Below are 115343 nucleotides of genomic sequence, written 5' to 3'. Positions count from 1 at the left end.
GACCACGGCACCGTCCTGCTCCGCGACCCAGGTGGCCCCTCGCTCCGCACCGGCGACTCCCGCATTCAGCCGGTAGAGAGCGGCCAGCCGGTCTCGGCTCGGGCGCTTCCCGAAGGCCCAGCGGATCCACGGGTAGTTCTCGAAGGCCTCGGCGAGCACCTCCCCCACCTCCGCGGCGTCGGCGCGTGTCGCCGGCCGGACGCGGGTCGCCATCGTGGTCACTGCGCCTCCACGGTGAAGGGAACGGTGAGCACCCGTCCGTCGGCGAGCCGGAACTGACCCCACAGCTGGTAGGTGCCGGCCGTGGCGAACTCGGCGTGCACGTCGAGCTCCGGGCCGAAGGTCTGGCCCGGCAGGGCAAAGACCGGGCGACCGGACGCGTCCGCGACCTCGGCGTGCTCGTGGGCGAAGGTCTGCCCGTCGGCCCGCATGACCACGACGTGGCCGGCGGCGGCCAGATAGGGCTGCAGGTCGTCGATCGGCCGGCCGGTGGCGTCGTCGGTGAAGGTGAAGTGCAGGTCGCTGCGTCCGCCGGCCGTCGCGTCGCCCTCGAGCTCGACGCGGATCCCGTCGACCACCGCCCTGCGCGGCCCGGCCGCCCGGACCACCGGTTCCGGCGCGGCGCCGGCCACCGTGATCATCTGCCGCTGGTGGACGTCGCCCATCTCGCCTTGCCGGCGGAACTCGGTGTTGACGATGTAGCGGCCGGCAGTGGGGAAGGTGACCTCCACGGCCAGCTGCCCGGGTGCGCCGGTCGGCTGGGGGTGGATGTGCGCGAACGTACCGAGATCCTCCCGCGTGGCGATCAGGTGCATCCACGCCTCGTGGCTGCGGGTGAGGTCCTCGACCGGCTCCCCGGTCTCGCTGTCCATGACGGTGGCGACCAACCGGGTCGGCTGCCCGGGTCGCGGGTCGGCGGGCAGGTCGAGGCGGACGACGACGCCGGCGTCGGTGGCGTCGGTGGCCGGTACCTCGGCCATCATCATCTCGCTCATCGCCGGCCGCATCGGCATGCCCGTGCCCTGCACCCAGGCCAGTTGGCCGTTCATCCCGCGCTCGGCGAACTCCATCCGGCTGACCGCGGTCAGGCCGGCCCCGAGGCTCAGCGCGACCACCGCCACCCCGGTGAGGTAGGCGTACTGGCCGATCCGTGCGCGCAGCGGCGGGTGCAGGATCTCGGCGGCCGTGGCGGGGCGGCGGAAGCGGCGCAGCCGCAGCGCGTTGGTGACGACGCTGACCGAGCTCATCGCCATCGCCGCCGACGCCAGCACCGGGTCCAGCAGCAGCCCGTCCCACCAGTACAGGGCGCCGGCGGCGACCGGGATGAGCAGCACATTGTAGCCGAACGCCCAGCCCAGGCCCTGCTTCATGGTGGTCACGGTGCGCCGGGACAGCGCGATCGCGGCGACGATGCCGCGCAGGTCGCCGCCGACCAGGGTGATGTCGGAGGCGGCGATGGCGACGTCGGCGCCGGTGCCGATGGCGATGCCCACATCGGCCGCGCTGAGGGCGGCGGCGTCGTTGATGCCGTCCCCGGCCATCGCGACGACGTGTCCCTGTTCCTGCAGGCGGCGGACCTGCGCCGCCTTGTCGGCGGGCAGAACCTCGGCGAGCACGTGCTCGATGCCGACCTGCTCGGCGATCGCGGTGGCGGTGGCGGCGTTGTCGCCGGTGAGCATCCACACCTGCAGCCCGAGCGCCCGCAGCTGGGCGACGGCCTCGGCGGACTCGGGCTTGACCGTGTCGGCGACGGACAGCACCGCGGCCGCGTTCCCGTCGATGGCGACGAACATCGGGGTACGGCCGGCCGCGGCGTCGGTGGCGACGGTGGCCTCCAGCGCAGTGATCTCGATGCCGTGGGCGGTCATCAGGGCGGCGTTGCCGACCAGCAGGTGCCGCTGGTCGACGACGGCGTCGATGCCGTGGCCGGGCACGGCGTCGAAGGAGCGCAGCGGCGGCAGGTCGAGGAAGCGGGCGGTGGCGGCGGCGACGAGCGCCTCGGCGACGGGGTGCTCGCTGCCGGTCTCCGCGGCCGCCACCAGCGCGAGGACGTCGTCCTCGGCCCAGCCGCCGGTGGTGGTGACGCCCGTGAGGGCGGGCTTGCCGCGGGTGAGGGTGCCGGTCTTGTCCAGGACGACGGCGGTGACCCGGCGGGCGGTCTCCAGCGCGTCGCCGTTGCCGATGAGGATGCCGAGCTCGGCGGCGCGGCCGGTGCCGACCATGACCGCCGTCGGGGTGGCCAGTCCGAGGGCGCACGGGCAGGCGATGATCAGCACGGCGATGGTGGTGGTGATCGCCATCGTGAGCCGGCCGGTGTCCGGGCCGAGCAGCGCCCACGCGAGGAAGGTGGCCGCGGCCAGACCGAGGACGAGCGGCACGAACCAGGCCGAGACCCGGTCGGCGAGGCGCTGCAGCGGCACCTTGGCGCCCTGCGCGTCCTCGACCAGGCGCACGATCTGCGCGAGTGCGGTGTCCGCACCGACCGCGGTGGCCCGCAGCACGACGGTGCCGGTGCGGTTGATCGTGGCGCCGATGACGGTGTCCCCGACGGTCTTGTCCACCGGCAGGCTCTCCCCGGTGAGCATGCTCTCGTCGACCGCGGTGGCGCCGTCGGTGACGACACCGTCGACCGGCAGCTTCTCCCCGGGCCGTACCCGGACCAGGTCGCCGACGACGACCCGATCGACCGGCACGTCGATCTCGGCGCCGTCGCGCAGCACCCGGGCGGTCTTCGGGGCGAGCCCGACCAAGGCGGTGATCGCCGCAGCGGTCTGCTTCTTCGCCTTGGCCTCCATCCACCGCCCGGCGAGGACGAGGGCGAGGATGACCAGGGAGGTCTCGAAGTAGACGTGCAGCGGCAGCCCCCAGCGCTCGGCGGCCGCCGGCCACAGGGTGACGAACGCGCTGTACGCATAGGCGACGCCGGTGCCCAGCGCCACCAGGGTGTTCATGTTCGTCGAACGGTGCCTCGCGGCGGCCCAGGCGGCGCGGTAGACGTCGCGCCCGGCCCAGAACTGCACCACGGTGGCGACCACCAGGATCGCCGGCATCAGCCAGTCCATCGCGTCCAGGTACAGCGGCACGTACATCAGGCCCATCAGCCCGAGGCCGGTGGCCAGGGTGATCTGCCACTTCAGCTTGAGTGCGGTCAGGTGCGCCTCGCCGTCCCGGTCCGTGCCGGGCGCGTCGGCGCCGCTGCCGGGGGGCTCGCCGGTGGGCTGGGCCTCGCGGCGCGGGGTCGCGGTGTAGCCGGCCCGGGCCACCGCGGAGGTCAGCTCCTCCAGGCTCACCTGGGCTGCGTCGAAGCGGACGGTGGCGACCTCGGTGGCCAGGTTGACCTCGGCGCCAGTCACACCGTCGAGCCGGTTGAGGGCCTTCTCCACCCGGCCCACGCAGGAGGCGCAGGTCATGCCACCGATGTCGAGGGTGCAGCAGTACGGCTCGATTGCCGCGGCGGCGGGGGCGCTGGCCTGTGCGGTGGTCGTCATCGCGGTCTCCTGGTGGACGGGCGGTTCGGTCTACGGCTGGATCGTTCGCGGTGGGAGGCGCGGTCGGACCGGGGAGATCGCCAGGTTCACCGGCTGGCGCATGCCCGGTCTCCGGTCAGCCGTCGGCGGCCAGGTCGGCGTAGGCGGCGGGCGGCCAAGCGGCGAGGATCTTGGGCCGCAGGGTGGCGCCGAGGCGGCGGTAGAAGCGCTGAGCGTCGACGTTGTCGACCTCCATGCCCCAGCGGATGAGCAGCTGCTCGGGTGCGGCGAGGCGAGCGAGAGCGGTCATCAGCCGCCGGCCGACGCCGGCGTCGCGGTGCCCGGGGCGGACGTAGAGGTCGTCGAGGGCGAGCAGGTCGCCGCCGGTCCACAGGTGCAGCTGGCGGACGGCGGAGACGTAGCCGACCGCGGCGCCGTCGCGCTCGGCCAGCAGGACGGTCACCTCGGGCCGGGCCAGCAGGATGCGCCACTGCTCGAGGTCGACGTGCACGTGCGCGGTCTGGTCCTCGTGAGCGGCGATCTCGCCGACCATCGCGGCGACGTCAGCGGCGTCGGCCGGGGTGGCCCGGCGGATCCGGACGCCGGCGTCAGTGAGGTGCGTGGTGACGGCGCTCATGGCGGGCAGTCCTCTCGGACAGGAGTGGCCGAAGGCGGTGGCGCGGCGGGAGCCGGCGGGCTGCTCCCGCCGCGCCGGCGGGGACGGGGCGGTGTGCCGGCCGTCCGGGTGTCAGCAGTGCGCGTACTCGTGCGGGCGCAGCAGCATCGCCGCGGCCATCGCCGGGAGCATGAGCACGTGGCCCCAGATCATCAGGGCGCCGGTGCCGATGAGCCCGAGGGCGAGCGGGACGAACAGCACCAGGAAGGGCAGGTACATGGCCGTGCCCATCTCGGCGATGGGCCGCCAGCGGTGGCCGCGGACCTTCATCCACGCGGACATGGCGGCGGTCATGTTCGTCGCCATGATGAGCGCTCCCGTGTAGGGGTTGGACATCAGGCCGGGGGCGCCGACGGCGTCGAGGACGAGGTTCCACACCGGGTGCAGGGCCACCATGCCCACGGCCATAGCGACGACCATCTCGAGGAAGTGGAGGGTGAACTTCCTGGCGCTCAGGTGGTGCGTGGCGTGCGCCGTCTCAGCGTGTGCGGTGGCGACGCTGGGTGTGCGGGTCGGGGTGGGCACTGTGGGTCTCCGGTGAGGGTCGGGGTGGGCGGGGGTCACGGGACGAGGGCGTAGCCGGCCTCGTCGACGGCGGCGGCGATGTCGGCGCGGTCCACCGGGCGCTCGGCGGTGACGGTGACGGTGCCGCTGGCCAGGTCGACGGTGACCGACTCGACGCCGTCGACGGCGGCGATCTCCTCGGTGACGGCGCGCTGGCAGTGCCCGCAGGTCATGCCGGTGACGGTGAAGGTGGTCGAGCCGATGAAGGTGCGCGGCGTGCTGGACAGCATGGGAACTCCTCGGGGTGCGGGTGGTGGTGCGGTCGGGAGGAAGCGTCGGCGCGGGGGTGAGGGCGTCTCACCGGGGAAATCGCCGGGATCCGAGCCGGGAGGGTCGGGCAGCGACCGGGGCCTGCGGTGTGGCTGCCGGTGGCGTCGGGGGCGTGCGGTCAGCTGCCGCAGCAGCGGGGACGTCGCCGCCAGGGCCGGGAGGGCTGCAGGCACCGGACCAGCCGGGCCCGTTGCGCGTCGCGGATGAGCTCCTGCGCTCGGGATCGGGCCAGGTACTCGTGGGTGAAGGTCATGGGTTCTCCTGGATGGGGACGGGGCAGGCGGTGGGTCGCCGGGCGGGCGCGGAGCCGCCGCCGGTGCTGCGGTGGTCGGCGGGCCAGACGCCGGTGCTGACCCTGTGCGTGGGTGAGGGCGCCGGCACCGGGAAGATCGCCGGGATTGCCGGACGTGCCGTCAGCGACGTTGCGGCGGGCCATCCGCCCGGTGGTCGATCAGCCGGCGGCGGGCAGGCGGGTCCGGGTGATGGCCGCGGCCAGTTCCCGGGGTCGCTCGGCGGCGCCGAGGCGCTGGTCGCCGAGCTGCGCGCCGCCGGGGGCCGGGCGCACCACGTCGCCGCCGACCTGGCCGACCCCCAGGCGCCCGCGCAGCTCATCCAGGCGGCCCGGTCAGCGTTCGGGCACGTCGACGCCCTCGTCGCCGACCACGCCCGCAGCAGCGCGCAGGATCTGGACCAGCTGACCGCCGCCGAGCTCGACCGCAGCTCTGCGGTCAACACCCGCGCCACTCTGCTGCCGGCCCGGCATCTCGCGGCGCAGCACCACGGCCGCTCCGGCGGGCGGCTGCTGACGTTCACCTCGGGGCAGTACCACTCCGCGATGCCCGAGCAGCCGTGGCCGCGGCCAACCCCGGCCGGCGGTGGAGCACCCCCACCGACACCGCCCGCCTGGTCGCCTGGCTGGTCAGCGACGAGGCCGAGTGGATCACCGGACAGGTGATCGCCTCCGACGGCGGCTGGTCGGCGCGCTGATCCGCGGCGAGGCGGCAGTTTGCTACGGGACGTGCGCCCGCCTGGCCTCGATGGACGTCGCGGCAGACGCTTGCTGCCCACGTGACGCCGCTCCCCCCGCCCTGGCTCTCACGCGGGGCTCCGTCCGGTCGCAGCGGCAACCCATCGTGCGGTCACCGGCATGGGGTTGCCTGCTGCGGCGGGCCGCCGGCGCGTGGTCGACCTACGGGTCACCGCCCGACGGCGGGCAGGGCTTGCACGTGCGGGGCCGAGACGTGCAGGACCTGGTACCGCTGCCCCCAACCCTCCGCTGGCTGCTCGGCCCAGAGGCGGAAGCGCACCATCTCCCAGGTGGCCGGGTCCACCACCAGCGCGCAGCTGTGCAATCCGCTGGTGGCCTGCTCCGCGGCCAGGTCGGCGAGGGCCGCATCGACGGCGTCGGCCACCGGCACGTCCGCCGGCAGACTGCTGGTGGTGCGCGTCGCCGCCGTCGGGGTGGCCGCCCGGGCCGGGCCCGGCTGGAAGGCCACGCCGGTCCAGTGCCGCACGACCGGCCGGCCGAAGTCGGCGCTGAGCCCGGCGAATGGCGGGCCGAAGAGGAACTGGTTCATGCCGGCCGCATCAGCCCACAGGTAGAACGGCGCGTACTGGTTCACCGGGGAGCCGAGCACACCCCGCTCCCGGACGGCGTATGCCTTCACGCCCAGGCCGGGGAAGGCATCGGTGCCCGAGGCGCGCGTCGCGACGCGGCGGCGAATGATCGTCATGTCGTAGTCGGCGGGCAGGGTGATCTCGTACTGCATCGCGTGCATCGGGCTCCTCGGGTCCCTGGTGGACGCGGGTCATCGTCGCGCGTCCGGAGCGGATCGTCGGTGGCTCGGCTGAACTGGTGCGCCGGCCCGGTGAGCGCGGGCCGGGCGGCGGCGATGCCGGCACGGTGCCCCGGCCGGTCCACGGTGGCAGTGGCGGGGCGGCCGCCGTTGTGGCCGACGCTGCGCCGGGCGGTGCGGCGGAAACCCCCGCACCGCCCGGCTGCCCGGAGCTCAGTGGCCGTGCATCCCGTGGCCGTGGCCGTGCGCATCGGCTGCGGGCTTGCCGACGGGCACGGCCAGGGCGGTGAGGACGAACAGGGCGGCCAGGACGACGGCGGTGGCGGTGAAGGCTCGGCCGTAGCCGTCGATCAAGCCGGCGGAGGTGGCCAGGTTCCCGGCGATCGCGGTGAGCGCGGCGACGCCGAGGGCAGCGCCGATCTCGTGACCGGTCATCATCAGCCCCGAGGCCAGCCCGGAGCGCTCAGCGGACACGTCGCTCATGGCGGCGACGGCGATGGCCACGAACATCGGGCCGACGCCGGCACCGACGAGCAGGAACCCGGGCAGCACGTCGGCGGCGTAGGAGGTGCCCCCGGCGCCGGTGGCCAGCAGCAGCACGCCGGCGGCCATGACCACCAGCCCACCCAGGATCAGGGTGCGGGCCCCGAGGTGGCCGATGACCTTCGACGCGACCGCGGCCCCGGCGGTGATGGCGCCGGCCAGCGGCAGGAACTGCAGCCCGGTGACGACCGGCGAGGAACCCACGATGGCCTGTAGGTACAGCGACGTCAGGAAGATCGCGCCGACCACCACGCCGGTCACGCCGGCCATCACCGCCGAGGCCGAGACCAGCGACCGGATCCGCCAGGTGGACGGCGGCACCAGCGGGTCGGCGGCGCGGCGCTCCAGGCGGGCGAAGGCGGAGAGCAGCACCGCCGCGGCGGCCAGCGCGATCCACGTGCGCGGCGCGGTCGGTCCGGCCGAGCGGATGGCCTCGATGCCGAACACCAGGGCCAGCAGGCCCGTCACCAGCGTCAGCGCGCCGGGCATGTCCAGCCGGCGCAGCGCGGCGGGCTGCGTGGTGCCGCGGGCCACCGCGCGCAGGGTGCCGGCGACGACGGCGACGCCGATCGGCACGTTGATGAAGAACACCGCCCGCCAGCCGAGCGCGCTGGTCAGCGCCCCGCCGAAGAGCACGCCGGCGGCGATGCCGAGGCTGCCGACGGTGCCCCAGACGGCGAGTGCGGTCTGCCGCTGCCGGCCGGCGTAGGCGGTCATGATGATCGACAGCGCGGCCGGGGTCAGCAGCGCAGCGCCGGCGCCCTGCGCCGCCCGGGCCAGGATGAGCGTCAGCGGGGTCTGCGCCAGGCCGCTGACCAACGAGGCGGCGGTGAACAGGCCGATCCCCGCGAGGAACGCGCCGCGGCGGTTGAGCAGGTCGGCGATCCGGCCGCCGAGCAGCAGCAGCCCGCCGGACAGCAGCACGTAGGCGCTGATCGCCCACTGGTAGTCGGCGGCGGACAGGTGCAGCGCGTCGCTGATCGACGGCAGGGCGACGTTCACCACCGACACGTCCAGGATGACCATGAACTGGGCGGCGATCATCAGCGCGAACACCGTCCACGGCCGGCGTGGCTCGTCCGCGGCCGGCACCGGGTGGCCGAAGGCGTGGCTGCCCGGGGCGTGACCGCCCGGCGTGTGGGGGTGCTCGCGGGCGGGGACCGCCGGTTCGGCGGCGGGGTGGGCCGACATGGCTCCTCCTCGAGGTGGGACTGCGGTACTGGCTGCCACGCTCTCCGCCGCCGGGATCGCTCACGCCGGGAAAACCACCAGGTTCACGATCACCGGCGCTGTCCGCTGCGGTCGGTACGGTTCCGCTCGTGCTGGCCGGACGGGATGCCGAACGCGCGGCGATCACCGCCCTGCTCGACGCTGCGCGGACCGGGACCGGCGGCGCGCTGGTCGTCCGCGGTGTGGCCGGCTCGGGGAAGTCGACGCTGCTGACCGACGCCCTGGCCGCCGCCGCGGACATGCGGGTGCTGCGCACGTCGGGGGTGGAGTCGGAGTCCCCGCTCGCGTTCGCCGCGCTGCAGCGGCTGCTGTGGCCGCTGCGCGGCCGGATCGAGACCCTGCCCGCGCCGCAGCGGATCGCGTTGGGAGCCGCGCTGGGCGAGGCCGAGGGTGAGGGCGACCGGTTCCTCGCGTTCCTCGGCACGCTGAGCCTGCTCGCCGACGCCGCCGAGCAGGCCCCGGTGCTCGCCGTCGTCGACGACGCGCACTGGCTGGACGAGGCCTCGGCGGCGGCGCTGCTGTTCGCCGCCCGCCGGCTGCAGGCCGAGCGGGTGGCGCTGCTGTTCGCCGCCCGCGACGGCGGCGCCTACGGGTTCGACGTCCCCGACCTGCCCACCGTGGTCCTCGGCGGCGTCACCGGAGCCGCCGCCGACACGCTGCTGGCCGCCCGGGCCGGCGGCCCGCTGGACCCGGGCGTGCGCGACCGACTGGTGGCCGCCACCGGCGGCAACCCGCTCGCGCTGGGCGAGCTCGCCGGCGCCCTCTCCCCTGAGCAGCTGGCCGGCCGGGCGCCGCTGCCCGCAGCGCTGCCGCTGACCGGCGGCGTAGAACGCGGATTCCTCGACCGGTACCGGCGCCTCCCGGACGCCGCGCAGCGGTTCCTACTCGTCGCCACGGCCGACGACACCGGCCGCCTCACCGTCGTCCGCGGCGCCGCCGAGAGGCTCGACGCCGGCGACGACGCCCTGGACGCGGCCGAACGGTCCGGACTGCTGAGCGTCGACGGCGACACGATCTCCCTCTACCACCCCCTGGTCCGCTCCGCGGTGTACCGGGCGGCGACCAGCGCCCAGCGCCGCACCGCGCACCGGGCGCTGGCCGACGCGCTCGCCGCCGACCCCGACCGCCGCGCCTGGCACCTCGCAGCCGCCGCCGACCGTCCCGACGGGTTGGTGGTCGCAGCGCTGGACGGCGTGGCCGAGCGGGCGTCGGCGCGGGGCGGGCACGAGGCTGCGGCCGCGGCGTGGGCGCGCGCCGCGGAGCTCACCGCGGACCCGGCCGCCCGGTCCCGCCGGCTGGCCGCCGCCGCGCACGCAGCGTGGTTCGCGGCCCGGCCGCAGCGTGCCTCCTCGCTGGCCGAGGCGGCCCGACCACTTGCCACCGATCCCCTGCTGCGCGCCGACCTGGACCGGCTGCGCGCCCGGGTGGAGTGGAACGTCGGATCGCCGCTCTTCGGGCACCGGATCCTGCTGCACGCCGCCGCCGAGGTCGCCGACGCCGACCTCGACCGCGCCCGGGCGATGACCATGCTCGCCGCCGCGGTCGGCACGCACGCCGGCGACGGCACCGAGGACATGACCGCCTCAGCCGCGGCCTTCGGCGACCCGGCCACCGCCGACGACGCCCGGAGCCGCTGCTACGCCCGGCTGCTCTCGGGGTTCGTGCACGCCCGCGCCGGCCGGTGGGCGCAGGCCGCCGCGCAGTTCCACCCGGCGTTCACCGAGTGCGACCCCGGTGAGGACATCGACCTGCGGGCCAACCTCGGGGTGGCCGCGTTCCTGCTCGGCGACGCCGACGTGATCCTCACCCACCACACCCGGCTGCTGGCCTCCGCCCGCGAGGCCGGCGCGCTGACCACCATCGTCTACGCGCTGACCCGGCGGGCGTTCGGGGAGGTGGCCACCGGCGACTGGCGGGCGGCCGCCGCCGGCGCCGCCGAGGCCCTCGACCTGGCCACCGGCAGCGGCCAGCCAACGCTGACCCGCTTCCCGCACGCCTGGCTCGCGTTGCTGGCCGCCCTGCGCGACGAGCCGGGCCAGCTCGTCGAGCACCTCGCCGCCGTCGACGCCGCACCGGGAGCCGGGGTGACCGCGCCGATCGTCGACGACCTGGCCCGCTGGGCGCGCGGCGTGACCGCCGACACTCCCGCCGCGGCGGTGCACCACCTCCAGCAGCTGGGCAACGGCCCCGGCACCGTCGCCCGGCTGGCCGCCCTCGACCGCCTCGAGGCCGCCGTCCGCGCCGACCGCCCGGAGCTGGCCAGCGGCTGGGCCGCGGAGCTCGAGGCCTTCGGCACCGCCGTCGACGCCGCGTGGGCGCTCGCCGCCGCCGCCTACGGCCGGGCGCTGCTGGCCGAGGGCGCCGAGGCCGAGGCGGAGTTCGAACAGGCCATCAAGCACGCCGCGGCCGGCGGGCACCGATTCGACCAGGCCCGCATCCACCTCGGCTTCGGCGAGCACCTGCGTCGCGCCCGCCGTCGGGTCGACGCCCGCACCCACCTGCGCGACGCCCTGGAGGTGTTCGAGGACCTCGGCGCCGCCCGCTGGGCCACGCGCGCCGCCGCCGAGCTGCGGGCCTCCGGCGAGACCGCACGCCGCCGCGACGTCACCACCGCCACCGACCTGACCGCGCAGGAACGGCAGGTCGCCGGGCTGGTGCGGCAGGGGCTGTCCAACCGGGACGTCGCCGCGCGGCTGTTCGTGTCCCCCCGCACCGTCGACTTCCACCTGCGCAACGTGTTCAGCAAGCTGGGGGTGGCCTCCCGCGCCGAGCTCACCGCCCTTCCGCTGGACTAGGCGCCCCTCGCCGGGCCGCGCCGGGGGTGGGGTGCCCGGCGGTGAACCTGGTGGTTTTCCCGGCGTGAGGCCATCCGGCCCGCTCCTAGCGTCCGAGGCAGACCCAGCCCGGACGAAGGAGCCCGCCCGTGACCAGCGCCACTGCGGCGACCACGGAGTCCCCGACCCGGCGCGCCGGCGGCCTGCGCGGCGCGCTGGCGCGACGCTGGCCGACCGCGCTCGGCGCCGTCGCCGCCGTCAACAGCCTCGTGCTCGTCGCACGGCTGCCCGAGTCCGCACAGGCCTGGATCAGCGCCTGGTGCGTGCTGCTCGCCGCGGTCATCTACCTCACCTGGGGCACTGCCCGCGGCGACCTGGCGAACCGGCGGCTGCTGACCGCGCAGACCACCGCGGTGCTGGCCTTCGGTGCGGTGGCCATCGCCGCGGTCACGGTTCACCCGGCCGCCGGCCGGTACGTGCTGGCCGCCGGGTGGCTCGCCCATGCGGCCTGGGACGTCGTCCACCACCGCCTCGGCCGGGTCGTGCCCCGCTGGTACGCCGAAACCTGTCTGGTCGCCGATCTAGTCCTCGCCGCCGCGCTTCTCACCGTCGGCCTCGGCTAGCGCACGGCGCCGCCTTCCTGCTCCGCCGCTCCCTCTCGCCCCGTCAGGAGACGTCATGCCCATCCCCGCACGCACCGCCGACCCGACCCTCGACGTGCTCGTCATCGGTGCCGGCCAGGCCGGCCTCGCCCTCGGCCACCGCCTCGCCACTCGCGGCGCGGACTTCCTGCTGCTCGACGCCGGTCCGGAGATCGGCTCCTCCTGGCGCAACCGCTGGGACTCGCTCCGGCTGTTCAGCCCGGCCCAGTACGACTCGCTGCCCGGCCTGCCGTTCCCCGCCCCAGCCGACACCCACCCCAGCAAGGACGAGGTCGCCGACTACCTCGCCGCCTACGCCACCCACTTCGCCCTGCCGGTCCGGCTGAACACCCCGGTCGTCCGGATGCACCGCGACCCGGACGGGCTCTTCGCGGCCACCACCCCGACCGGCACGGTCCGCGCCCGGCAGGTCGTCGTCGCCACCGGCCCCTTCCAGAGCCCGCACACCCCCGCCCTGTCCGGCCAGCTGGATCCGGGTGTCCCGCAGTTGCACAGCGCCGAGTACCGCAACCCGACCCAGCTGCCCGGCACCGGCCGGGTGCTGGTGGTCGGTGCGGCCAACTCAGGACTGCAGATCGCCGCCGAGTTGGGCACCACCCAGCCGGTCACCGTGGCGGTCGGCACCCGCCCGACCGAGCTGCCGCAGCGCATCGCCGGCCGCGACCTGTTCTCCTGGCTCACCAGGTCCGGGTTCTTCACCGTGCCTGCACACACCCGCATCGCCCGCCGGCTGCGCGCCCGCGGCGACCTGGTCATCGGCACCCGCAGCCGCCAGTTGCGGCGCCGCGGGATCGACTTCCGGCCGCGGCTGACCGACCTCGCCGGTCGCACCGCGACCTTCGCCGACGGCGGCACCGTCGACGTTGACGCGGTCGTGTGGGCCACCGGCTACCGCCCCGACTACTCCTGGCTGCACGTGCCCGGCGTCATCGTCGACGGGCAGGTCCGCCATACCGCCGGAGCCACCGACGTCCCCGGGCTGTACTTCCTCGGCCTGCCCTGGCAGACCTGCCGCGGCTCGGCGCTGCTCGGCTTCGTCGGCGCCGACGCCGAGGCGCTCGCCGCCCGGATGGCCCGCGACACGCTCCAAGGCTTGGAACCGGACGATGCGGGCATCCACCAGTGGGCAACTCCGGCGATTTCACCTTTCACCAGGGTGACCAGCACCGTCACGGTCCTGGAGCCAGCCGCAGCCGGCCGAGCTCCGGAGACCGGAAGCGCTCTGTGACCGGGATCTCTGGCACAACCGCCCGAGATGCATGCACACATGACGAGGGCCCTCACAGTGACTGTGAGGGCCCTCGTGCCTTGTAGCGGGGGCAGGATTCGAACCTGCGACCTCTGGGTTATGAGCCCAGCGAGCTACCGAGCTGCTCCACCCCGCGTCGGTGACACCACTGTACACGTCCCCGCGACGGTGCCGGTGGGACCCCGGCCGGACCACCGCTCGGGGGCCGTCGGACCACGTGTCTCCGCGGGGCACCGCCGGAGCCCGGGTCGCACGACGCCCGGGCGGATCCGGCGACGCTCCCCCGACGGCTACGCCTCCGGTGTCCCTCTCGCGCCGATCGCGGTGCCGGAGTCCTGGGTGTCGCCGGGCTGGCGCGGCACGGGCAGCGCCGGGGCGGCTCCCCCGGGAGCAGCGGGACCGCCGACGGCACGACGGCGCCGCGCGTCCACACTCCGGGTCCACGTGAGCCGACCGTCGGACCGCCCGCCGCGCCCCATCGGGACAGCGGTCCGCAGGCGGAGGCGCGCCGGGCCCGGTGCGCCCCCGCCGTGCGGGCTCAGCCCGTCGGTTCCGCCGGTGCCCCCGCGGCGGCCCGGGCCGCCTCGTAGGCCTCGACCGCCCGCTGCAGGTCGGCCAGCGCCTGACCCTGCGCCGCGAAGTCGCCGTTGCGCTGGGCGTCCTCGAGCCGCTGCAGCGCCGCGTCGACGTCCCGGACCGCCTGGTCGAGCTCCGGCGTCGTCGTCCCGCCGTCGGTCGGCGGGGTCGTCGGGTCCGCCGGTGCCGAGGGGTCGGCGGGCTCCGTCGGGGTCGCCGGCTCCTGCTCGTCGGGGGTGGCCCCCGCGTCGTCGGAGTCGGTGGCGGTGTCGCCGGCCCCGGCGCCGAAGACCTGGTCGAGGGCGTCGGAGAGGGTGTCGGCGTACCCGACCCGCCCGCCGTAGTTGACCAGCACCTTGCGCAGCAGCGGGAAGGAGTTCTCCCCGGTCCCCTCCACGTAGAGCGGCTGCACGTAGAGCAGGCCGTTGGCGCCGATCGGCAGGGTGAGCAGGTTGCCGAACACCGCCTGCGAGTCCTCGCTGTTGAACAGCGTCAGGTCACGCGCGACCTCGTCGTTGGTGTTGAACGACTGCTGCACCTGCTGGGGCCCGCGGAACGGGGTGTTGCCCGGCAGCCGGAGCACCTGGATCTCGCCGTAGGTGTCCGGGTCGCTCGACGCGGAGACGAACGCCGAGAGGTTCTGCCGGCGGAACGCGTTGAGCGCGCTGGTCAGCTGGAACGTCGGGTCCGGCTCGCCGGGCCGTGCGGCCAGGATGTAGTAGGGCGGCTGGGCCTCGTCGGCCGCCGTCGCCTCCTGCGACTGGGTGGGGTCGGCCGGCACCGCCCACCGGTCGTTCTGGCTGTAGAAGTCGCTCGGGTTGCTCACGTGGTACCGGGTGAGGATGTCGCGCTGCAGCTTGAACAGGTCCTCCGGGTACCGGACGTGGCTGACGAGCTCCTCGCTCATCGACTCCCGCGGCTCGACGACGCCCGGGAAGGCGGCCGTGTAGGCCTTGAGGACGGGGTCCTGCTCGTCCCACTCGTAGAGCGTCACAGTGCCGTCGTAGGCGTCGACGGTGGCCTTGACCGAGTTGCGGATGTAGTTGAACTGCTCGTTGGGCAGCGCGGCCGTCCCGGTGCCGGTGAGCGCGTCCGTCGCGGCCTCCCCCAGCTCCATCCGCTCGGAGTAGGGGTAGGCGTCCGAGGTCGTGTAGCCGTCGAGGATCCACACCACCCGCCCGTCGATCACCGCCGGGTACGGGTCGCCGTCGACCTCGAGGAACGGCGCGGCCTTCTCCACCCGCTGCCGCGGGTCGCGGACGTAGAGCACCTTGGAGGCGTCGTTGACCGCGCCCGAGAGCAGGAAGTTGCGCTCCCGGTAGTAGATGGCGAAGGTCAGCTGCCGGAAGAAGCTGCCGATCGCGACGCCGCCCTCGCCGCTGTAGGTGTTGTTGACCTCGCCCTCGGAGCCGTCCTCGGGCCGGTCGAACTCCCGGGGGGTCGCGCCCTCCGGTGCGCCGACCACCGAGTAGTCCTCGATGAGCTCGCCGTAGTAGATGCGCGCCTGCTCGACGTCGATGTCGCCGACGGTGGGCAGGTCGCGGCTGGTGAAGTTCGGCTCGCCACCCTCCTGGCCGGTGACCACCTGGTTGGCGGGCGCCGCCACGAAGCCGTTGCCGTGCGTGTAGACGGTGTGCCGGTTGATCCAGGTGTCCTGGTTCTCCGAGAGGCTGTTGCTGTCGAGCTCGCGGACGGCGACGACGTAGTCGCGGGTCTCCCCGTCGACCGTGTACCGGTCGATGTCGAGCTTCTCGGGGAAGCCGTAGACGTTGCGGATCTGCTGGCGCGCGGTGAACGTGCCGGCCAGCACGTTCGGGTCGAGCAGCCGGGCGTTGGGGATGGTCGCGTCGTCGGCGCGCAGCTCGGCCAGCGCCGCGTCGGTGTCGACCTCGTCACCGGTGTTCTGCTGCGCGAAGTCGACGTAGTCGACGTCCTCGTCGGTGAGCCCGTAGGCGTCCCGGGTCGAGGCGATGGCCCGCTCGATGTAGTCCGCCTCGCGCTCGTTGGCGCTGGGGCGGACGACGAACTGCTGCACGATCGCCGGGTAGGCCACGCCGATGACCAGGCTCGACAGCAGCAGCAGCACCAGGGCGGCGGCCGGCAGCCGGAAGTTGCGGACGACGACGTTGGCGAAGAACGCGATCGCGCAGAACGCCGCGGCGAAGACCAGGATCGTCTTGGCCGGCAGCAGCGCGTTGACGTCGGTGTAGCTCGCCCCGCTGAACAACTCGCCCCGGTCGGAGTAGACGAGGTCGTACCGGTCGAACCAGTAGGCGACCGCCTTCAGCGCCACGAACAGGCCCAGCAGCACCGACAGCTGCACCATCGCCGCGCCGGTGAGCTTCTGCCCCGGCGTCTGCAGCCGGAGGCCCCCGAACACGTAGTGGGTGAGCACCGAGCCGATCAGCGCCAGGATCACGATGGCGAAGCCGAAGCCCAGCAGCAGCCGGTAGAAGGGGTACTCGAAGACGAAGAACGACAGGTCCAGCCCGAACTGGGGGTCGGTCCGGCCGAAGGGCACCGCGTTGCGGAAGGTCAGCCAGGTCTCCCAGCTGCCCTGCGCGGTGAAGCCGGCGAACAGGCCCACGACGACGGCGACGGCGGTGAGCACCAGGGTGCGGCGCGGCTCCAGCGACTGCCGGTAGCGCTCCAGGTTCTGCTGCTCCAGCGACATCGGCCGGAACGCCGGGCGGAACCGGTAGGCCAGGTACACCGCCAGCGCGGTCAGCCCGCCGGTGGCCACGCCGGCCACGGCGAACAGCAGCGCGCGGGTCTGGAGCTCGGTCCAGAACACCTCGGTGAACCCGGTCTCGTCGAACCACAGGTAGTCGACGTAGACGTTGGTCAGGGTGCCGATGGCCGTGAACAGCACCAGCAGCACGGCGACGGACCCGATGACGACCTTCGCCCGCCGCGACAACGTCGGCACGGACACGGGGGGCCGCATGGCCACGAGCGGTCTCCTTCAGTTGCGGTGCGACGCCACACCCGGAGGGGTGCCACGCCGCGGTGGGGCGACCGCGTGCGGTCGGACGGACGTCGTCACCGACGCCGGCACCGGCCCGTGCGTCGGCCGGTGTCGCCCCGACCAACGACCGGCGCGGCACCGGGTTCCCGCGGGCCTCCGTGCTGCCCGACAGCTTCCCCCACTCCGGGGGGTCCGTGACGGGCGGTCGGCACGAGCGGGGTCAGCAGCCCTGGGGCGTGCGGCCCTCGCGGAGGTCCTCGAGGGCGGTCAGGGCGTCGTCGAGGTCGGCCACCCGGGCCAGGGTCAGCCCGGTGGCCGGTGAGCCGAGCGCGTCGGCGCAGTTGTCGGCCGGCACGAGGAACAGCTCGGCACCGATGTCCTCGGCGGCGACCATCTTCAGCTGGATGCCCCCGATGGGACCCACGGTGCCGTCGGCCGCGATCGTGCCGCTGCCGGCGATCACCGCGCCCTCGGTGAGGTCGGTGTCGCCCACCAGGTCGAGGATCCCGAGGGTGAGCATGAGGCCGGCGGAGGGGCCGCCGACGTCGGCGACGTCGATGTCGACGTCGAAGGGGGCCCAGGGCTGCTCGCGCACCAGGACGCCGAGCACCGACCCCTCGCGCTCGGGCGAGCTCGTCGTCGTCACGGTCGCGGTGCCCGGTTCCCCGAGGCGGGTGTAGGCCACCTCCACGTCGGCGCCGACCGGGATCGCGGCGAGGACGTCGGCCAGCGTCGCGGAGTCCGGCGTGGGCCGCCCGTCGACCGACTCGATGGCGTCGCCCTCCTCGAGCAGGCCCTCGGAGGGCGAGTCGTCGCCGGACACCCCGCGGACGACGACCTTCACCGGGTAGCCGAGCTCGCCCAGCGCCGCGGCCTCGGCGGACTCCTCGGAGGTGAGGAAGGCCTGCCGGTTGGCCTGCTCGATCTCCTCCTCGGTGCGGTCGGGCGGGTAGACCGACTCCTCCGGGACGACGCTGATCTCGTCGTCGAACCAGCCGCGGACGGCCTCGACCAGGCTCAGGCCGGCCCGGCCGACGCCGACGGTGGTCAGCTCCAGGCTGCCGCTGACGTCGTTGCGCTCGCGCCCGCGCACGCCGATGACCGGGTCGCCGTCGATCTCGCCGAGGGTGTTGAACGTGGGGCCGGGCACCTGGGCCACGTAGGGCACCGGGAGGGCGGCGCCCAGGACGCCGGCGACGAGCAGCAGCACCACACCGACGGCGAGGACGGCGATCCGACGGGTCACGACCGGCCAGCCTATGTGCTCGGACCGCGAGCGTCCGCCGAGAGCGGACAGCCGGGGCGCCGATCCGACCGCGACCGGGTGATCACGCGTCTACCGTGGGGTGCATGAGCGACCTGCCGTTCGGCTTCGGGCTGCCCGACCGCGACCCCGAGCGCCGCGACCAGCCCGGCTCGAACGACCCGTTCGGCCTCGGTGCGCTGTTCGGCGCCGGCGGCGCGGGTGCCGGCACGCCCGAGGAGCTGCTGGGCAAGATGCCGCTGTTCGCCGAGCTGCAGAAGCTGATGACCTGGTCGGGCGGCCCGGTGAACTGGGACCTCGCCCGGCAGGGCGCGATCAGCACGCTGGCCACCGGTACCCAGCCGACGTCGGAGGCCGAGCGCGCCGCCGTCACCGAGGCGCTGCGGCTGGCCGACCTGTGGCTGGACCAGGCGACCGACCTGCCCTCGGGCGTCGACCGCGCCCTTGCCTGGTCCCGGGTGGAGTGGGTCGAGCAGACGCTGCCCGCCTGGTCGGCGCTGATCGACCCGCTGGCCGAGAAGGTCGTCGCCGCGATGACCAGCGCGCTGCCGCAGGAGGCCATGGCGATGGCCGGCCCGCTGGCCGGGATCATGGGCCGGATGGGCGGGCTGATGTTCGGCGCCCAGGTCGGCCAGGCGATGGGCCGGCTGGCCGGGGAGGTCCTCACCGGCACCGAGGTGGGCCTGCCGCTCGCCCCCGCGGGCTCCGGCGTGCTCGTGCCGCAGAACGTCGCCGCCTTCGCCGAGGGCCTCGACCGCCCCGCCGACGAGGTGCGGCTGTTCCTGGCGCTGCGCGAGGCGGCGTCGCTGCGGCTGTTCGCCCACGTCCCGTGGCTGCGCCAGCAGCTGCACGACGCCGTCCACGCCTACGCCCGCGGCATCACCATCGACCGCGAGGCCATCGAGCGCGGGCTCAACGACGCCATGGGCTCGATGGGCGGCGGCTTCGACCCGTCGAACCCCGAGGCCATCCAGGAGCTCCTCGGCAGCGGGCTGCTCGAGCCGGAGGAGACCCCGGAGCAGCAGATGGCGCTGCGCCGGCTGGAGACGCTGCTGGCCCTGGTCGAGGGGTGGGTCGACGCCGTCGTCGCGGCCGCCGCCGGTGAGCGGCTGCCCGGCCACGGGGCGCTGGCCGAGACGATGCGCCGCCGGCGCGCCTCCGGGGGGCCGGCCGAGCAGACCTTCGCCACGCTGGTCGGCCTGCAGCTGCGGCCGCGCCGGCTGCGCGACGCAGCGACCGTGTGGGGCGCGATGGCCCAGCAGCACGGCACCGCGGCCCGCGACCGCCTGTGGTCACACCCCGACCTGCTGCCCACCTCCGACGACCTCGACGAGCCGCTGGACTTCGTCGCCCGTCAGGGGGTCGACGACGAGCTGCGGCGGCTCACGGCCGAGGCCGGGGAGCCGGACGCCCCGTCCGACGAGGACCGGCCCGGCGACGCGGAGGGCAGCGGCCGCTAGGACGGCCCCCTGCAGGGTCCCGCCGCGAGCCTGCGAGTGGCGGGGGGCAGGGGGTCCTTCGTCAGTCGACCAGGTCGCCCTCGTCGGCGTCCGCGGGCTCCGCGCCGTCGGCGCGGGCGGTCTCGACGCCCTCCAGGAAGCCGCGGGCGCGCTCGGCCCGCGGATAGCGGGCCACCAGCGCCCAGAAGCGGGCGTCGTGGCTGGCCTCGAGCAGGTGGGCCAGCTCGTGGACCAGCACGTAGTCGACGACGTAGGCGGGCATCGTCCGGAGCCGGCTCGACAGCCGGATGCTGCCGTCGGCCGGGGTGCACGAGCCCCAGCGGCGCTGCTGGTTGTCCACCCAGCGGACGCTGGCCGGCCGCGCGGCGCCGTCGAGGTGCGCCTGCGACAGCGCCAGGGCGCGGGACATGAGCTCCTCGTCGCCGCCCATCGACCGGCGGCGGCGTTCCTCGCGGGTCTGCAGCTTGGCCACCATCTGCGCCACCCAGCGCCGCTCCTCGGCGGGGGTGAAGGCCGCGGGGATGAGCACGATCGTGCGCCCGGACTCGCGGTAGGCGGTCACCGTCCGGCGGCGGCGGGCGCTGCGGCGGACCTCGACCGGCCCGGCTGCGGTCAGGGGGCCGTGCGAGGGGTCGGGGGTCGATCCGGGCACGGGAGGACCGTAGCCAGCGGGCGGGGCCGATGCGCCCGGGGGCGCCACCCGCTCGGGTACGAGTCGCACGGACGGTGGACAGCCCCGCCGTGAGGACGGGTCCACAGCCGCCACCGGGTATCACCGCAGGTGGCGGCTCCGTCGGGGAGGCGACACGCCGACCGGCCCCGGGCGCCGTCCCCCGCCTGCGCACAGGGACACGCCGCCGGGTCCCCACACCGCCCACAGGTCTGTCCACAGGCTGTGGGCGGACCCGTCCGGCGGGTCGGGCCGACGCGCGAGGCGGACCGGCCGGTCCGGGTAGCGTTCCCCGGGACGGCGCCCGGAGCGGGGGCCGAGCAGCCGGAGGGAGAGACACCGTGGCGGACAGCTACAACGGCTACTGCGTGAAGTGCAAGGAGAAGCGGGACTTCGACGGCGAGGTCAAGGTCAGCGAGTCCGGTCGCCGCATGGCCCAGGGCACCTGCCCGGTCTGCGGCACCAAGATGAACCGGATCCTCGGCAAGGCGTAGGGCGCTCCCACCTCCTCGACGGCGGCGTCCGCACGGCGGGCGCCGCCGTCGCCGTCCCCGGCTGTGGACAGCGGCAGCGCACCGGCGCCCTCCGCTGGCACCCTGCGCCGGTGCCCGACACCGCCCACCCACTCCTGCCGCCCGGCACGCCGCTGCTGCGCCGCGGCCCCGACACGCTCCAGGTCGGCGGGGTCGACGGCGCCGGCGCGGTGCTCACGGGGGCCGACCCGGCCGCCGTCGCCGCGGTGCTGCGCGGTCTCGACGGCCGCCGCACCCAGCGGGCCGTCCTGGCCGACGCCGCCGCGGCGGGCCTGGACCCCGGCCCGGTCGGCGCCCTCCTCGACGGGCTGCGCGGCACCGGCGCGCTGCTCGACCTCGACGCCGCCGACCTGCTCGCCTCCGACGCCGGCCCGGCCGCCGCGGCCCGCACCGCTGCCGAGCTGCCGGCCGCACGCGACGGCACCGGGGCCGCGCGCTGGCGGGCCCGGCGGGCGGCGGCGGTCGTGGTGCAGGGCGCGACGCGGGTGGGCGTGCCCCTGGCGGCGCTGCTCGGGGCCAGCGGCGTCGGCCGGGTCGCCGTCGGCGACGACGGCGTGGTCACCGCGGGCGACGCCGTCGTGGGCGGGCTGACCGCCGACGACGAGGGACGCCCGTGCGGACCGGCCGCCGCCGACGCCGTCCGCCGCGCCAGCCCGCTGACCGACCTGCGCCCCCTGCCGCCGGGCGCCTGGCCCGACCTGGTGGTGCTGTCCCGCCCGTGGTCGGCGTCCGACCCGCTCGTCGCCGGCCTGCGAGACGCCGGGGTGGCTCACCTGGTGGCGACGGTGCGCGGGGAGACCGGAGTGGTGGGCCCGCTGGTCGTCCCCGGGGTCACCAGCTGCCTGCGCTGCGCCGACCTGCACCGCCGCGACGCCGACCCGCGGTGGCCGGTCCTGGCCGCCCAGCTCACCGGCGGTGCGCAGGTCCCGAGCGGGTCCACGCTCACCTGCTGGGCCACCGCCCTGGCGGCCGCGCAGCAGGTCCTGGCCTACCTCGACGGCAGCGGCAGCCCGGCCACGCTGTCGGCGGTCGTGGAGCTGCGCCCGCCGGACCTGACGCCGCGGCTGCGCCGCTGGCCGCCGCACCCGGCCTGCGGCTGCGCCGGCACGGGCGGCGCACCCGCCTCTCCCGGGTGACCGGGACCACCGTCCCGTCAGCGGTCCGTGGGTCCCCCGGAGACAATGGGGAGGTGAGCGACGACGCACCGGGGATCCCGAGGGGCTCGATCTCGCGCACCGCGCGGTTGGCCTCGCTCCCCCTGGGGGCGGCCGGTCGCGCCACGCTCGGGATCGGCAAGCGGCTGTCGGGGCAGTCGGCCGACGCCGTGAACGCCGAGCTGCAGCAGCGCACCGCCGAGCAGCTGTTCGCCGTCCTCGGCCAGCTCAAGGGCGGCGCGATGAAGCTCGGCCAGACGCTGTCGGTGTTCGAGGCCGCCGTTCCGGAGGAGGTGGCCGCGCCCTACCGCGAGGCGCTGGTCAAGCTCCAGGAGGAGGCTCCGCCGATGCCGGTGCGGACCGTGCACGCGGTGCTGTCCCAGCAGCTCGGCGGCACCTGGCGCACCCGGTTCCGCGAGTTCGACGACCAGCCGGCCGCCGCCGCGAGCATCGGCCAGGTGCACCGTGCGACCTGGCGCGACGGGCGCGACGTCGCCGTCAAGATCCAGTACCCGGGCGCGGCGACCGCCCTGATGGCCGACCTCAACCAGCTGGCCCGCTTCGCCCGGCTGTTCGCCGCGATCTTCCCGGGCCTGGACGTCAAGCCGCTGATCGCCGAGCTGCGGGCGCGGGTCATCGAGGAGCTCGACTACGGCCTGGAGGCCGACGCGCAGCGGCAGTTCGCCGCGGCGTACGCGGACGACGCGGAGATCGTGGTGCCGCGGGTGGTGGCCAGCGCGCCGAAGGTGATCGTGTCCGAGTGGCTCGAGGGCCTGCCGCTGTCGCGGGTGATCACCGACGGCACGCCGCAGCAGCGGGACCGGGCCGGTCACCTGATGGCGCAGCTGCACTTCTCGGCCCCCTCGCGGGCCCGCCTGCTGCACGCCGACCCGCACCCGGGCAACTTCCGGCTCGTCGAGGGCGACCGGCTCGGCGTCATCGACTTCGGCGCGACCGCCCGGCTGCCCGACGGGCTGCCCGAGCCGATCGGCCGGCTGGTCCGCTGGGCGCTGGAGGGCCGGGCCGAGGACGTGCTGGCCGACCTGCGGGCCGAGGGGTTCGTCCGGCCGGGCGTGGAGGTCGACGCCGCCGGGGTCCTCGACTACCTGCGGCCGATGCTCGAGCCGATCGTCAGCCACAACTTCCGGTTCACCCGCCGGTGGATGCAGGAGCAGGCCGCCCGCCTGGCCGATCCGCGCAGCGATGCCAGCCGGCTGGGCCGCCAGCTCAACCTCCCACCGGCCTACCTGCTCATCCACCGGGTGACGATCGGGTCGATCGGTGTCCTGTGCCAGCTGGACGCGGCCGCCGACTACCGCAGCGTGCTCGAGGAGTGGCTGCCCGGCTTCACCGTCTGAGCCCGGGGACCGCCCGCCCCCGGACGGACAGGAGGCCGGGTCCCCTCCACACCGGGAGCGGAGGGGACCCGGCCTCGACCGGGGAGGGCACGTGGAGGTGCCCCGGGGTGCGCCGCGTCAGCGGACGGCGGCGCTGGCCCGCGCGGCACGCCGGCTGGCGTACTCCGCGCGGCGGGCCCACCGGCGGGCGGCCCGCAGCCGGCGCATGCGGCCGGCGGTATCGGCCTCGGCACGCAGCTCGGACAGCCGCGTGACGGCGAGGTCGTACTCGTAGCTGGTCATCTCGGTTCCTCACGGTCTCTGGTGGAACTTCTTCCGGTTTCTCGTCGGCCCCGTCCCGAGGCTCACCCCGAGCCTGCGAGGGGTGAGGAGGACGGGGTCCTTCATCAGGCCGCGACGACCTTGCGGGGACGACCCCGCGGGCGCTTGCGCGGGATGACCACACCCCGCTCGAAGATCTCGCCGCCCCAGACGCCCCAGGGCTCGCCGCGGTCGAGCGCACCGGCCAGGCAGGCGTCGCGGACCGGGCAGTCGCCGCACAGGACCTTGGCCTGCTCGAGCGCCGCGGGGCTCTCGGCGAACCAGAGGTCCGGGTCGTCGGACCCACGGCACGGCAGGGGTCGCCGCACGGGGGCCGGGGCCAGGGGCGGGTGCGGCGTCCTCGGCGGGATGCCACCGGTCCGGGGGAGCCCGGGTCGGCGGTGGGACGTCGGGCGGTCGATCGTCTGCTGCACTGCCGCTCCTCCTCGTACTCGTCGTCTGCGCGGCCGGCGGGGCCCGCCGACCGGGTGGTCGGGGCCGGGTGCCGCGGAGAAAGACGGAGGCCGCGGATCCCGGGTTCGGGTTCCGCGGCCTCGAGGAGGACCGGTCGAGCGGCTAGCTCTGCGGTCTCCCCGGGGAGTGGATCCCGAGGGTGGTGCGCTGCTGCTTGGTGGTGCTGCGGTGGGCATCGGTGCCGAGGACGCCGGTGCTGGGGACGGAGGTGCCGAACGGCGCGATGACGCCACCGGCGGTGGGCACACCGGTCCCCTGGACCGGAGCGGTGGCCGCCGCGCAGCCGGTGCCGGTCAGCTCGAGCGGCGTCGCGGTGCGGGTGACGGCGTACCGGGGACGGGCGGTGGGCACCATGCCGGTGCCGGCCGGACGCACGTCGAGGGCGCCCCAGGCGGAGACCCCGGCGGGGGCGAGAGCGAATCGCGTGTCGGTCATCGGAACCCCTCCTCCCGGGGTCGGAGCCCGGCTGTCGCACCGGGCTCGGTCTGGCGCGCCCGCGGCTGTCCGTCGGGCGCAGACAGGACAGTAGGGAAGGTCACGCGAGCGGCGCAACGCAATTAACGAGCGTGTCCCCGGGCAGGGGGACCCGGCGGTCACCGACCGTGCCGTCGGCACCGCCCGTGACCGGTCAGCCGCTGACGGTGGCCAGCACGTCCTCGCCGTAGAGGTCGAGCTTGCGGGCGCCGATACCGGGCAGCCCGGACAACTCGCGCAAGGACGAGGGGCGGGCCTCGGCGATCGCCTGCAGCGTCGCGTCGGTGAAGACGACGTAGGCCGGCACGGAGGCGGCCTGGGCGGTGCTGCTGCGCCAGGCCCGCAGCCGCTCGAACACCTCGCCGGCCTCGCCCTCGAGGACGACCTTCGCCTTCTTGGCCTTCCGCGACGGCGGCGGGGCCGTGGGCGTGGAGCCCGGGACCAGCCCGTCGAGGAAGCGGCTGCGCGGGCGGGCCCGCTTGGCGCCCGGGTTGCGGGCCAGCGACCACGACAGCGTCAGCTGCTCGCGGGCGCGCGTGACGGCGACGTAGAGCAGCCGCCGCTCCTCCTCGACCGCGTCGGGCCGCGACAGGGACTGCGCGATCGGCAGCACGCCGTCGACCAGCCCGACGACGAAGACCGCGTCCCACTCCAGGCCCTTGGCCGCGTGCATCGAGGCCAGCGTGACGCCCTGGACGGTGGGCGCGTGCTGCGCGTCGGCCCGCTCGGCCAGGTGGGTGACGAAGCGCGGCAGGTCGGTGGTCGGGTCCTCGGCGACGAGGTCGACGGCGAGGTCGACGAGGGCGGCCAGCGACTGCCACCGGTCGCGGGCCGCTCCCCCGGCCGGCGGGCGGTGCTCGACCCAGCCGGTGGAGGCGAGCACGTCGCGCACGGTCGGCACCAGGGCGCCCGGCTCGCTCCCGCCGGCGGCGGCGCCGCGCAGCAGGACGACCGCCTCGCGCACCTCGGGCCGCTCGAAGAACCGCTCCCCGCCCTTGAGCACGTAGGGCACCCCGGCGTCGGCCAGGGCCGACTCGTACACCTGCGACTGCGCGTTGATGCGGAACAGCACGGCGATCTCCGACGCGGGCGTCCCGGCCTCGACGAGCGCCCGGCAGGCCTGGGCGACGGCGGCGGCCTCGGTGGGCTCGTCGGGGTGCTCGAAGAACCGCGGGGCCGGGCCCTCGGCGCGCTGGCCGAGCAGCCGGAGCCCGGGCAGGCCCTTGCGCGGCGGCGCCTGGCCGATGAGCTTGTTCGCCAGCGCCACCACCTGCGGCGTCGAGCGGTAGTCGCGCTCGAGCTTGACCACCGCGGCGTCGGGATAGCGGTCGGCGAAGCCGAGCAGGTGGTCGGGGTCGGCGCCGGTGAACGAGTAGATGGTCTGGTTCGGGTCGCCGACGACGCACACGTCGGCCCGCCCGCCCAGCCACGCGTCGAGCAGCCGCTGCTGGAGCGGGTTGACGTCCTGGTACTCGTCGACGACGAAGTGCCGGTACTGCCCGCGCACCTGCCGGGCGACGTCGGGGTGCTCCTCGAGGGCGTAGGCGGTGACCAGCAGCAGGTCCTCGAAGTCGAGCACGCCGTCGCGCTGCTTGGCCGACTCGTAGGAGGCGTAGACCCGGGCGACGGTCGCGGCGTCGAAGGGCGGCTCGCGGCCGGCGGCCTGGGCCCGCTTCGGGTAGTCCTCGGGCGTGGCCAGGGTGGTCTTGGCCCACTCGATCTCGCTGGCGAGGTCGCGCAGGCTGGTCTTGTCGGTGCTCAGCCGCGCCCGGGAGGCGGCCGAGGCGACCAGGCGCAGCTTGTTCTCCACCAGCGGCGGCATCGGCCCGCCCAGCACGCGGGGGGCGAAGTAGCGCAGCTGCCGCATCGCGGCGGCGTGGAAGGTGCGGGCCTGCACACCGCCCACGCCCAGGCCGGCCAGCCGGGTCCGCAGCTCCCCCGCCGCCCGGGCGGTGAAGGTCACGGCGAGCACCTGCTCGGGCACGAACGCGCCGGCGTGCACGCCGTAGGCGATGCGGTGGGTGATCGTGCGGGTCTTGCCCGTGCCGGCGCCGGCGAGGATGCAGACCGGGCCGTCGACGGCCGAGGCCGCCTCGCGCTGCTCGTCGTCGAGGCCGGCCAGCACCGCCTCGGCGCCGGCGGACGGAGCTCCGGACCCGGGCGTGCGTCCGGGCAGGTCGGCGGTCCGCGGCATGCGGGCGTGCTCCTCGGGGACTGGGCGGGGCGGGCGGACGGCACCGAGTCTCCCAGCCGGTACCGACATCCCGCCGGGACACCCCGGCGAAGCCGGGAAGGTCCGCCCGCCGGTGTGCGTTCTGCCCCTCAGGAGTTCCGCTCCGTCCCCGACGACCCCTGGGAGGTCCCCGAGTGACTGCCGCACCCGCCGCCGTGACGATGTACACCACCACCTGGTGCGGGTACTGCGTGCGGCTCAAGAAGCTGATGCAGCGCGAGGGCATCCCGTTCGCCGAGGTCGACATCGAGCGCGACGCCGCCGCGGCCGACGTCGTCATGCAGGCCAACGGCGGCAACCGGACCGTGCCCACGCTCGTCTTCGCCGACGGCACCGCACTGACCAACCCCAGCATCGACCAGGTCCGGTCCCAGGTCGCGCAGCTGCCGGGAGCCTGACCGGCGGGTGCTGCGTGGGATGCGGGAGACGGCGGTGCATCATCGTCCCCCGGCGGATCACGACCGTGACCGCCGCCCGACCCTCGGCCACCGGGCCGCCCACCTCGCGGGAGCTGCCGTCGTGACCTCGGACTCCGTGCCCTCCCCCGTACCCGGACGGGCCGGGGAGCGCCCGTCGGCCGACGCGCCGTCGGTCGTCGTCGCCCGCACCGGGCGGGGCTGGCGGGTGTTCGCGCCCGGGTGCGCCCACGACGTCGACGACCTGCTCGAGGGCCTGTCCCTGGCCGACCTCCTTGCCGAGGAGCTCGACTGCCTCGCCGAGCCCGACCGCGCCGCCCGCCGGGCCGCCCGGGGGGCTCCGGGGGGTGCCGGTCCGGCCGAGGACCCGCGCGACGCCCGCATCGCCGCGCTGGAGCGCACCGTCAGCCAGCTCGAGCACGCCCTGGCCGCGCGGGTGGCCACCGAGCGCGCCATCGGCGTGCTCGCCGAGCGGCACGCCACCGCCCCCCGGTCGGCCTTCGAGGTGCTGCGCGGCCAGGCTCGGTCGCTCGGCCGGCCGGTGCACGAGCTGGCCCGCGAGGTGATGGCCACCCTCGACCGGCTGGCCGACCCCGACCCGGCCGACGCCGGCCCGGTGCTGACGCCGGTCCCCCGCCGCACCCCGGGGGGCCGCCGGGTCGAGCGCGGCTCCGTGCGGCCCGGCGGCTCGGTCCCGGCGGACGGCCGTCCCTGAGGAGCCCGGAGCCGCTCACCCCGGACGCGCTGGCCGACCGGCTGGCCGCGCTCCTCGCCGACGTCGAGCCCCTGCCCGGGGCGGCCGCGCTGCGGGTCGGCGTCGACGGTCCCGACGTCGCCGGACCGGAGGCCCTGGCCCGCGCCGTCGCCGACCGGCTGCCGGCCCTCGGCCGCCCGGCGGTCGTGGTCCCCGCCGCCGGGTTCCTCCGGCCGGCGTCGCTGCGCTTCGAGCACGGCCGCACCGACCCCGACGCGCGCTACACCGACTGGCTGGACACCGGCGCGCTCGCCCGGGAGGTCCTCGACCGGGTCGGCCCCGGCGGTCCCGGCGAGTACCTGCCGGTGCTGTGGGACGTCGACCGCGACCGCGCCGCCCGCGCCGGCTACGAGCCGATGCCGCCGCGCGGGGTGCTCCTGGTGCCCGGCGCGCTGCTGCAGGGAGCGGGGCTGGCCCTCGACGTCGTCGTCCACCTGCGGGTGGCCCCGGCCGCCCGGCGCCGGCGCTGGCCGGAGGAGCAGGCCTGGGAGCTGCCGGCCTTCGACCGCTACGACGACGAGGTCGACCCTGCCGGGCTGGCCGACGCCGTGGTGCTGGCCGACCGGCCCGGGCACCCCGCGCTGGTCCTGCAGGGGCGGTTCGGCGGCGCGCGGTGATGATCAGGTGACCTGATCCCCGGGCGTCCTCCCTCACCGTGCACCGTGAGGGAGGACGCTCCACGATCAGGGACCCTGATCGTCGGTCACCCGAGCTCGCCGTCGACCCAGCGGTCGATGAGGTGCCGGGCGATCGACACCGGCGGGGGCAGCGCCTCGGGACCGCGGCCCGAGCGCAGCTCCTCGCGGGTGAACCAGCGGGCCTCCTCGATCTCGGAGGGGTCCAGCCGCAGCGTGTCGCCGTCGACGGCGCGGGCCACGAAGCCGAGCATCAGCGACTGCGGGAACGGCCACGGCTGGCTGCTCACGTAGCGGACGTCGGTGACGGTGAGGCCGACCTCCTCGGCCACCTCGCGGGCCACCGCGCCCTCGGCGGACTCCCCCGGCTCGACGAACCCGGCGAGCACCGAGTACCGCCCGGGCGGCCAGACCGCCTGCCGGCCGAGCACGCAGCGGTCCCCGCCGTCGTGAACGAGCATGATCACCGCCGGGTCGGTACGCGGGAACAGCTCCGTCCCGGTGACGGGGTCGCGCTGCACCCAGCCGGCCCGCTCGATGGTCGTCGCCGCGCCCGACAGCGGGCTGAACCGGGCCCGCTCGTGCCACTCCAGGATGCCGATGGCCTCGGCGAGCAGCCCGGCGTCGAGGTCACCGAGGTCGGCGCCGAGCTCCCGCAGCCCGGTCCACAGGTCGACGTGCCGGCCGTTGACCGTCAGCGCGCGCTCGCCGCGCACCGCCGCGTAGGGCACGCCGTCGGCCTCGCCGAGGTAGACCGCGCCCAGCGGCAGCTCCGGCTGCTCGTCCCACACCAGCGCCGGGCCGCCGTCACCCTCGACGACCGGCACCGTGCGCCGCTCGTCGACGGTGAGCACCCGGACCGGCCGGCCCCGGGTGGGGTCGGGCAGCGCGCGGCCCAGGTGGTCGCGGTCGTGCGCCGAGCGGGACAGCACCGGGACGGTGCCCGTCGTCCGCGGCGTGCCGGCGGGCCACACCTGCCGGCCCCGCTCGACGTCGGCCGCCGTGCTCCCGCCCGGCGGGACGCTCACGCCGGGTCCACGGCGGCGGCGCTCGCGGTGACGTCGACCGGACCGAGGGCGCGCAGCGCGTCGGTGACCCGCTCGGCGTCGCCGACGACGACGCCGGTGAGCGCGGCGGGCGCCAGGTGCCGGCGGGCCGCCTCCTGCACCTGCTCGACGGTGACCTCCGACAGCGCGCGCTGGTGCTCGGCCAGCCACTCCACCGACAGCCCCGACCCGGCCAGCGCCGAGAGCGTGCTGGCCAGCCCGGCGTGCGTGGCGGTCGAGAGCGCCATGGAGCCCAGGACGTAGCGGCGGGCGGCGTCGAGCTCGGCCTCGGTGACCGGTGCCAGGGCCATCCGGCCCAGCTCGGCCCAGGTCTCGAGGAACGCCGGGGCGGTGACCTCGGTGGCGACGTCGGCCTCGACGAGGAACGACGACGCCGCGGCCAGGTGGTCGACGGCGCTGCGCGGGCTGTAGGAGTAGCCGCGCCGCTCGCGGATGTTCTCCACCAGCCGGGAGGAGAAGTAGCCGCCGAAGACCATGCTGGCCAGCCGGACCGCGGGCAGCTCGGGGTCGGTGCGCCCGGGCGCGGGCCCGCCGAGGCGGATGTTGGACTGCACCGCGCCGGGCCGGTCGACCACCTCCAGGTGCCCGGGGGCCAGCGCCGGCGCCGGCGGTGCGCCGACCGCGGCGCCCTCACCGGTCCACTCGCCCAGGGCCGCGGCGACGGCGTCGGTGGCCGCGGCGGCGTCGAGGTCGCCGACGAGCACCAGCGTGCTGCCGGTGGGCAGCACCCGCTCGCGGTGCAGCTTCCGCAGCGCGGCGGCGCCGACCCGGCCGACCAGCTCCGGCGCCGGCAGCTGGGCGGCGTACGGGTGGGTGCCGTAGCGCCGGGCGGCCAGCGCGGAGCGGGCGATGACCCCGGGTTGCGAGCGGGCGATGGCGATCCGCTCCGCCACCCGCTCGCGCTCGGCCTCGACCCGGTCGGTCGGGTAGGCGGCCTCGGTGAGCACCTCGGCCAGGACCCCTAGCACCGGGGCGAGGCCCTCGGCCAGCAGCGTGGTGGAGAACAGCAGGCGGTCGGGGTCGGCGGCGACGGTCAGCTCGGCGCCGTGGCCCTGCAGCGCCTCGGCGATGCCGGCGGCGTCGTGCCGGGCCGTGCCGAGCAGGACCGCGCCGGAGAGCACCGACGCGCGGGCGGTGTGCTGTGCCGCGCCCCGCGGCGAGGCCGCCGCGAAGGGCACCCGCAGCCGCAGCTCGACCAGCGGGACGCCGGGCCGCGGCACGACGACGACGGTGAGCCCGCTGGGCAGCGTCGTCGTCGCCACCTCGGGGACCGGCTGCGGCCGCGGCTCGCCCAGCGGCGGGACCAGCGTGAGGTCGAGCACCGGCGCGCTCACCGGGCACCCCCGGTGGCGCGGAGCTCGAGCACGGCGGCGGTGCCGGGGTCGAGGCCCTTGGCGGCGGCCTGCACGGCGTCGGGGGTGACGGCGGCCAGCCGGGCGGGGAGCTCGCCGGCCAGCTCGGCCCGGCCGTGCACGAGCTCGGCGGCGGCGAAGGCGAGCGTGCGGCCCAGCACCGAGTCGGCCTGGCGCAGCAACTGGGCGCTGGTGCGGGCCTGCACCCGGGCCAGCTCCTCGGGCGTCACGCCCTCGCCGGCGATCCGGCCGACCTCGTCGTGGACGGCGGCCAGGACGTCGTCGACCGGGACCTGCGCGGGGTGGTGCACCTGGGTGGTGAGCAGCGTGGCGTCGCGGACGTCGAACGGGTCCCCGAACAGGCCCACGTAGCTGCTCTGCGCCACCGCCAGCCGGTCGTCGTGCACCAGCCGGCGCTCCAGGCGGGAGGCGTCGCCCTCGCTGAGCAGCTCGGCGAGCAGCACGGTGCCGAGGTAGGTGTCGAGGTCGCCGACCGGGTCGGGGACCCGCCAGCCCAGCGCCACGGCCGGTGCGGGCGCGAGCCGGTCCTCGACGACGTCGCGCCGCACCGCCGTCGGGGACGGCTCGCCGGTGTGCGGCGTCGGCGGCACCTCGCGGGCCTCGACCGGGCCGAACCAGCGGCGCACCAGCCGCTCGGTCTCACCGACGTCGAGGTCGCCGCCGACGCACACCACCGCGTTGCCCGGGGCGTAGTAGCGGGAGAAGAAGTCGGTGGCGTCCTCGACCGTCGAGCTCTCCAGGTCGACGAAGGAGCCGTAGCCGTCGTGGGTGTTGGCGAAGCTCTCGAACGCCACCTGCGGCAGCTGCAGCCAGGGGAAGGCGCCGTAGGGGCGGTTGAGCACGTTGACCCGGATCTCCTCCTTCACCACGTCGATCTGGTTGCGGAGGTTCTCCTCGGTGATGGCCGGTGCGGCCATCCGGTCGGCCTCGAGGAACAGGGCGCGCTCGAGCGCCTCGGCGGGCAGCGCCTCGAAGTAGTTGGTGTAGTCCTGGTGGGTCGACCCGTTGAAGGTGCCGCCGGCGGCCTGCACGAGGCGGGCGTGCTCCATCTTCGGGACGTTGCGCGACCCCTGGAACATCACGTGCTCGAAGAGGTGGGCGAACCCGGTGCGGCCCTCCGGCTCGTTGCGCATGCCCACGTCGTAGAAGACGGACACGGCGACGACCGGCACGCTGCGGTCGGGCGCGAGGACGACCCGCAGCCCGTTGTCCAGCGTGAAGCGCTCCACCGGGTGCCGCAGGACGAGATCGGCCCCAGCTGCTGTCACGGACCGACCCTAACCACGCCGGACCACGCCGTGCCGGGCGGCTGTCAGAGCACGTCGATGTCGTCGACGACGCGGTCGATGACGCCGTAGAGCTCGGCGTGGGTGTTCGGGATGGACACGTAGAGCAGCGCGGGGTCGGGCCGGCCGACGTCGACGACCAACACCGCCGCGCGCTCGCCGGTCGAGTCGTAGCCCTCGACGTCCCAGGTGAGCTGGAACTCGACCAGGTGGGCGTTGCGGCCGTCGACGGTGAGCGCCTCGTCGCGCAGCACCTCGCGCTCGTTGGGGAACGGGTAGTAGGCGGCGCGGACGCTGTCGGCCAGCGCGGTCACCGTCGCCTGCTCGCTGCCCGGCCCGGTCCAGCCGTACCCGTCGGCGACCGGTCCCGACGTGCACTGGGCGATGAAGTCCCCGCCGCCGGGCACCGCCTCCTGGGTGGTGAAGTACTGCCCGGCGATGGTCCGGGTCTCGGGCATGATCCCGAGGTCGTACTCGAACCAGCCGTTGCCGAGGAACGGGTAGGAGATGCCCGCCTCCTCGTCGATGATCCGGACGGTGCCGGGCGGGAACGTGGTCCCGGCCGGCGGGTCGACCGGCGGCGGGTCGGCGACGGGGGTGCGGCTGCCCGACAGGCCGACGACCAGCGCGACCACCACGACGGCGACCACGGCGAGCACCCCGCCCGCGACCCACCAGGCGGCCCGCGCCCGCGTGCGCGGCGACGACTCCGGGCCGGGCTCCCAGCCGGACCCCTGCCCCGCGTCCCAGCCCGCGGGCGGGACCGGCGGACGCGGCGGGGCGGCCACGGGCGGGGCCTGGACGGCGACGCCCGGGCCGGCCGGGGTGGTGACGTCGGACCAGGTCGCCCCGTTCCACCAGCGCACCATGCCCGCGGCGCCGTCGGGGTCGGGGTACCACCCCGCCGGTGCGGTCGGCTGGCCGGGTGCGCTCACGCGGGTGAGCGTAGGACGGCGACGCCGCCGGTCAGGGCTGCCGCGGCGCGACGTGACCCAGCTGTGGCCGCGGTCGGCGCGCCGGGAGGGTCACCGCGCCGCGAGTTCCCGCCACAGGTGGGCGGCGGCCTCGGCGCCGCGGTACAGCATCGGCAGCAGCACCCGCTCGTTCGGCGAGTGGATGCGGTCGGTGGGCAGTCCGGCGCCGAGGAACACCAGCGGCGCCCCGAGCACCTCCACCAGGTCGGCCTCGGGGCCGGAGCCGCCCTCGCGGGTGAACAGCACGTCGGCGGGGTCGGTGTCGAAGGCCTGCCCGATCGCGCGCAGCAGGGCGCCCGTGTGCGGGGAATCGAGGTCGCTGGCGCACGGGGCGACGCCGCCCGGCGGGGTGTGCACCTCGGCGGTGATGCCCTCGGGCATGGTGGCCTCGACCCAGGCGCGCACCATCGGGCCGACGTCCGCGGGCCGCTGGTCGGCGACCAGCCGGAAGGTGAGCTTGGCGTGCGCCTCGGCGGGGACGATCGTCTTGTGCCCGGGGCCGGTGTAGCCGCCCCACATGCCGTTGACCTCGGCGGTCGGGCGGGCACCGACCCGCTCCAGGGTGCTGAACCCCTCCTCCCCCGCCGTCGCACGCGACGCCGCCGGGCCGGCGAGCCAGGCGGCCTCGTCGAACGGCACGCGGGCCATGAGCTCCCGCTCGCGGTCGGTCAACGGCCGCACCCGGTCGTAGAAGCCGGGCAGGGTGACCCGCCCCCGGTCGTCGTGCAGCGCGGCGAGCAGCTCGGCCATCGCGTGCAGCGGGTTGGGCACCGCACCGCCGAAGGAGCCCGAGTGCAGGTCGACGGCGGGGCCGCGCAGGGTGATCTCGACGTCGGCCAGCCCCCGCATGGCGACGACGGCGCTGGGCACGTCGGGCGCGGCCATGCCGGTGTCGCTGACGACGACGACGTCGCAGGCCAGCCGGTCGGCGCGCTCGCGCAGCAGGTCGGCGAAGTACGGCGAGCCGGACTCCTCCTCGCCCTCGACCAGCAGCTTGACCGTGACCGCGGGGGTGTCGCGGCCCGTGGCGGCCAGGTGCGCGCGGATGCCGAGCAGGTGGAAGGCGACGTTGCCCTTGTCGTCGATGGCGCCGCGGGCGTGCAGCTCGGGACCGTCGGGGGTCTCGACGCGGGTCGGCTCGAACGGCGGGTGCACCCACAGCTCGAGCGGGTCGACCGGCTGCACGTCGTGGTGGCCGTACACCAGCGCGACGGGGGCGCCGGGGTCGGCCGACGGCCACTCGGCGTAGACCGCGGGCGCGCCGGGTGTCTCCCACACCTCGACGGTCGGGAAGCCGGTGCGGCACAGCGCGTCGGCCAGCCACTGCGCGCTCGCCGCGACGTCGCCGGCGTGCGCCGGGTCGGCCGAGATCGACGGGATGCGCAGCCAGGCGTCGAGGTCGGCGTGCAGGTCGTCGAGGTGGGCCAGCACGAAGTCGCGTTCCGGGCTCGTCACGGTCGCCGACGGTAGCGGCGGACCGGCACCGGCTACCTTGCGGCCCATGGCCGGAGAGCTGCTGCGGGTGGACGTCGGTGACCTGACCTTCGACGTGCGGGCCGACGGCCCCGAGGACGGACGGCCGGTGCTGCTGCTGCACGGCTTCCCCGAGACGTCGCTGTCGTGGGCGGCGGTGCAGCCGCGGTTGGCGGAGGCGGGGCTGCGGACCTACGCCGTCGACCAGCTCGGCTACTCCCCCGGCGCCCGGCCGCAGGAGGTCGACGCCTACGCGATGACCAACCTCGCGCAGGTCACCGCCGACCTGATGACCGCGATGGACGTGCCGGTGGCCGACGTGGTCGGGCACGACTGGGGCGCCAACGTGGCGTGGTCGCTGGCGGCGTGGCACAGCGACCGGGTGCGGTCGCTGACCGCCGTGTCGGTCCCGCACCCGACGGCGTTCACGATGGCCTGGCGCAGCGACCCCGAGCAGAAGGAGCGCTCCTCCTACATCCGGCTGTTCTGGCAGGAGGGCAAGGCCGAGGAGGTCCTGCTCGCCGACGGCGCCCGGCGACTGCGCCGGATGTACGGCGACGCCGTCGACCCGGAGGCCGTCGAGGAGTACGTGTCGGTGCTCTCGGCGCCGGGTGCGCTGACCGCGGCGCTCAACTGGTACCGGGCGATGAGCTCGGCGACGCCGGTCGCCGAGGTCCCGGTGCCGACCACCTTCGTGTGGAGCGACGCCGACATCGCGATCGGCCGGATCGCCGCCGAGGGCTGCGGGGAGCACGTGACCGGCGACTACCGGTTCGTCGAGCTGTCCGGGGTGAGCCACTGGATCCCCGAGGAGGCGCCCGACGCCCTCGCCGCCGCGATCCTGGACCGCATCGCGTCCTCGTGACCGTCCGCCTCTGCGTCCCCACCGCGGAGGAGGTCGGATCGCTACTCGGCCGCCGGTTTGAGGCCGTGGGACCGCGACGGCGGCGGGGCGGCTCGCGCTGGAACGGGCGCGGGCTCTGGGGGTACCGCGGGTCGTGGCGATGGTGCACGCGGACAACGCGGCCTCGCTGTCGGTCGCGCGGAAGCTGGGCTTCGCCGAGGAGGCCCGGCTCCGCTCACCGTCCGGGGCTCCGGTCCTCCAGTTCGGCGTCGCGTTGGCTCGCTCCCGACCGATGACGTCGCTCTGAGCTGGGCCTTTCTCGCCTACAGGACTTGATCGACACGGTGCTCGAACGTATGATCGAATGCATGGCGGGAGTCCGGGCGGTCGACGAGCCCCTGGTGGGGTGGGCGTCGGGGCCGTTGGGGGTGGTGCAGGCCGCCGACCGGGAGATCGCCCGGCAGACCGCGCTGCGGGCCCGGGCGGTGGCCGCGTTCGCCGCATCCCGGCCGTCGTCGGCCGACCGGCCGCCGGGCTCGCCGGGGGCGATGTCGGCCGAGCGGTGGGCGGCCCGGGCCGAGGTGCTGCGGCCGGTGAGTGAGTGGGCCACCGACGAGCTGGCGGTCGCGCTGGCGCTGTCCACCCAGGCCGCGCAGGCGCTGCTGGAGCGGTCGCTGACCCTGGTGCACCGGCTGCCGGGCACGCTGGCCGCCCTGGAGTCCGGGGCGCTGCACATCGGGCACCTGGGCCCGCTGCTGGACAAGGTCGCCCCGATCACCGACGCCGCGTTGCGCGCGGCCATCGAGGCCGATCTGCTCGCGTGGGCCGCCGGGCGGCACACCACGCCGGCGCAGCTGGGCGACAAGGCCCGCCGGGAGCTGCTCACGCGCACCGCCCGCACCGCCGCCGATGACCTGCTGCGCGCGGTGCGCCGGCGCGGCGTGGATGCCCGCCCGGCCCGGGTCGACGGGATGAGCGTGGTCTCGGCGCTGCTGACCACCCCGGAGGCCGCCGCCCTGCTCGCCGCGCTGGGTGCCTGTGCCGACGCGCTGCCCGCCGACGGCCGCAGCCGGGGGCAGAAGATGGCCGACTGCCTGCTGGACCTGGTGCTCCGCCCGGGCGAGTCCGGGCTGCCGCCGGTGCAGGTGACGCTGACCGTGGTCGCTCCGGTCGGGGCACTGCGGGGCGGGGACCAGCCGTGCGAGGTCGACGGGCAGGTGGTGCCCGCCGAGCTGGTCCGGGCGCTGCTGGCCGCCCTCACCGGCCAGCGGGCCGACACCGCCGCGACCGACACCGCCGCGGCCGACACCACCGCGGCCGATGGCGAGGCGACCGACACCGAGCCCGCCGGCACCGACGCGGCCCTGGGGGTCGATGCGGTCGGAGCCGGGGCGTTCCTCACCGAGGACGAGCACTTCGCCCGGTGGGCCGAGGAGCTCGAAGCGCGGATCCTGGCCGGGGAGTTCGATGCCCGCCCCGGGCCCTGCTACCTCGACGAGGACCTGCCACCGGACGATCCGCCCGACGCGGAGGACACGGCCGATGCGGATGACACGGCCGACGCCGACGCCGACGCCGATGAGGTGGCCGCACCGGACGCCGATGGCTGGTGGGCGCGCGCCGACCGCGCCGTCGACCAGGCGAGCACCGCCCTGCTCGGGCTCGAGCGCGCCCTCGGCCACGCCCGCCGCATGGTGGCCACCGCGCGGCGCGCCGACGCCGCGGACGAGGCCACCTGGGCACGCAGCGCGGCCGGCCGGGTGAGCGCCGCCCCCGACGCGCTGACCGCGCTCACCGCGGCCACCGACACCGCCCGCGCCGACCTCGCCGCGCTGCTCGCCGCCACCGCCGGGGGCGGGCTGGCCGACCGGCCCCGGATCGCACTCACCCATGCTCTGACCGGTGCGCTGCTGGCCCTCACCGACCTGCCCGCCCTGCACCGCGCCGCCCGCACCGGCACCGGGCTCGGCGCCCCTGCCGCCACCGCCGGCTACCGGCCGAGCGCCGCGCTGAACCGGCACGTCCGCGCCCGCGACCGCCGCTGCCGCTTCCCCGGCTGCCGCCGCCCCGTGCCCCGCGCCGGCGAACTCGACCACGCCACCCCCTGGCCGGCCGGACCCACCACCGCGGCCAACCTCACCGGCTACTGCACCGGCCACCACCGCGGCAAACACCAGGCCCCCGGCTGGCGCCACGTTCTCGCCCCCGACGGCACCCTCACCGTCACCACACCCACCGGCCTCACCGCCGCCACCACCCCACCGCCCTACTGACGGGTGACCAGAGCGGCGGGCGGACCGGCCGGCCGCACAGTCAGAGCAGCCGGTAGTAGCGCACCAGCGGCAGGGCGGTGAAGCCGGCCGCCTCGTAGGTCCGCCGGGCGGGGGCGTGCCCGGGGTCGCCGCCGGTGCCGATGGCCACGAGGCGGACCCCGGCCCGCCGCAACTGCTCCACCCCGTCGTCGAGCAGCGCGCGGCCGATGCCGCGCCGCTGGGCCGCGGGGTCGACGGCCAGCATCTCGACCTCCCCGCTGTCGGGCTCGTCGAACGACTCGTCGTGCACCAGGACTGCGACGAACCCGACCGGACGGCCGTCCTCGTCGGCCACCCGGACGCGCACCCCCGGGTCGCGGCAGACCCGCTCGACGGCCGCCGCCTGCGATCGCGACCAGTCGGGGTACAGGTGCCGGTACACGCGAGCCCCGAGGACGGTCTCGAACGAGGCGAACACCGGCGCCCACGCGCGCAGCGACAGCGCGACGACGGCGTCCACGTCGGCGTCCCGCAGGTCGCGGATCTCGACGGTCACGCGGTCAGGCTGGCGGTGCCGTCAACCGAGTTCGGGGTCCTCCGGCGGCGGGGGCAGCTCGTCGTCGTCCGGCTCGGGCGGCAGGTCGTCGGGGAGCGGGGCGTGGACCGCGCGGCCGGTCACCAGCGCGAGCAGGCCGGCCTCGTCGAGCAGGTCGACCGGGCGCACGGTGACCCCGGCGGCGACGTGGTGGAACCCGGCACTCACCCGCTCGACGGGGACCCCGGTCAGCCGCGACCAGCCCAACCGGTAGGCGGCGAGCTGCACCGCCGCGGCCGACAGCTCCGCGCCCGACGGCGGCGGACCGGTCTTCCAGTCGACCACCTCGAAACCGCCGGCACCGTCGGTGAACACCGCGTCGATCCGCCCGCGCAGGGTGAGCGGGCCCAACGGCGTCTCGAAGGGCACCTCGACCTCCACCGGCTGCCGGTCGGCCCACGGACTGGCCAGGAACGCCGCCTGCAGCGCGCCGAGGGCGCCGTCCGGCGTGGCGGACTCGTCGCCGGAGCCGGGCAGCTCGTCGAGGTCGAGCAGCCGCGCGACCCCGAACCGCTCCTCCAGCCAGGCGTGGAAGGCGGTGCCGCGGCGGGCCAGCGGCGCGGGCGCGGCGGGCATCGGCCGGCGCAGCCGCCGGGCGAGCTCGGCCGGGTCGCGCCGCAGGGTGACCAGCTCGGAGACCGACAGGTGGCTCGGCAGCGGTACCTCGACGCTCGGCCGGGCGGTGCGGCGCCGCTCGCGCAGCAGCAGGTCGGCGTCACGCACCCACTGCTCCACCACCGGGTCACCGGCGCCGAGGGCGGCCGCGGCGTCGAGCGGGTGCGGCGCGGCACCGGCCACCAGCTCGGCGGCGGCGGTGAGCGCGCGCCGGCGCGGCTGGGACAGCGGGTCGGCCGGCCAGACGCCGACCGGCCACTCCTCCAGCGCCGGGTTGGTGGCGCCCTCCTCCGGCCGCTCGGCCCAGGCGACGACGACGCCGGCGCCGGCGGTGCACGCGCGGCGCACGGTGTCCAGCAGCACCGACGGGCCGTTGGGCTTGACGCCCTCGCGCCACCAGCTGCCCGAGCACACCAGCAGGTGCTTGGCACGGGTCACCGCGACGTAGCCCAGCCGGATCTCCTCGGCGGTGCCGAAGTCCTTCCACTCCTCGACGTAGTCCTCGAGGGCGGCGCGCACCGCGGCCTGGTCGCCGGACCCGGGCACCGGCAGGCGCAGCTGCGGCAGCTCCGCACGGTCGGTGGTGCGCAGGTCGACCGGCACCGCGCCGGGGTCCTTGACCCAGGAGTCGGCGGTGTCGGTGCGGGCCGGGAACTGGTCGGCCGTCATGCCCGGCACCGCGACGACGTCCCACTCCAGGCCCTTGGCCGAGTGCCCGGTGAGCAGCTGGATCGACTCGGGGTCGACCGCGACCTCGCCGGGCTCGAGCCCCCGCTCGCGCTCCTCGGCGTCCTTCAGGTAGCCGAGGAAGGCCGGCAGTGACGGCAGCTCGGCCAGCTCGGTGAACTCCGCGGCGACGGCGTGCAGCGCGTCCAGGTGCGCCCGCGCGGACCCGGGACTGGCGCCGGGCGCGCTCGCCAGCTCGGTCTCCAGGCCCAGCACCCGGACGACGTCGTCGACCATGTCCGGCAGCGACTCGCCCAGCCGACCGCGCAGGTGCGCGAGCTCGGCGCCGAGCCGGCGCAGCCGCCGGTGCGCGGCGGCCGAGTAGGCCGACGGGTCGCCGAGGTCGTCGAGCGCCTCGACGATGCTGCCCCGCTCGGACGGCCGCGGGTCGTCGTCCTCGGGGTCCGGCTTCCGGGAGTGCACCAGCGCGCGGGCGCGGGCCTCGAGGGCGGCGAGGTCGCGGGGGCCGATCCGCCAGCGGGCGCCGGTGAGCAGCCGGCCCAGCGCGTCGCCCGCGGTGGGGTCGACGAGCACGGTGAGCGTGGCGACGACGTCGGCCACCTCGGGCACCTCCAGCAGCCCGCCCAGGCCCACCACGGTGACCGGCAGGCCGCGGGCGCGCAGGGCGGCGGCGATGCCGGGCAGCTGCTTGCGGGTGCGCACCAGCACCGCCGTCGTCGGCGGGCGGCCGTCGGCGCGGGGCGGCAGGTCCGGGTCCTCCCCGCGCCAGCAGGCGGCCAGCCGGTCGGCCAGCGCCTCGGTCTCCTCGGCGACCGTCGTGTACAGGCCGGCGGTGACCAGCCCCTGCCCGGCGCCGGGCGCCGGGGTGAGGTCGGGCAGCGGCACGTCCGGCGCCGGCAACAGCCCGGCGACGTCGTTGGCGACGGCGAGCACCGCGCCGTCGTTGCGCCAGCTGGTGGCCAGGGTCAGCCGCTGCGCCTCCTTCCCGCGGGCGCCGGGGAAGGTGCGGGCGAACCGCTCGATCGTCCCGGCCGACGCGCCGCGCCAGCCGTAGATCGACTGCCGGGGATCGCCGACGGCGAGCACCGGGTGCCCGCTGCTGCGGCCGAACAGCGCCTCGAGCATGCGCAGCTGGCCGACGCTGGTGTCCTGGTACTCGTCGAGCAGCACGATCCGCCAGCGGGCGCGCTCCCGGCGGCCGACCTCGGGTGCGCTGACCGCGACCCGCGCGGCCAGCGCCACCTGGTCGGAGTGGTCGATCGCGCCGGCGGCCCGCTTGCGCCCCTCGAAGGCCTCGACCAGCGGCAGCAGCGCCACGCGGGCGCGCTGCCGGGCCAGCATGTCGAGCACCGGCTTGTACGGGCCGCGCTTGCCCTTCGCGTCGGGGTAGCCGGCGATGCGCCGCTCGAGCTGCGCGGTCCACTCCCGCAGCCGGTCGGCGCTGATGTCGTGCTCGCCGAGCTCGCCGGCCAGCGCGAGGACGTCCTCGACGGTGGTCAGCGGGCTCAGCGGCACGTCGGACATGTCGCCGGTCCAGCCGGAGACGACGGAGGACGCCTGTCCCCAGCACATGGCCGGGCCGAGCACGCCGGCGCCGGGATCGACGCCGATCCGCAGCCCGTGCTCGCTGACCAGCGACGCGGCGTAGCCGTGGTAGGTCGACACCGTCGGCATCGCGACGGCGAGCCGCTCCCGGAGCCCCGGGTCGGTCTCCGGGTGCCGCGCCAGCGCGGCCAGCCGGATCCGGATGCGCTCGTTGAGCTCGCTGGCGGCCTTGCGGGTGAAGGTCAGCCCCAGGACGGCGTCGGGGGCCACCAGCTCGTTGGCGACCAGCCAGCACACCCGGGCGGCCATCGTCTCGGTCTTGCCCGATCCGGCCCCGGCGACGACGACCAGGGGCCGGTCGGCCGGCGCCGACACCACCCGCGCCTGCTCGTCGGACGGCGCGTAGGACAGCCCGCAGCGCGCGGCGACCTCGGCCGGGGTGAGCACCCGGCGCGGCTGCACCGGCTCGGGCGCCGCGCCGAACAGGGCGTCGTCGAAGGCGAGCTGGTCCTCGACCGGGGCCGGCGTCCGCCGGCTCACGAGGTGACCTGCCGGCCGCGCTCGTGCAGCGGGCAGCTGCGCCGGGCCGGGCAGCGCGCGCAGTGGCTGCCGGTGCGCACCTCGAAGGTGGCCGCGCCCATGCCGTCGCCCACCTGAGCGACCAGCTGCCCGGCCCAGCTGTCGGCCACCGGGACGTCGGCGGGCAGCGGGTCCTGCGCCTGCTCCTTGGCCTTCTGCCCGGAACCGACCTGCAGCAGCGCCGCCCCGCCGGGGGCGTCGCCGTGGTCGCCGAAGGCACCGGCGGCCACGGCGACCTGGTAGGCGGCCAGCTGGCCGTGGGTGTCGATGTCCTTGGCCTGGGTGCGGCCGGTCTTGAGGTCGACGACGACCAGCCGGCCGGCGCCGTCGCGCTCGAGCCGGTCGACCTGGCCGCGGATGCGGGCGCGGCCCACGGTGACGTCGAAGTCGGCCTCCGCGGCCAGCAGCTCGCGGCGGTTGGCGGCGTGCCAGCCGAGGAAGCGCTCCAGCATGTCGCGGGCGGCGATCCGCTGCCTCTGGTCGGCCCAGCCGGGACCGAGGTCGAGCCGGTCGAGCTCCTCGGCCAGCGCCGCCCGCGCCTCGGCCACGGACAGCCCCTCGGCCACCCGCTGCGCGACGATGTGCACCGCCGAGCCGACGGTGCGCGTGCTGTCGGGCGAGGCCTCGGCACCGACCGCGCCGAGCACCCACGTGAGCGGGCACCGCTGGAAGGTCTCGATCGCCGACGGGCGCACCCGCACCGGCTCGCCGTCGGGCACCAGCGGGGCGTCGTCGGACAGCGGCGCCAGGCCCCACCAGTCGGCCGGGGAGGCGCCGGGCACGCCGTCGTCGGCCAGCCGGCGCAGCACCGCGGCGGCGGCCGACCGGCGGGCCGGCCCGGTCTGCGGGTCGCTGACCGCCCGCCGCAGCTCGGCGACCAGCGCCGGCAGGGTGAGCGAGCGGGGCAGCGGCGTCAGCGGCCGGCCGTCGTCGGGCGGGGCGGCGACGAGGTCGAGGAAGCGGGAGGCGGTGGCGCCGGCGTCGGGCCCGTCGAGCGCCCCCTCGACGGCGGTGACGACCAGCCGGCGGCGGGCGCGGGTGCAGGCGACGTAGAACAGCCGCCGCTCCTCGGCCAGCATCTGGGTGCGCCGGTCGACCACCGCGCCGTCGATCCCGGCCACCCGCTCGACGAGCAGCTCGGTGCCCAGCAGCGTGCCGCGGTCGCGCAGGTCGGGCCAGATCCCCTCCTGCACGCCGGCCACGCAGACGACGTCCCACTCCAGACCCTTGGCGGCGTGCGCGGTGAGCAGCCGGACCGCCTCGGCCACCGATCCGCGGCCGGCGTCGGCCAGCCCGGGCAGCTGCTGGGCCGTGAGGTGCTCGACGAACGCGCCGACGGTGGCCGAGGGCAGCCGGTCGACGAAGCCGGCGGCGGCGTCGAACAGCGCGACGACGGCGTCGAGGTCGCGGTCGGCGACCGCCCCGGCCGACCCACCGGCGGCGCTGGCCCGCGCCCACCGGCCGGCCAGGCCGCTGCGCTGCCACATCGCCCACAGCACGTCCTCGGCCGACCCGTCGCGGGCCAGCGCCACGCGGCCGGCGGCCAGCACCCCGGCGACCCTGCGGGCCGGGCGGGCGACGGCCTCGGGCAGTTCCTCGAGCAGCGCCTCGTCGGCGAGCGCGGTGGCCAGCGGCGCGCCGCGCTCGTCGGCGTCGACCCCCCGCTGGGCCTGGGCGATCCGCACCGCGCGGCGCAGCCGGCGCAGGTCGAGCACGGTGGCGCCGCCCAGCGGGGAGGCCAGCAGCGCCTCGGCGCCGGGCTCGTCCAGCGCCAGCGTGCCGGGCTCGGCGCCCGGCCGCGGCAGCAGCGCGGTGAGCGCGGCCAGCAGCGGCGCGACGGCGGGCTGCGCGGCCAGCGGGAGGTCGTCGCTCGCCACCTCGACCGGGACGCCGGCCGCGGTCAGCGCCCGCCGCAGCGGCCCGATGGCCAGCGCGGTGCGCACGACGACGGCCATCCCCGACCACGGGACGCCGTCGACGAGGTGCGCGCGGCGCAGCGTGTCGGCGACGTAGGCGGCCTCGACCGCCGCGGACCCGAAGACGTGCACCTCCGCGGCGCCCTCGTCGGTGCCCTCGGCGGCGGCCAGCCGGCGGTGCTCCCACGGTCCGGGCAGCGCCTCGGCGACCCGGCGGCTGACCGCCAGCAGCGCCGGGCCCGAGCGGCGGCACACCCCCAGCGACAGCCGCGGCGCGGGCCGGCCGGTGACGGTGCGGAAGCGGTCGGGGAACTCGACGATGCCGCGCGGCTCGGCGCCGCGGAAGGCGTAGATCGCCTGGTCGGGGTCGCCGACCACGACCAGGTCGCCCCCGCCGCCGGCGAGCAGCTGCAGCAGCTCGACCTGCGCCGGGTCGGTGTCCTGGTACTCGTCGACGAACAGCCAGCGGGCCCGCTCCCGCTCAGCGCGCAGCAGCGCGGGGTCGTCCTCGAGCTCGGCGATCGCGGCCCGGACCAGCTCGGCGGGGTCGTAGCCGGACGCGTCGCCGCCGCCGGCGGTGGAGAACGCGGTCACCGCCTCGTACTGCTCCTGGAACGCCGCCGCGTGCAGCCAGGCCTCGGTCCCGGTCTCGCGGGCCCACTCGGCCAGCGTCTCGGGGCCTACGCCGCGCTCGGTGGCCCGCAGGAGCAGGTCGCGCAGCTCGTCGCGGAACCCGGCCGTCGACAGCGCGGGCAGCAGGGACGCCGGCCAGCGCACCGCGCCCTCGCCGGCGACGTCACCGCGCAGCAGCTCGGCGACGACGGCGTCCTGCTCGGCGGCGGTGAGCAGGCGGGGCGGGGCCTCCCCGCGCAGCAGCGCCGCACGGCGCAGCACCCCGTAGGCGTAGGAGTGGAAGGTGCGGGCCAGCGGCTCGCGGATGGTGCGGGCGACCCGCGCGGTGACCCGCTCGCGCAGCTCGGCGGCGGCCCGGCGGCTGAAGGTCAGGACGAGGATCTGCTCGGGGTCGACGCCGCGGTCGATGCGCGCGGCGACCGCCTCGACGATCGTCGTCGTCTTGCCCGTGCCGGGGCCGGCCAGCACCAGCAGCGGCCCGCCCGGGTGGTCGACGACGGCCTGCTGGGTGGGGTCGAGCACCGGCCGCGGCGCCGTTCCCGTCGCCGGCGGCACCAGCCGGTAGACCGGTGCCGCCTCGTCCCCCCGTACCGCCACCCTCCGATGACACCACGCGCGGCCGACACCGTCAGGGAGCCGTCGGTCACGTCGGTCGCCCGGGGCTCACGGCCAGCGGACGGCGTCGAGGTCGACCCGCCCGCCGCGCACCGGCACGCCCTCGGCCGCGAGCCGCCCGAGCTGCTCGACCCGCACCGGCTCCGCGCAGGTGCCGTCGGCGCGGACCACCCGGTACCAGGGCACCGCCGCCCCGCCGGAGGACAGCGCGCGGGCGACCCGGCGCGGCCCGACGCCGACCAGCCGGCCGATCGCGCCGTAGGTGCTCACCCGGCCCGGCGGGATGCGCTCGACGACGTCGAAGACCGCCTCGTCGACGTCTGCGGGGTCGGCGTCAGCGGCGCCCACGGGTCACGCCCGGCGGCCGAACCGGGCCAGCAGCCGGACCTGGGGCGACGCGTCGGCGGGGACCGGGACCGGTGCGGAGAAGAGGCCGGGCACCCCGTCGCGCGGCAGCCGGGCGGCGAGCCGCCCGGCGGCGCGGACCAGCGCCGGGTCGAGTGTCGCGTCACCGCCGGTGGCGCGGGCGAGGTCCCAGGAGTGCACGGTGAGGTCGGCGGTCAGCTCGTCGACGTACTCCCACGCCGGGGCGGGCCCGCGGGACAGCTGCACGGTGCCGTCGGCCAGGTCGGCGCCGGCGACGGCGGCCAGCGCCTCGTCGGCCGCGGCCTCCCACGCGGTCAGCGGGTCGGGGGCGAGCAGCGGGTCGGTGCCCGCGGGCACCCGCGCGGCGACGTCGTCGAGCGGCTCGCCGGCCAGCAGGCCGGGCACCCAGTGCGCCTCGCCGACGAGGTGCGCGACCAGGTCGGCGACGGTCCAGCCGGGCAGCGCCTCGAGGTCCCACTGCCCGGGTTCCACGGCGTCGACCCGGTCGGTGAACGTGGCCTGTGCACGCTGGAAGAGCTCCAGCAGCTCGGTCGGGGACGGCGTCGGCTCGGGCACGCGGCCAGTCAACACGGACGCCGAGGGCCCGGCACCCGCTGCGGGGTGCCGGGCCCTGGCGGCGCGCCGAGGCACCTCGGCACGGGACCGATCAATACGTGGGCAGCGTCTTGTCGATGCGGGTCGCCCACGCGGTCACGCCGCCCTGGACGTGGACGGCGTCGGAGAAGCCCGCGTTCTTGACCGCGGCGAGCACCTCGGCCGAGCGGACACCGGTCTTGCAGTGCAGCACGATCGGCTTGTCCTGCGGCAGCTGCGAGAGCGCCCGGCCGGAGAGGATCTCGTCCTTCGGGATCAGCTTGGCGCCCGGGATGGACACGATCTCGTACTCGTTGGGCTCCCGGACGTCGATCAGCTCGAAGTCCTTGTCGGCGTCGATCATGTCCTTGAGCTCGTCGACGGTGATCGTCGAGCCGGCGGCGGCGGCCTGCGCCTCGTCGGAGACGACGCCGCAGAACGCCTCGTAGTCGATGAGCCCGGTGATCGGCTCGGCCTCGGGGTCCTTGCGCACCTTGATCGTGCGGAAGGTCATCTCCAGGGCGTCGTAGACCATCAGCCGGCCCAGCAGCGTCTCGCCGATGCCGGTGATGAGCTTGACCGCCTCGGTGGCCTGGATGGCGCCGATGGTCGCGCACAGCACGCCCAGCACGCCGCCCTCGGCGCAGGAGGGGACCATCCCGGGCGGCGGGGGCACCGGGTAGAGGTCGCGGTAGTTGGGCCCGTGCTCGGCCCAGAAGACCGACACCTGTCCGTCGAAGCGGTAGATCGAGCCCCACACGTAGGGCTTGCCGAGCAGCACGCACGCGTCGTTGACCAGGTAGCGCGTGGCGAAGTTGTCGGTGCCGTCGACGATCAGGTCGTACTGGCCGAAGATCTCGAGCACGTTGTCGCTGTCCAGCCGCGTCTCGTGCAGGCGCACGTCGACCAGCGGGTTGATCTCCTTGATCGAGTCGCGCGCGCTCTCCGCCTTCGACCGGCCCACGTCGGAGGCGCCGTGGATGATCTGGCGCTGCAGGTTCGACTCGTCGACGACGTCGAACTCGACGATGCCCAGCGTGCCGACGCCGGCCGCGGCCAGGTACATGAGGACCGGCGAGCCCAGGCCACCGGCGCCCACGGCCAGCACCTTGGCGTTCTTCAGGCGCTTCTGCCCGTCCATCCCGACGTCCGGGATGATCAGGTGGCGGCTGTACCGGCGCACCTCGTCGATCGACAGGTCGGCAGCGGGCTCGACCAGGGGCGGCAGGGACACGCTTGCTCCTCTTGGTTCGCGGACTCCGGCACGGGCCGGTGTTCGTGCGGACAACAGCGTCCCAGGCGCCGCTGTTCCCCCGTCGCGAGCCCCGGAGCGAGGGCCTCAGCCGCGCAGGTCCCGGCGCGCGTACGCAGCGAGCCCGGCGACCGCGAGCACCAGAGCGGTGACCAGCATGCCGACGGCACCGGCGACGTCCACCGGCTCGGCGGGGACCGCCGCCAGGTGCGCGAACGGTGAGATCCCGCGCACCCACGACGGCCAGCCGAAGCTGTCGGCGAGCACCAGCAGCAGGTACCCCCCGGCGGCGGGCAGGACCCCGATGGCGAGCACGGCCTGCGGCGCCAGGCCCAGCGCCAGCAGCGCGGCACCGAGGCACAGCAGCGCGACCGGGACCACCGACAGCGCGCCGGCGAGGGCGTCACCGAGGCCGAGCCCGGCCCCGACCCAGGACGCCCCGGCCCAGGTGGTCAGGCCCGCGGTGGCCGCGACGACGACGGTGCCGACGGCGACGGTCGCGGCCTCCCAGGTCACCCATCGCACCCGCCCGACCGGCCGGGAGTACAGCAGGGTGAGCCGGGACGCCGACTCGTCGGCGGCGACGGAGGCGATCCGCGCGGCGGCGTACGCGCCGACGGGCACCGCGAGCAGGGTGAACAGGGAGGCCGCGTAGCCCTCGACCGAGGCCAGCCGGGAGAAGCCGGCGGCGGCCGCCATCTCGGCGAAGACCGGGTTGTCCCGCAGGAAGTCCAGCATCGCGGTGGCCAGCAGGCCGATGAGCAGGAAGTAGGCCCCCACGCCCAGCGACCAGGTCAGCGTCGCGCGGCGGGTCCGGTGCACCGCGAACCCGGGCAGCGAGCGCAGCAGCCGGCTCGGCGGGCGGGCCCGGTCCCGGCCCTGCCACCGGCCGGCGCCGACGTCGCGCGCCCCGGCCAGGATCGCGGCCAGGACGGCCGGCACGGCGACCAGGACGGCGAGGACCAGAAGTGGGGCCCAGCGGTCGTGGGCGTACGGGGCCACCCGGCCGAGCAGCCCGAACGGGCTGAGCCACTGCAGCCACGCCAGGGCCGCGACGCCGTCACCGACCATGCGGGCCAGCAGGCCGGCGAGCAGGACCGCGACGGCGAGCCCGGAGGCTCCGCGCCGGTCGCCCAGCAGCTGCCCGGTGAGCACCCCGAGCGCGCCGCCGGCCATGGCGGTGCCGCCGACGAGCGCCCCGAACAGCACCGCGCCGGCCGGCGCGGTGCCGGCCAGCAGCATGCCCGCGACCACGGCGGCGCCGACGACGGCGCCGGCGGCGAGCAGCACGCCGAGCGTGGTGCGGACCAGCGTGGCTAGCCGGACCCGGCCGGCGAGCAGCAGGTCGGTCCGGCCGGCGTCCTCCTCGCCCCGGGTGACCCGCGTGCCGGCCAGCGCGGCCCACACCCCCGCGAGCACCGCCGCGACCGTGCCGGTGCGCCACACGGTGAAGCCGCCGGGGTCGTCGAGGGCCAGCGGTGGCCCGAAGAGGGTCCGGATCGCCGGGTTGTCGGCGAGCGCCGTGAGCGAGTCGAGCCCGACCGCGCCGCTGAACGTCTGCTCGTACTGCTGGGCCACGAACGCGGTCAGCCCGCCGCAGAGCACCGCCACGACGAGGGTCCCCCGGCGCACCTCGCGGACCGCCGCGCGGCGGACGACGGTGCGCGGGGAGGCCGGCGCGGCCGGCCGCCGGACCCCGGTGACCCGCGAGGGCGTCCGGGTCGTCATGCCGCGGCCCGCCCGTAGTAGTCGAGGAAGATCTCCTCGAGGGAGGCCTCCCGGACGTCGAGGCGCACCACGTCGGCCTCGCCGAGGGCGCGCAGCACCGCGCCGGGCGGACCGGTCAGGGCGAGGGTGAGCTGCAGGGGCGTCGTCCAGCGGACGTCGGCCACCCCGGGCAGCACGGCGATCCGCTCGAGGCCGGGCGCGGGGCGGGCGAGCTCGACGGTGACCTCCGAGCGGCGGAGCCGGCGCAGCTCCTCCAGCCCGGCGACCTCGACCAGCCGGCCGGCCCGCAGGATGCCCACCCGGGTGCAGACCGCCTCGACGTCGGCCAGCTGGTGGGAGCTGAGGAACACCGTCTGTCCCCGCTCGGCGGCCTCGGCGATGCAGCGCCGGAACTCACGCTCCATGAGCGGGTCCAGGCCGCTGGTCGGCTCGTCGAGCACCAGCAGGGGCGCCCGGGTGGCGAAGGCCGCGACCAGGGCCACCTTCTGCCGGTTGCCGGTGGAGTAGGCGCGCGCCCGCTTGCCGGGGTCCAGGGCGAACCGCTCGACGAGCTCGTCGCGGTAGGGCAGGTCGGTGCCCGGTCCCACGCCGGCGAGCAGGTCGAGGCACTCGCGGCCGGTGAGCCCGGGCCACAGCGCGACGTCGGCCGGCACGTACGCGAGGTGGCGGTGCGCCCGCTCGACGTCGTCCGCCGGGTCGCCGAAGACCTCGGCCCGGCCGGTGGTGGGCCGCAGCAGGCCCAGCAGCATGCGGATGGTCGTGGACTTGCCGGCGCCGTTGGGCCCGAGGAAGCCGAAGACCTCCCCCGCGGGGACCGACAGCGACAGGTCGACCACGGCCCGGGTGGCGCCGAAGCGCTTGCCCAGGGCCTCGAACAGGACGGCGGGCGGAGCGGACCGGGGCGGAGCGGACTCGGGCGTGGCGGACTCGGCCATGGCACTCCGATCGGAGCCGTAGGGACCACGACTGCCGACCAGGCTTCCCGGCGCACCGCCGAGCAGCGTAGTGCCCGGGGCCCGCCCCGGGGAGGACCTTGGTCACCCCGACCGGGCCGGTCAGGGGAAGGGCCAGGCGTTCCTCGCGCAGCCGTCGAGACCGAGCGTCTGCTGCTGCATGACCGGCGCGGGCAGACCCGGCCCCGGGCACGGCTGGTGACCGTTGCCCAGCGCGTGGCCGACCTCGTGGTTGACCACGTACTGGCGGTAGGTCGCGATGTCGCCGTCGTAGTGCGGGACGGCGGTCTCCCAGCGGGCCAGGTTGATGACCGCGCGCTCGCCGTACCGGCAGGAGGTGTAGCCGCCGGTGCCCACGCCCGGGCAGTAGCGCTCCATGCTCCCGGGGCTGACCAGGCTCACCCGGAACTCGTAGGCGCCCGGGTCGGTGGCGTCGACGCGCTGGAAGGCCATCCGGCCGCCGTTGCCCCAGGACCGCGGGTCGCCCAGGGTCGCCTCGACCGCGGCGGCGAAGGCCACGGCGTCCACGCCGATGCCGTCCTCGACCTCGACGACGAACCGCTGCAGCGGCCCGCTGCCGTAGACGCCGGAGGAGCCGGGCACCACGGTCACGGTGCCCGCGCCCTGCTCGACGTAGGTCCCGGCCGCGGCCGTCGGGAGGCCGGTCGGGCCGGCGTCGCCCTCGGCCGGCGCGGGCGGCGGGGTCGTGGCGGCGGTGGACGGCGCGGTCGACCCGGCGGTCGGGGCCGCCGACGACGTCGCCGGGCTCGCTGCGGGGGCCGGTGAGGAGGTGGCCCGCCCGGCGGTGACCACGTCGACCAGGGCCAGGACGGTGGCCACCGTCAGCAGCGGGATGGCGTAGGCGCGCCAGCCGTGCCGGGCGACGAAGCGGCGCAGCCGGCCGGGCCGCCGGCGGCGCGGCGCGGGCGGTCGGGCGGCGACCTCACCGGACGGGGGACGGCGCCCCGGCGGGGGTGCGGGCGGGACCGGAGGCCGGCGGCGCACCGGCTCGGGTACCGGCCGCAGCGGGGCGCCGGGGCGCCGGCCGGGCGGCGGACCTGCCACGTGCCGCCTCCTCGCGGTCGTCCTGCCGTCGCGCCGCGCCCCGGGTGGCATCGCGCGCCTCGGGGTCAGGTTCTCACGCCGCCGCGGCCCGCCGGGCGCGTCGCGGGGAAGGGCGCGTCGGGCGGGTCAGCCGGCCCGGGCCTCCGGCGTGCTCGTCCCACTGCCCGGCGCGGGCCGCTCGTCCGGCCGCCCGGCGTCCTCGAGCAGGCCGAGCACCGCCCGCGCCGTCTCCTCGGGCGCCTCGAGCATGGCCACGTGCCCGACCGTCTCGAGCACCAGCAGCCGGGCGTCGCGCACGGTGGCGGCCAGGCGCGGCGCGAGGCGCGGGTCGACGAGCCGGTCGCGGTCGCCCCAGACCACCAGCGTCGGCATCCGCAGCGAACGGGCCAGCCGCCAGGCGTTGGCCCGGCCGACCCGCAGGTAGGAGGTGAGCAGGCCGCGCATGCTGCGGGCGAGCGACCGGTTGGCCCAGGCCTGGGCGGCGCGCTCCCGCGCCTCCTCGACTGCGGCGTCGAGGCGCTCGCGCGGCACCCGGGCGGGCTCGCCGAAGCACATCGCCAGCACGCCACGCACCGACTGCTCGGGCGTCACGCGGGCCAGTCGCCGCTCGGCGAGGGTGGGCACACCCGGGAGCAGGAGCAGCAGCAGCGCCCGGCCGAAGGCCTGCGGCACGCGGTAGACCGGCATGGCCGGCGAGACCAGCGTCAGGGTGGCGACCAGGTCGGGACGGCGGGCGGCGGCGACCAGGCTGACCAGCCCGCCGAGGCTGTTGCCCAGCAGGTGCACCGGGCGGCCCTGCGCCTCGCCCGGCTGCGCCACGACGTGCTCGAGGACGTCGACGACGGCGCGGACGTGACCGCGCACCGAGTAGGAGCCCGACGGCGGCGGCTGCGAGCGGCCGAAGCCGGGCAGGTCGGGCGCCCAGCCCTCGCAGCGCACCGCCAGCAGCCCCGCCAGGTCGGTCCAGTTGGTCGAGGCGCCGCCCAGGCCGTGCACGTACACCGCCCGCTCGCGCGGCCCGTCGGCCGGGCCGGTGCCGGGCGTGGTGCGCACGAAGACCGTGCCGCCGGTGACCGGCACCTCCCTCCCGGGCCAGGCGGCGGGCGGGGCGGCGGGGACGGTCAGGTCCGCCGTCGAGAGGCGGGCGGTGGAGAGCGGCGCCACCGTGGGGGGCGCGGGGGTCCGGCGGGTGCGCGCTCGGCGGGCCTCGGGCACCCGGCGACGGTATGCCAGGCGGCCGCGGCGCGTGCGCCGGGTGACCCGCCGGTAACATCCCCGGCGCCATGCAGTCCTCCCGTCCGGTCCCCGCCCGCCGCACCTCGCGGTTGCCGCGCGGCGCGCGGCGGCTGCAGCTGCTGCAGGCGGCGCAGGAGGTCTTCGTCGCGCAGGGCTTCCACGCCGCCGCGATGGACGACATCGCCGACCGCGCCGGCGTCAGCAAGCCCGTGCTGTACCAGCACTTCCCCGGCAAGCGGGAGCTGTACCTGGCGCTGTTGGAGCAGCAGGTCACCGAGCTCACCGAGCGGCTGGGCGAGGCGATGGGCGGCACCGAGGACAACCGGCAGCGGGTGCAGGGCGCGGTGGGCGCCTACTTCGACTTCGTCGACGCCGAGGGCGGCGCCTTCCGCCTGGTCTTCGAGTCCGACCTGCGCAACGACGAGGACGTGCGGGCGCTGGTCGACCGCGGGAACCGCGCCTGCGTCGAGGCGATCGCGGAGGTCATCGCCGGCGACACCGGCAGCCCGCCGGAGCAGGCGCACCTGCTGGCCTCGGGGCTGACCGGGCTGGCCGAGACCAGCGCCCGGTGGTGGCTGGCGCAGAAGGGCACCGTCCCGCGCGACGAGGCGGTGTCGCTCATGTCGGCGCTGGCGTGGCGCGGCATCTCGGGGTTCCCCCGGGTCGAGGGCGAGCACCCGGCGGGCTGAGCAGGCGTTCGCTGACGGCGCAGCCGCGCGACGGGGCCCGCAGACCGGCGCTGGACTAGCGTGGTCGGCAGCCGTGCAACCCGAGGAGGCATCCCGAGTGGAAGTCAAGATCGGTGTCCAGCACTCCCCCCGGGAGCTGGTCGTCGACAGCCCGAAGACCCCCGACGAGATCGCTGCCGACGTGGCCTCCGCCATGTCCGGCGGCACGAAGGACGGGCTGCTGACCCTGGAGGACGAGCGGGGCCGCCGCGTCCTCGTCCCGGTCGACCGGATCGCCTACGTGGAGATCGCGCAGGCCGACCAGCGCCGGGTGGGCTTCGTCGCCGGCGCCTAGCTCCGGCGACGCACGTCCCGCAGGGGCGTCCCCGCACCGCGGGGGCGCCCCTGCGTCGTGTCAGGGCTTGAGGCCGAGGGTGCGCATCCGCTTGGTGTGCGCGGCGGTGATCCGGTCGACCAGCCGGGCGATGCCCGTGAGGTCGCCGGTCCCTTCCATGATCAGCTGCGCCAGCCCCTCGCGCTCGGCGATGACCGCCTGCGACTGGGAGATCGCCTCCCCGACCAGCCGCCGTCCCCACAGGGCCAGCCGCCCGGCGAGTGCGCGCTGGGAGCGGATGGCGGCACGCACCTCGCGGACGGCGAACTCCGCGTGCCCGGTGTCGGCGAGCACCTCGAGGATCAGCGAGCGGTCGGGCTCGGGCAGGAAGCCGGCGATCTCGCGGTAGAAGTCGGCCGCCAGGCCGTCCCCGACGTAGGCCTTGACCAGGCCCTCCAGCCACGTCCGCGGCCGGGTGCCCTCGTGGAAGCCGTCGAGGGCCGGCACGAACGGCGCCATCGCCGCGGCGGGGTCTGCGCCCAGTTCCCGCAGCCGCGCCGCGAGCCGGTCGTGGTGGCCCATCTCGGCGGCGGCCATCCGCGCCAGCGCGGCCCGGCCGTCGAGCGTCGGAGACAGCCGGGCGTCCTCGGCCAGCCGGTCGAACGCCGTCAGCTCGGCGTAGGCCAGCACGCCGAGCAGGTCGACGACGGCGCGGCTGTCGACCGTGCTCACGTGCCACCTCCGGGTGGGGTCGGGGGCGGGCGGCCCGCGCGGCGACAGAGGCTAACCGCTCCCCGCGCTACCATGGGAACAGGCGGGCCGCCAGGTCCGCTGGTATCTGTGCGCTGACGATCGCTCGCCGACGCCCCGAGGAGCCCGTGACCGGGCACACCGGGCCGTCGCCGGGGGCAGATCGAGCCCCGGTCCGCTGGCCGCGTCGGCGCTGGACACGCATCCCGCGACACCCGACCGCGGAGCGCCCGGACGACGCCGTCGTCGCCCGCCGGCCGCTCCCCCAGCCGACCAGAGGCGAGAGCACTGACCTCCACAGACCACACCCCCACCACCCCCGAGCTCGAGCACGCCGAGACCGGCGCGCCCGCCCCCGAGCAGGTCGAGCAGACCGTCGAGGCCCTCGGCGGCGCGCCCGTCGAGGAGACCGCGCCGCTGTTCAGCGACTTCGACGTCCACCCCGACGTCGTCGCGGCGCTGGCCGAGGCCGGCATCACCCGGACCTTCGCGATCCAGGAGCTCACCCTCCCGCTGGCGCTGGCCGGCAACGACCTCATCGGGCAGGCCCGCACCGGCACCGGCAAGACCCTCGGCTTCGGCGTCCCGCTGCTGCAGCGCGTCGTCCCCGCCGCGGAGGGCGGTGACGGCGTCCCGCAGGCGCTGGTCGTCGTCCCCACCCGCGAGCTGTGCGTGCAGGTCGCCCGCGACCTGGCCACCGCCGGGAAGAAGCGCGGCATCCGCGTGCAGGCCATCTACGGCGGCCGGGCCTTCGAGCCGCAGGTCGCCGCGCTGCAGGCCGGCGTCGAGGTCGTCGTCGGCACCCCCGGCCGGCTGCTCGACCTGGCCCAGCAGGGTCATCTGATCCTGGGCAAGGTCAGCGTGCTGGTCCTCGACGAGGCCGACGAGATGCTCGACCTGGGCTTCCTGCCCGACATCGAGCGGGTCCTCGGGATGGTCCCGGCGAAGCGGCAGACCATGCTGTTCTCCGCCACGATGCCCGGCCCGATCGTGAACCTGGCCCGCCAGTTCATGACCCAGCCCACCCACATCCGGGCGCACGGCAACGACGAGGGCTCGACCGTCCCGCAGACCACCCAGTTCGTGTACCGGGCGCACAACCTGGACAAGCCCGAGCTGCTGGCCCGCGTGCTGCAGGCGCGCGGCCGGGGCCTCGCGATGGTCTTCTGCCGCACCAAGCGGACCGCGCAGAAGGTCGCCGACGAGCTGGTCGACCGCGGTTTCGCCGCCGCCGCCGTGCACGGCGACCTCGGCCAGGGCGCCCGCGAGCAGGCGCTGCGCGCGTTCCGCAGCGGCAAGGTCGACGTCCTGGTCGCCACCGACGTCGCCGCCCGCGGCATCGACGTCACCGGCGTCAGCCACGTCGTCAACTACCAGTGTCCCGAGGACGAGAAGACCTACGTGCACCGGATCGGCCGCACCGGCCGCGCCGGGCGCGAGGGCGTCGCGGTCACCTTCGTCGACTGGGACGACGTGCCGCGCTGGCAGCTGATCAACAAGGCGCTCGACCTGCCGTTCGCCGACCCGCCGGAGACCTACTCCACCTCGCCGTGGGTCCGCACCGACCTCGACGTCCCCGAGGACGCCACGGGCCGGCTGCCGCGCTCGCAGCGCACCCGCGAGGGCCTCGACGCCGAGGTGCTCGAGGACCTCGGCGAGACCGGCCGGAAGCCCAAGGGCGCCGGCCGCGGTCCGGCACGGGAGGAGGTCCGCGACTCCTCCCGGGAGGACGGCGACCGCCCGTCCCGCTCGCGGTCGCGCTCCCGCCGCCGCACGCGCGGCGGGGAGCCCGCCGACGGGTCGGCCCCCGCCGCCGACGCCGCCACTGCCGCCGACCCGGCGGACGCCGCTGCGGAGCAGCCCGCGGACGAGGGTGCGCCGCGCCGCCGCCGTCGCCGCCGCGGGGGCGCCCGTCGCCGCTCCGCCGGTGCCGCCGGCACCGACGTGGGCGGCGACTCCGGCGACGGCGGCGACTCCGAGTCCGCCGCCTGACGCCGGTCTCCGCCGTTGGCGCTGCGTCCCCCGCCGCTGCGGGTCTGGGTCTGGACGGCGGCCACGCTCGCGCTGGCGCTGGTCGCCGTCCTGCTCTGGCGCGGCTCCAGCGTCGCGGCCACCGACAGCACGACCGCTGACCCGCCGCGGGTCTCCGACGCCGCGCCCGCCGCGGGGGTGGCCCGCGCCTGGTCGGTCGCGGCCGACGCCGGGCTGCCCCGCCGGGTCGTCGAGGGCGGCCGGGTCGTCGTGCCCGGTGAGCGCGGCCTCACCGCCGTCGACGCCGTCACCGGGGACGAGGCCTGGCACTACCGCCGGGCCGACGCCCGGCTGTGCGGCCTGACCGCGGTCGACGGGCTGGTGGTCGCCGTCTTCCGCACCCACGACCGCTGCGACGAGGCCCTGGCCCTCGACGCGGCCACCGGGGTGCGCCAGTGGACCCGCAACCTCAGCCTCCGCGCGGACGCCACGATCTCCGGCACCGAGCAGGCCGTGCTGGCCAGCAGCCCGACCGGGGTCGTGGTGCTCGACCCGGCGGGCAACAACGTCCGCTGGCGGGTCGCGGCGGCCGAGGACTGCCGCCTCGAGGACACCGACGTCGGCAGCGCCGGGGTGGTGCTGCTGCAGCGCTGCCCCGGGACCGCGGCGCTGCAGCTGCGGCTGTTCGACGCCTCCACCGGCCAGCCCCGGTGGACCAGGGACGTCTCCGCCCCCGAGGGCGGCGGCGTCCGGCTGGTCGGCGCCGACCGGCTCGTCGTCGTCGTCACCGGCGACACCCTGCTGGTGCACCGCCCCGACGACGGCACCCTGCTCCAGCAGCTCCCGCTGCCCACCGCCGGGGTCGACCCGGCCGCCGAGCCGCTGCTGCAGGCCGGCGCGGGCGACGTCGCGCTGGTGTGGGCCCGCGGCACCCTGTGGGCGCTGGACCCGGGCACCGGCGCCCCGCGGTGGGAGCTGCCCGCGCAGGGGCTGCCCACGGGGGACGTCGGCAAGACCGCATCGGGCTCGGCCGCCGTGTGGGTGCCCGAGTCGGGCGGGTTCGTGCTGCGCGACCTCGCCACCGGCGCCGAGGCCGGCCGGGCGGCGGTCGACGGCGGCCTGGAGGCCGGCGGGCAGGCCTCGCTGGTCGGGCCGGTGCTGCTCTACCGGCTCCCCGACCGGGTGCACGGCTTCGCCTGACCGGACGGCCTCGCTGCGGCGCCGCCGCGGCGGAGGTTGACTGGACACATGGTCCTGCCCGGGAGCCCCGAGATGCCGTCGGTCACCCTCGCCATCCCGTCCGACGACCTGCGGCAGCTGGCCGACCACGACGCCACCCCGCGGACCCTCGCCGGCCGGGCGGGCCCGCTGGCCGCGCTCGACACCGGCGGCGACGGGCGCCGCGGCACCGTCCTGCTGGTGCCCGGCTACACCGGCAGCAAGGAGGACTTCGCGCCCCTGCTGGCGCCGCTGGCCGCCCGCGGGCACCGGGTGGTCGCCATCGACCAGCGCGGGCAGTACGAGTCCCCCGGGCCCGACGACCCCGCGGCCTACACCGTCGCCGAGCTCGCCGCCGACGTTGTCGCGGTCGCCGCCCTGCTGCGCGAGGAGACCGGCACCCCGCACCTGGTGGGGCACAGCTTCGGCGGCCTGGTCGGCCGTGCGGCGGTCCTGGCCGACCCGGCCGCGTTCCGGTCACTGACGCTGCTCGGCTCCGGTCCCGCCGCGCTGGCCGGCCCGCGGGTCGACCTGCTCGAGCACCTCGGGCCGCTGCTCGACCAGGGCGGCGTCCCGCTGGTGGCCGCCACGCTGGAGCAGCTGGCCATGACCGACGAGCGCGCCCTGGCCGTGCCGAGGGCGACCCGCGCGTTCTACGGCCGCCGGTTCCTCGGCAACACCGCCGCCGGGCTGCGGGGCATGGCGCAGGCGATCACCACCGAGCCCGACCGGGTCGCCGAGCTCGCCGCCACCGGGGTCCCGGTGCTGGTGGCCCACGGCGAGGCCGACGACGCCTGGTCCCCGGCCGTCCAGGAGGACATGGCCCGGCGGCTGGGCGCCCGCCACGAGGTCGTCCCGCACGCCATCCACTCCCCCGCCGTCGAGAACCCCCTGCGGACGGTGCAGGTGCTCGAGACCTTCTGGGCGTCCCTGCCCGGGACCACCCGGTGAGCGGCGGGCGGCCCTCGGCGCGCGACTGGACGCCCGAGGAGGACCGGCTGGGCTTCTTCGGGCCGGACAGCATCACCTGGCGGGTGCACGCCGACCCCGTCTACGGCGTCGGCGGGCTGCGGGCGCTGCTGCTGCAGGCCCTGCACCCGGTCGCGATGGACGGCGTCGCGCGCAACTCGGTGTTCCGGGAGTCCCCGTGGCAGCGGCTCGCCCGCACCGGGGAGTACGTCGACACCCTCACCTTCGGCAGCCGGCGGGAGGCGATCCGGCTGGTGCGGCGGGTGCGCGGCATGCACCGGCGGCTCGGCGGCACGGAGGGGACGACCGGGCGCACCTACCGCGTCGACGACCCCGACCTGCTGCTGTGGGTGCACGCCTGCCAGGTGGACTCGCTGCTCGACGTCGCCCGCCGGGCCGACGTCGTCACGCCCGCCGAGGCCGACCGCTACGTGGCCGAGCAGGTGGTCGCGGCCGAGCTCATCGGCGCCGACGCCGGCGACGTGCCCGCCTCGGTGGCCGACCTGGAGGCCTACTTCACCCGGATGCGCCCGGCGCTCGCGCTCACCCCGGACGCCCGCGACGCCTGGCGGTTCATCGCCCTGCCGCCGATGCCGCGGTGGGTGCAGCTGCTGACCCCCGCGCGGCCGGCGTGGGGCACGCTGGCGTCGCTGGCGGTGGCGACGCTGCCGCCCTGGGCCCGCCGGCTGGCCTCGCTGCCGGGGTTCGCGGTCACCGACGCGGCGGCGACGGCGGCGCTGCGGGCGTTCCGGACCGGCCTGCTGGCGCTGCCGGACCGGGCGCGGCTGTCGCCGGTCGTGCGCGCCGGGTTCGAGCGGACGGCGCCGCCGACGGCCCTGGGCGCCTAACCACCGGCGGCGGGCTGGTCGAGGGCGCGCCGCGCCGCGGCCAGCACCGCGGCGGCCACGCGGTCCAGCGACGGCGAGCGCAGCTTCCACTGCTGCCAGTACAGCGCGACGTCGACGGCGCCGTCCGGGTCGAGCGCGACCAGCTCGCCAGGCGGCTCCTGCGGGGCGGGCACCATGCCCCAGCCGAACCCGAGGCGGACGGCGGTCACGTGGTCGGCCGAGGCCGGGACGTGGTGCACCGGTGGCGTCCGCTCGTCGACCCCCCGCGAGCGCAGGTAGCGGTACTGCAGGTCGTCGTTGCGGTCGAAGACCACGACGGGCGCCCGGGACAGCGCCCCGGCGGTGACCCCGTCGGCGAACCAGCGCTCGGCGAACGCGGCCGTGGCCATCGGCCGGTAGGGCATGCTGCCCAGCCGGGTGACGCTGCAGCCGGGCACGGGCTCGGCGTCCGCGGTGACCGCCGCCGTCACCCGGCCCTCCCGCAGCAGCACCGCCGTACGCTCCTCGTCCTCCCGGTGCAGGTCGAAGGCCAGCTCGCCGGCGAGGGGGCCAGCGCCGGCAGCACCCAGGTGGCCATGGAGTCGGCGTTGACCGCGACGGGCAGGGGCACCGGCCCGTGCGCGGCGTCGCCCACCAGCTCCCGGGTGACGTCGGCGGTGAGCAGCGTCAGCTGACGGGCCAGCCGCAGCACCGCCTCCCCGGACCCGGTCACCCGCACCGGCTTGCTGCGCACCAGCAGCACCCGGCCGGTGGTCGTCTCCAGCGCCCGCAACCGCTGGCTGATCGCGCTCGGCGTGACGTGCAGGGCACGGGCGGCGCCGTCGAGGGTGCCGGCGGCAACGGTCGCCTCGAGGGCGCGCAGCTGTCCGAGGTCGAGGTCCACCCGGCCATCAGAGCAGCTACAGATCCTGCAGCAACGCGAACGGCGCTTCCGACGAGTGCCGCCTAGCGTCGCCGCCGTGTCCGCTGCCGTGTCCCCTGCCCTGCTCGCCGCCGTCTCCGGACTGGGGCTCGGGCTCTCGCTGATCGTGGCGATCGGCGCGCAGAACGCCTTCGTGCTGCGGCAGGGGCTGCGCGCCGAACACGTGGCCGCCGTCGTCGCCGTCTGCCTGGTCTCCGACGTCGCGCTCATCACCGCCGGGACCGCCGGGGCCGGCACGCTGGTCAGCCGGGTGCCCGGCGTCCTCACCGCGGTGTGCTTCGCCGGCGCGGCGTTCCTCGCCGCCTACGGTCTGCTGGCCGCCCGCCGGGCGCTGCGCGCGGCGGCCCTGGTCCCCGACGAGACCGGACGCCGCGCGGGGCTCGCGGCCACGCTGACCACCTGCCTGGCGCTGACCTGGCTCAACCCGCACGTGTACCTCGACACGGTGGTGCTGCTCGGGTCGCTGGCCGGCACCTGGGAGGAGCTGCGGTGGTGGTTCGCCGGCGGCGCCGCGCTGGGCAGCACCGTCTGGTTCGTCGCCCTCGGCTACGGCGCGCGGCTGCTGCGGCCGGTCTTCGCGCGGCCGGCGTCGTGGCGGGTGCTGGACGCCGTCATCGCCGTCGTCATGCTGGCGCTGGCGGCGTCACTGGTCGCGCAGGGCGTCCGCGGCGCCTAGCCAGACGCGGCGGGTTCGTCGGCCGGCAGGAAGCTCCAGGTCTCGCGCGCCGGCGCGGCGGCCTGTCCGGGCGGGCAGCTGCGCCGGAAGTCGCACCAGCCGCACTGCCGCCCGGGTGCGGCCGGGAACGCCTCGTCGGGGTGCACGCCCTCCTCGACCCGCCGGGTGGCGACGCCGATGTCGGCGGCGACGTCCTCGGCCCGCCGGACGTGGTTGGCCAGCGAGCGCTCGGTGTGCTCGAAGGCCGCGACCGTTCCCGACGGCAGGTGGTGCAGCTCCACCCGGCGGCAGGGCCGGCGCAGCGTGCGCTGCACGCCGAGGACGTACACCGCCAGCGCCGGTGAGCCGCGCGCCTCGTCCTCGGTGCTGGGCACCCGGCCGGTCTTGTAGTCGACGACGACCAACTCGTCCCCGCGCTGGTCGATCCGGTCGACCCGTCCCGACAGCGCCAGCGCCGACGTGGTGGCCGCGACCTGGCGCTCCAGGCCGGCCGGCTCGTCGTCAGGGTCGACCGTGGCCAGGTAGCCGGTGAGCCACCCGGCGGCGCGGGCGCGCCAGCGGGCGGACTGCTCGGCGTCCCGGAAACCGGTGTCGGACCAGACGCCGTAGAGCAGCTGCCGCGCGGCCACCGCCGTGCGGCTCGCCCGCGGCAGGTCCCACCACGAGCGCAGCGCCGCGTGCACGGCCGAGCCGACCGTGTTGTGCGCCCACGGCGGCCCCTTGGGCGACGTCGGCCGGTCGACGTAGGCGTGCCGGTAGCGGCGCGGGCAGTCGGCGAACGCGGCGAGCTTGCTCGGCGTCGCGGGGAACAGCCGCCGCGGCATGCCCGGCATCTCCAGTTGCGCGCTCCCCACACCGCCACGCTAGCCGCCGGGGACGGCGGACCCGCGTCAGTCGGTGAACGGCGCGCTGCCGGTGCCCGCGGCCAGCAGCGCCTCGAACTGTCCGGGATCGGTGGTACAGGCGCCGATCGGCGTCGTCTTGTTCGTACCGTGGTAGTCGCTGGACCCGGTGGTGAGCAGGCCCAGCTCGCGCGCCAGCCCGTGCAGGTGGTCGCGCTCGGCGGGGCTGTGGTCGGGGTGGTCGACCTCCAGGCCGAGCAGCCCCGCGTCGGCCATCGCGGCGACCGCGGCGTCGTCGACCACCCGCCCCCGCCGGGTGGCCAGGCCGTGCGCGAACACCGGCACGCCGCCGGCCTCCCGGACCAGCCGGATGCCCTCGAGGACCTCGGTGTCGGCCTTGGCGACGTAGTGGGGACTGCGGTGGGACAGCAGGGTCGCGAACGCCTCGTCCACCGACTCGACGACGCCGGCCTCGACCAGCGCCCGGGCCACGTGCGGCCGGCCGACGACCCCGCCGCCGGAGGCCTCGACGATGCGCTCCCAGACCACCGGGTAGCCGGCCGCGGCCAGCGCGGCGACGATCCGCTCGCCGCGGCCCAGGCGCTCGGCGCGCAGCCTCGTCAGCTCGTCGGCGAGCGCCCGGTGCCCCGGGTCGAAGAGGTAGGCCAGCAGGTGCACGCTGATCGGCGGCTGGTCTGCGGGGAACCACCGGCAGGACAGCTCCAGGCCGGGGACGACGGTCAGCCCGGGTGGGCGGGCCGCGGCGGCGGCCGCCCACCCGGCGGTGGTGTCGTGGTCGGTGAGGGCGACGACGTCGAGGCCGGCGGCGCGGGCGGTGGCGAGCAGGGCCGCGGGGCTGTCGGTGCCGTCGGAGACCGACGAGTGGGTGTGCAGGTCGATGCGCATCGGCGTCCAGCCTCCCCTGCCCGCGCTGGCCGCGCCCGGGCGGTCAGCGCGCCGGTGCGGGCGGGTCCTGGCGGGGCGCGCCGGGGATCGGCTGGGTGTCGTGCCGCGGCCGCTCGCGGGCGGGCGGCTCGGGGTTGCCCTCGTCGTCGCCGGCGGCGGCGCTGCCCAGGTCGCTGGCGAACAGCAGCCCGCTGACCTCCTGGTAGAGCAGGTCGGCGCGCGGCAGGAAGGTGATCTGCGACAACGCCTGCTGCTGACCGGCGGACTCGAAGCGGAAGGTGCCGTAGCCCAGCACCTGACCCAGCAGCGTCTCCTTCCAGGTCAGGTCGGTGATCCGGCGCAGCGGCAGGAGCGTGACGGTGCGGGCGATGATCCCCGAGGTCAGCAGCACCCGGCGGCGGGTGACGATGAAGTGCCGCATCCACCACTCGCCGACCCGCAGCGCGAGCGTGCCCAGCGCGGCGAGGACGACGAGCAGCCCGAGGCCGGCCGAGAACCGGTTGTCCGGGTCGAGGGTGAGCACCCAGGTACCGGCCGCCAGCACCGGCAGCGTCTTGGTGGCCGGCCACAGCAGCACCGCCCAGTGGCGGCGGGTCGCGACGACGGCCTGCTCGCCCGGGAGCAGGTACTTGGCGGCGTCCTTGGCCCACCGCGGCGGGCGGCCGTCGGCCGGGCCGGTCACGGCCGCCTAGACGAGCGAGGTGACGAAGGCGGCGATGGAGGAGGCGGCGTCACCGAGGGCCTCGCCGGCGCTCTTCACCATCTCGGCCGAGGACTCCGGCTGCTGGATGACGTACCAGACGACGAAGGCGATGGCCAGCCAGACGAGGACCTTCTTCAGGTTCACCGTCACCTCCGGGGATGTGCTCGGACCCGCGGGCGGCGTGCCCGCGCGGCTCGGCCCGGAGGCCGGTCCCATGGGTAACACAGGCCCCAGCCGGGACCGTCCGGACACGCCGGTCGGGACCGGGCGTTCACTCCCCCGGCAGCAGGTGCTCGCTGGGCGGGCCCAGTGGCAGGTCGGGGTAGAGCCGTTCGCGCAGGTCGAGCAGCCGCCGAGGCTCGGCCAGCAGCCAGCCGGCCGACATGGGCCAGGTGACCAGCCACAGCCACACCCCGTAGGCCTCGCCCACGAAGGCGGCCCGGTCGTCGGACGTGGGGACCGCCCACAGGGGGGCGTGCTGCCCGGCGGCCTCGACCGCCGCCGACGACGGCCCGGTGATGACGTCGCCCGGGTCGAGACCCGGTAGGCCCGCGTAGCCGCAGCCCACGCCCATGCCCGGCTCCTCCGCGACCAGCACCATCTCGGCCGACCCGCCCAGCGGTGCCGGGCCCGCGCAGCCGACGACGATCGCCCGCGCGCCGGGCTCCCCGCCCCACGCCAGGCCGGTGACCGACCAGCCCGTCGGCATCGGGTCGGGCACCCAGGCCGGGACGCGGGCGTCGGCGGTGACCGCCGCGATCGCGTCGTGCGCGATGAGCGCCGTGTGGTGCAGCGGGGTGACGGCGCCGTGCAGGTGGCACCAGGCCACGGCGGAGTCCCCGGGGCGCACGACCAGCGGCTCGCCGCAGCGAGGGCAGACCGGGGAGGGGCTCATCGGGGAACACCGTCCTGTCACGCGGGGCTCACGTCAAGCGCGGGCGGACGATCCCGGCCCGCGCCGTCGTACCCTGCGCGGGTGCCGTCCGCGTCGTTCCCGCCGGCCGCGCCTCCCCCGGCTCGGGACGGTGCCGCGACGGTGGCCTGCGTGGGGGCGGTGGTGCTCGACGGCGCCGGCCGGTTGCTGCTGGTCCGCCGGCGCAACGCCCCGGGCCGCGGGCTGTGGTCGGTGCCCGGCGGGCGGGTGGAGCCGGGCGAGTCCCTGGCCGCCGCGGTGGCGCGGGAGGTCCGCGAGGAGACCGGGCTGGACGTCCGCGTCGGCGCCGAGGTCGGGCGGGTGACCATCCCGGGCGACGGCGTCGTCTACGACGTCGTCGACTTCGGCTGCACGCTCACCGACCCGCGCGCCCAGCCGGTACCCGGCGACGACGCCGACGCGGTCGTGTTCGCCGGCCCGGCCGACCTCGAGCGGCTGCCCTGCACGCCGCGGCTGCTGGAGACGCTGCGCGGCTGGGGCGCGCTGCCCGCCTGACCGGGCGGGCGGCGCGCCACCTGCTCAGGAGCGGGGCCGGGGCTCCGGACGGCCGGGCTGCTCGCCGCCGCGGGCCTCGCCGTAGGAGCGCTTGGGCACCATGACCTTGCGCCGGAAGACGCAGACGACGGTGCCGTCCTGCTTGTAGCCGATGGTCTCGACGTGCACGACGCCCCGGTCGTCCTTCGACCGCGACTCGGTCTTGTCCAGGACCGTCGTCTCGCCGTAGACGGTGTCGCCGTGGAAGGTCGGCGCCACGTGCCGCAGCGACTCGACCTCCAGGTTGGCGATCGCCTTCCCCGAGACGTCGGGCACGCTCATGCCCAGCAGCAGCGAGTAGACGTAGTTGCCGACGACGACGTTCTCGCCGAACTCCGTGGTCTCCGCGGCGAAGTGGCTGTCCAGGTGCAGCGGGTGGTGGTTCATCGTGATCAGGCAGAACAGGTGGTCGTCGTACTCGGTGACGGTCTTCCCCGGCCAGTGCTTGTAGACCGCGCCGACCTCGAACTCCTCGTAGTACCGACCGAACTGCACCGTTCCTCCTGTTCCTGCAGGCCAGCGCGCCGCTGACCGCACCGATGGCACGGCGGTGGCAGGCCACGACCGTGGGCAGCACACTCGCACAGGGGTGCCGCAGGTCGTGTGACCGGTGGTCCGGGCCGGGCTAGAGGCCTCCCCCGTCGCCCGCGCCGCCTCCGAGGAACCCCGTGGCGGCGGCGCCGCCGGTGGCCGTTCCGTAGGTCTGCCGTGCGGCGATGCCCGGGTCCTCGGCAGCGAGCCGTTGCCGCTCGGCGCGGACGCTGCGGCGGCTCAGGTCGTGGTCGGTGCGTGGCGGCTCGAAGACGGCGGCCCGCAGGGCGCCGTCGTGCATGGCGGCGCGGCCGTGGAGGGCGACCCGCCACACGTCGTCGGTCTCGCCCCGCTGGTCCTGCAGCCAGGCCAGTGCCCGTCGTCCGTCGGCGGTGAGCGCGACCGTCGCCGGGCCCCGGCGCAGCGCCCGTCCCAGGGCGGACCGGGACACCAGGCCGTCGCTGCGCAGCCGTCTGCCGACCTCGAGGAGCCGGGCGTCGTCCTGCAGCCGCCACTGGACGGTGTCGACCGAGCGGTGGCCCGACGGCCCGACGGCGTCGAGGACCGCCGCCTCGACCGGGTGCTGCCGCGCGAGCTCGACGGTCGCCAGCTGGCCGGGTGAGTGCACCCGGACCCGTCCCGAGCGCACGAGCGCCACGATGGCCGTGTCGACCACGCGGGGCGGTCCGCCGCCGAGGTGGGCCGCGTCGTAGACGTCCAGCTGGGAGGGGGTCCGGGATGCCGCCATGGCGCGGCCTCACCTTCGGGCGGAGGGCTCGTGCGGGACAACGGTCCCACCGCCGGGCCGGCCGGCGGAAGTGCCGGGCACGCGCAGCCCGTCCGGCGCGAGGGCCGCTCCGCGGGCGTGGCGAGGCCAGCCGGCCATCACGCGGCGTCGGTGCCCCATCTGCGCGGCCGCCGATCCTACGATGCCCCGGTGGTCCGCCCGCTCCGCTCCGGCGACCCCGCGGAGGGCGACGTCGTCGTGTTGTCCCCCGCCGGGCGCCGCATCCGCCTGGCCGCTTCCGCCGTGGTCCTGGCCCTGCTGCTGACCGGGACGCTGTGGGGCACCGACGCCCACTTCCCGTTCGGCCCGTTCAAGATGTACTCGACGCGCGCCGACACCGACGCTCCTGTGATCTCGACCCGCGTCGTCGGCCTGACCGGCGACGGCCGGGAGGTGCGGCTGTCCGGCGGTGAGGTCGGGCTGCGCCGCGCCGAGTTCGAGGGCCAGCTGCCGCGCCTGGTCGACGACCCCTCGCTGCTGGTCCTGCTGGCCGACACCTACGCCGAGAACCACCCCGGCGGGCCGGAGCTCGTCGAGGTGCAGGTGGTGCAGCGGCACTTCGAGCTCGTCGACGGCGCGGCCACCGGCGCGTGGACCGACCGCGTCCTCGTCGAGCAGGAGCTGGAGGTCGGCCCGTGAGCGCCACCCTGCCCACCGCAACCCCGGCGGCGCCCGGCGGCCGCCGGGTCCTCAGTGCTCTGCGCGGGTTCTGGACCCGGCCGGTGCCGCTGGCCCGGATCGCGGTGTTCCGCACCATCGCCTACCTGTTCGTGCCGGTCGACGTCTTCCTCACGACCGCGTGGGTGAGCGCGCACGCCGACGTCCCGACCGCCTACTACCAGCCCCTGGTCATCGGGCAGCTGCTGCACCTGCCCACGCCGACCCCGACCGTCGTGCACGTCGTCCAGTGGGCCCTGGTGGCCACCGCCCTGGCCGCCGCCACCGGTCGCGCACCCCGTCTGCTCGGTTCCGCGGTGTTCCTCCTCTACTTGGAGTGGATGGTCATCGCGATGAGCTACGGCAAGGTCGACCACGACCGCATCGCCTACCTCGTCGCCCTGGCCGTGCTGCCCACGATCGGCGTGGCACGGTGGCGGGACCGCCGGTCGTCGGAGGCTGCGGGCTGGGCGATGGCTGCGGTGTTCGTGACCGTGGTGCTCACCTACTTCCTGGCCGCCTGGGCGAAGGTGCGCTTCGGCGGCTGGGACTGGGCGACCGGCTCGACGATCACCCGCGCCGTGATCCGCCGGGGCACGGCCCTCTCGGAGTGGACGCTCGACGTGCCCGGCCTGCTCACCACCGTGCAGTGGGCGATGCTGCTGCTCGAGTTCGCGGCACCGCTCATGCTGCTCGTCCGGTCCGATCGGGCGCGGGTGGCGCTGGTGGTCTTCCTGCTCGGCTTCCACCTGATGGTCTTCGGCGGGCTGCGGATCATCTTCCTGCCGCACTGCGTCGCGATCCTGTCGATCCTGCCGTGGGAGCGCTTCCCCGACCTGGTCGCCGAGGTGCGCCGGCGGGGCGGGCGGCGACGGGTACCGGCCGCGGCCGCCCCTGCCCCACCGGGCTGAGCCTCAGACCAGCGCGCCGATCCGGGCGGCCACCTCGGCCTCGTGCTGCTGGTAGGAGGCGGCGACCGCGGTGAGCAGCCCGCCCATCCCGGTGAGCGCGTCGCTGACCGACTGCGCGGAGACCCGCCACTGCTCGTAGAGGGCGCTGAACTGCACGGCCGCCTGGCTGTCGGTCCACCCGTCGAGCACCGAGCCGGTGACGCTGCTCGACAGGGTGGCCTGCCGGGCCGCCGTCTCGGCCGCCTCGGCCTGGCACTGCCCGGCCATCGACTGCAGCGTGGCGATGTCGACCTTCACGAGGTCCTCCCGTCCGTCCCGGGCACCTCCCGGGATCGGCTGCGGACGCTAGGGCCGGGCCCGGACGACGGTCTCCGCACCGTCCACAGGCAGGGGGCGCGTCCACAGCCCCCGGGCGCCGGCCGCGCGACCGGCAGCGGCCGGCGACGGTCGGCGGGTGCCCGCTGCCCCGCCTCCCGACGTCCCGCCGCGCTGCTGGACCGTGGTCGGTCCCGAGGGCGCCGTGGACGTCGAGGTCCGCGCCGCCGACGGCGATCCGCTCGGCGCCGTGCTGCCGGCCCTCACCGCCGCCCTCGGCGTCCCGCCGGCGCCCGTGTGGTCGGGCAGCACCGCGCTGTCCGCGGACCTGCCGCTGACCTCTCCCCTCCTCGCGCACGGCGCGGTCCTCGGCGTCGGCCGCCCCGCGCCCCGCACCGGCCGGCCGGCGTCGAGCCCGCTGGAGCTGCACGTGGTCGGCGGTCCCGCGGCCGGGACCACGGCCGGGCTGGCCAGCGGGCGGCACGTGCTGGGCCGCGGCGCCGGCGCCACGCTGTCCCTCCCCGACCCCGGTGTCTCGCGCCGGCACGCCCGGCTCGACGTCGGCGCCGGCGGGACCACGGTCGCCGACCTCGGCTCGACCAACGGCACCCGGCTCGACGGCGAGGAGGTGACCGGCGACCCGGTGGCCTGGCCGCCGGGCGCCGTGCTGCGCCTGGGCGCCAGCGCCCTGGCGGTCGCGGGCCCCCGGGACGTCCCGGCGGGGCTGCGCCCGGGACCGGGCGGGCGGTGGCTCGTGCACCCGGGCGCCGCGCCGCCGGTCGAGCGATCCGAGGTGGAGCTCGTCGTGCCGGCCGCTCCCGACGAGCCGGCCCGCCGCCGCCTGGCCTGGATCGCGGTGCTCCTGCCGGCGGTCGCCGGGGTGTCCCTCGCCTGGCTGCTGTCCACCCCGACGTTCCTGTTCTTCGCGCTGCTCTCACCGCTGGTCGCGGTCGGCACCTGGGCGTCGGACCGGTGGGCGGGGCGCCGCTCCGGCCGTCGCGCGGCGGCCGTCCACGCCGAGCAGCTCCGCGCCGCCCGTGCCCGGCTGGCCGAGGCGGTGCGCGCCGACGTCCGGGCGGCCCACCGCGCCTGCCCCGACCTCGCCGCGCTGGCCACCGCGGCGCGCCGGCGCACCGCGGTGCTGTGGTCGCGCGGTCCCGGCGACGACGACGCGCTGGTGGTGCGCCTGGGTACGGGGTGGGGGCCGACGCGCGTCATCCGGGTCGAGGACGGCCGGCGGCAGGTCGAGACCGCCGCCGACCTGCCGGTCACCGTCGACCTGCGCCGCGCTGGGCACCTGGGCGTCACGGGCCCGCGGGCGCCGGCGCTGGGCGTGGTGGCCGGGGTGCTCGCCCAGGTGGGCACCCTGCTCCCACCCGGCGGCGTCGACGTCGCGGTCCTGACGACGGCCGCACGTGCCGCCGACTGGAGCTGGGCGCGGTGGCTACCGCACCTGGTCCCCGAGGCGGTCCACGTGCGCCCGGCCGGAGGAGGGGCCCACGAGGACGAGGCGGCACTGCTGCGCCGGCTCGGGGACGTGGCCGGCAGGCAGGAGGCGGCCCGCCGTCCCGGCGCGCCGCCTGTCCCCGGTCGGCTGCTGCTGGTGGTCGACCGGCCGGCCGGCGCGGACCTGCGGGACGTCCTGTGCCGATGCCGCGACTCCGGTGCCGTGCTGCTGTCCCTCGGCTCGCGGGCGGACGACCTGCCGGTGCCCGGCGGAGTCCTGCTGCAGGTCGGCGGGGAGACCGGGGACACCGGCCTGCTCGACCGCGGCGACGGCACGCCGCGGACCGAGCTCGTCGTCGACCGGCTGCCGCGGCCGGTCGCCGCCCGGTGGACCCGCGACCTCGCCGCCCTGTCCCCGGGGCGCACCGCCTCGGCCCTGTCCCGGGCGGTCCGCCTGCTGGAGCTGACCTCCGGCGGGCCGGCCGGGGACACCGAGGGGCCGGCGGTGGCCTGGACGCGGGCGCGGACGTCGCTCACCGTCCCCCTGGGGCTGAGCGGGAACGGGGTGGTCACGGTCGACCTGTGCCGCGACGGGCCGCACGCCCTGGTGGCCGGCACCACGGGCTCGGGCAAGTCGGAGCTGCTGCAGACCCTGGTCGCCGGGCTCGCGCTGGGACACCCGCCGGACCGCTGCTCGTTCCTGCTGGTCGACTACAAGGGCGGAGCCGCCTTCGCGGAGGCCGCGACGCTGCCGCACACCGTGGGCCTGGTCACCGACCTCGACGCCGCGGCCACCGGGCGTGCGCTGCGCTCGCTCACCGCGGAGCTGACCCGGCGGGAGGCGCTGCTGGCCGCGGCCGGCGTCGCCGACGTCGGCGCGCTGCCCGACGAGGTGGACCTCGCGCGGCTGGTCATCGTCGTCGACGAGTTCGCAGGCCTGGCCGAGGAGCTGCCGGAGTTCGTCGGCGGACTGGTCGGGATCGCCCAGCGCGGCCGGTCGCTGGGCGTGCACCTGGTGCTGGCGACCCAGCGTCCCGGCGGGGTCGTCTCGCCCGAGATCCGGGCCAACTGCTCGCTGCGGCTGTGCCTGCGCACGATCGACGAGGCCGACTCGCGCGACGTGCTGGGCAGCCCGGAGGCGGCCCGGATCCCGGCCGACCGGCCCGGCGGCGGCCTGCTGCGCGTGGGCTCCGCCCCGCCGGTGCCCTTCCAGACCGCGCGGGTGGCGGTGGGCCCGTCGGCGCCGGCCGGGCCCACGGTCCGGCGCTGGACCTGGCCACCGTCCCCGCCGCCCGCGGACGACGCAGCCGTCGGGGGCCCGTCGGACCTGGCGCGCATCGCCGAGGCCACCGCCCGCGCGACCGACCGCGCGGGCGTGCGCGCGCCGCACCGTCCCTGGCAACCCGCGCTGCCGGGCCGGGTCACCGCCGCCGACCTGCCGGTCCCGTCCGGGAGCGCCCCGGCGCAGCTGCCCGTCGGCCTGGTCGACCGGCCCGACCGGCAGTCATGGGAGCCGCTCGTGCTCGACCTGTCCCGGGGCGGGGGCTGGCTGGCCGTCGGCGGCCCCGGGAGCGGCCGCACCACCCTGCTGCGGACGGTGCTGGCCGAGGCGGTCGACCGCCTGCCACCCGACCGGCTGCACGTCCACGTCCTCGACCACGCCGGGGGCGCGCTGGGCGCCGCGGCCGCGCGGCTGCCGCACACCGGCACCGTGGTCGGCGGCGCCGACGCCCTGCGCAGCGTCCGGCTGGTGGCCCGGCTGACCGAGGACGTCGCCGCCCGCCGCGCCGCGCCGCCCGGGGTCGGAGCAGAGGGCACCGGAGCACACCCCGCGGACCCCGCCGTGCTGCTGCTGGTCGACGGCGTGGAGTCGTTGATGACCCAGCTGGACGACGCCGTCCCCGGACAGGGCTCGGCGGAGTTCCTCCGGCTGGTGCGCGACGGTGCCTCGGCGGGCCTGACCTGCGTCATGACCGCCGACCGCGCCGTCCCCGGCAGCCGGCTGGCCGCGGCCGCGGGCACCCGGCTGGTCCTGCCGCTGCCCGACCGCGCCGACTACGCCGTGGCCGGTGTGCCGGTCCGGTCGGTGCCCGGGTCCCGGCCGCCCGGGCGGGCGCTGCTCGGGGAGGACGCGCTCGAGTGCCAGGTGGCACTGCCCCGGCCGCTGCCGGCGCCACACGCGGACGAGCCGGGCCCGTCGAGCGCACTGCGCATCCCGGAGCTGCCGGCCGATCCCGAGCTGCCGGTCAGCGCATCGGCCGGGACCACACCCTCGGCAGTGCCGCTCGGGCCGGGCGGCGACGAGGGGCGGCTGCTGCGCGTCGACCTGCGCCGCGGCGGTGGGCTGGTGGTCGTCGGTCCCCCAGGCAGCGGACGGACGGCCACGCTGCGGGCGCTGACCACGACGCTGACCGGTGCGGGCGTCCGGGCTGCGTGGCTGGTGCGGGGCCCCCGCGCGGCCGGCCCGGACTCCTCCGGCGCGGTGCCGATCCCCGCCGACGACGTCGCCGGCTGGCGGGCCTGGCTGGCGGACCTCACCGGGCGTCCGGGCGTCCTGGTGCTCGACGACGCGGCCACGCTCGCGGACGCGCCGGTCCTGGCGCTGACGTCGGCGGCGGACCTGGCCGGGCACGACGTCGTGGTCCTCGCCGCCGGCACCCCCGGAGAGCTCGCCGGGGCCTTCCGCGGACCCGTCGCCGACCTCCGCCGCGGCCGCAGCGGCCTGCTGCTCTGCCCGGGCCCCGGGGACGCCGACCTGCTCGGCATCCGGCTGCCCCGCACACCGGTGCCGGTGCGTCCCGGCTCCGGCTGGCTGGTCACCGCGGGCGCGGCCCGTCGGGTGCAGGTCGCCCGGCACCCCCGCCGGCCGTGACGGCGTCCTCAGAGCAGGTCGAGGACCGCGCCGATCTCCTGCGTCGCGTACCAGGCGAGTTCGTGCCCCTCGGCCTGGTCGACCACGAACTGGGCCTCGTCGCTGCCCAGGTCGGCCTCCAGCACGACCGCCACCGCCGCCTGCACGTCGGTCTCGGCGGCGGCGCCGTCGACGTGCGCGCTGGCCACGTCGGCGAGCGGCACGTCGGCGGTCACCCGGACCGCGCCGGGGTCGGTGTCGACGTCGTCGGCCGGCGTGACGGCGGCGTCGGGGACGTCAGCGGCCAGGACCACGCGGCGGCGGGCGGCCGTGGGGTCGACGTCGAGCAGCCGCAGGCTGGCCCGGGCGGCGGCGAGCAGGGCCGCGTACTCGAGCTCCTCGACGTCGGCCGCGGCGTCGCTGAGCGCGTAGTGGTCCCGCAGCCCCGGGGTCACGGCGAAGGCCGTGTGCGGTCCGCCGACCCGGCCCTCGTCGACCAGTCGCCGCAGGACGCTGGTCGTCGCCGGCAGGTAGATCCGCACCCGGCCGCTCCTCTCCTGTCGGGGATGGCGACGGTATCCCGCGCCCGCGGGCGCACCGCGCCGAGCCGGTCAGCGCACCGACTCGGTCAGCGCCGCGACCTCCTGCTCGACCAGGTCGGCGAGCACGTCGACGTCGCCGGCGCCGTCGAGGTCGGCGTTGAGCCCGACGTAGACCCGCCCGTCGTAGCTGGTCATCCCCACCGCCAGCGCCTGACCGCCGAGGAGCGGCACCACCGGGAAGACCTCGAGCATCCGGCTGCCCGCGGCGTAGAGCGGCAGCTGCGGTCCCGGGACGTTGGTCACGACCAGGTTGAACACCCGCCGCGACAGCCCGCGGGCCGCGCGGGCACCGAGCGCGTGCAGCGTGGGCGGGGCGAACCCGGTGAGGGCGACGAGGGCGTCGGCCCGCACCGACCGTCCCGAGTCGGTGACCCCGCGCATGGCGTAGCCCAGTTGCGCCAGGCGCACCCAGGGGTTGGGCTCGCCGACGGGCAGGTCGACGAGGTGGGCCGACACGCCGCCGCCCGCGGCGCCGCCCTCCTCGTCCTGCAGGGAGACGGGCACGAGCGCGCGCACGGCGGTCGAGGCGAGCACCGGCTCCCCGCGCGAGAGCAGCCAGTCGCGCAGGGCGCCGGTGAGGATGGTGAGCAGGACGTCGTTCACCGTTCCGCCGTGCGCCTTGCGGATCGCCTTGAGGTCCTCGAGGTCGGCGCGCGCGACCGCCACCCGCCGCTGGGTGCCCAGCGTCCGGGCGAGCGGCCCGTGCGTTGCCGGGACGACGGCCGACCCGGCGGCGCGGACCAGCCCGCCGGCCACGCTGCGGACGCGGGCCGCCGTCGCCCGCAGGTCGCCCATCGCCGACCATGCGTTCTCGAGCGCCGTGGTGGGCCGCTGGACGTACTCGGCGAGCGCGTCCCGGACCAGCTCGACGCGGCCGGGGACGCGGCGGGGCACCCAGTCGTCGACAGCGGGCAGTGCCGCGTCCGGGGTCGTGTCGAGCAGCACCTGGGCGATGTCCACCGCGCCGAGCCCGTCGACGAGCGCGGGGTGGGTCTTGGTCACCACGGCGTCCCGCCCCTCGGCCAGGCCCTCGACGAGGTAGACCTCCCACAGCGGGCGGGCGTGGTCCAGCGGGCGCGAGGTCACCCGGGACACCAGGTCGAGCAGCTGCGCCCGGGTGCCCGGCCTCGGCACCGCCGACCGCCGCACGTGGTAGGCGACGTCGAAGTCCGGGTCGTCGGCCCAGACCGGGTTGGCCAGGTGCCCGGGCACCGGGACGACCCGCTGCCGGTACCTGGGCACCAGCGGCAGCCGCGCCTCGACCAGGTCGGCGAGGGCGTCGAGCCCGCCCTCGACCGGTTCGAGGACGAGCACGCCTGCGACGTGCAGGGGGGCGCCGGGCTCCTCGAGGTAGAGGTACGACGCATCCAGGGTGCTCAGCCGCTCGGCCATCGTCCTCCTCCGGCTCGGGGGTCCACGCTACGGCGACGAGGGCGTCCTCCCCAGCCGGACCGGCACGGACCGCCCTCCCGGGGGAGCCGCGGCGGGCCGGCGGCTCAGCCGGCGCGCCGGCGCAGACCCCGGCGTCCCCGTGCCGGCTCGGGCACCCGCGCGAGGTCGGCGGCCAGCGTGCGCAGTCCGGCCCGCAGCGGGGACCCGGGTGCCACCTCGGCCAGGGTCCGCCCGGAGGCGAGCGCCGCGTCGGTTGCGGCCCGGTCGGTCGGCAGGAACCTCCGCACGCCGCGGCCGGCGAAGCGCTCGAGCGCGTCGCCGATCTCCTCGCGGGGGTCGCCGGGCACAGGACCGCGGCGCAGCTGGTTGACCACCACGACCGGTTCGACGTCCGGCAGCAGGTCGCGGAGCTGGCCCAGCGCCCGGATGGTGCGCTGCAGGGCGACCGGGTCGGCGCCGCTCACGCAGAGGACGTCGTCGGCGGACTCCAGCACGGTGACGGTGGCCCCGTTGCGCCGCGGCGCCGCGGTGTCGAAGGACAGCTCCTCGTCCTCCTCGAGGTTGAACGCGCAGTCGACGACGGTCAGGTCGGCCGTCCGGCGGGCCTCGTCGAGCACCGCCGCGACCGCGTGGGGACGCAGCTCGGGCCACCGGTCGGCCCGGGCCAGCCCGGTGAGCACCGACAGCTGCGGACGGACCGACCAGGCCAGCCGGCGCAGGGCGGCCTCGTCCAGCGTCCCCGCGGCGGCCTGGCGCGCGGCACCGGCCAGCCCGGGCGACTCGTCGAGCAGTCCGAGGACCTGCGCGACGACCCCGCCGTACACGTCGGCGTCGACCAGCAGCGTCGGCACACCCAGGCGCGCCGCCTCGTCGGCGAGACCGACCGCGACCGTCGTCCGGCCCGGCGCCCCGGTCGGGCCCCACACCGCCACCACCCGGCCCCGGGAGGGACGCCGCGGCGCGAGCTCGGGGGCGGTCCGGCCGGGAGCGGGCAGCGCCGTGCGGGGGTCGGCCACGTCGTGTCCGGTCGCCACCGGGCCGGTCACGGCCTCGCGCAGCGCGCGGACGACGTCCTCCGGCGGCGCGTCCGCGGGCAGCACGGTGGCCACCCCCAGCGCCCGCAGCCGCTCGGCGGCACGGCCGTCGGCGGGGTCGGCCAGCCCGACGACGGCGACCCCGGCCGCGCCGAGACGGGCGACCGCGTCGACGTCGAGGCGGTGCAGGTCCGCCGACAGCAGCGCGGCCTGGGCGGTGCCGGTGGCGGCCGTGGCGAGCAGGTCGGAGGCGTCGACGCACCGCCGGACCACGGTCACCCCGTGGTCGGCCCGGTCCAGAGCGCCGACCAGCGCGGCCTCCCACGCGGCGCCGGTGACCGCGGTGACGACCTGCAGCGCCATCAGGGCGCCGACCCGGCGGGTGTGGCCGGCGGAGCGGCGGCGGGGGGCACGGGAGCCGTCGCCTGGTCCAGGGACGGCGCGACCGGCAGCGGGGCGGGCGGCGGTGACGAGGCCGGCACGGAGGAGACCGGCGCCGAGGAGGCGGGCGGCGTGGCGGACGGCGAGGAGGCGGGCGGGGTACTCGACGGGGTGCTCGGTGGGGCCGAGGCCGAGGGACGGGCCGGGCGCGCGGTGCCCTCCGGTGCCCCCGTCGACGCCGCGGCGTCGTCCACCGAGCCGTGCACGACCACCACGAGCGGCCGGCCGCCGATCGACCCGAGCACGGCGGCGGCCTCCGCGGCAGGGACGCCGATGACCACCTGGACGGTCGTCGCCGCCGTCGACAGCACGCCCTCCGCGCGGCCGCTGACGGCCTGCACCGGCGCGGCCGCGACCACGAGCGTCACGCCCTCGCCGGTCGCGGTACCGGCGGGGTCGGTCACGCCGTAGACGTCGACGACCTGCCCGCGCGCGAGTCCGGGCGGTACGTAGCCGGCCTGCACCGGCAGGGCGACCTGAACCAGGTCCTGCGGCTCCTCGAGGGCGCTGCGCGGCAGGAGCTCCCCGGCGCGCACCGCGCGGGCGAGGGTGCGCCCGGCGGGGTCGGTGCCGGTGGACAGGTAGGCCCCCGCGGCGTCGCCCAGCCGCACCTCGACCGCGACGAGGTCGGTGGCCGCCAACTCGGTGCCCGCGGCCAGGTCGCCGGCCACCGACCACACGGGCACGGTGGCATCGGCGGCGCTCACGACGCGGGCGCCGAGCAGCACCGAGCCGAGCACCAGCAGCACCCCGAGGACCAGCCGCAGGTCCAGCCAGCGCGGCGGGCGCACCCGCCGCGGCACCGGCCCGGCCGCCGCCTCCCCCGCCACCGGCGCCGTGCGCGTGGCAGCGCTCACCGGACCCTCCTCCTCTGCTGTCCGGGACGCCCCGGCCGCCCACCGCGCGGTGGGCACGGACCTGACCGGCGATCAGCGCGGTCGGACGCAGATGATGCGGTACGGGAGCGGTTGCGTGCACGGACTGTCCACACGTTCGGGTGTGGACGAGATGCCCGCGGGTGAGCGCGTTCCTGACAGACTGGCGGGCGACCGGACGGAGAGCCATGCCCACACCGCGCTTCCTGACCCTCGACGACGTCGCCGAGATCCTCAACGTCTCGTGGTCGCAGGCCTACGCGCTCGTACGCCGCCGTGAGCTGATCGCCATCCAGATCGGCGGCCGCGGCCAGTGGCGGGTGGAGACCGACGAGCTCGAGCGGTTCATCCAGCAGAAGTACGCCGAGGCCCGCGCCGGCGCCGTCCCGACCGCCGACGAGCTCGCCCCGGAGGCCCCCGCGGCACCGGCGGACACGGGGACCGGCACGCCGGCCGACACCCCGGCCACGGCCGCGCCCGCCCGCGGACGTCGCTCGCGCGGCTGACCTCAGGGGGCGCCGGGGGCCAGCGTCCGCACCACCGCCACCGCGCCCAGCACCGCCGCCCGCACCGACCGCACGACGCCCGACCGCCGGAACTCGTCGGGTGCGTGCTCGGCCAGCTCGACGAAGTCGGCCCCCACCCGGTCGACCGTCCCGGTCAGCACCCCGCCGTCGTCGAGGACGACGGCCACCGCGCTGCGGTCGCGCGCCAGTCCGCGCAGCGCCCGGCGCAGGTCCAGCGCCGCCCGCACCGGGGAGACCGGCCCGGCCGCCGCGGTCGAGCGCACCAGCCCGGACACCGCGACGACGGCCGGCAGGGCCACCAGCACCTCACGGCCGGCGTCGTCGGTGAGCAGCGCCCAGTCCGGGCCCACCTCACCGAGCCGGCCGGCGACCTCGCCGGCGCCCCGGCAGCGCAGGGACACCCGCTCGCCCACCGCACCACCCAGCCGCTCCGCCAGCCGGACCGCGGCCGTCTCCGCCCGTGACCGGGAGGGCAGCTCGGCCCGCTCCTCGGCCGCGGAGGCCTCGTCGAACTCCGCCTGCAGGTCGGCGAACAGCTGCTGCCAGCGCATGCCCGGAGCCTAGATCCACAACAACTCTTGCGTTTGTACGCGTTTGGTTGCTTTAGTGCTCCGAACCGCGTGGAGGAGGGCACATGTCAGGGAGTCGACTCGTCGCCACGACGGCGGCGATGGCCGGGGTGGCGGCCGTCCTGCGGCTGCTCACGCCCGACCTCGCCGCGCTGACCGCGGTCGGGGTCGACCCGCAGCGGGTTGCCGACACCGCCGGCCCCGAGACCCTGCTGCTCGCCGCGGTCGCCGCCGCCGCGTGGCTGGTCTGGGCGTGGGGCGCCCTCGGCCTGGTCCTCACCGCGCTGTCGGCGCTGCCGGGCCTGGCCGGTGCGGTCGCCGGGGCCGTGCTCCGCCGCCTGCTGCCCGCCTCGGCCCGGCGCGCGGCCGCCCTGGCCCTCGGCGTCGGCCTGGTCGCAGCGCCCGCGCTCACCGGCTGCACGACGACGGTGTCCGCTCCACCGGTCGCCCCGGCGGCCGCCGTGCAGGCCGCGACCCTGCCGGACTGGCCACCGGCCTCGTCAGCACCCGCCGCCGCGTCGGGGCCGGCGCCGGCGCCCGCCGTCCCCGACTGGCCGGCGCCGGCGCCCGGCGACCACGTCGTGCTCCGCGGCGAGTGCCTGTGGTCGATCGCCGAGGCCGATCTCCGCGCCCGCACCGGCCGGGAGCCGACCGACGCCGAGGTGGCCGGCGCCGTCCACGGCTGGTGGCGGGCCAACGCCGCCGTGATCGGCGACGACCCCGACCTCCTGCTGCCCGGACAGGTCCTGCGCCCCCCGACCTGACCACGGCACCGCCTCCCACGGCCGCTCCCCCGGCCCGAGCCGACCGCCACCGACCCGACCCCGGGAGCCCCCGTGACCGCCCCTCCGCAGACCACCGCGCCGCAGACCCCGTCCGGCACCGGCCGCCCGCCCCGCCTCACCATCGTCCCCGCGCTGCACCCGCCGCTGCAGGGGCCGGCCGTCGCGCTGGTCGACCCCAGCACTCCGCCGCCCCGTCCGCCGCACCGGCCCGGCCCGCGCCCGGTCGCCGACGGCGGCCGGCGGCCGGACCTGTTCGGCCCCGCCTGGTCGGTCCGGGCGGACCTGCCCGACCCGCGCGCGGCGGGCCGGCTGCTGTTCACCACGGTGCTGGAGGCGCTGGCCGGCCGACGGCCGCTGTCGCAGGTCCAGCGGCTCACCGCGCCCGGGGTGCACGGCGCGCTGGCCACCGGACGGCGTCCGGCGTGGTGCACCGGCGGCACCGCGCCGCTGCTGCTGGGGCCGGTGCACGTCTGCGAGCCGGTCGACGGCGTGGCCGAGGTCAGCGCGGTGGCGCGCCGGTCGGGCCGGGCGCACGCGGTCGCCGCGCGGCTCGAGGGCGTCGACGGGCGCTGGCGGTGCACCGCCCTGTCGATCGGATGACGGACGACGGCGCCCCGCCGACCACGCGGGTCGACGGGGCGCCGTGAGGCGCGGGCGTCAGCGGGCGGCTGCTCCGTGGCAGACCTTGTACTTCTTGCCCGAGCCGCACGGGCAGGGCGCGTTGCGGGCGGGCTCCTTGGTGCCGGTGACCGTCGCGGTCTTGGCCGCCTTCGCCGGGCCGCTCTCCTTGGGGGAGGCGTCGAGCGAGGGTGCCGAGTAGCTCAGGTTCTCCTGCCGCCGAGGCTCGTCGAGACCCTTGACCGCCAGCTGCGGGCCGGTGCCCGACGGCGACGGCGTCTCGTCGGCCGGAGCGGCCGGCGTCGTGGGCGCCGCGTGCCGGCCGCCGGTGCGTGCGCCCGGCCGGCCCGCCGGGGCACCGGTCGAGCGGCGGGCGGCGGGCTTGGCCGCCGGCTTGGACACCGACACCGACACCGGAGCGGCCGGGGCCGGCGCGGCGCCGTCCCCGTCGGCCGGAGCCGGAGTCTCGGTCGGAGCCGGGGCCTCGGCCGGAGCCGGGGCCTCGGCCGGAGCCGGGGCTGCAGCGGCCTGCGCGGCGGCGGCCTCCCGGGCGGCGGCCTCCTGCGCGGCTCGCTGCCGGGCGAGCACGCGGGCGGTGCCCTCCTGCGCGGCGGCCAGCGCCCGGGCCTCGGCCTCGGCCTGCTGGGCCCGCGCCTCGGCCTCCTGCTGCTCCTTGGTCTTGACCTCGAGGTTGAACAGGAAGCCGACCGACTCCTCCTTGATGCCGTCGAGCATCGCGGAGAACATGTCGTAGCCCTCGCGCTGGTACTCCACGACCGGGTCGCGGTTGGCCATCGCGCGCAGGTGGATGCCGGCCCGCAGGTAGTCCATCTCGTAGAGGTGCTCGCGCCACTTGCGGTCGAGCACGCTCAGCAGCACCCGCCGCTCGAGCTCCCGCATGACCTCCGAGCCCAGCGCCGCCTCGCGCTCCTCGTAGGCGCGGTGGACGTCGTCGAGCAGCTCGCTCTTGAGCGTCTCGGCCGTCAGCGCGGACTGCTCGCCGTCGGCGACCCGGTCGAGCAGCTCCGCCAGCTGCAGGCCCACCGGGTAGAGCGACCGCAGGCCGGTCCACAGCTGCTCGAGGTCCCAGTCCTCGGCGTAGCCGGTCTCGGTCGCGCCGTCGACGTAGGCGCCGACGACGTCGTCGAGCATGTGCTGGACCTGCTCGTGCAGGTCCTCGCCGTCGAGGACCTTGCGGCGCTCGTCGTAGATGACGGTGCGCTGCCGGTTGAGGACCTCGTCGTACTTGAGGACGTCCTTGCGGACCTCGAAGTTCTGCTGCTCGACCTGCGTCTGCGCCGAGCGGATGGCCCGGGTGACCATCTTCGACTCGATCGGCTGGTCGTCGGGGACCCGCAGCGTGGTCATCATCGACTCGAGCATCGGGCCGTTAAAGCGGCGCATCAGGTCGTCGCCGAGGGAGAGGTAGAACCGCGACTCCCCCGGGTCGCCCTGCCGGCCCGAGCGGCCGCGCAGCTGGTTGTCGATGCGGCGGCTCTCGTGCCGCTCGGTGCCCAGCACGTAGAGGCCGCCGGCCTCTGTGACCTCCTCGTGCTCGGCCTTCACCTGGTCCTTGGCGGCGGTCAGCGCCTCGTCCCAGGCGGCCTCGTACTCGTCGGGGGTCTCCGACGGCGAGAGCCCGCGGGCCCGCAGCGCCTCGTCGGCGATGAACTCGGGGTTGCCGCCGAGCTGGATGTCGGTGCCGCGGCCGGCCATGTTGGTGGCCACGGTGACCGCGCCGAGCCGGCCGGCCTGGGCGACGATCGCCGCCTCCCGCGCGTGGTTCTTCGCGTTGAGGACCTCGTGCGGGATGCCGCGGCGCAGCAGCAGCTTCGACAGGATCTCGGACTTCTCGACGCTGGCGGTACCCACGAGCACCGGCTGCCCGGCCTCGTGGCGCTCGGCGATGTCGTCGATGACCGCGTCGAACTTGGCCGACTCGGTCTTGTAGATGACGTCGGAGCGGTCCTCGCGGACCATCGGCCGGTTGGTCGGGATCGGGACGACGCCGAGCTTGTAGGTCTGGGAGAGCTCGGCCGCCTCGGTCTGGGCCGTGCCGGTCATCCCGGAGAGCTTCTCGTAGAGGCGGAAGTAGTTCTGCAGGGTGATCGTGGCGAGCGTCTGGTTCTCGTCCTTGATCTGCACCTTCTCCTTGGCCTCGATGGCCTGGTGCATGCCCTCGTTGTAGCGCCGGCCGGCCAGCACGCGGCCGGTGAACTCGTCGACGATGAGCACCTCGCCGTTGCTGACGATGTACTGCTGGTCGCGGTGGAAGAGCTCCTTGGCCTTCAGCGCGTTGTTCAGGTAGCCGATGAGCGGGGTGTTGACCGCCTCGTAGAGGTTGTCGATGCCGAGCTGGTCCTCGACGAACTCCACGCCCTCCTCGGTGACGGCGACCGTGCGCTTGGCCTCCTCCACCTCGTAGTGCACGTCGCGCTTCATCAGCGGGACGATCCGCGCGAACTCGACGTACCACTTGCCGGCCGACTCGGCGGGGCCGCTGATGATCAGCGGGGTACGGGCCTCGTCGATGAGGATCGAGTCGACCTCGTCGACGATCGCGTAGTGGTGGCCGCGCTGCACCAGGTCGGCCTTGGACCAGGCCATGTTGTCGCGCAGGTAGTCGAAGCCGAACTCGTTGTTCGTGCCGTAGGTGATGTCGCAGGCGTACTGCTCGCGGCGGTACGCCGGCTTCTCGCCGGACAGGATCGTGCCCACGCTCAGGCCGAGGAAGCGGTGTACCCGGCCCATCCACTCGGCGTCGCGCTTGGCCAGGTAGTCGTTGACCGTGACCACGTGCACGCCCTCGCCGGTGAGCGCGTTGAGGTAGGCCGGCAGCACGCCGGTCAGGGTCTTGCCCTCACCGGTGCGCATCTCGGCGATGTTGCCCAGGTGCAGCGCGGCGCCGCCCATGAGCTGCACCCGGAAGTGCCGCTGGCCCAGCGTCCGGGTGGCGGCCTCCCGGACGACGGCGAAGGCCTCCGGCAGCAGCTGGTCGAGGGTCTCGCCGTCGTCCAGACGCTGCTTGAACTCGTCGGTCTTGGCGCGCAGCTCGGCGTCGGTCAGGTCGGCCACGTCGTCGGCGAGCAGGTCGATCGCGTCGGCGATCCGCTCCAGTCGACGGACGAGCTTTCCCTCACCGGCACGGAGGATCCTCGAGAACACCACGGGTCCAGCGTAGGCGGCCCACCCGGCGTGCCGGGGACGCCGCACGTACCCTGCCGCCGCGACGGGGGTGGTCAGCGGACGACGAGCCGCCGTTCCCGCTGGTCGAGGACGACCTCGCGGGCTCCCTGCCGCAGCCCGTCGAGCACCGCCCGCACCACCTCGTCACGGTCGTGCCCGGCGGGCAGCCGCGGCGGCGCCCCGGCCAGGGCCCGGTCGACCAGGCCGGTGTCGACGTGCGGGGGCCGGACGTCGAGGACCGCGATCGACCGGCCGCGCAGCTCGCGGCGCAGCACCGCGGCCCACGCCGACAGGGCCGCCTTGCTCGCCGAGTACTCCGCCATGCCCAGGGTCGGCGCGTCGGCCACGATCGCCGAGAGCAGGACCAGCGCCCCACCCTCGGCCAGGTGCGGCAGCGCGGCCCGCACCAGGCTCATCGGCGCCAGCGTGTTGACCGCGAACAACTCCTCGGTGACCGCGTCGTCGGCGTCGGCGGCGGGACCGAAGGCCACCACGCCCCACGCGACGACGACGGCGTCGAGGCCACCGAGGGCGTCGGCGGCGTGCCCGACGGCGGCCCGGACGGCGTCGACGTCGACCGCGTCCGCGGCGAGTGCGGGCGCCCCGCCGAGCTCCGCGGCCAGCGCCTGCAACCGCCCGTCGTCGCGGCCGGTCAGCGCCACCCGGGCACCGGCCCCCGCCAGGGCCCGCGCCAGCTCCCCGCCGAGCACGCCCGTCGCGCCGGCCACCAGCACCCGCGCCCCCGTCAGCTCCACGCGCGGGCCGGTGCCCGCCGCGACGGCGACCTAACCTCTCCCCGTGGCCCACGACCCGCACGATCTCGCGCCGGAACTGCTGGACTTCCTGACCGAGCGGCACCTGGCCACGCTCACCACGCTGCGCGCCGACGGCAGCCCGCACGTCGTGCCGGTCGGCGTCACCTTCGACCCCGGCACCGCCACCGCGCGGGTGATCACCTCCGGCGGGTCGGCCAAGGCCCGGCACGTGCGCGCCGGACAGGCACGCGTGGCCGTCTGCCAGGTCGACGGCCGCCGGTGGCTGACCCTCGAGGGCACCGCGGTGGTGCGCGACGACCCCGCGTCGGTGGCCGACGCCGAGGCGCGCTACGCCCGGCGCTACCGCGCACCCCGGGAGAACCCCGCGCGGGTGGTCCTCGAGATCTCGGTCGACCGCGTGCTGGGCAACGCCTGAGGATGGGCCGGTGGACCTGACCGGCGTCGACCTGACCACCGAGGTGGTGCGCACCGAGCGCCTCCTGCTGCGGCCGATGCGGGAGGACGACGTGGACCCGGTGTTCCGGGCCTGCCAGGACGCCGAGACCCGGCGCTGGCTGACCGCGCTGCCCTCCCCCTACACCCGCGACTCGGCCGCCGACTTCGTGCTGCGCACCGCGCCCGCCGGCCGGGCCGCCGGGACCGACCTCGGCTGCGCGATCGAGGCCGACGGCGCGTTCGTCGGGGCGTGCGGGATGCACCACCTGACCGGCGGCCGCCTGGGTCCGGAGATCGGCTACTGGATCGCCCCGTGGGCGCGCCGGCGGGGCTACGCGGCCGAGGCGGCCGCGGGGCTGGCCGTCTGGGCGCTGTCCCGCGGGGCGGCGCGGGTGCACCTGTTCACCGACGTGGCCAACGAGCCGTCGCAGGCCGTGGCGCGGCGGGCGGGGTTCGCGGAGGAGGGCGTCGTCCGGCGGTGCCTGGACTACGCCGACGGCACCCGCGGCGACGCCGTCCTGTTCGGCCGGGTGGCCGAGGGGTGAGGGCGGGGGCCCGGCGGACGCGCCGGGCCCCCGCCGGTGTCAGCGCGGGACGGCCGCCGGCTCGGTGGCGGCGGGCGTGGCGGCGGCGGACGGAGACGCGGCGGTGCCGGCCTGCCCGACGGGCGGGTCGACCAGCCGGATGAGGCCGTAGTCGAAGGCGTGCCGCCGGTAGACGACCGTCGGCCGGCCGGTGTCGGCGCAGTGGAACAGGAAGAAGTCGTGCCCCACGAGCTCCATCTCGAGCAGGGCCTGGTCGACGGTCATCGGGACGGCGGGGTGGTGCTTCTCGCGGACGATCCGCCCCGGCAGGTGCTCCTCGGCGTCGGTCTCGGGCGGTTCGGCGTCGACCTGTGATCCGGGGAGCTGTGCGAGGTCGGGGATGCCCACCGCCGGTGTCTGCAGCAGTGCGGCCTCGGGCGCGCTGGTGACGCGGACACTGGGCGGCGTCCGGCGGCCGTGGTGCACGCGCCGGCGGTCGTTGGCCCGGCGCAGCCGGTTGTCGAGCTTGGCGCAGCTCAGGTCGAGCGCGGCGTAGAAGTCCGGCGCACTGGCCTCGGCGCGGACCACCGGTCCCTTGCCACGGAGGGTGATCTCCACCCGCTGGCAGTTGGCGGACTGGCGAGGGTTCTTCTCGTGGAACAACTCGACGTCGATGCGGGACAGCTTGCCGTCGAACCTCTCGAGCTGGCCGACCTTGTCCTCCACGTGCTGCCGATAGTGCTCGGGCACCTCGACGTTGCGGCCACGGACCACGATCTCCATCAGACCTCCCGGTCATGGGGTGTGACCGATGCCACGCTAGTCCCTGTCCGAGGGGCCGGACAGTCGATCGAGACGACCGCCGGACGGGCTCCGGACGGCGTGCGGGGACCCCGCCGGTGCCGGAACGGGAACGGCTCCGGGGTCCGGACGCGGGGTCGCGGCGACCACGGCGGCGAGCACCGGCGCGGCGCCGTCCGGACGGGTCGCGGCCAGGGTCGCGGCCGCCTGGGTGAGGGTCGCACCGCTGGTCACGACGTCGTCGACGACCACCAGCAGCGACGCCGGCGGCACCGCGCCCGCCCGGGCGGTGAACGTCCCGGCCAGGTTGGCCCGCCGCTGGGCGACGTCCAGCCCGGCCGAGTCGCGCACCCGGCCGGTGCGCGCGAGCAACCGCGCCGGTCGCGCGTCGACGCCGGCCGCTCGCAGCTCCGCGACCGCGGCGACGGCGAGCTCGCGGACGTGGTCGCGGCCGCGTGCCCGCAGCGCCGCCCGGGTCGGCGGGACCGGCACGAGCAGCACCGGCCGGCCGGGGAGCAGCGCGGCGTGCACCCCGACGGCCAGCGCCAGCGCGGCGCCGAGCGGGCCGGCCAGCTCCGCCCGGCCACGCTCCTTGAAGGCGACCACCGCCGGACGCACCGGCCCGGCGTAGGCGCCGGCGGCCACCGTCGGCGGCATGCCCCACGGCACCCGCCGCGGCGCGGCCTCCCGCGGCCGGGTCAGCAGACCCGCGCAGCGCCCGCAGAACACCGGCCCGGGGACGCCGCAGCCGGCACAGGTGCGCGGCAGCACGAGGTCGGCGAGGGCCGCCGCGAGGGCACGCACCGCCGCATCCTGCGGCGTCCGGGGAGCCCGCGGGCCGTCCCCGCCCGACCTGTGGACGCGGCCTAGACCGGGTAGAACGGCTCGGTGCCCGGCACCGGCTGCTGACCGCGGACGAGGGTCACCCAGGTGCCGCCCGACAGCTCCCACATCGAGCCGCCGGCGCTCACCAGCGGCCGCTGCCCGGGAGCGGCGGCCAGGGCGGTGGGCTGGCTGGGCAGGCCTGCGGTGGGCTCCTCGTCCAGGCCCCACCCGTCGACGCCGACGACGTAGGGCACCACGCCGTCCTCCCCGCCGTCGGCGGCGAGCACCAACAGGCTGCCGGAGGTCCGCCAGGCGACGTCGGTGACCGCGTTGAGCGAGGGCGCGATCTCGCGCAGGTCGCGCAGCGCGACCGGCCCGTCCTCGGAGCGCACGACGGTGCCGACGAGCAGCGCCGAGCCGTCCCCCCGGCTGACGACGACGGCGGCGCGCACCCCGTCGGGCGAGAGCTCCAGCGCCGTCGCCCGGCCCTGCCCGGACAACGTCGGGGCGTTGACCGGCTGCGGCGAGCCGCCCGCGGGCACCCGCACCACGGTGGTCTCGTCGCGGATCACCCAGAACTCCGGGCGGGTCGCGGCCACCGTCGGCGCCGACAGCCGGCTCGCCGGCAGCACCGGCGCGAGGTCCTGGCCGTACCGCCCGGCCAGCAGGGTCGCCGTCGCTCCGTCCACCGAGACGCCGACCATGTCGGTCAGCGCGCTGGTCCGCGGGTCGGCCCACACCGCGGCCGCGGACAGGGCGTACTGGCCCGTGCCGGTCGGCCCGGCCACCGGCTGGCCGTCGACTGTCATCAGCCGGCCGGCGTCGAGGTAGTGGCCGACGGCGTCGGCGGGGACGGACTCGGGGCTGAAGGCGGCCCAGTCGTCGGTGCGCTGGACGGCCGGGAGACCGTCGAGGGGCAGCGGGTCGCCACCGGCGGTGATCTCGACCGAGCTGATCCCGTCGAGCTGGTCGAGGGTCCAGACCAGCTGGGCGCACAGCTGGGACACCTGCGCCGGTGCCACGTCGCCGAGCCCGGCGAGGTCGACGGTGGCGGTGGCCCCGCTGACGGTCACCGCCCGGGTGAGGGTGACGCCGGTGAGGGGGTTGTCGACGCCGGCGGCCAGCGTCGGCGACGGACCGTCGATCAGCCGCTGGACCAGGGTGGTCGGCTGCGCCTCGCCGCCGAGCAGGTAGCGCGGGTCGGGCACCATCCGCTGCCCCGTCCGGTCGACGAAGTAGGCGGCGAGGTCGTCGTAGAGCCGCTCGAAGTCGGGCACGAGCATGACCAGCCCGTCGGGCGGGTTGCTGATCCGCCACTGGCCGCCGACCTCGGCGAGGGTGAACTCGTGGGTGAACACCTCGCCCGCGGCGGCCGCGGTGAACACCCCGCGGGGGTCGATGGCGCCGACGAGGTCGCCGGTCATGACGACGGTGCCGGCGTCGGTGGTGACGGTGGCGTAGTCGGCGCCGACCAGGGTGATGCCCGACTCGTCGGACCAGGCGGCCGCGGCGTCGGGGGTCAGGTGGTCGCGGGCGACCGGGTGCCGCTGCAGGTTGCTGGCCGCGGCGTCGACGAACCCGCGGACGATCTCCTCCCGGGGCGCGTCCGGGGCCGGGCCGAGCGGCTCGATGCCCACCTCGCCGGCCGGCCGGGCCGGTGCCTCGGTGATCTGCACCGGCGCCGAGGCGCTGGGCACGGTCGAGCAGGCGGTGAGCAGCCCGAGCACGAGGGCGGCCACGGCGGCCGGGCGCCGCCTCACCGCGGCACCGCGGGTCGGCGCACGATCGTCGGCCGCAGCGGCAGCGGCGAGCTGGTCAGGTCGGCACCGGCGCTGAGCGGGACGGTGAGCCGGAACTGGGCGCCGAGCCCGGGCTGGCCCCACACCTGCAGCCAGCCGCCGTGCAGCCGGGCGTCCTCCAGGCTGATCGACAGGCCCAGGCCGCTGCCGCCGACGGTGCGCACGCGGGAGGGGTCGGCCCGCCAGAACCGGTCGAACACGTGCTGGGCGTCCGCCGAGGACAGGCCCACGCCGTGGTCGCGGACGGTCACCGCGGCCGCCGTCCGGTTGGCCGCCAGCGTCACCTCGACCGGCCGGCCGGTGCCGTGCTCGATGGCGTTGCCCACGAGGTTGCGCAGCACCCGCTCGACGCGGCGGGCGTCGACCTCGGCGATCACGGGGTCCGGCGGGCAGGTCACCTGCAGGTCGCAGCCGTGCCGCTCCGCGAGCGCCGACATGCCGTCGGTCACCCGCCCGACGAGCACGCCGAGGTCGGTGGGCGCCCAGTCCAGGACGGCGGCGCCGGCGTCGTAGCGGCTGATCTCCAGGAGGTCCGACAGCAGCCGCTCGAACCGGTCGAGCTCCTCGTGCAGCAGCTCCGCCGAGCGGGCCACGTGCGGCGGGAAGTCACCGCGCGACTCGTGCAGGACCTCGGCGGCCATCTGCACCGTCGTCAGCGGGGTGCGCAGCTCGTGGCTGACGTCGGAGGTGAACCGCTGCTGCAGCTGGGAGAGGGCCTCGAGCTGGGTGATCTGGCGCTGCAGGCTGTCGGCCATGGCGTTGAAGCTGGTGGCCAGCCGGGCCAGGTCGTCCTCGCCGCGGACGGTCATCCGTTCCTCGAGCTGCCCCTCGGCCAGCCGCTGGGCGATGCCGGCGGCGCGGCGCACCGGGTCGACCACCAGCCGGGTGACCAGTACACCGATGCCGGCGACGAACAGGGTGAGCGCGATGCCGCTGATCGCCACGGTGCTGCGGATCAGCGAGAGCGTCTCCTCCTCCTGGTCGAGGGGGAAGGCGTAGTAGAGCTCGATCTGCCCCGCTGACGAGGCGCCGCCGGGGACCGGCGACCCCACCAGCAGCGTCGGCCGGGGCTCGCCGGAGTCGTTGGGGACCGGCCAGTACTGGTAGGACTGCCCGCCGCCGCGGACGTCGGCGCGCAGCCCGTCGGGCAGCGCCGGGTAGACGCCCTGCCGGCTGACCGCCGGCGGCCGCTCGGTGTCCCCGGTCCGGTAGACCATGACGACGTCGAAGTCGCCGGCCGACCCGCCCCGGGTGAGCAGCTGCTGCACCGTGCGGTCCAGCGCGGTGCGCACGCTGGCCGCGTCGCCGGCGGCGATGCCGACCACCTCGGTCTGCGCGTAGAAGACGCCCGACTGCACCTGGTCGACCGCGGCCTGCTGCTTGACGGTGAGCAGCTGCGTGCGGATCTGGCTGAACAGCACCAGGCTGACGATGACGACGACCGTGCCGGCCACCACCATCGTGATCGCGCCGATGCGGACGTGCAGCGACGACCGCCAGGCCGACAGCGCGGCGGCCAGCAGCGCACGCCCCGCGCGGCGGGCCCGGCCGGCCCGCCGGCGCACCCCGCGGCGCAGCGTGGGCAGGTCGCGGGGCAGCCGCCGCGCCGGCGCGGCCGGCGGGGCGGGCACCGCGGCGTCGCCCTCGGGGGGAGCGGCCCGCTCGGTCGTGCTCACGGCCGCATCACGGCGGGCCGGCCTTGTAGCCCACCCCGCGCACCGTCAGCACGATCTCGGGCTTCTCGGGGTCGCGCTCGATCTTCGCGCGCAGCCGCTGCACGTGGACGTTGACCAGCCGGGTGTCGGCGGCGTGCCGGTAGCCCCACACCTGCTCGAGCAGCAGCTCGCGGGTGAACACCTGGCGCGGCTTGCGGGCCAGGGCCACCAGCAGGTCGAACTCCAGCGGGGTGAGCGCGATCGGCTGGCCGTCCCGGGTCACCTGGTGCGCGGGGACGTCGATCTGCACGTCCCCGATCGCCAGCGTCTCGGCCTGCCCGGTCTCGCCGCGGCGCAGCTGGGCGCGCACGCGGGCGACGAGCTCCACCGGCTTGAACGGCTTGGTGACGTAGTCGTCGGCGCCGGCCTCGAGGCCCTGGACGACGTCGATGGTGTCGCCCTTGGCGGTGAGCATGACGATCGGGACGGTGGACTGGGCCCGGATGTCCTGGGCGATCTGCAGGCCGTTGCGGCCGGGCAGCATCAGGTCGAGCAGGACGATGTCGGGCCGGGTCTGCTGGAACACCGACAGCGCACGGTTGCCGTCGGAGACGAAGGCGGGGTCGTAGCCCTCGCGCCGCAGCACGATGCCGAGCATCTCGGCGAGGGCGGCGTCGTCGTCGACGACCAGGACGCGGCCGCGACTGGGCCCGGTGTTCGCTGCGGTCGGAGGCACGCGACCATTCTGCGACGTCACGGCCGGATCACGGTGGCGCCGGACCGACACGACCGGTCCGGCGCCACCATCCGCCCCGGGTGTCACCGGGGTCTGGCCGGGATCAGGTGACCTGATCATCGAGCGTCCTCCCTCACGTCCCACCGTGCGGGAGGACGCCCCACGGTGAGGGAGGACGCCCCACGGGCCCGCGTCGAGCGGGGGCGCAGGGTCCGCTCAGTAGCGGTAGTGGTCGCTCTTGTAGGGCCCCTCGACCGGGACGCCGATGTAGTCGGCCTGCACCTTGGTGAGCTCGGTGAGCTTCACGCCGAGGGCGTCGAGGTGCAGCCGCGCCACGTGCTCGTCGAGCTTCTTGGGCAGCACGGTGACCGAGGGCTCCCTGCCCTCGTAGGCCGCGCGGTTGCCCCACAGCTCGATCTGGGCGAGCACCTGGTTGGAGAACGAGGCGCTCATGACGAAGCTGGGGTGCCCGGTGGCGTTGCCCAGGTTCAGCAGCCGGCCCTCGGAGAGCACGATGACGGTGTGGCCGTCGGGGAACCGCCACTCGTCGACCTGCGGCTTGATCGTGGTCCGCTCGATGCCCGGCGTGCGGGCCAGGCCGGCGATGTCGATCTCGTTGTCGAAGTGGCCGATGTTGCCGATGATCGCCTGGTGCTTGGTCCGCCCGAGCTGCTCGGCGGTGATGATGTCGCGGTTGCCGGTGGCGGTGATGACGATGTCGGCCCTGCCGATGACCTCGTCGAGCGTGGTCACCTCGAAGCCGTGCATCGCCGCCTGCAGGGCGTTGATCGGGTCGATCTCGGTGACGATCACGCGGGCGCCCTGGCCGCGCAGCGACTCCGCGCAGCCCTTGCCGACGTCGCCGTAGCCGCAGACCACGGCCACCTTGCCGCCGATCATCACGTCGGTGGCCCGGTTGAGGCCGTCGATGAGGGAGTGCCGGCAGCCGTAGAGGTTGTCGAACTTGCTCTTGGTGACCGAGTCGTTGACGTTGATCGCCGGGAACAGCAGCCGGCCCTCGCGGGCCAGCTCGTAGAGGCGCATGACGCCGGTGGTGGTCTCCTCGGTGACGCCGCGGATGCCCTGGCCGATGCGGGTCCAGTACTGCCCGTCCTGCGCCAGCGTGCCGCGCAGCGCCTCGAGGATGACGCCGTACTCCTCGGAGTCGGCCTCGGTGGTGTCCGGGACGGCGCCGTCGGTCTCGAACCGGGTGCCCAGGTGCACCAGCAGGGTGGCGTCGCCGCCGTCGTCGAGCAGCATGTTCGGGCCGACGACGTCGCCGTCCTCGTTCCGGAACTCGAACAGGCGCTGGGTGCACCACCAGTACTCCTCCAGCGTCTCGCCCTTCCAGGCGAAGACGGGCACGCCCGCGGGCTGCTCGGCGGTGCCCTCCCCGACCACGATCGCGGCGGCGGCGTGGTCCTGGGTGGAGAAGATGTTGCAGGAGACCCAGCGCACGTCGGCGCCGAGCGCGACCAGGGTCTCGATGAGGACGGCGGTCTGCACGGTCATGTGCAGCGAGCCGGCGATCCGGGCGCCGGCCAGCGGCTGCGCGTCGCCGTACTCGGCGCGCAGCGCCATGAGACCGGGCATCTCGTGCTCGGCGAGCTGGATCTCCTTGCGGCCGAAGGGGGCCAGGGAGAGGTCGGCGACCTTGAAGTCGGTCTCGCCGTCGGGGGTGGTCAGGGCGCGGGTGCCGGTGGTGGCGGTCATGTCGCTCCAGGGTCGACGCCCCCGCCGCGGCGGGGACTCGGGGTCGCTGAGGTGAGCGAGCATGCCGAGGCTTCGGCGGGGCTCGTGCCGTCGACCAGCATAACGCCGGCCTTGGAGCGGCTCAGGACTCGCAGCCGACGCCGTCGCCGTCGCCGTCCAGGTCGGGGTTCCAGCCGGGGTCGCCCGCGCGGATCGGCGCGGCACCCGCGGCGCGGACGGCCGCGCAGTCGGGGTACGGCCCGGGGTCGGGGGCCGGCGGGGTCTGCTGGGCCGGCAGCGGGGTGCTGCCGGGCAGCGGCTCGTCGGGGCAGCCCCGGAGCACGGTGGCCACCGCGTCGCGTTCGGCGGCGGTCATCCACAGCCCGTAGGCACGCTTGACCGCGACCTGGCGGGCGACGTACGCACAGCGGTAGCCGCGGGCCGGCGGCAGCCACGTGGCCGCGTCGGAGTCACCCTTGGCCCGGTTGAGCGGCCCGTCGACGGCGAGCAGGTTGAGCGGGTCGTTGGCGAACTCTGTGCGGCGGGCGTCGTCCCACTGCTGCGCGCCCTTCTGCCAGGCGTCCGACAGCGCGACGACGTGGTCGATCTGCACCGCCTCGCTGGTGCCCTCGCCGCGGCGGAACTCGATGGTGGCGCCGGAGTAGGGGTCCTGGAGTGTCCCGGAGACGACGACGCAGTCGCTGCCCGGTCGGAACACCTCGCCGGTGAGGTCGCGGGCGAGCACGTCGTTGCGGGTGTCGCAGCCGTTGCGGTCGGTGTCGGCCCAGGCGTCACCGAACTCGTCGCGGTCGTAGCCGGTGCGTGGCGCCCGGCCGCGGAGCTCGATCTGCTCGAGCTCGGCCAGGGCGGTGCCGGCGGACGGGACGGGCGCCGCGGGTGCCTCGACGGCGTCGCAGCCGGACGCGAGCACGGTTGCGACGCCGAGCGCCAGGACCGCCCGCCAGGAGGACCGGGTGAGCACGACCGACGCTACGTCCGCCACCCCGGCGGTCCCGGCGGCGACACGCCCCCGTGGGTTCCTCCCGGTTCAGCGCAGGTTCGTCGTCGCCCGGTAGAGCACCGCCGGGCCGCGCGCGGTGACCGGGGCACCGGCGGGCACGAACGCCGACTGCCCGCGCTCGAGGGCCACCTCGCCGTCGGCCCCGGTCAGGACCGCACGGCCCTCGGTGCACAGCAGGACCTGGGGACCGCGGGTGCTCAGCGACCCGGTGAGGTCGTCGAGCTGGCAGCGGGTGAGGTCGAAGTCGTCGACCGGAACGGGGTAGCGCAGGCCTCCGGGCCCGAGCACCGGGTGCAGGACCGGGACCTTGCCGTCGGAGAAGTCCAGGACCTCGATGAGCGCGGCCAGGTCGACGTGCTTGTCGGTCAGCCCGCCACGCAGCACGTTGTCGGAGCTGGCCATGACCTCGACGCCGGCTCCGGAGAGGTAGGCGTGGAGGTTCCCGGCGGGCAGGAAGACCGCCTCCCCGGGGGCCAGCTTGAGGTGGTTGCACATCAGCGAGATCACCACGCCGGGGTCGCCCGGGTAGGTCTCGGCCAGGGTCGCGGCCCAGCGGTAGGTGTTGATGAACTCGGGGTCGTGGGCGGCGACGTACTCCCCCGCCTTCTCGGCCACGACCTCGACCAGGTGCGAGCGCCGCATCCCCGACAGCGCCAGCAGCTGCGGGATGGCGGCCTGGAGGCCGCCACGGGCGAGGGCGGCGATCGTCGGCTTGAGCTCGGGCAGCTGCAGCTTGGCCAGGCAGTGCAGCGACTCCTCGACCGGCCGGAAGCCGCAGAGCGCCTCGAAGGTGGTCAGCGCGAGCAGCAGCTCCGGCTTGTGCCACGGGTCCTTGAACGTCCGTGTCGGGTCGTCCTTCGGGACTCCCGCTGCCTCCTCGGCGGCGTAGCCGACGCGCGCCTGCGCCATGGTGGGGTGCGCCTGCAGTGACAGGGGGGCGTCGGCAGCCAGCACCTTCATCAAGAAGGGCAGGCGGGCACCGAAGCGCTCGTACACCTCCGCGCTGAGCATCTCGCCGGGCCGGTCCGCGATCGCCGCGTCCAGCGGGGCCCCGGTGGACAGGACGCTGGGCTCGGCCGGATGGCCGCCCATCCACAACTCGGCGTAGGGCCGGTCGGCCGGGACCGGCTCACCGAGCAGTCCGGGGATGACGGTCCGGGAGCCCCAGGGATAGTGCCGGACGGCGTTGGTCATCTGCCACATCGCCCCGGAGGCTACCGGCGCGGCAGGAGGCGACCGGGCAGATTGTCATCCTGAGAGGCACCCGGGGCGCACGTGACGGACGGGTTCCCGGCGGCCGGGGCGGGCCTCCCCGGGTCAGTGCGTCGTCGTCCCGCTCGCGGCGGGGTCCTTGCGCCGGTGCAGGGTGAGGCTGAGGACGAGCACGATCAGCGCACCGACGACGAGTCCGATGACCGCGCTGGCCCCGGTGTTGACCAGCCACCCGACGACGCCGCCGACTGCCCCGGTGGCCTCGTGCGCCGCCTCCTCCCAGTGGTGGACGACGTCGTACACCGCGTGCAGCCCGAGCTCCTCGCTGCCGACGAGCAGGATGTGGCCGCCGACCCACAGCATCGCGACGGTCCCGATCACCGTCAGCGCGCTGAGCAGCTTCGGCATCCCCTTGACCAGGCCGCGGCCGAGCCCGGCCACGCCCTTCTTTCCCGACTGCGACAGCCGCAGCCCGGCGTCGTCCATCTTCACGATCAGCGCGACGACGCCGTAGACGACGACGGTGATGAGCAGCCCGACGACGGCGAGGATGACCGCCCGCGACCAGAACCCCTCGGCGGCCACCTCGTTGAGCGCGATGACCATGATCTCCGCCGACAGGATGAAGTCGGTGCGCACGGCGCCGCGGACGACGGTGTCCTCGTCGGGCATCGCCTCCTCCGCCGAGCCGTGGTCGTCGTGGCCGCCCTTGAGCCGGTGCCAGATCTTCTCGGCGCCCTCGTAGCAGAGGTAGGCACCGCCGATCATGAGGATCGGGGTGAGCAGCCAGGGCAGGAACTGGCTGAGCAGCAGGATCGCCGGGAGGATGATCAGCAGCTTGTTGCGCAGCGACCCGAGGGCGATGCGCCGGATGATCGGCACCTCCCGCTCGGCGGCGATCCCGCGCACGTACTGCGGCGTGACGGCGGTGTCGTCGACGACGACGCCGGCGGCCTTCACGCTGGCCCGCCCGGCCGCGGCCCCCACGTCGTCGATGGAGGCGGCGGCGGTGCGGGCGAGCAGCGCCACGTCGTCGAAGAGGGCTACGAGTCCACCGGCCACGGGAGGTCCTTCCAGTCGGTCAGCACTCGTGTGCTGTCACGGTCGTGGGGGTCCGTCCGGCCGCAGCGCCGGCGCACCCCCGGGTGCCGGTACCCACCGGAACGCGATCGAACGCCGCGGGACCGGGAACGCGCGGTTCACCGGCGCAGGGCCCGCTCCTGGTCCAGCGCCAGGGCGAGGTAGACGGCGCTGAAGTCGGCGACCGCGAGCTGCCGCGCCAGGCGGGGCAGCCGGCCGTGGCGGTCGGGCTCACCGTGCTCGGCCAGGCCGCTGACCGGGACGTTGCCGCTCGCGGCGGTGCGCAGGACCTCGGCCATCGCCTCCTGTGCCGACCGCGGCTCCCGCTCCCCGGCGCCGTCGTGGAGCGCGGCGTCGGTGTCGCGGACGGTGAGCAGCCGCAGCCGCCGGCCGGTGTCCTCGGCGCGGTCGCGGAAGAAGTCGTCGGGGTCACCGGCGGCCAGCGGACCCCCGAGGACGGCGCAGGCGGCCACCCGCTGGTCGGGCAGCCGGAATCCGGTGCTGGGCAGGCCCGCGAGCGTGGCGAGCTGGTCGGCGAAGCGCTCGGCGACGGTGCCGGCCAGCGGTCCCTCGGCGGCGATGACCGGGAAGGCGTCGAGCAGCTCGAGGGCGAGGGTCTTGGCCGGGTTGACGAAGGACTCCCGCGCCGGCCCGCACTCGACGGCGATCTCGTCGAGCGCGGCGGCGATCGCCTGGGGATCGGCCACCTCGTCCCGGACCAGCCCGAGCTCGCCGGCCAGCCGGAGCAGCGGCGTCAGCAGCGACCACAGCGTGGTGTGCCGGACCCGCGAGCGCGGCAGCGGCACGTAGGGCATCCGCGCCGTGGAGCAGGCCGCCCGCAGCGGGGCGTCCTCGGCGCCGATGCCGAGCAGGCTCACGCCCCGGCGGGCGGCCTCGTACGCCGGCGTCACCGCGTACCGGCCGGCGCCGGTGCGGGTGGCGACGACGGCGATGTCGGTGGGCCCGGTCCACACCGGCAGGTCGGGGCCCGGGACGACGTCGACGGTGACCGGGCTCGAGGGTCCCAGCAGGGCACGCAGGACCGACGCGGCGACGGCGCCCTCGCGGCGGGCGACGATGACCAGCCCGCGCGGGCGCCCGCCGCCGGTCACCCGCTCCAGCTCCGCCTCGTCGACCAGCCGGGAGGTCTCACGGACCTGCGCGCCGGCGCCGGCGACGGCGGGCAGCAGGCCGCGCGGGTCGCGGGCGCGCAGCACGTCGAGGTCGTCGAGGACCTCCTCGGCCAGCTCCGGCGAGGTCACGGCGCCGCCGTCCCGCCGTCCCGGCGCCGTGCCTCGTCGAGCAGCAGCACCGGGATGCCGTCGCGCACCGGGTAGGCGCGCTCGCAGGTCACGCAGACCAGCTCGCCGGCCGCCTCGTCGACGGTGAGCGGGCTGTGGTGGGTGTCGGGGCAGGCGAGGATCCCCAGCAGCACCGGGTCCAGGCCGAGCGGGCCTCCAGCGGTCATGCGCGCACCATCTCCAGCACTCGGTCCCGCAGCTGTTCCATCCGCGCCCTGTCGGGCGCCTCGACGTTGAGCCGCAGCAGCGGCTCGGTGTTGCTCGCCCGCAGGTTGAACCAGGAGCCGTCGGGGAGGTCGATCGTCAGCCCGTCGAGCTCGTCGACGGTCGCGCCCTCCCCCTCGAACGCCTCCCGGACGGCGGCGGTGCGCCCGGCGGCGTCGCCGACGGTGGAGTTGATCTCGCCCGACGCGGCGTAGCGGCTGTAGGCGGCGGTGAGTTCGGACAGCGGCCGGCTCTGCTCGCCGAGCGCGGCGAGCACGTGCATGGCGGCGAGCATGCCGGTGTCGGCGCGCCAGAAGTCGCGGAAGTAGTAGTGCGCGGAGTGCTCGCCCCCGAACACGGCGTCGGTGCGGGCCATCTCGGCCTTGATGAACGAGTGCCCGACGCGGGTGCGCACCGGCTGCCCGCCGTGCTCGCGGACGATCTCGGGCACCGCGCGCGAGGTGATCAGGTTGTGGATGACCGTCGTGCCGCGGCCCTTGGCCAGCTCCCGGACGGCGACCAGCGCGGTGACCGCCGAGGGGCTCACCGGCTCGCCGCGCTCGTCGACGACGAACACCCGGTCGGCGTCGCCGTCGAAGGCCAGGCCGATGTCGGCGCCCTCCCGGCGGACGGCCTCCTGCAGGTCGACCAGGTTGGCGGGGTCCAGCGGGTTGGCCTCGTGGTTGGGGAAGGTGCCGTCGAGCTCGAAGTACAGCGGCACGACGTCGAGCGGCAGCCCGTCGAGGACCACCGGGACGGTGTGCCCGCCCATGCCGTTGCCGGCGTCGACGACGACCCGCAGCGGCCGGATGGTCGAGAGGTCGACCAGCGAGCGCAGGTGCGCGGCGTACTCGTGCAGCACGTCGCGGGAGGTGACCTCGCCGACCCGGTCGGGGGTGCGCTCGTAGTCGTCGCGCTCGGCCCACTCGCGGATGGTGACCAGCCCCGACTCCTGCCCGATCGGGGCGGCCCCGGCCCGGCAGAGCTTGATGCCGTTGTACTGCGCGGGGTTGTGGCTGGCGGTGAACATCGCGCCCGGGACGTCGAGTGACCCGGCGGCGAAGTACAGCAGGTCGGTGGAGCCCAGGCCCGCCTCGACGACGTCGACGCCGCGGGAGAGGACACCGGCGGCGAAGGCCCGGGACAGCGGCACCGACGAGGGGCGCATGTCGTGGGCGGTGACGACGGTGGTCGCGCCGCTCTCGCGCACCACGAACTCCGCGAACGCGGCGCCGATGCGCCGCGCGACGTCCTCGTCCCACTCGTCGGGGACCACGCCCCGGACGTCGTACGCCTTGATGATCGACGACAGACCCGCCACTGCCCACCCTCGCCTGGACTGGCCGGGCGCTGGTCCCCCGGTCCGGCCGACCTTATCGACGCGGGCGGGGACGGGCTCCTCGGAGGTCCGGCTAGTCCAGGTCGGGCAGGACCCGCAGGTGGCCGCGGCGGGTGCCGCGGCCGTCGTCGGCCGGGGCGCGCGGGGGCTCGGGCCGGGCCGCCTCCCGGACGGCGTCGGCCAGCGCGAGCAGGTCGTCGCCGGTCGGGCCGGAGTCCTCGACGTCGATCTCGTGCCGGACGACCTCCCAGCCCCGCGGCACGGTCAGCCGCTCGGCGTGGAACTCGCAGAGGTCGTAGCTGTGCGGTTCCGAGAACGTGGCCAACGGGCCCACGACGGCGGTCGACTCCGCGTAGACGTAGGTCAGCGTCGCCGCCGCCGGTTGCGCGCAGCCGCTGCGCGAGCAGCGACGAGACTGCCTCACCACCGGTTCCTCACGCGAGGCACAGTAGCCGCGCGCGGGGGTCGCGGCGAGCAGGCGCACCGCCCGCTGCACCTCCTCTCCCATCCAACCCGACGTCCCCGTGCGCCCCGGCAGGGGGCGGCTCGCGGGCGGGGTCGGCGGGTCGCCGCGGACCCCGCGTCGCCCGCGGGCGCTGCCCGCGTCCTCCGGTCGGCCGTACGCTCGCCCCGCCATGAGCCGACCCGCGAAGCGTCCCTCCTCCGGTCCTGCCCGCTCCCGTCGCGACCGGCACGGCCGGGGCCTGCGGGGACGCCTGGTGCCCGAGGAGGTGCCGCTGTCGCGCAGCCGCGCCGAGCAGTTCGACGACCTCGTCCTGGACGCGGTCGAGGACATCGAGCGGCGCTGGGAGCGCGAGCTGGCCGGTGTCGAGTTCGCCGTCGAGGACGTGCCCTGGGTCGACCACACCAGCCCCGACGAGGTGGTCCTCGACCCCGACGTCCTGGACGACGCGACGGTGCCGCTGGCGCGCGTGCTGCCCGCCCACCGCGAGGACGGCCGCGACGTGCCCGCGCGGATCGTCGTCTACCGGCGGCCGCTGGAGATCCGGGCGCACGACCGCGACGACCTCGCCGACCTCGTCCGCGACGTCGTCGTCGACCAGGTGGCGGTGCTGCTCGGCCGCGACCCGGAGGAGATCGACCCCACAGGTTGACGGAAGGACCTCCTCGCCCCCACGCCTCGCCCCGCTCGCCGCGGGCCCCCCGCGAGGGGGCCGTTCCATCACCTCTCGACCGGGCTGCCGAGCTCCTCGGCCATGCGGCGCGCCTCGTCGAGGCGGGCGCGGGCGAAGGCGACGTCCAGCCCGTCGCCGCGGTCGGCCCGGGTCAGCCGGGCCACCAGCTGCTCCAGGGCCACGGCGTGCCAGAGCAGGCCGACGTCGGGCTCCTCCCAGCCGGCGGTGCGCGAGAGCACGACCTCGCCGACCTGTGCCCGGTCCTGCGCGTCGGGCGTGGTGGCCCACAGGGTCAGCAGGTCGCGGTGGCGCGGCGCGGCGCGCACGCCGGACCACTCGAGGACGACCAGCCGCTCCTCGCCCTCGGGGGCGTCGCCGTCGAGGACGAGGTTGGCGGCGCGGTAGTCGCCGTGGCCGACCTCCGACAGCGGCAGCTGTGCGGCGGCGGCCCGGACCGCGCGCAGTTCGCCCAGGCGCAGCCCGCCACGCAGCAGCCGGCCGGTGTCGCCCACGGAGGCCCGCGCCCGGCGCAGCGCGGGACCCGACGGCGGCGACCAGGGCTGCCCCGGCGGTACCGGCAGCGGCGCGATCCGCACCGCGGTCTCGACCGCGGCCGCCGTCCACCGCGGCCCGCCGGAGGGGCCGGGGTGGACCCGGCGCGACAGCAGCCAGCGGCCGTCGTCGGCGGCGGCGAGCACCTCGGGGACGCCGACCTGCCGCTCCTCGGCCCAGCGCCGTCCGCGCAGTTCCGCGCGCAGCCGGCGTCGGCCGCTCTCGGTGACGGCGAGGTCGAGGACCCGGTCGGCCAGCACGCCCTGCACCACGCCGAGGCGGGCGCTGAGGTCGGCGACGGCCAGGACGGGCTGGGCGACGCCGAGCTCGGCGAGCAGCGAGGTCACGCGGTCGCGGATCCCGGACGACGTCGTCCCGCTCTCGGCCACCGGGGGATCGTGCCAGGGCTCGCGGCGTGCCGCACGCAGATGGCCGGGCCGGTGCCCTGCGATGCTGCAGGGGATGGACTCCCCCGCGCCGCTCGCCGCCTGGGTGGTGCTCGGCGGGGCGCTGCCGGCCCTCACCGCCGTGGCGGTGCTGCTGGTCCGCACCCGGCCGCGGGGCGCCGCCCCGCCGGACCCCTCACCTCCCGCCGAGGCGGCGGCCGTCACCCGACGGTGGGCGCACGACGACCTCCCCGGGTTCCTCGAGGCGCCGCCGGGGACGCCGCCCCGTCCCGCTCCCGCGCGGCCGGAGCCGCCTTCGGCCGCGCCGGCCGGCGAGGGTGCCGCCGTCCGCACGGTCGCCGCGCTCACCGCGGCGGCGCTGGCACTGGTCGCCGTCCTGGCCGCGCTCGCCCTGGGCTCCGGCCGCGGCGAGGCGCCCGCGGCTGCTCCTCCCCCGCCGGCCGCTCCCCCGTCCCCGCCGCCCGCCACGCCGACGACCCGCCCGCCCGACCTGCCCCCGGTGCCCGCCGACCCGTTGCCCGGGGAGCAGGGCGCCGGGTGGCTCGCCGCCCGGTCGGTCCCCCTCGGCGACGACGGGGTGAGCGCCCGGCTGGCCCTCGGCGGCCTGGTGCTCGAGCGGCGCGCGGTCGGGGTGACCGCCACCTACCCGGCGGTGAGCGTGACCGTCGGCGAGGACGGCACGGCGCTGGCGCACCTGCGGTTGCCCACCTGGAACTGCCTGGGCACCACCGCGCCGCGCGACCCGGAGGCGGCCGGCTGCACGTCCACCGGCGCCGAGTACGCCGACTTGCCCACCCCGGCGCTGGCCGTGACCCGCGACGGCGACGCCCTGCGGCTGGCCGGGCGGTTCCCCACCTACACGCGGCCGGCCGGGACACCCCCGGTCTACACCGGCCGGGTCTACGACCTCAGCGTCACGGTGGCCCCGGCCGCGCGGCTGCGCGACGGTGAGGCGCGCGCCCAGGGGACGCTGTTCCTCGGCACCGAGCGGGCGGAGTCACTCCGCGATCCCCTGCTCAGCCGGATCCGCGTCGCGGACTGACCGGCAGCAGCCGCAGCGCGCGGTCGGCCACCGCGCGCACCACGCGGCCGCGGCCGCCCACCGAGACGCCGACCAGCGGGGCGCCGGTCTCCTCGCGCAGGCCCCCGGGTTCGGCGAGCCCCCACCAGGGCAGCCGGTCCGCGCCGGCCGGGCCGCCGCCCCCGGGGGAGTCGCCGTCGAGCAGGGTGAGCAGGCCCCCGCGCAGCCGGCCGCCGTCGGTCACCGTGGCGACCTCGAGGCGGCCGACGGCGGCGTGCAGGCGGGCCGCGGCGCGCACCAGGTCGCGGGCCCGGGGGTCGCGCTCGCCGGCGAGCAGCGCCGGCAGGGCGGCGTCGAGCGCGCGGGCGTCCCGGCTGCGCTCGACCCGGGCGCCGGTGGCGGCGGCGAGGGCGTCGAGGTCGTCGACCAGCCGCCGGCTGCGGGTGGTGGCCACGACCGCGTCGGGCCGCAGCCGGGCCAGCGCGCGCACGGTCGGGTCGCCCAGCGGCAGCCCAGCCAGTCGCAGCCGCCAGGGCCGGCGGAACGAGGTCAGCAGGCCGAGGACGCCGGCGGCCAGCAGCGCGGCGGCGTCGTCGTCCCGGGCGGGCAGCCGGGCGGCGGGCCGGCCGCCGGGGACGGGCAGGCCGTCGCCGAGCAGCGTGGCGGTGACCACCGGGCCGGCGGAGGCGAGGGCGAGCAGGGCCAGCGCGTCGGGCCGGGCCGACCGGTGGGGCCCGACCACCACCGCGGCGGGCAGCAGCCGCGGCCGCCGGTGGGCGGCCTGCACCGCCAGCACCGTGGTCAGCCAGGGCGCCGACGCGGTCAGCGGGGACCGGACGCTGCGCGCGAGCGGCACCGCGGCACGGACCTCGCGGGCCACCCGCGCCCGGCCCAGCACGACGCGGGTCTCCCGTCCCGCCGTGGGGCCGGGACCGGGGCGCACCCCTCCATCCGACCACGCGGCCTCCGGCACCCCCGGCCCGGGGACGCCGCAGCCCCCGACGGCGGTGCCGTCGGGGGCTGCGGGAGTGGACGGGGGATGTCGCACGGCGGTGTGTCGGACGGTCCCGTTCGGCCCCTGCCGGGGCCTGCGTTCAGATGGCGCGGCGGCGCAGGCGGCGGCGCTCCCGCTCGGAGAGCCCGCCCCAGATGCCGAACCGCTCGTCGTTGGCGAGCGCGTACTCGAGGCACTCGGCCTTGACCTCGCAGCCGGTGCAGATCTTCTTCGCCTCCCGGGTCGAGCCGCCCTTCTCGGGGAAGAACGCCTCCGGGTCGGTCTCGGCGCACAGCGCGCGCTCCTGCCAGGACGCGACGTCGTCGGTCAGGCCCATGCCGAGCATCCCCATCAGCCCCTGGTCGGCGGACCCGGCACCCCGGCCGGTCCGGTCCGCCCCGCTGACGTAGTCACTCAGCCACGAGACCTCTGCCATGACGATGCGTCCCCTCTCGCTGTCGTCCGGGGCGTCGGGCACCGGGTCCGTCCCCGGCGCTGCCCCGCCCCTCACACCGCCGGAATTACACGCGTGTCGTTGCCCGAGCGTCAACTGCGCCCGGTGTAAGCGCTCGACCACAGCCGTCACACCCGTCACGGATCGTTCGTCACTTCTCGTGCACATACCCGACACGCCCGTCGAACAGTGGACAACTGACCATGGGGCACGATGACTTTCGTGGAGATCGTCGTGCTCGCCGGTGGCGTCGGAGGAGCCCGTTTCCTCACCGGCCTGCGGGACGTCGCCCCGCCGGAGTCGATCACCGCGGTGGTCAACACCGGCGACGACGTCACCCTGCACGGCCTGCGCATCTGCCCCGACCTCGACACCGTCGTCTACACCCTCGGCGGCGGCATCGACCCGGAGCGGGGCTGGGGCCGGGCCGGGGAGTCCTGGACGGTCAAGGAGGAGCTGGCCGCCTACGGCGCCGAGCCGACCTGGTTCGGCCTGGGCGACCGCGACCTCGCCACCCACCTGGTCCGCACCCGCATGCTCGACGCCGGCTACCCGCTCTCCGACGTGACCGCCGCGCTGGCCGACCGCTGGCGGCCGGGCGTCCGGGTGCTGCCGATGAGCGACCAGCGCGTGGAGACCCACGTCGTCGTCGACGACCCCGGCACCGGGCGCCGCAGCGCGATCCACTTCCAGGAGTGGTGGGTGCGCCACCGCGCCGAGCCGCAGCCGCACGCCTTCGTGCAGGTCGGCGCCGAGCAGGCCCGCCCGGCGCCGGGCGTGGTCGAGGCGCTGGCCCGCGCCGACGCCGTCGTCCTGGCCCCGTCCAACCCGGTCGTGTCCATCGGCACGGTCCTCGGCGTGCCCGGCCTGCGCGACGCGCTGCGCGCCGCCCCCGGCCGCGTCGTCGGCGTCTCCCCCGTCGTCGCCGGCGGGGTGGTCCGCGGGATGGCCGACCGCTGCCTGCCGGTGCTCGGCGTCGAGGTCAGCGCCGAGGGGGTGGGCCGCCACTACGGGGCGCGGTCCGACGGCGGTCTGCTCGACGCCTGGCTGGTGCACACCGGGGATCCCGCCGAGGTGCCCGGCGTCGACGTGCGTGCCGTGCCGCTGCTGATGAGCTCGCCGGAGGCCACCGCCGCGATGGCCCGGGCCGCGCTGGACGCCGCCGGGGTCCCGGTCCGTGGCTGAGCCGCCCGAGGACGGCCTGCGGGTCCTGCCGGTCCGCGGGCTGCCGGAGTTCACCGCCGGCGACGACCTGGCCGCGGCGGTCGCCGGCGCCGCGCCCTGGCTGGCCGACGGCGACGTCGTCGTCGTCACCTCCAAGGTCGTGTCCAAGGTGGAGGGCCGGGTGGTGCCGGTGCCGCCGGGCGCCGACCGGGAGGCGGTCCGGCAGCGGGCCATCGACGCCGAGACGGTGCGCGTGGTCGCCCGCCGCGGGCCGCTGCGGATCGTCGAGACCCGGCACGGCTGGGTGGTGGCCGCCGCCGGCATCGACGCCTCCAACGTGCCCGGCGACGCCCTCGTCCTGCTGCCCGAGGACGGCGACGCCTCCGCCCGCCGCCTCCGCGCCCGGCTGCGGGAGCTGCTGGGCGTCGACGTGGCGGTGGTGGTCAGCGACACCTTCGGCCGGACCTGGCGGGAGGGGCTGACCGACGTCGCGGTCGGGTCCGCCGGCATCGCGCCGCTGACCGACCACCGCGGCGCGGTCGACGCGCACGGCAACCGGCTGGAGACCACGCAGGTCGCCGTCGTCGACGAGCTGGCCTCGGCCGCCGACCTGGTCAAGGGCAAGCTCGACGGCGTGCCGGTCGCTGTCGTGCGCGGGCTGGCCTTCGCACCCGTCGCCGAGGACCCCGGCGCGCGGGCGCTGGTGCGGCTCGGGCCCGGCGACCTGTTCCCCTACGGCAGCCGCGACCTGGTGGCCGGCCGGCGGCCCGGGGCCGACCTGGTGCCCCGCGACGGCGACCGGGAGGCGGTGGCCGCGGCGTTCCGGGTGGCCAGCGCTGCGCTGCCGGAGTTCCCGGTGGTGCTGCGGCACGGCGGGGAGGGCGACGGCGTCGTCGACGTGCACCTGCCCGAGCGGGCCACCACCACCGCGGCGGTCAACCTCGGGGCGCTGCTCGGGGCGGTGGTGGTGCAGCTGCACGCCGAGGGCTGGGCGACCCGCTGGGAGCCGGTGGGCACGCCGGGCGGTTCCTCCCTCGTCGGGAGGTTGTGGCTCGGCTCCCCCCGGGTCTGAGCACGCCGCCGTCGGTAGCGTCCGCCGTCATGCGCGGCATCATCCTGGCCGGGGGCACCGGCAGCCGTCTGTTCCCGATCACGCAGGCGGTCAGCAAGCAGCTGATGCCGGTCTACGACAAGCCGATGGTGTACTACCCGCTCTCCACGCTGATGATGGCCGGCGTCCGCGAGGTGCTGGTGATCACCACCCCGGGCGACCAGGCCGCGTTCCGCGCGCTGCTGGGCGACGGCAGCCGGCTGGGCATGCGGCTGGAGTACGCCGTGCAGGAGCGGCCCGAGGGGCTGGCGCAGGCCTTCCTCATCGGTGCCGACTTCGTCGGGGACCAGCCGGTGGCCCTGGTGCTCGGCGACAACATCTTCTACGGCGCGGGCCTCGGCACGGCGCTGGGCCGGCTGCCCGCACCCGACGGCGGGCACGTGTTCGCCTACCACGTGGCCAACCCGGCCGACTACGGCGTCGTGGAGTTCGACCGGGCGGGCCGGGTGCTGTCCATCGAGGAGAAGCCGGCCCGGCCCAAGAGCTCCTACGCCGTCCCGGGGCTGTACTTCTACGAGGCCGGGGTGGTGGACGTGGCCCGCTCGATCCGGCCCAGCGCCCGCGGCGAGCTGGAGATCACCGCGGTCAACGAGCACTACCTGCACGAGGGCCGGCTCACCGTCACCGTGCTCGACCGCGGCACGGCCTGGCTGGACACCGGGACCTTCACCTCGTTGCGTCAGGCGACGGAGTTCGTGTCGGTGGTCGAGGAGCGGCAGGGCCTCAAGGTGGGCTGCATCGAGGAGGTCGCCTGGCGGCAGGGCTGGCTCGACGACGACGGCCTGCGCCGGGCCGCGGAGCCGCTGGCGAAGAGCGGCTACGGCGCCTACCTGCTCGGCCTGCTGGAGGACGGCCACCGCTGAGCTCGCCCGCCCCGCCGCGCCCCCGCCGGGATCAGGTGACCTGATCGTGGCGCGTCCTCCCTCACGGCCCACCGCGAGGGAGGACGCGCTACGGCGAGGGAGGACGGCGCGGGCGTCAGATGCGGCGGTGGTTCGTCGGCGCGGTCCGCGGGCCGCGCCGGGGCGGCATGCTCCCGCCCAGGCGCAGCAGCCGGACCACCCGCTGCCGGTGCCCGCGCCAGGGCTCGAGCAGCACCATCATCCCGTCGTCGTCGGTCTTGCGGCGGGCCAGCGACCAGCCGACCAGGTTCTTGAGGTGGTAGTCGCCGTAGCTGACCGTGTCGGGGCAGCCGTGGGTGCGCTGCACGACCTCCGCCGCGGTCCACACGCCGATCCCGGGGACGGTCCGCAGCCGCCGCTGCAGCGCCGGGGAGTCACAGTCCTCGCCGGGCTCGAGGGCGTGGGCGACCGAGGCGACGTGCAGGAGCGCGCGCCGGCGGGCGCCGTCGAGGCCGCAGCGGTGCCACTCCCAGTCGGTGACCTCCCGCAGTCGACGGGGCGAGGGCAGCACCCGCATGCCCGCGGGGGCCGGTCCGGGCGCGGGGTCGCCGGCCAGCCGCAGCAGCGCCCGCCAGACGCGGTGCGCCTCGACCACGGTGACCTTCTGCTCGAGGACCGCCGGCACCAGCGCGTCCCACGTGCGGCCGGTGCGGCCCAGCCGCAGGTCGGGCGTGCGTCGGGCGAGCTCGCGCACCAGCGGGTGGCAGTCGGGGTCGAAGCCCGCCGGGTCGTCGTCCGCGCCCAGCCAGCCGGGCACCGCCGTGCCGGCCCACTCGGCGCCCGGCCCCCACGCCAGCACCCGCACCTCGCCGGCCCGGTGGGTGATCCGCACGGTCGCCGGGCCGCACGGGGTGGTCGTCGTCCGCCAGACGGCGTCCCCCTCCCACTGCATCGCCGGGTCGCCGGCGCTGCGCTGGTGCGGGTACAGCACCCCCCGGAGGTCGACCGGCCAGTCCGGCCGCCAGCAGTCGGCGAAGTCGGCGTCGGCGCCCGTGCCGGCGGGTGCCGGGTCGGGGCGGGGTGCGGGTACCGGCGGGGTCGCGGCCGGCAGGGAGGTGGTCACGCGGGGTCTCCGGGGAAGAGGGAGAGCGGTCCTGCGCCTCAGCAGGCGGTCGCGTCAGCGCGGGGCCATGCGCAGGGCGCCGTCCATGCGGATGGTCTCGCCGTTGAGGTAGCCGTGCTCGATGATGCCGAGGGCCAGCTGCGCGAAGTCGTCGGGACGGCCCAGCCGCTTGGGGAACGGGATGCCGTTGGCCAGCGCCGTGCGCGCCTCCTCGGGCAGCCCGCCGAGCAGCGGGGTGTCGACCAGGCCGGGCGCGATGGTGCACACCCGCACGCCGACGCTGGACAGGTCGCGGGCCGCGGGCAGGGTCATCCCGACGATCCCGCCCTTGGACGCGGCGTAGGCGACCTGGCCGATCTGCCCGTCGAAGGCCGCGATCGAGGCGGTGTTGACCACGACGCCGCGCTCGCCGTCCTCCTCCGGCTCGGTGGCGGCCATCGCCGCGGCGGCCAGCCGCAGCACGTTGAAGGTGCCGACCAGGTTCACCATCACGGTGCGCAGGAACGGGTCGAGGTCGTGGGCGACGTTGCCCTTGCCCACGGTGCGCTGCGCCCAACCGATGCCGGCGCAGTTCACCGCGATCCGCAGCGGCCGGTCCTTGCCGGTGGCGTCCTCGACCGCCGCGGCCACCTGGCCCTCGTCGGTGACGTCGGTGCGGACGAAGGTCGTGTGCCCGCCCAGCTCGGCGGCCAGCGCCTTCCCCCGCTCCTCGTTGAGGTCGACGATGGTGACCGCGGTCCCGCGCGCGGCGAGTGCGCGGGTGGTGGCCTCCCCGAGGCCCGAGGCCCCGCCGGACACGACAGCTGCGACGTCGAAGCTCTGCATGCCCGGCATCCCACCACGCCCTCGGTGACGGAGGGGAACGGCCCTCCTGCGGGGTTCCGCTCCGAGCGAGAGCGAGGCGTGGGGCCAGGGGGTCCTCCATCAGCTGTAGCGGGGGCCGAAGCGCTCCTCGACGGCGGCCAGCAGCTGCTTGACCCGCTCGGCGTCGCCCACGGGGCAGACCATCGTGACGTCGGCGGTGGCCACGACGACGCTGTCGCGGACGCCGACCAGCGCCACCAGGTGCCCGGGGTCGTCGCTGAAGACGATGTTGCCGGCGCTGTCGAGGGTCACCGCCAGCCCGCCGACGGCGTCCTCCCCCACCCGCGGCAGCGTCTGTGCCAGTGCCGGCCAGGAGCCGACGTCGAGCCACTCGACGTCGAGGTCGGCGACCAGCACCCGGCCCGGCTCGGTGGCCGCGGGCTCGAGGACCGCGTAGTCGACGCTCGTCTTCGGCAGCGTCGGGAAGACCTCGGCGAGGACGGCGTCGCGGGCCGGCCCGGCCGGGGCGGCCACCACCCGCGCCAGGCCCTCCGCCGTCGCGGGCAGGTGGTCGGCGAGCGCGTCGAGCACGGTGCGCGCCCGCCAGACGAACATGCCCGAGTTCCACAGGTACTCCCCGGACGCGAGGTAGCCCTCCGCGGTGGCGCGGTCGGGCTTCTCCTTGAACGCCGCCGCCTCGGCGACCCCGGGCACCTCGGTGGCGGGGCCGCGGCGCACGTAGCCGAACCCGGTGGCCGGCGCGGTGGGCCGGATGCCGAGGGTGACCAGCGCCCGCGGACGGACGGCGAGGGCGTCGTAGGCGGTGCCCAGCGCGGCGGCGAACCGCTCGACCGGCCGGATGACGTGGTCGGCGCTGACCACGGCGAGCTCGGCGTCGGGGTCGGCCTCGGCCACCAGCGCGGCGGCCAGCCCGACGGCGTTGGCGGTGTCGCGGGCCACCGGCTCGAGCACCAGGCGGTCGGGCCGCAGCCGCGGCAGCGCCGCCCGCACCCCGTCGCCGTAGCGCGCGGCGGTGCACACCCAGATCCGCTCGGCCGGCAGCACGGTCTCCAGCCGGGCGAACGCCTCGGCCAGCAGGCTGTGCGCGCCCCCGTCGCGGTCCTGGACGACGTCGAGCAGCTGCTTGGGCCGGGCCGACCGGGACAGCGGCCACAGCCGTGTGCCCGACCCGCCGGCCATGATCACCGCGTGTCTCATGCACCTGCCTCTCGACTGCCGCGGCCGACATCGTCGGCCCGGCGCTGGAAACGCGCGCCTGCGGCCACCCGGCCACTGACGTAGGAGACGAGCATCCGGCCGCCGAGTCCGACCCGGAGCGCACCCCGGAGCGGCGCATTCCACCGGCCGGGGTACCGGCCGGCGAGATAGCGCAGCGCGCTGGTGTGGTGGACCCGCTGCATGCGGTGCGGCTCGCGCCGGGTGGCGTGCCCGCCCTCGTGCACCACGACGGCGCTGGGCGCGTACACGTGCAGGTACCCGGCACGACCGAGGCGCTCGCCGAGGTCGACGTCCTCGAAGTACATGAAGTAGCCGGGGTCGAAGCCGCCGACCGCCCGGAACGCCTCGAGGTCCACGAGGAAGCACGAGCCCGACAGCCACCCGGCGGTGCGCTCGCGCGGCGCTTCCCGCTCGCGGCGGTAGCGCGCCGTCCACGGGTTGCCCGGCCAGACCCAGCCGAGCAGCGCGTGCCCGGCGCCGGTCGACAGCCGGGGCAGGTCGCGGGCGGAGGGGTAGAGCTCACCCTCGGGCGTGCGGATCGCCGGGCCGACGGTGGCCGCCCGCGGCCAGCGGGCGGCGACGGCGAGCAGCTCGTCGACGGCGCCGGGCTCGAGGCGGACGTCGGGGTTGGCCACCAGCGCGTACCGACCGGGCGCCCCGGCCAGGCCCGCGTTGACCGCGGCGCCGTAGCCGACGTTGCCCCCGGTGCGCAGCAGCCGGACGTGCGGGTGCTCCGCCGTGACCCGCTCAGGGACGCCGTCGGTGGAGCCGTTGTCGGCCAGCACCACCTCGACCGGGCGAGTGGTGGCCCCGGCCAGTGAGGTGACGAACCCCTCCAGCGCCTCACCGGGCGAGTACGTCACCGCCACGACACGCAGGACGTCGTTCAGGACAGCTCCTCGACGTCGTGGCGGACCATCGTCGCCACCATCTCCTCGAAGTCGACGGTGGGCGCCCAGTCCAGGCGCTCGCGCAGCCGCGACGAGTCGCCGACCAGGACCTCGGCGTCCGCGGGCCGGACCAGGCCGGGATCGGACTCGACGAGCGGCGCCCAGTCGTCGATCCCCACCTCGGCGAAGGCGGCCGAGACCAGGTCCCGCAGGCTGTGTGCGCGCCCGGTCGCGACGACGTAGTCGTCGGCCTCCGCCGCCTGGACGGCCAGCAGCATGGCGACCGTGTAGTCCGGTGCCCAGCCCCAGTCCCGCCACACGTCGAGGTTGCCGAGCACGAGCCGGTCGGCCCGGCCGGCCGCGATGGCGGCGACCCCGCGGGTGATCTTGCGGGTGACGAAGCGCTCGGGACGCCGCGGGGACTCGTGGTTGAAAAGCACCAGCGAACTCGCGTGCACACCTCGGGCGCGGTAGATGCCGACCGCCTGGTGCGCCACGGCCTTGGCCGCGCCGTAGGGGTTGACCGGACGGACCGGCGAGTCCTCGGTCACCGGCGTCCCGGCGCCACCGGCGAAGACCTCCCCGCTCGAGGCCTGGACGAGCCGGACGAGCAGACCGTCCTCCTGCCGGCGGCGGAGGTGCTCGAGCAGGGCGAGGACCGCCCGGCCGTTGACGTCGAGGGTGCCCACCGGGTCCGACCAGCTCGCCGCCACGCTGGACACGCCGGCGAGGTTGAACACCCAGTCCGGGGCGACCTCGTCGACCAGCGCCGTCAGCGACGCCGGGTCGCGGAGGTCGGCCCGGTGCGCGCACAGGGCGTCGCCGAGCGCGGCCAGGTGCGGCGGCAGCGGTCCTCCGCCCTCACCCGTGACCGTGCCGTGCACCTGGTGCCCGGCGGCGACGAGCTGCTCGGCCAGGTAGCCCCCGTCCTGACCACTGACCCCGGTCACCAGCGCGACGGCCATCTCAGCCGGCCAGGGAGCGCTGCTCCGCGAGGTCGGACTCGACCATCATCTGGACCAGCTGCTCGAAGCCGACCTTCGGCTTCCAACCCAGCTTCTCCTCGGCCTTCGACGCATCCCCGATGAGGAGGTCCACCTCGGCGGGTCGGACGAAGGCGGGGTTGAGCTTGACGTAGGGCTCCCAGTCGTCGACCCCGACGGCGCGGAAGGCGACGTCGAGCAGCTCGCGGATGGAGTGCGTCTCGCCGGTGGCGACGACGTAGTCGTCGGGCTGGTCCTGCTGCAGCATCAGCCACATCGCCTCGACGTAGTCGCCGGCGAACCCCCAGTCCCGGCGCGCGTCCAGGTTGCCCAGCTGGAGGTCCTGCTGGAGGCCGAGGTGGATCCGGGCGACGGCCCGGGTGACCTTGCGGGTGACGAACTCGGGCCCGCGGCGCGGGGACTCGTGGTTGAACAGGATCCCCGATGAGGCGTGCATCCCGTAGGACTCGCGGTAGTTGATCGTCATGTAGTGGCCGAAGACCTTGGCCACGCCGTAGGGCGAGCGCGGCCAGAGCAGGGTGGTCTCGCGCTGGGGGACCTCCTGGACCTTGCCGAACATCTCCGAGCTGGACGCCTGGTAGAAGCGGATCCGGCCCGGGTCGTCGCCGCAGGAGAGCCGGACGGCCTCGAGCATGTTGAGCACGCCCTTGCCGGTGACGTCCGAGGTGAGGTGGGCGTTCTCCCACGAGTAGGCGACGAACGAGATCGCCCCCAGGTTGTAGACCTCGTCGGGCTGGGCGGCCTGGACGGCGCGCAGCAGGCTGGACAGGTCGGTGAGGTCCCCGAAGAGCAGCTCGAGCCCCGGGATCTGCCGGGCGATCTCCACCTTGGGGTTGTTCTGCCCGCGGACGAGGCCGTAGACCTCGTAGCCCTTGCCGAGCAAGAGCTCCGCCAGGTAGAGACCGTCCTGACCGGTCACCCCGGTGATCAACGCGCGCTTCATGAACTGCTCCTTGAGACGGTGGTTGCCCGCCGATGCTCGCACGGCCCCGTGGGGGCGGTGCCGGGGCGGCGCACCTGCAGGGGTCCCTGGTGACCCTGTGGCCCACGGGGCAGACGAGCGGACCGGACGGGTCCGGCACACCTCGGGCAGCGGGGCTCGAGCGGGCCGCGACGGTATCGTCGGGTCCCGTGACCTCAGCGAGACCTGACCTCGTGGTCGTCGGCTCCGGCTTCTTCGGTCTGACCGTCGCCGAGCGGGTGGCCAGCCAGCTGGACAAGCGCGTGCTCGTCCTCGACCGACGCGACCACGTCGGGGGCAACGCCTACTCCGAGCCCGAGCCCGAGACCGGCATCGAGATCCACCGGTACGGCGCCCACCTGTTCCACACGTCCAACGAGCGGGTCTGGCAGTACGTCAACCAGTTCACCGACTTCACGAAGTACCAGCACAAGGTCTACTCGATCTACCAGGGCAAGACCTACTCCCTGCCGATCAACCTGGCCACGATCTGCCAGTACTTCGACAAGAGCTTCTCCCCCTCCGAGGCCCGGGAGCTCGTCGCGGAGCAGGCCGGTGAGATCGACACCGCCGAGGCGCAGAACCTCGAGGAGAAGGCGATCTCCCTGATCGGCCGTCCCCTCTACGAGGCCTTCATCCGCGGCTACACCAAGAAGCAGTGGCAGACCGACCCCACCGAGCTGCCCGCCGCGGTCATCGCCCGCCTGCCGGTGCGCTACACGTTCGACAACCGGTACTTCAACGACACCTACGAGGGCCTGCCCGTCGGCGGCTACACCGCGTGGCTGCAGAAGATGGCCGACCACCCGAACATCGAGGTGCGGCTGTCGACGGACTACTTCGACGTCCGCGACGAGCTGCCCGCTGACGTGCCGACGGTCTTCACCGGCCCGATCGACAAGTACTTCGACTACGAGGCCGGCGAGCTCGGCTGGCGCACGCTGGACTTCGAGACCGAGGTCCTGCCGATCGGCGACTTCCAGGGCACCTCGGTCATGAACTACGCCGACGAGGACGTGCCCTTCACCCGGATCCACGAGTTCCGGCACTTCCACCCCGAGCGGGACTACCCGGCGGACAAGACCGTCGTCGTCCGGGAGTACTCGCGCTTCGCCGAGACCGGCGACGAGCCGTACTACCCGATCAACACCCCCGAGGACCGCGCCAAGCTCGAGCGCTACCGGGAGCTGGCCAAGAAGGAGGCCGCCGAGAAGCGTGTGCTCTTCGGTGGCCGGCTGGGCACGTACAAGTACCTGGACATGCACATGGCCATCGGGTCGGCGCTGAGCATGTTCGACAACCGCATCCGGCCCTTCTTCGACGAGGGCGGCTCGCTCGACGGCCGCCTCGATGACTGACAGCGAGGACTGACTCCCATGACGACGACGCAGTCCCCGGTCTCCCCGGAGCGGGTCAGCGAGCTCTCGGCCGAGGACCTGGCCTCGGGCAAGGCGGTCACACTCCTGCAGCGGGTGATCCTGCCCCGTCCCGGCGACCCGCTGAAGGTCCGGTCGCTGTACGTGGACGAGGACCGGACCAAGCGGGCCAAGTCGGCGTCCCGCGCGGACGCCACCGTGGCCGCGGGCAACGAGGTCTCCTTCGCCACCTACTTCAACGCCTTCCCCGCCAGTTACTGGCGGCGGTGGACGGTGCTCCGCGAGGTGGTCCTCGGCATGACCGTCTCCGGCCCTGGCCGCATCGACGTGTACCGGTCCAAGGCCGACGGCAGCGTCATCCACGTCACCGGCGTGACCACGACCGGCGACGACCGGCGCTTGGAGTTCGCCCTGGACCTGACCCCGTTCGAGGACGGCGGCTGGTACTGGTTCGACCTCACCGCCGACGACTCTCCGCTGACCATCCGCGACGCCGCCTGGTACTCCCCGCAGGCTCCGGAGCGTGAGGCCCGCCTGTCCATCGGCATCTGCACGTTCAACCGCCCGGACGACTGCGTGGCGGCGCTGCAGGCCCTCGCCGGTGATGATCACGTACGCGAGCAGATCTCCACCGTCATCGTCGCCGACCAGGGCAGCAAGAAGGTGCGCGACGCCGCCGGGTTCGCGACGGCCGAGTCCGATCTCGGCGGCCGGCTGATGCTGGTCGCGCAGGGCAACCTCGGGGGCAGCGGCGGCTTCTCGCGGACGATGTACGAGAGCCTGATCCACACCGACGCGACCCACCACCTGCTGCTCGACGACGACGTCCAGATCGAGCCCGACAGCATCGCCCGCGTCCTCGCCTTCGCGCGCTTCGCCAAGACCCCCATGCTCGTCGGCGGCCAGATGCTGGCGCTGCAGGACCGCTCCGTGCTGCACACCATGGGCGAGGTCGTGGCCCCGGACAAGTTCTTCTGGCGAGCGGCGCCCAACACCGAGTACGCGCACGACTTCGCGAGGGACAGCCTGCGGAGGTCGCCGTCGCTCCACCGCCGCATCGACGTCGACTACACCGGCTGGTGGATGTGCCTGATCCCGCGTGAGGCGCTGGAACGGCTCGGATTCGCACTGCCCGTCTTCATCAAGTGGGACGACGCCGAGTACGGCATCCGCGCGCGGGAGAACGGTTTCCCCGTAGCCACCCTCCCGGGCGTCGCGGTCTGGCACCTGTCGTGGAGCGACAAGGACGACACCGCCGGCTGGCAGGCGTACTTCCACACCCGCAACCGCCTGGTCGCCGCCGCGCTGCACAGCCAGTACAAGCACGGCGGCACGCTGCTGCGGGACACCTTCAAGTTCGACCTCAAGTTCCTGATCATGTTGCAGTACGCCACCGCGGCGTTGCACCACCGGGCGTACGACGACTTCCTCGCCGGACCCGAGCGCCTCTTCCCGCTGCTGCCGACCGCGTTGCCCACGGCCCTGCGGCACCAGGGCGACCACCCCGACGGGGTCGTGCTCCCCTCCTCTTCGGACCTGCCGCTGCCCTCGTTGGGCGCGGTGAAGGCGGAGAGGTTCATGAAGCCGCCGACGACGCCGCTCACCATCGGCCGCACGCTGCTGGCGGCGATGGCGCACAACCTGCGGAAGCCGAAGCCCGAGAGCCAGGACCGGCCGGAGCTCAACATCAGCGCCCAGGACGCCCGCTGGTTCCTCCTCTCCCGCCTCGACAGTGCGACCGTCGGCACGGCCGACGGTCGCGGCGTCACCTTCCGCCGCCGGGAGCCGCGGACCTTCTGGGAGATGCTGCGGCACTCCATCCGGGTACACGCCCGGCTCTACCGCGAGTTCCCCTCGTTGGCGAGGCAGTACCGCGCCCACCTCGGCGAGCTCACGTCACCCCAGAGCTGGGAAAAGGCCTTCACCAGCGGCGAGGCCACACAGCGCTGATACAGCGATCCGGGACGAGGGGCCCACACCGGCCGGTGTGGGCCCCTCTCGTCGTGGGTCCGGCCCCGGTCATGGGCGAGTGAGCTGCTCCCGGCGGCCCGCGCGGGTCAACCGGCGCCACTCCCTCCACCCCGCGCGGTCACGACGGGAGACGAGGAAGAACCACCCGAAGCGGATCGTCTCCAGCGGCCGTAGCCAGCGCATGCCCGGCTGCGACATGAGGTAGCCACGGTTGCGGTAGGTGAAGTAGCGCTTCACCTCGTCGGCCGGGTACTGGGCCGACAGCCGCCCACCGAGGATCGGAGCGAACTCCGTCGTCCCCTCGGGGTGCAGGTAGGCCGCCTGCGGGCAGGTGCCGAAGCGCAGGCCGGCGCGCAGCATCCGCCGGTGGATCTCGGTCTCGTCGCCGCGGAAGAACAGCCGGTGGTCCGGGACGCCGACGACGTCGAGCGCCTCGGCCCGGAACAGCGCCCCGTTGAACAAGGAGGCGTAGTTCGGCAGCAGGTCCAGCCCGTCGAAGTCGCTCCGGCGGCGGCGCCAGGTCAGCCCCCGGCGCAGCGGGAAGGCCAACCGGTCGGGGTCGGCCATGTCGGTGACCAGCGGGCTGACCTCAGCCAACCCGTGCCGCTCCGCGGCGGCCAGCAGCGTGGCGAGCACGGTGTCGTCGGCGGGCCGGCCGTCGTCGTCGGCGCACCAGATCCAGTCCGCACCCGTGGCGAGGGCGTGCAGCATGCCGTAGGCGAAGCCGCCGGCGCCACCCAGGTTGCGCTCACTGGGCAGGTGGGTGGCGGGCAGCCCGCTGGCCGCGACGACGTCGGCAGCCGACCGGTCCGGGCCGTTGTCCACGACGACGACGTGGTCGACGCGGCGGCTCTGCGCGGCGATCGCGGCCAGGCTCTCGGCGAGCAGCTCCCTGCGGTGCCGTGTCACGACGACGGCGACGACGCGCTCCGACGACCGGCCCC

At 76.2% G+C, this 115343-nt stretch carries 107 protein-coding genes, 1 tRNA gene and 2 pseudogenes (2 of these 110 cut by a window edge); 38 read left to right on the top strand and 72 right to left on the bottom strand.

Translation table 11 applies throughout. The features are described 5' to 3' along the window. The 6 genes from ACI79V_RS07430 to ACI79V_RS07405 form a co-directional block, all read right to left on the bottom strand. On the bottom strand, positions 1-213 hold the 5' portion of the coding sequence (locus tag ACI79V_RS07430) for a GNAT family N-acetyltransferase (protein ID WP_456887983.1). It extends 471 nt beyond the left edge of the window; the window shows 213 of its 684 coding nt (coding positions 1-213); it begins with the start codon at positions 211-213; its stop codon lies off the left edge, out of view. Positions 214-218: 5 nt separating this feature from the next. Then, positions 219-3488: a heavy metal translocating P-type ATPase gene (locus ACI79V_RS07425; protein ID WP_456887948.1), complete on the bottom strand. Its 3270-nt coding sequence runs from the start codon at positions 3486-3488 to the stop codon at positions 219-221. 115 nt (positions 3489-3603) lie between these two features. Further along, positions 3604-4104, bottom strand: coding sequence for an N-acetyltransferase family protein (locus ACI79V_RS07420; RefSeq protein WP_456887946.1), 501 nt, complete (start codon positions 4102-4104; stop codon positions 3604-3606). Positions 4105-4215: 111 nt separating this feature from the next. After that, positions 4216-4668 carry a hypothetical protein gene (locus tag ACI79V_RS07415; RefSeq protein WP_456887944.1) on the bottom strand — a complete coding sequence of 151 codons (453 nt, stop codon included), beginning with the start codon at positions 4666-4668 and terminating at the stop codon, positions 4216-4218. 35 nt (positions 4669-4703) lie between these two features. After that, a complete protein-coding gene (locus ACI79V_RS07410) occupies positions 4704-4937 on the bottom strand; it encodes a heavy-metal-associated domain-containing protein (RefSeq protein ID WP_456887942.1) in 234 nt (77 codons plus the stop codon). A gap of 158 nt (positions 4938-5095) precedes the next feature. Further along, complete coding sequence (locus ACI79V_RS07405) at positions 5096-5230, bottom strand: hypothetical protein (protein WP_456874466.1); 135 nt, start codon at positions 5228-5230, stop codon at positions 5096-5098. 273 nt (positions 5231-5503) lie between these two features. Between ACI79V_RS07405 and ACI79V_RS07400 the strand changes: the two are divergent. After that, positions 5504-5767, top strand: a pseudogene (locus ACI79V_RS07400) (SDR family NAD(P)-dependent oxidoreductase); the annotation flags it as partial. A gap of 59 nt (positions 5768-5826) precedes the next feature. After that, positions 5827-5964, top strand: a complete 138-nt coding sequence (locus ACI79V_RS07395) for an SDR family oxidoreductase (RefSeq protein ID WP_456887940.1) — start codon at positions 5827-5829, stop codon at positions 5962-5964. A 209-nt stretch (positions 5965-6173) separates the two neighbouring features. Here ACI79V_RS07395 and ACI79V_RS07390 read toward each other — a convergent pair whose 3' ends face one another. Beyond that, positions 6174-6755, bottom strand: coding sequence for a DUF4865 family protein (locus ACI79V_RS07390; RefSeq protein ID WP_456887938.1), 582 nt, complete (start codon positions 6753-6755; stop codon positions 6174-6176). 231 nt (positions 6756-6986) lie between these two features. Then, the gene (locus ACI79V_RS07385) at positions 6987-8507 is read right to left on the bottom strand and encodes an MFS transporter (protein ID WP_456887934.1); all 1521 of its coding nucleotides are present in this window, start codon (positions 8505-8507) and stop codon (positions 6987-6989) included. A gap of 128 nt (positions 8508-8635) precedes the next feature. Here ACI79V_RS07385 and ACI79V_RS07380 point away from each other — a divergent pair, with 128 nt between their 5' ends. The 3 genes from ACI79V_RS07380 (at position 8636) to ACI79V_RS07370 (ending at position 13210) form a co-directional block, all read left to right on the top strand. Continuing rightward, positions 8636-11341 carry an AAA family ATPase gene (locus tag ACI79V_RS07380; protein WP_456887929.1) on the top strand — a complete coding sequence of 902 codons (2706 nt, stop codon included), beginning with the start codon at positions 8636-8638 and terminating at the stop codon, positions 11339-11341. Positions 11342-11469: 128 nt separating this feature from the next. Next, positions 11470-11943, top strand: coding sequence for a hypothetical protein (locus ACI79V_RS07375; RefSeq protein ID WP_456874461.1), 474 nt, complete (start codon positions 11470-11472; stop codon positions 11941-11943). A gap of 55 nt (positions 11944-11998) precedes the next feature. Next, entirely contained in the window at positions 11999-13210 is a 1212-nt protein-coding gene (locus tag ACI79V_RS07370; RefSeq protein WP_456887927.1) for a flavin-containing monooxygenase, read from the top strand. 83 nt (positions 13211-13293) lie between these two features. Here the strand turns inward: ACI79V_RS07370 and ACI79V_RS07365 are convergent. The 3 genes from ACI79V_RS07365 to ACI79V_RS07355 form a co-directional block, all read right to left on the bottom strand. Beyond that, positions 13294-13367 (bottom strand) — tRNA-Met (locus ACI79V_RS07365). Between the two features lie 402 nt (positions 13368-13769). Beyond that, positions 13770-16754 carry a UPF0182 family membrane protein gene (locus tag ACI79V_RS07360; protein WP_456887981.1) on the bottom strand — a complete coding sequence of 995 codons (2985 nt, stop codon included), beginning with the start codon at positions 16752-16754 and terminating at the stop codon, positions 13770-13772. A 241-nt stretch (positions 16755-16995) separates the two neighbouring features. After that, complete coding sequence (locus tag ACI79V_RS07355) at positions 16996-18021, bottom strand: YlbL family protein (RefSeq protein WP_456887924.1); 1026 nt, start codon at positions 18019-18021, stop codon at positions 16996-16998. A gap of 104 nt (positions 18022-18125) precedes the next feature. Between ACI79V_RS07355 and ACI79V_RS07350 the strand changes: the two genes are divergently transcribed. Continuing rightward, on the top strand, positions 18126-19499 hold the full coding sequence (locus tag ACI79V_RS07350) for a zinc-dependent metalloprotease (RefSeq protein ID WP_456887922.1): 1374 nt from the start codon (positions 18126-18128) through the stop codon (positions 19497-19499). Positions 19500-19560: 61 nt separating this feature from the next. Here the strand turns inward: ACI79V_RS07350 and ACI79V_RS07345 are convergent, their stop codons facing one another. Then, positions 19561-20151, bottom strand: coding sequence for a M48 metallopeptidase family protein (locus tag ACI79V_RS07345; RefSeq protein WP_456887920.1), 591 nt, complete (start codon positions 20149-20151; stop codon positions 19561-19563). Between the two features lie 359 nt (positions 20152-20510). On the opposite strand from ACI79V_RS07345, the gene ACI79V_RS07340 reads away from it, so the two are divergent. The 3 genes from ACI79V_RS07340 (at position 20511) to ACI79V_RS07330 (ending at position 23214) form a co-directional block, all read left to right on the top strand. Further along, on the top strand, positions 20511-20663 hold the full coding sequence (locus tag ACI79V_RS07340) for a DUF5679 domain-containing protein (protein WP_176449798.1): 153 nt from the start codon (positions 20511-20513) through the stop codon (positions 20661-20663). A 110-nt stretch (positions 20664-20773) separates the two neighbouring features. Next, positions 20774-21838, top strand: coding sequence for a ThiF family adenylyltransferase (locus ACI79V_RS07335; protein ID WP_456887918.1), 1065 nt, complete (start codon positions 20774-20776; stop codon positions 21836-21838). 53 nt (positions 21839-21891) lie between these two features. Next, positions 21892-23214, top strand: a complete 1323-nt coding sequence (locus tag ACI79V_RS07330; protein WP_456887917.1) for an ABC1 kinase family protein — start codon at positions 21892-21894, stop codon at positions 23212-23214. A 117-nt stretch (positions 23215-23331) separates the two neighbouring features. Here ACI79V_RS07330 and ACI79V_RS07325 read toward each other — a convergent pair whose 3' ends face one another. The 4 genes from ACI79V_RS07325 to ACI79V_RS07310 all read right to left on the bottom strand — a co-directional run bounded on the left by ACI79V_RS07325 (position 23332) and on the right by ACI79V_RS07310 (position 26656). Further along, positions 23332-23496, bottom strand: a complete 165-nt coding sequence (locus ACI79V_RS07325; RefSeq protein WP_456874451.1) for a hypothetical protein — start codon at positions 23494-23496, stop codon at positions 23332-23334. Positions 23497-23600: 104 nt separating this feature from the next. Next, positions 23601-23843, bottom strand: a complete 243-nt coding sequence (locus ACI79V_RS07320) for a WhiB family transcriptional regulator (RefSeq protein WP_456874450.1) — start codon at positions 23841-23843, stop codon at positions 23601-23603. 247 nt (positions 23844-24090) lie between these two features. After that, positions 24091-24423 (bottom strand): hypothetical protein, encoded by a 333-nt coding sequence (locus ACI79V_RS07315; RefSeq protein ID WP_456887915.1) that lies wholly within the window; start codon positions 24421-24423, stop codon positions 24091-24093. 193 nt (positions 24424-24616) lie between these two features. Continuing rightward, positions 24617-26656, bottom strand: a complete 2040-nt coding sequence (locus ACI79V_RS07310; RefSeq protein WP_456887913.1) for an ATP-dependent helicase — start codon at positions 26654-26656, stop codon at positions 24617-24619. Between the two features lie 173 nt (positions 26657-26829). On the opposite strand from ACI79V_RS07310, the gene ACI79V_RS07305 reads away from it, so the two are divergent. From ACI79V_RS07305 to ACI79V_RS07295, 3 genes are all read left to right on the top strand, one after another. After that, positions 26830-27093 carry a mycoredoxin gene (locus tag ACI79V_RS07305; protein ID WP_456874447.1) on the top strand — a complete coding sequence of 88 codons (264 nt, stop codon included), beginning with the start codon at positions 26830-26832 and terminating at the stop codon, positions 27091-27093. A gap of 121 nt (positions 27094-27214) precedes the next feature. Further along, entirely contained in the window at positions 27215-27826 is a 612-nt protein-coding gene (locus ACI79V_RS07300; RefSeq protein WP_456887911.1) for an ANTAR domain-containing protein, read from the top strand. 185 nt (positions 27827-28011) lie between these two features. Next, entirely contained in the window at positions 28012-28482 is a 471-nt protein-coding gene (locus ACI79V_RS07295; protein WP_456887909.1) for a uridine kinase, read from the top strand. 86 nt (positions 28483-28568) lie between these two features. On the opposite strand, the gene nudC is transcribed toward ACI79V_RS07295, so the two are convergent. The 5 genes from nudC to ACI79V_RS07270 form a co-directional block, all read right to left on the bottom strand. Continuing rightward, positions 28569-29528 carry an NAD(+) diphosphatase gene (gene nudC / locus ACI79V_RS07290; RefSeq protein ID WP_456887908.1) on the bottom strand — a complete coding sequence of 320 codons (960 nt, stop codon included), beginning with the start codon at positions 29526-29528 and terminating at the stop codon, positions 28569-28571. Further along, positions 29525-30901, bottom strand: a complete 1377-nt coding sequence (locus tag ACI79V_RS07285) for a M16 family metallopeptidase (protein ID WP_456887906.1) — start codon at positions 30899-30901, stop codon at positions 29525-29527. The genes nudC and ACI79V_RS07285 overlap by 4 nt, the downstream gene beginning before the upstream one ends. After that, complete coding sequence (locus tag ACI79V_RS07280; protein ID WP_456887904.1) at positions 30898-32208, bottom strand: M16 family metallopeptidase; 1311 nt, start codon at positions 32206-32208, stop codon at positions 30898-30900. Before ACI79V_RS07280 ends, ACI79V_RS07285 begins: the two co-directional genes overlap by 4 nt. Positions 32209-32252: 44 nt before the next feature. Then, entirely contained in the window at positions 32253-33161 is a 909-nt protein-coding gene (locus ACI79V_RS07275; RefSeq protein WP_456887902.1) for a DUF2510 domain-containing protein, read from the bottom strand. A gap of 90 nt (positions 33162-33251) precedes the next feature. Next, a complete protein-coding gene (locus ACI79V_RS07270) occupies positions 33252-34655 on the bottom strand; it encodes a M20/M25/M40 family metallo-hydrolase (protein WP_456887898.1) in 1404 nt (467 codons plus the stop codon). Between the two features lie 46 nt (positions 34656-34701). Here ACI79V_RS07270 and ACI79V_RS07265 point away from each other — a divergent pair, with 46 nt between their 5' ends. The 3 genes and pseudogenes from ACI79V_RS07265 (at position 34702) to ACI79V_RS07255 (ending at position 37790) form a co-directional block, all read left to right on the top strand. Beyond that, positions 34702-35538: an alpha/beta fold hydrolase gene (locus ACI79V_RS07265; RefSeq protein ID WP_456874439.1), complete on the top strand. Its 837-nt coding sequence runs from the start codon at positions 34702-34704 to the stop codon at positions 35536-35538. A 73-nt stretch (positions 35539-35611) separates the two neighbouring features. After that, positions 35612-35824, top strand: a pseudogene (locus ACI79V_RS07260) (GNAT family N-acetyltransferase); the annotation flags it as partial. 61 nt (positions 35825-35885) lie between these two features. Next, complete coding sequence (locus ACI79V_RS07255) at positions 35886-37790, top strand: DUF222 domain-containing protein (RefSeq protein ID WP_456887896.1); 1905 nt, start codon at positions 35886-35888, stop codon at positions 37788-37790. A 40-nt stretch (positions 37791-37830) separates the two neighbouring features. On the opposite strand, the gene ACI79V_RS07250 is transcribed toward ACI79V_RS07255, so the two are convergent. The 10 genes from ACI79V_RS07250 to ACI79V_RS07205 form a co-directional block, all read right to left on the bottom strand. After that, entirely contained in the window at positions 37831-38325 is a 495-nt protein-coding gene (locus tag ACI79V_RS07250; RefSeq protein ID WP_456887894.1) for a GNAT family N-acetyltransferase, read from the bottom strand. Positions 38326-38346: 21 nt separating this feature from the next. Beyond that, the gene (locus ACI79V_RS07245; RefSeq protein WP_456887890.1) at positions 38347-41751 is read right to left on the bottom strand and encodes an ATP-dependent helicase; all 3405 of its coding nucleotides are present in this window, start codon (positions 41749-41751) and stop codon (positions 38347-38349) included. Next, entirely contained in the window at positions 41748-44936 is a 3189-nt protein-coding gene (locus ACI79V_RS07240) for an ATP-dependent helicase (RefSeq protein WP_456887888.1), read from the bottom strand. The genes ACI79V_RS07245 and ACI79V_RS07240 overlap by 4 nt, the downstream gene beginning before the upstream one ends. Positions 44937-45002: 66 nt before the next feature. Beyond that, the gene (locus ACI79V_RS07235) at positions 45003-45302 is read right to left on the bottom strand and encodes an MGMT family protein (RefSeq protein WP_456887887.1); all 300 of its coding nucleotides are present in this window, start codon (positions 45300-45302) and stop codon (positions 45003-45005) included. A 3-nt stretch (positions 45303-45305) separates the two neighbouring features. Continuing rightward, positions 45306-45896: a TIGR03086 family metal-binding protein gene (locus ACI79V_RS07230; protein WP_456887885.1), complete on the bottom strand. Its 591-nt coding sequence runs from the start codon at positions 45894-45896 to the stop codon at positions 45306-45308. A gap of 91 nt (positions 45897-45987) precedes the next feature. Then, positions 45988-47148, bottom strand: coding sequence for an adenylyltransferase/sulfurtransferase MoeZ (moeZ, locus tag ACI79V_RS07225; RefSeq protein WP_456887883.1), 1161 nt, complete (start codon positions 47146-47148; stop codon positions 45988-45990). 105 nt (positions 47149-47253) lie between these two features. Beyond that, a complete protein-coding gene (locus ACI79V_RS07220; protein WP_456887882.1) occupies positions 47254-48894 on the bottom strand; it encodes a hypothetical protein in 1641 nt (546 codons plus the stop codon). Beyond that, complete coding sequence (locus ACI79V_RS07215; RefSeq protein WP_456887880.1) at positions 48891-49829, bottom strand: ATP-binding cassette domain-containing protein; 939 nt, start codon at positions 49827-49829, stop codon at positions 48891-48893. The genes ACI79V_RS07220 and ACI79V_RS07215 overlap by 4 nt, the downstream gene beginning before the upstream one ends. A 120-nt stretch (positions 49830-49949) precedes the next feature. After that, positions 49950-50912 (bottom strand): DUF3152 domain-containing protein, encoded by a 963-nt coding sequence (locus tag ACI79V_RS07210; protein WP_456887878.1) that lies wholly within the window; start codon positions 50910-50912, stop codon positions 49950-49952. 126 nt (positions 50913-51038) lie between these two features. Further along, positions 51039-52127 carry an alpha/beta fold hydrolase gene (locus ACI79V_RS07205; protein WP_456887877.1) on the bottom strand — a complete coding sequence of 363 codons (1089 nt, stop codon included), beginning with the start codon at positions 52125-52127 and terminating at the stop codon, positions 51039-51041. Between the two features lie 68 nt (positions 52128-52195). Between ACI79V_RS07205 and ACI79V_RS07200 the strand changes: the two genes are divergently transcribed. Next, positions 52196-52837 carry a TetR/AcrR family transcriptional regulator gene (locus ACI79V_RS07200; protein ID WP_456887876.1) on the top strand — a complete coding sequence of 214 codons (642 nt, stop codon included), beginning with the start codon at positions 52196-52198 and terminating at the stop codon, positions 52835-52837. A gap of 97 nt (positions 52838-52934) precedes the next feature. Next, complete coding sequence (locus ACI79V_RS07195; RefSeq protein ID WP_089402287.1) at positions 52935-53171, top strand: DUF3107 domain-containing protein; 237 nt, start codon at positions 52935-52937, stop codon at positions 53169-53171. Between the two features lie 60 nt (positions 53172-53231). On the opposite strand, the gene ACI79V_RS07190 is transcribed toward ACI79V_RS07195, so the two are convergent. Next, positions 53232-53882 carry a ferritin-like fold-containing protein gene (locus tag ACI79V_RS07190; protein WP_456887872.1) on the bottom strand — a complete coding sequence of 217 codons (651 nt, stop codon included), beginning with the start codon at positions 53880-53882 and terminating at the stop codon, positions 53232-53234. Positions 53883-54317: 435 nt separating this feature from the next. On the opposite strand from ACI79V_RS07190, the gene ACI79V_RS07185 reads away from it, so the two are divergent. Genes ACI79V_RS07185 through ACI79V_RS07170 form a run of 4 tightly spaced genes read left to right on the top strand, consistent with a single transcriptional unit; the run spans position 54318 to position 58906 of the window. After that, a complete protein-coding gene (locus tag ACI79V_RS07185) occupies positions 54318-55892 on the top strand; it encodes a DEAD/DEAH box helicase (RefSeq protein ID WP_456887979.1) in 1575 nt (524 codons plus the stop codon). Between the two features lie 15 nt (positions 55893-55907). Beyond that, a complete protein-coding gene (locus ACI79V_RS07180; protein WP_456887869.1) occupies positions 55908-57071 on the top strand; it encodes an outer membrane protein assembly factor BamB family protein in 1164 nt (387 codons plus the stop codon). Between the two features lie 48 nt (positions 57072-57119). Next, complete coding sequence (locus tag ACI79V_RS07175) at positions 57120-58040, top strand: alpha/beta fold hydrolase (protein ID WP_456887867.1); 921 nt, start codon at positions 57120-57122, stop codon at positions 58038-58040. Continuing rightward, positions 58037-58906: an oxygenase MpaB family protein gene (locus ACI79V_RS07170; protein WP_456887864.1), complete on the top strand. Its 870-nt coding sequence runs from the start codon at positions 58037-58039 to the stop codon at positions 58904-58906. Before ACI79V_RS07175 ends, ACI79V_RS07170 begins: the two co-directional genes overlap by 4 nt. Here the strand turns inward: ACI79V_RS07170 and ACI79V_RS07165 are convergent. Together ACI79V_RS07165 and ACI79V_RS07160 are read right to left on the bottom strand one after the other, a co-directional pair. Next, positions 58903-59397, bottom strand: a complete 495-nt coding sequence (locus ACI79V_RS07165) for a LysR substrate-binding domain-containing protein (protein ID WP_456887862.1) — start codon at positions 59395-59397, stop codon at positions 58903-58905. The genes ACI79V_RS07170 and ACI79V_RS07165 overlap by 4 nt on opposite strands. Further along, on the bottom strand, positions 59373-59789 hold the full coding sequence (locus ACI79V_RS07160; RefSeq protein ID WP_456887859.1) for a LysR family transcriptional regulator: 417 nt from the start codon (positions 59787-59789) through the stop codon (positions 59373-59375). Before ACI79V_RS07160 ends, ACI79V_RS07165 begins: the two co-directional genes overlap by 25 nt. A gap of 76 nt (positions 59790-59865) precedes the next feature. Here ACI79V_RS07160 and ACI79V_RS07155 point away from each other — a divergent pair, with 76 nt between their 5' ends. Next, positions 59866-60504, top strand: coding sequence for a LysE/ArgO family amino acid transporter (locus ACI79V_RS07155; RefSeq protein ID WP_456887858.1), 639 nt, complete (start codon positions 59866-59868; stop codon positions 60502-60504). On the opposite strand, the gene ACI79V_RS07150 is transcribed toward ACI79V_RS07155, so the two are convergent. The 5 genes from ACI79V_RS07150 to ACI79V_RS07130 form a co-directional block, all read right to left on the bottom strand. Next, a complete protein-coding gene (locus tag ACI79V_RS07150; RefSeq protein ID WP_456887856.1) occupies positions 60501-61358 on the bottom strand; it encodes a RecB family exonuclease in 858 nt (285 codons plus the stop codon). The genes ACI79V_RS07155 and ACI79V_RS07150 overlap by 4 nt on opposite strands. A gap of 36 nt (positions 61359-61394) precedes the next feature. Beyond that, a complete protein-coding gene (locus tag ACI79V_RS07145; RefSeq protein WP_456887854.1) occupies positions 61395-62252 on the bottom strand; it encodes a PHP domain-containing protein in 858 nt (285 codons plus the stop codon). A 43-nt stretch (positions 62253-62295) separates the two neighbouring features. Next, positions 62296-62934 (bottom strand): PH domain-containing protein, encoded by a 639-nt coding sequence (locus tag ACI79V_RS07140; protein ID WP_456887852.1) that lies wholly within the window; start codon positions 62932-62934, stop codon positions 62296-62298. 6 nt (positions 62935-62940) lie between these two features. Continuing rightward, positions 62941-63099: a hypothetical protein gene (locus ACI79V_RS07135; protein ID WP_456874416.1), complete on the bottom strand. Its 159-nt coding sequence runs from the start codon at positions 63097-63099 to the stop codon at positions 62941-62943. A gap of 127 nt (positions 63100-63226) precedes the next feature. Next, the gene (locus ACI79V_RS07130) at positions 63227-63850 is read right to left on the bottom strand and encodes a DUF6758 family protein (protein ID WP_456874415.1); all 624 of its coding nucleotides are present in this window, start codon (positions 63848-63850) and stop codon (positions 63227-63229) included. Positions 63851-63931: 81 nt separating this feature from the next. Between ACI79V_RS07130 and ACI79V_RS07125 the strand changes: the two genes are divergently transcribed. Further along, on the top strand, positions 63932-64384 hold the full coding sequence (locus tag ACI79V_RS07125; RefSeq protein ID WP_456887850.1) for an NUDIX hydrolase: 453 nt from the start codon (positions 63932-63934) through the stop codon (positions 64382-64384). 24 nt (positions 64385-64408) lie between these two features. Here the strand turns inward: ACI79V_RS07125 and ACI79V_RS07120 are convergent, their stop codons facing one another. Then, positions 64409-64918 carry a MaoC family dehydratase gene (locus ACI79V_RS07120; RefSeq protein ID WP_456887848.1) on the bottom strand — a complete coding sequence of 170 codons (510 nt, stop codon included), beginning with the start codon at positions 64916-64918 and terminating at the stop codon, positions 64409-64411. 130 nt (positions 64919-65048) lie between these two features. Further along, the gene (locus tag ACI79V_RS07115) at positions 65049-65702 is read right to left on the bottom strand and encodes a TIGR04222 domain-containing membrane protein (protein WP_456887846.1); all 654 of its coding nucleotides are present in this window, start codon (positions 65700-65702) and stop codon (positions 65049-65051) included. 189 nt (positions 65703-65891) lie between these two features. Here ACI79V_RS07115 and ACI79V_RS07110 point away from each other — a divergent pair, with 189 nt between their 5' ends. After that, positions 65892-66380 (top strand): hypothetical protein, encoded by a 489-nt coding sequence (locus tag ACI79V_RS07110; RefSeq protein WP_456887844.1) that lies wholly within the window; start codon positions 65892-65894, stop codon positions 66378-66380. Further along, positions 66377-67309, top strand: a complete 933-nt coding sequence (locus ACI79V_RS07105; protein ID WP_456887843.1) for an MFS transporter permease — start codon at positions 66377-66379, stop codon at positions 67307-67309. Before ACI79V_RS07110 ends, ACI79V_RS07105 begins: the two co-directional genes overlap by 4 nt. Positions 67310-67312: 3 nt before the next feature. Here ACI79V_RS07105 and ACI79V_RS07100 read toward each other — a convergent pair whose 3' ends face one another. Then, positions 67313-67606 (bottom strand): WXG100 family type VII secretion target, encoded by a 294-nt coding sequence (locus tag ACI79V_RS07100; protein WP_456874409.1) that lies wholly within the window; start codon positions 67604-67606, stop codon positions 67313-67315. Positions 67607-67763: 157 nt separating this feature from the next. Between ACI79V_RS07100 and ACI79V_RS07095 the strand changes: the two genes are divergently transcribed. Continuing rightward, a complete protein-coding gene (locus ACI79V_RS07095) occupies positions 67764-71942 on the top strand; it encodes an FtsK/SpoIIIE domain-containing protein (protein WP_456887842.1) in 4179 nt (1392 codons plus the stop codon). An 8-nt stretch (positions 71943-71950) separates the two neighbouring features. Here ACI79V_RS07095 and ACI79V_RS07090 read toward each other — a convergent pair whose 3' ends face one another. From ACI79V_RS07090 to ACI79V_RS07075, 4 genes are all read right to left on the bottom strand, one after another. Continuing rightward, positions 71951-72463, bottom strand: coding sequence for a DUF6912 family protein (locus ACI79V_RS07090; protein WP_456887840.1), 513 nt, complete (start codon positions 72461-72463; stop codon positions 71951-71953). Positions 72464-72532: 69 nt separating this feature from the next. Beyond that, on the bottom strand, positions 72533-73915 hold the full coding sequence (locus tag ACI79V_RS07085; protein WP_456887838.1) for a WS/DGAT/MGAT family O-acyltransferase: 1383 nt from the start codon (positions 73913-73915) through the stop codon (positions 72533-72535). A 104-nt stretch (positions 73916-74019) separates the two neighbouring features. Continuing rightward, positions 74020-75312, bottom strand: a complete 1293-nt coding sequence (locus tag ACI79V_RS07080) for an AAA family ATPase (RefSeq protein WP_456887836.1) — start codon at positions 75310-75312, stop codon at positions 74020-74022. Next, positions 75312-76247: an SAF domain-containing protein gene (locus ACI79V_RS07075; RefSeq protein ID WP_456887834.1), complete on the bottom strand. Its 936-nt coding sequence runs from the start codon at positions 76245-76247 to the stop codon at positions 75312-75314. The genes ACI79V_RS07080 and ACI79V_RS07075 overlap by 1 nt, the downstream gene beginning before the upstream one ends. A 206-nt stretch (positions 76248-76453) precedes the next feature. Here ACI79V_RS07075 and ACI79V_RS07070 point away from each other — a divergent pair, with 206 nt between their 5' ends. Beyond that, on the top strand, positions 76454-76771 hold the full coding sequence (locus ACI79V_RS07070; protein ID WP_456887832.1) for a helix-turn-helix domain-containing protein: 318 nt from the start codon (positions 76454-76456) through the stop codon (positions 76769-76771). A 2-nt stretch (positions 76772-76773) separates the two neighbouring features. Here the strand turns inward: ACI79V_RS07070 and ACI79V_RS07065 are convergent, their stop codons facing one another. Then, positions 76774-77343 (bottom strand): hypothetical protein, encoded by a 570-nt coding sequence (locus ACI79V_RS07065; protein WP_456887830.1) that lies wholly within the window; start codon positions 77341-77343, stop codon positions 76774-76776. 83 nt (positions 77344-77426) lie between these two features. Between ACI79V_RS07065 and ACI79V_RS07060 the strand changes: the two genes are divergently transcribed. Both ACI79V_RS07060 and ACI79V_RS07055 read left to right on the top strand, forming a co-directional pair. Continuing rightward, positions 77427-78125, top strand: a complete 699-nt coding sequence (locus tag ACI79V_RS07060) for a hypothetical protein (protein ID WP_456887828.1) — start codon at positions 77427-77429, stop codon at positions 78123-78125. 72 nt (positions 78126-78197) lie between these two features. Then, complete coding sequence (locus ACI79V_RS07055) at positions 78198-78746, top strand: Rv3235 family protein (RefSeq protein WP_456887826.1); 549 nt, start codon at positions 78198-78200, stop codon at positions 78744-78746. A 57-nt stretch (positions 78747-78803) separates the two neighbouring features. Here ACI79V_RS07055 and secA read toward each other — a convergent pair whose 3' ends face one another. Further along, positions 78804-81932, bottom strand: coding sequence for a preprotein translocase subunit SecA (gene secA / locus ACI79V_RS07050; RefSeq protein ID WP_456887824.1), 3129 nt, complete (start codon positions 81930-81932; stop codon positions 78804-78806). A gap of 71 nt (positions 81933-82003) precedes the next feature. After that, positions 82004-82705, bottom strand: a complete 702-nt coding sequence (locus tag ACI79V_RS07045) for an SDR family NAD(P)-dependent oxidoreductase (RefSeq protein WP_456887822.1) — start codon at positions 82703-82705, stop codon at positions 82004-82006. Positions 82706-82748: 43 nt separating this feature from the next. On the opposite strand from ACI79V_RS07045, the gene ACI79V_RS07040 reads away from it, so the two are divergent. Both ACI79V_RS07040 and ACI79V_RS07035 read left to right on the top strand, forming a co-directional pair. Then, the gene (locus ACI79V_RS07040; protein WP_456887820.1) at positions 82749-83141 is read left to right on the top strand and encodes a pyridoxamine 5'-phosphate oxidase family protein; all 393 of its coding nucleotides are present in this window, start codon (positions 82749-82751) and stop codon (positions 83139-83141) included. A gap of 10 nt (positions 83142-83151) precedes the next feature. Continuing rightward, a complete protein-coding gene (locus tag ACI79V_RS07035) occupies positions 83152-83706 on the top strand; it encodes a GNAT family N-acetyltransferase (RefSeq protein ID WP_456887819.1) in 555 nt (184 codons plus the stop codon). 39 nt (positions 83707-83745) lie between these two features. On the opposite strand, the gene hpf is transcribed toward ACI79V_RS07035, so the two are convergent. The 13 genes from hpf to ACI79V_RS06970 all read right to left on the bottom strand — a co-directional run bounded on the left by hpf (position 83746) and on the right by ACI79V_RS06970 (position 97774). Then, the gene (gene hpf / locus ACI79V_RS07030) at positions 83746-84468 is read right to left on the bottom strand and encodes a ribosome hibernation-promoting factor, HPF/YfiA family (protein WP_456887817.1); all 723 of its coding nucleotides are present in this window, start codon (positions 84466-84468) and stop codon (positions 83746-83748) included. Positions 84469-84504: 36 nt separating this feature from the next. Next, complete coding sequence (locus ACI79V_RS07025) at positions 84505-85290, bottom strand: ComF family protein (protein WP_456887816.1); 786 nt, start codon at positions 85288-85290, stop codon at positions 84505-84507. A gap of 62 nt (positions 85291-85352) precedes the next feature. Continuing rightward, positions 85353-87071: an LpqB family beta-propeller domain-containing protein gene (locus tag ACI79V_RS07020; protein WP_456887815.1), complete on the bottom strand. Its 1719-nt coding sequence runs from the start codon at positions 87069-87071 to the stop codon at positions 85353-85355. Then, on the bottom strand, positions 87068-88786 hold the full coding sequence (mtrB, locus tag ACI79V_RS07015) for an MtrAB system histidine kinase MtrB (RefSeq protein WP_456887813.1): 1719 nt from the start codon (positions 88784-88786) through the stop codon (positions 87068-87070). The genes ACI79V_RS07020 and mtrB overlap by 4 nt, the downstream gene beginning before the upstream one ends. Before the next feature lie 7 nt (positions 88787-88793). After that, positions 88794-89501 carry an MtrAB system response regulator MtrA gene (gene mtrA, locus ACI79V_RS07010; RefSeq protein WP_456874391.1) on the bottom strand — a complete coding sequence of 236 codons (708 nt, stop codon included), beginning with the start codon at positions 89499-89501 and terminating at the stop codon, positions 88794-88796. A 216-nt stretch (positions 89502-89717) separates the two neighbouring features. Continuing rightward, positions 89718-91214 carry an adenosylhomocysteinase gene (gene ahcY / locus ACI79V_RS07005; protein ID WP_456887811.1) on the bottom strand — a complete coding sequence of 499 codons (1497 nt, stop codon included), beginning with the start codon at positions 91212-91214 and terminating at the stop codon, positions 89718-89720. 121 nt (positions 91215-91335) lie between these two features. Continuing rightward, positions 91336-92175 (bottom strand): HNH endonuclease family protein, encoded by an 840-nt coding sequence (locus ACI79V_RS07000; RefSeq protein ID WP_456887810.1) that lies wholly within the window; start codon positions 92173-92175, stop codon positions 91336-91338. Positions 92176-92241: 66 nt separating this feature from the next. Then, entirely contained in the window at positions 92242-93417 is a 1176-nt protein-coding gene (gene manA / locus ACI79V_RS06995) for a mannose-6-phosphate isomerase, class I (protein ID WP_456887809.1), read from the bottom strand. A gap of 114 nt (positions 93418-93531) precedes the next feature. Continuing rightward, a complete protein-coding gene (locus ACI79V_RS06990; RefSeq protein ID WP_456887807.1) occupies positions 93532-94488 on the bottom strand; it encodes a DUF808 domain-containing protein in 957 nt (318 codons plus the stop codon). Between the two features lie 137 nt (positions 94489-94625). Beyond that, positions 94626-95768 (bottom strand): SIS domain-containing protein, encoded by a 1143-nt coding sequence (locus tag ACI79V_RS06985; protein ID WP_456874386.1) that lies wholly within the window; start codon positions 95766-95768, stop codon positions 94626-94628. Then, positions 95765-95974, bottom strand: coding sequence for a Trm112 family protein (locus tag ACI79V_RS06980; RefSeq protein WP_456874385.1), 210 nt, complete (start codon positions 95972-95974; stop codon positions 95765-95767). Before ACI79V_RS06980 ends, ACI79V_RS06985 begins: the two co-directional genes overlap by 4 nt. Further along, positions 95971-97332 (bottom strand): phosphomannomutase/phosphoglucomutase, encoded by a 1362-nt coding sequence (locus ACI79V_RS06975; RefSeq protein ID WP_456887806.1) that lies wholly within the window; start codon positions 97330-97332, stop codon positions 95971-95973. The genes ACI79V_RS06980 and ACI79V_RS06975 overlap by 4 nt, the downstream gene beginning before the upstream one ends. A gap of 91 nt (positions 97333-97423) precedes the next feature. Continuing rightward, positions 97424-97774, bottom strand: a complete 351-nt coding sequence (locus ACI79V_RS06970) for a DUF3499 domain-containing protein (protein ID WP_089402638.1) — start codon at positions 97772-97774, stop codon at positions 97424-97426. A 211-nt stretch (positions 97775-97985) separates the two neighbouring features. On the opposite strand from ACI79V_RS06970, the gene ACI79V_RS06965 reads away from it, so the two are divergent. Beyond that, a complete protein-coding gene (locus ACI79V_RS06965; RefSeq protein WP_456875293.1) occupies positions 97986-98465 on the top strand; it encodes a metallopeptidase family protein in 480 nt (159 codons plus the stop codon). Positions 98466-98533: 68 nt separating this feature from the next. Here ACI79V_RS06965 and ACI79V_RS06960 read toward each other — a convergent pair whose 3' ends face one another. Further along, positions 98534-99427, bottom strand: coding sequence for a hypothetical protein (locus ACI79V_RS06960; RefSeq protein ID WP_456875292.1), 894 nt, complete (start codon positions 99425-99427; stop codon positions 98534-98536). Positions 99428-99500: 73 nt separating this feature from the next. On the opposite strand from ACI79V_RS06960, the gene ACI79V_RS06955 reads away from it, so the two are divergent. Next, positions 99501-100487 (top strand): hypothetical protein, encoded by a 987-nt coding sequence (locus ACI79V_RS06955; protein ID WP_456887804.1) that lies wholly within the window; start codon positions 99501-99503, stop codon positions 100485-100487. On the opposite strand, the gene ACI79V_RS06950 is transcribed toward ACI79V_RS06955, so the two are convergent. After that, entirely contained in the window at positions 100462-101409 is a 948-nt protein-coding gene (locus ACI79V_RS06950) for a hypothetical protein (protein ID WP_456887803.1), read from the bottom strand. The two genes, ACI79V_RS06955 and ACI79V_RS06950, sit on opposite strands and share 26 nt — an antisense overlap. Positions 101410-101560: 151 nt before the next feature. Continuing rightward, positions 101561-101812 (bottom strand): WhiB family transcriptional regulator, encoded by a 252-nt coding sequence (locus tag ACI79V_RS06945; RefSeq protein ID WP_176449815.1) that lies wholly within the window; start codon positions 101810-101812, stop codon positions 101561-101563. A 315-nt stretch (positions 101813-102127) separates the two neighbouring features. On the opposite strand from ACI79V_RS06945, the gene cofD reads away from it, so the two are divergent. The 3 genes from cofD to rfbA are packed head-to-tail and all read left to right on the top strand — an operon-like array spanning position 102128 to position 105052. Next, complete coding sequence (gene cofD, locus ACI79V_RS06940) at positions 102128-103099, top strand: 2-phospho-L-lactate transferase (protein WP_456887801.1); 972 nt, start codon at positions 102128-102130, stop codon at positions 103097-103099. Next, a complete protein-coding gene (locus ACI79V_RS06935; protein WP_456887799.1) occupies positions 103092-104150 on the top strand; it encodes a coenzyme F420-0:L-glutamate ligase in 1059 nt (352 codons plus the stop codon). The genes cofD and ACI79V_RS06935 overlap by 8 nt, the downstream gene beginning before the upstream one ends. 29 nt (positions 104151-104179) lie before the next feature. Then, entirely contained in the window at positions 104180-105052 is an 873-nt protein-coding gene (gene rfbA / locus ACI79V_RS06930) for a glucose-1-phosphate thymidylyltransferase RfbA (protein WP_456887797.1), read from the top strand. A gap of 115 nt (positions 105053-105167) precedes the next feature. Here the strand turns inward: rfbA and ACI79V_RS06925 are convergent, their stop codons facing one another. From ACI79V_RS06925 to gmd, 6 genes are all read right to left on the bottom strand, one after another. Next, the gene (locus tag ACI79V_RS06925) at positions 105168-106154 is read right to left on the bottom strand and encodes a DNA-3-methyladenine glycosylase family protein (protein ID WP_456887795.1); all 987 of its coding nucleotides are present in this window, start codon (positions 106152-106154) and stop codon (positions 105168-105170) included. Positions 106155-106208: 54 nt separating this feature from the next. Next, on the bottom strand, positions 106209-106979 hold the full coding sequence (locus ACI79V_RS06920) for an SDR family NAD(P)-dependent oxidoreductase (RefSeq protein ID WP_456887793.1): 771 nt from the start codon (positions 106977-106979) through the stop codon (positions 106209-106211). Between the two features lie 99 nt (positions 106980-107078). Then, positions 107079-108176 (bottom strand): mannose-1-phosphate guanylyltransferase, encoded by a 1098-nt coding sequence (locus tag ACI79V_RS06915; protein WP_456887792.1) that lies wholly within the window; start codon positions 108174-108176, stop codon positions 107079-107081. Then, positions 108173-109066: a glycosyltransferase family 2 protein gene (locus ACI79V_RS06910; protein WP_456887790.1), complete on the bottom strand. Its 894-nt coding sequence runs from the start codon at positions 109064-109066 to the stop codon at positions 108173-108175. Before ACI79V_RS06910 ends, ACI79V_RS06915 begins: the two co-directional genes overlap by 4 nt. Positions 109067-109083: 17 nt before the next feature. Continuing rightward, entirely contained in the window at positions 109084-110052 is a 969-nt protein-coding gene (locus ACI79V_RS06905) for a GDP-mannose 4,6-dehydratase (protein WP_456887787.1), read from the bottom strand. 1 nt (position 110053) lies between these two features. Further along, a complete protein-coding gene (gene gmd, locus ACI79V_RS06900; RefSeq protein WP_456887786.1) occupies positions 110054-111034 on the bottom strand; it encodes a GDP-mannose 4,6-dehydratase in 981 nt (326 codons plus the stop codon). A gap of 188 nt (positions 111035-111222) precedes the next feature. Here gmd and glf point away from each other — a divergent pair, with 188 nt between their 5' ends. Next, complete coding sequence (gene glf / locus ACI79V_RS06895; RefSeq protein WP_456887784.1) at positions 111223-112410, top strand: UDP-galactopyranose mutase; 1188 nt, start codon at positions 111223-111225, stop codon at positions 112408-112410. A gap of 18 nt (positions 112411-112428) precedes the next feature. Beyond that, positions 112429-114378: a glycosyltransferase gene (locus ACI79V_RS06890; protein ID WP_456887783.1), complete on the top strand. Its 1950-nt coding sequence runs from the start codon at positions 112429-112431 to the stop codon at positions 114376-114378. A gap of 69 nt (positions 114379-114447) precedes the next feature. On the opposite strand, the gene glfT1 is transcribed toward ACI79V_RS06890, so the two are convergent. After that, positions 114448-115343, bottom strand: partial view of a galactofuranosyltransferase GlfT1 gene (gene glfT1, locus ACI79V_RS06885; RefSeq protein ID WP_456887781.1) — the 3' portion only. 19 nt of this gene lie beyond the right edge of the window; 896 of the gene's 915 nt are visible here — the last part of the coding sequence; the start codon falls outside the window, past its right edge; it ends in the stop codon at positions 114448-114450.

This window comes from Geodermatophilus sp. SYSU D00700 (assembly GCF_054050255.1).
This window is presented reverse-complemented; position numbering and strand designations above follow the sequence as displayed.

What these genes read in the sequence shown, in the direction of transcription:
- ACI79V_RS07425 (WP_456887948.1), bottom strand. Translation starts at nt 3,488, where the DNA reads ATGACGACCACCGCACAGGCCAGCGCCCCCGCCGCCGCGGCAATCGAG.
- ACI79V_RS07420 (WP_456887946.1), bottom strand. Translation starts at nt 4,104, where the DNA reads ATGAGCGCCGTCACCACGCACCTCACTGACGCCGGCGTCCGGATCCGC.
- ACI79V_RS07410 (WP_456887942.1), bottom strand. Translation starts at nt 4,937, where the DNA reads ATGCTGTCCAGCACGCCGCGCACCTTCATCGGCTCGACCACCTTCACC.
- ACI79V_RS07405 (WP_456874466.1), bottom strand. Translation starts at nt 5,230, where the DNA reads ATGACCTTCACCCACGAGTACCTGGCCCGATCCCGAGCGCAGGAGCTC.
- ACI79V_RS07390 (WP_456887938.1), bottom strand. Translation starts at nt 6,755, where the DNA reads ATGCACGCGATGCAGTACGAGATCACCCTGCCCGCCGACTACGACATG.
- ACI79V_RS07385 (WP_456887934.1), bottom strand. Translation starts at nt 8,507, where the DNA reads ATGTCGGCCCACCCCGCCGCCGAACCGGCGGTCCCCGCCCGCGAGCAC.
- ACI79V_RS07370 (WP_456887927.1), top strand. Translation starts at nt 11,999, where the DNA reads ATGCCCATCCCCGCACGCACCGCCGACCCGACCCTCGACGTGCTCGTC.
- ACI79V_RS07360 (WP_456887981.1), bottom strand. Translation starts at nt 16,754, where the DNA reads ATGCGGCCCCCCGTGTCCGTGCCGACGTTGTCGCGGCGGGCGAAGGTC.
- ACI79V_RS07350 (WP_456887922.1), top strand. Translation starts at nt 18,126, where the DNA reads ATGAGCGACCTGCCGTTCGGCTTCGGGCTGCCCGACCGCGACCCCGAG.
- ACI79V_RS07325 (WP_456874451.1), bottom strand. Translation starts at nt 23,496, where the DNA reads ATGACCAGCTACGAGTACGACCTCGCCGTCACGCGGCTGTCCGAGCTG.
- ACI79V_RS07315 (WP_456887915.1), bottom strand. Translation starts at nt 24,423, where the DNA reads ATGACCGACACGCGATTCGCTCTCGCCCCCGCCGGGGTCTCCGCCTGG.
- ACI79V_RS07310 (WP_456887913.1), bottom strand. Translation starts at nt 26,656, where the DNA reads ATGCCGCGGACCGCCGACCTGCCCGGACGCACGCCCGGGTCCGGAGCT.
- ACI79V_RS07265 (WP_456874439.1), top strand. Translation starts at nt 34,702, where the DNA reads ATGGCCGGAGAGCTGCTGCGGGTGGACGTCGGTGACCTGACCTTCGAC.
- ACI79V_RS07255 (WP_456887896.1), top strand. Translation starts at nt 35,886, where the DNA reads ATGGCGGGAGTCCGGGCGGTCGACGAGCCCCTGGTGGGGTGGGCGTCG.
- ACI79V_RS07220 (WP_456887882.1), bottom strand. Translation starts at nt 48,894, where the DNA reads ATGACGACCCGGACGCCCTCGCGGGTCACCGGGGTCCGGCGGCCGGCC.
- ACI79V_RS07215 (WP_456887880.1), bottom strand. Translation starts at nt 49,829, where the DNA reads ATGGCCGAGTCCGCCACGCCCGAGTCCGCTCCGCCCCGGTCCGCTCCG.
- ACI79V_RS07200 (WP_456887876.1), top strand. Translation starts at nt 52,196, where the DNA reads ATGCAGTCCTCCCGTCCGGTCCCCGCCCGCCGCACCTCGCGGTTGCCG.
- ACI79V_RS07175 (WP_456887867.1), top strand. Translation starts at nt 57,120, where the DNA reads ATGGTCCTGCCCGGGAGCCCCGAGATGCCGTCGGTCACCCTCGCCATC.
- ACI79V_RS07145 (WP_456887854.1), bottom strand. Translation starts at nt 62,252, where the DNA reads ATGCGCATCGACCTGCACACCCACTCGTCGGTCTCCGACGGCACCGAC.
- ACI79V_RS07130 (WP_456874415.1), bottom strand. Translation starts at nt 63,850, where the DNA reads ATGAGCCCCTCCCCGGTCTGCCCTCGCTGCGGCGAGCCGCTGGTCGTG.
- ACI79V_RS07115 (WP_456887846.1), bottom strand. Translation starts at nt 65,702, where the DNA reads ATGGCGGCATCCCGGACCCCCTCCCAGCTGGACGTCTACGACGCGGCC.
- ACI79V_RS07085 (WP_456887838.1), bottom strand. Translation starts at nt 73,915, where the DNA reads ATGGCCGAGCGGCTGAGCACCCTGGATGCGTCGTACCTCTACCTCGAG.
- ACI79V_RS07080 (WP_456887836.1), bottom strand. Translation starts at nt 75,312, where the DNA reads ATGGCGCTGCAGGTCGTCACCGCGGTCACCGGCGCCGCGTGGGAGGCC.
- ACI79V_RS07070 (WP_456887832.1), top strand. Translation starts at nt 76,454, where the DNA reads ATGCCCACACCGCGCTTCCTGACCCTCGACGACGTCGCCGAGATCCTC.
- ACI79V_RS07065 (WP_456887830.1), bottom strand. Translation starts at nt 77,343, where the DNA reads ATGCGCTGGCAGCAGCTGTTCGCCGACCTGCAGGCGGAGTTCGACGAG.
- ACI79V_RS07060 (WP_456887828.1), top strand. Translation starts at nt 77,427, where the DNA reads ATGTCAGGGAGTCGACTCGTCGCCACGACGGCGGCGATGGCCGGGGTG.
- hpf (WP_456887817.1), bottom strand. Translation starts at nt 84,468, where the DNA reads ATGGAGATCGTGGTCCGTGGCCGCAACGTCGAGGTGCCCGAGCACTAT.
- ahcY (WP_456887811.1), bottom strand. Translation starts at nt 91,214, where the DNA reads ATGACCGCCACCACCGGCACCCGCGCCCTGACCACCCCCGACGGCGAG.
- manA (WP_456887809.1), bottom strand. Translation starts at nt 93,417, where the DNA reads ATGTGGCAGATGACCAACGCCGTCCGGCACTATCCCTGGGGCTCCCGG.
- ACI79V_RS06980 (WP_456874385.1), bottom strand. Translation starts at nt 95,974, where the DNA reads ATGACCGCTGGAGGCCCGCTCGGCCTGGACCCGGTGCTGCTGGGGATC.
- ACI79V_RS06965 (WP_456875293.1), top strand. Translation starts at nt 97,986, where the DNA reads ATGAGCCGACCCGCGAAGCGTCCCTCCTCCGGTCCTGCCCGCTCCCGT.
- ACI79V_RS06955 (WP_456887804.1), top strand. Translation starts at nt 99,501, where the DNA reads ATGGACTCCCCCGCGCCGCTCGCCGCCTGGGTGGTGCTCGGCGGGGCG.
- ACI79V_RS06945 (WP_176449815.1), bottom strand. Translation starts at nt 101,812, where the DNA reads ATGGGGATGCTCGGCATGGGCCTGACCGACGACGTCGCGTCCTGGCAG.
- cofD (WP_456887801.1), top strand. Translation starts at nt 102,128, where the DNA reads ATGACTTTCGTGGAGATCGTCGTGCTCGCCGGTGGCGTCGGAGGAGCC.
- rfbA (WP_456887797.1), top strand. Translation starts at nt 104,180, where the DNA reads ATGCGCGGCATCATCCTGGCCGGGGGCACCGGCAGCCGTCTGTTCCCG.
- ACI79V_RS06920 (WP_456887793.1), bottom strand. Translation starts at nt 106,979, where the DNA reads ATGCAGAGCTTCGACGTCGCAGCTGTCGTGTCCGGCGGGGCCTCGGGC.
- ACI79V_RS06915 (WP_456887792.1), bottom strand. Translation starts at nt 108,176, where the DNA reads ATGAGACACGCGGTGATCATGGCCGGCGGGTCGGGCACACGGCTGTGG.
- ACI79V_RS06905 (WP_456887787.1), bottom strand. Translation starts at nt 110,052, where the DNA reads ATGGCCGTCGCGCTGGTGACCGGGGTCAGTGGTCAGGACGGGGGCTAC.
- gmd (WP_456887786.1), bottom strand. Translation starts at nt 111,034, where the DNA reads ATGAAGCGCGCGTTGATCACCGGGGTGACCGGTCAGGACGGTCTCTAC.
- ACI79V_RS06890 (WP_456887783.1), top strand. Translation starts at nt 112,429, where the DNA reads ATGACGACGACGCAGTCCCCGGTCTCCCCGGAGCGGGTCAGCGAGCTC.